This window comes from Nonomuraea sp. NPDC059023, assembly GCF_042740095.1.
Classification (GTDB): domain Bacteria; phylum Actinomycetota; class Actinomycetes; order Streptosporangiales; family Streptosporangiaceae; genus Nonomuraea.
Genome location: NZ_JBHYIO010000017.1, coordinates 145810 through 240185, shown reverse-complemented (window position 1 = coordinate 240185; position 94376 = coordinate 145810). Strand labels below are relative to the sequence as shown.

94 protein-coding genes, 2 tRNA genes and 1 riboswitch are annotated in these 94376 nt (G+C 70.2%); of the genes, 52 read left to right on the top strand and 44 right to left on the bottom strand.

All coding sequences use genetic code 11. The features are described 5' to 3' along the window. The 16 genes from ACFWYW_RS28485 to ACFWYW_RS28410 form a co-directional block, all read right to left on the bottom strand. Positions 1–194: hypothetical protein (locus ACFWYW_RS28485; protein WP_379626369.1), on the bottom strand; the 194-nt coding region annotated here is incomplete at its 3' end. Then, positions 191–1129: a phage recombination protein Bet gene (gene bet, locus ACFWYW_RS28480; RefSeq protein ID WP_379626367.1), complete on the bottom strand. Its 939-nt coding sequence runs from the start codon at positions 1127–1129 to the stop codon at positions 191–193. The genes bet and ACFWYW_RS28485, both read right to left, overlap by 4 nt. Then, a complete protein-coding gene (locus ACFWYW_RS28475) occupies positions 1126–2064 on the bottom strand; it encodes a YqaJ viral recombinase family protein (RefSeq protein WP_379626365.1) in 939 nt (312 codons plus the stop codon). Before ACFWYW_RS28475 ends, bet begins: the two co-directional genes overlap by 4 nt. A 2-nt stretch (positions 2065–2066) precedes the next feature. After that, positions 2067–2366 carry a hypothetical protein gene (locus ACFWYW_RS28470; RefSeq protein WP_379626363.1) on the bottom strand — a complete coding sequence of 100 codons (300 nt, stop codon included), beginning with the start codon at positions 2364–2366 and terminating at the stop codon, positions 2067–2069. Beyond that, on the bottom strand, positions 2363–2674 hold the full coding sequence (locus tag ACFWYW_RS28465) for a hypothetical protein (protein WP_379626361.1): 312 nt from the start codon (positions 2672–2674) through the stop codon (positions 2363–2365). Before ACFWYW_RS28465 ends, ACFWYW_RS28470 begins: the two co-directional genes overlap by 4 nt. Then, positions 2671–2910: a hypothetical protein gene (locus tag ACFWYW_RS28460; protein ID WP_379626359.1), complete on the bottom strand. Its 240-nt coding sequence runs from the start codon at positions 2908–2910 to the stop codon at positions 2671–2673. The genes ACFWYW_RS28465 and ACFWYW_RS28460 overlap by 4 nt, the downstream gene beginning before the upstream one ends. Then, positions 2907–3677, bottom strand: a complete 771-nt coding sequence (locus ACFWYW_RS28455) for a hypothetical protein (protein ID WP_379626357.1) — start codon at positions 3675–3677, stop codon at positions 2907–2909. Before ACFWYW_RS28455 ends, ACFWYW_RS28460 begins: the two co-directional genes overlap by 4 nt. Beyond that, a complete protein-coding gene (locus ACFWYW_RS28450; RefSeq protein WP_379626355.1) occupies positions 3674–3955 on the bottom strand; it encodes a hypothetical protein in 282 nt (93 codons plus the stop codon). The genes ACFWYW_RS28455 and ACFWYW_RS28450 overlap by 4 nt, the downstream gene beginning before the upstream one ends. Further along, the gene (locus ACFWYW_RS28445; protein ID WP_379626353.1) at positions 3952–4344 is read right to left on the bottom strand and encodes a hypothetical protein; all 393 of its coding nucleotides are present in this window, start codon (positions 4342–4344) and stop codon (positions 3952–3954) included. Before ACFWYW_RS28445 ends, ACFWYW_RS28450 begins: the two co-directional genes overlap by 4 nt. Further along, complete coding sequence (locus tag ACFWYW_RS28440; protein WP_379626351.1) at positions 4341–4772, bottom strand: hypothetical protein; 432 nt, start codon at positions 4770–4772, stop codon at positions 4341–4343. Before ACFWYW_RS28440 ends, ACFWYW_RS28445 begins: the two co-directional genes overlap by 4 nt. After that, entirely contained in the window at positions 4769–5191 is a 423-nt protein-coding gene (locus ACFWYW_RS28435) for a hypothetical protein (RefSeq protein ID WP_379626349.1), read from the bottom strand. Before ACFWYW_RS28435 ends, ACFWYW_RS28440 begins: the two co-directional genes overlap by 4 nt. Next, positions 5188–5337, bottom strand: coding sequence for a hypothetical protein (locus ACFWYW_RS28430; RefSeq protein ID WP_379626347.1), 150 nt, complete (start codon positions 5335–5337; stop codon positions 5188–5190). Before ACFWYW_RS28430 ends, ACFWYW_RS28435 begins: the two co-directional genes overlap by 4 nt. Positions 5338–5406: 69 nt before the next feature. After that, entirely contained in the window at positions 5407–5613 is a 207-nt protein-coding gene (locus tag ACFWYW_RS28425) for a hypothetical protein (RefSeq protein ID WP_379626345.1), read from the bottom strand. A 245-nt stretch (positions 5614–5858) separates the two neighbouring features. Continuing rightward, entirely contained in the window at positions 5859–6653 is a 795-nt protein-coding gene (locus ACFWYW_RS28420; RefSeq protein ID WP_379626343.1) for a phage antirepressor KilAC domain-containing protein, read from the bottom strand. Continuing rightward, positions 6650–7006, bottom strand: a complete 357-nt coding sequence (locus ACFWYW_RS28415) for a hypothetical protein (protein WP_379626341.1) — start codon at positions 7004–7006, stop codon at positions 6650–6652. The genes ACFWYW_RS28420 and ACFWYW_RS28415 overlap by 4 nt, the downstream gene beginning before the upstream one ends. 17 nt (positions 7007–7023) lie before the next feature. Continuing rightward, complete coding sequence (locus ACFWYW_RS28410; RefSeq protein ID WP_379626339.1) at positions 7024–7269, bottom strand: helix-turn-helix domain-containing protein; 246 nt, start codon at positions 7267–7269, stop codon at positions 7024–7026. Positions 7270–7486: 217 nt separating this feature from the next. Between ACFWYW_RS28410 and ACFWYW_RS28405 the strand changes: the two genes are divergently transcribed. Then, on the top strand, positions 7487–7915 hold the full coding sequence (locus ACFWYW_RS28405; RefSeq protein ID WP_379626337.1) for a helix-turn-helix domain-containing protein: 429 nt from the start codon (positions 7487–7489) through the stop codon (positions 7913–7915). Between the two features lie 174 nt (positions 7916–8089). On the opposite strand, the gene ACFWYW_RS28400 is transcribed toward ACFWYW_RS28405, so the two are convergent. Beyond that, positions 8090–8323, bottom strand: a complete 234-nt coding sequence (locus ACFWYW_RS28400; RefSeq protein WP_379626335.1) for a hypothetical protein — start codon at positions 8321–8323, stop codon at positions 8090–8092. A gap of 799 nt (positions 8324–9122) precedes the next feature. On the opposite strand from ACFWYW_RS28400, the gene ACFWYW_RS28395 reads away from it, so the two are divergent. Beyond that, positions 9123–10517, top strand: coding sequence for a tyrosine-type recombinase/integrase (locus tag ACFWYW_RS28395; protein WP_379641103.1), 1395 nt, complete (start codon positions 9123–9125; stop codon positions 10515–10517). Positions 10518–10534: 17 nt separating this feature from the next. On the opposite strand, the gene ACFWYW_RS28390 is transcribed toward ACFWYW_RS28395, so the two are convergent. Further along, positions 10535–10608 (bottom strand) — tRNA-Pro (locus ACFWYW_RS28390). A gap of 89 nt (positions 10609–10697) precedes the next feature. Between ACFWYW_RS28390 and ACFWYW_RS28385 the strand changes: the two genes are divergently transcribed. Together ACFWYW_RS28385 and ACFWYW_RS28380 are read left to right on the top strand one after the other, a co-directional pair. Further along, positions 10698–10771, top strand: a tRNA-Gly gene (locus ACFWYW_RS28385). Between the two features lie 106 nt (positions 10772–10877). Then, positions 10878–11486 (top strand): uridine kinase, encoded by a 609-nt coding sequence (locus ACFWYW_RS28380; protein ID WP_379626333.1) that lies wholly within the window; start codon positions 10878–10880, stop codon positions 11484–11486. A gap of 4 nt (positions 11487–11490) precedes the next feature. Here ACFWYW_RS28380 and ACFWYW_RS28375 read toward each other — a convergent pair whose 3' ends face one another. After that, positions 11491–13266 carry a trypsin-like peptidase domain-containing protein gene (locus tag ACFWYW_RS28375; RefSeq protein WP_379626331.1) on the bottom strand — a complete coding sequence of 592 codons (1776 nt, stop codon included), beginning with the start codon at positions 13264–13266 and terminating at the stop codon, positions 11491–11493. Positions 13267–13323: 57 nt separating this feature from the next. Between ACFWYW_RS28375 and ACFWYW_RS28370 the strand changes: the two genes are divergently transcribed. The 5 genes from ACFWYW_RS28370 (at position 13324) to ACFWYW_RS28350 (ending at position 20459) form a co-directional block, all read left to right on the top strand. Next, positions 13324–14196, top strand: a complete 873-nt coding sequence (locus ACFWYW_RS28370; RefSeq protein ID WP_379626329.1) for an LLM class flavin-dependent oxidoreductase — start codon at positions 13324–13326, stop codon at positions 14194–14196. A gap of 47 nt (positions 14197–14243) precedes the next feature. Continuing rightward, positions 14244–14804, top strand: coding sequence for an RNA polymerase sigma factor (locus ACFWYW_RS28365; protein WP_379626327.1), 561 nt, complete (start codon positions 14244–14246; stop codon positions 14802–14804). Continuing rightward, complete coding sequence (locus ACFWYW_RS28360; protein ID WP_379626325.1) at positions 14801–15838, top strand: CU044_5270 family protein; 1038 nt, start codon at positions 14801–14803, stop codon at positions 15836–15838. Before ACFWYW_RS28365 ends, ACFWYW_RS28360 begins: the two co-directional genes overlap by 4 nt. Before the next feature lie 380 nt (positions 15839–16218). Continuing rightward, a complete protein-coding gene (locus ACFWYW_RS28355) occupies positions 16219–16779 on the top strand; it encodes a hypothetical protein (protein WP_379626323.1) in 561 nt (186 codons plus the stop codon). Positions 16780–16781: 2 nt separating this feature from the next. Next, a complete protein-coding gene (locus tag ACFWYW_RS28350) occupies positions 16782–20459 on the top strand; it encodes a hypothetical protein (RefSeq protein ID WP_379626321.1) in 3678 nt (1225 codons plus the stop codon). Positions 20460–20685: 226 nt separating this feature from the next. On the opposite strand, the gene ACFWYW_RS28345 is transcribed toward ACFWYW_RS28350, so the two are convergent. Further along, positions 20686–21054: a YciI family protein gene (locus tag ACFWYW_RS28345; RefSeq protein ID WP_379626319.1), complete on the bottom strand. Its 369-nt coding sequence runs from the start codon at positions 21052–21054 to the stop codon at positions 20686–20688. Between the two features lie 126 nt (positions 21055–21180). Continuing rightward, positions 21181–23904, bottom strand: a complete 2724-nt coding sequence (locus ACFWYW_RS28340; protein WP_379626317.1) for an AAA family ATPase — start codon at positions 23902–23904, stop codon at positions 21181–21183. Between the two features lie 333 nt (positions 23905–24237). Here ACFWYW_RS28340 and ACFWYW_RS28335 point away from each other — a divergent pair, with 333 nt between their 5' ends. The 4 genes from ACFWYW_RS28335 (at position 24238) to ACFWYW_RS28320 (ending at position 27172) form a co-directional block, all read left to right on the top strand. Next, entirely contained in the window at positions 24238–24960 is a 723-nt protein-coding gene (locus tag ACFWYW_RS28335) for a hypothetical protein (RefSeq protein WP_379626315.1), read from the top strand. 32 nt (positions 24961–24992) lie between these two features. Continuing rightward, positions 24993–25460, top strand: coding sequence for a hypothetical protein (locus ACFWYW_RS28330; protein WP_379626313.1), 468 nt, complete (start codon positions 24993–24995; stop codon positions 25458–25460). A 590-nt stretch (positions 25461–26050) separates the two neighbouring features. Beyond that, positions 26051–26647, top strand: coding sequence for an RICIN domain-containing protein (locus ACFWYW_RS28325; protein ID WP_379626311.1), 597 nt, complete (start codon positions 26051–26053; stop codon positions 26645–26647). Between the two features lie 270 nt (positions 26648–26917). Continuing rightward, the gene (locus tag ACFWYW_RS28320) at positions 26918–27172 is read left to right on the top strand and encodes a hypothetical protein (protein ID WP_379626309.1); all 255 of its coding nucleotides are present in this window, start codon (positions 26918–26920) and stop codon (positions 27170–27172) included. Positions 27173–27318: 146 nt separating this feature from the next. On the opposite strand, the gene ACFWYW_RS28315 is transcribed toward ACFWYW_RS28320, so the two are convergent. Then, the gene (locus ACFWYW_RS28315) at positions 27319–28221 is read right to left on the bottom strand and encodes a LysR substrate-binding domain-containing protein (protein WP_379626307.1); all 903 of its coding nucleotides are present in this window, start codon (positions 28219–28221) and stop codon (positions 27319–27321) included. Positions 28222–28397: 176 nt separating this feature from the next. Between ACFWYW_RS28315 and ACFWYW_RS28310 the strand changes: the two genes are divergently transcribed. Continuing rightward, positions 28398–28703, top strand: coding sequence for a DUF1330 domain-containing protein (locus ACFWYW_RS28310; protein ID WP_379626305.1), 306 nt, complete (start codon positions 28398–28400; stop codon positions 28701–28703). Positions 28704–28905: 202 nt separating this feature from the next. On the opposite strand, the gene ACFWYW_RS28305 is transcribed toward ACFWYW_RS28310, so the two are convergent. Further along, positions 28906–29268, bottom strand: coding sequence for a nuclear transport factor 2 family protein (locus tag ACFWYW_RS28305; RefSeq protein ID WP_379626303.1), 363 nt, complete (start codon positions 29266–29268; stop codon positions 28906–28908). A gap of 309 nt (positions 29269–29577) precedes the next feature. Here ACFWYW_RS28305 and ACFWYW_RS28300 point away from each other — a divergent pair, with 309 nt between their 5' ends. Next, positions 29578–30309 (top strand): hypothetical protein, encoded by a 732-nt coding sequence (locus tag ACFWYW_RS28300; RefSeq protein ID WP_379641102.1) that lies wholly within the window; start codon positions 29578–29580, stop codon positions 30307–30309. Positions 30310–30675: 366 nt separating this feature from the next. On the opposite strand, the gene ACFWYW_RS28295 is transcribed toward ACFWYW_RS28300, so the two are convergent. Further along, on the bottom strand, positions 30676–32163 hold the full coding sequence (locus ACFWYW_RS28295) for a carboxylesterase/lipase family protein (RefSeq protein ID WP_379615087.1): 1488 nt from the start codon (positions 32161–32163) through the stop codon (positions 30676–30678). 84 nt (positions 32164–32247) lie between these two features. Here ACFWYW_RS28295 and ACFWYW_RS28290 point away from each other — a divergent pair, with 84 nt between their 5' ends. Continuing rightward, a complete protein-coding gene (locus tag ACFWYW_RS28290; RefSeq protein WP_379615086.1) occupies positions 32248–32847 on the top strand; it encodes a TetR/AcrR family transcriptional regulator in 600 nt (199 codons plus the stop codon). On the opposite strand, the gene ACFWYW_RS28285 is transcribed toward ACFWYW_RS28290, so the two are convergent. Further along, positions 32834–33100 (bottom strand): hypothetical protein, encoded by a 267-nt coding sequence (locus tag ACFWYW_RS28285; RefSeq protein ID WP_379615084.1) that lies wholly within the window; start codon positions 33098–33100, stop codon positions 32834–32836. The two genes, ACFWYW_RS28290 and ACFWYW_RS28285, sit on opposite strands and share 14 nt — an antisense overlap. Continuing rightward, on the bottom strand, positions 33097–34551 hold the full coding sequence (locus ACFWYW_RS28280; RefSeq protein ID WP_379615082.1) for an MFS transporter: 1455 nt from the start codon (positions 34549–34551) through the stop codon (positions 33097–33099). Before ACFWYW_RS28280 ends, ACFWYW_RS28285 begins: the two co-directional genes overlap by 4 nt. 186 nt (positions 34552–34737) lie before the next feature. On the opposite strand from ACFWYW_RS28280, the gene ACFWYW_RS28275 reads away from it, so the two are divergent. The 3 genes from ACFWYW_RS28275 (at position 34738) to ACFWYW_RS28265 (ending at position 38099) form a co-directional block, all read left to right on the top strand. Beyond that, on the top strand, positions 34738–35352 hold the full coding sequence (locus tag ACFWYW_RS28275; RefSeq protein WP_379615080.1) for a TetR/AcrR family transcriptional regulator: 615 nt from the start codon (positions 34738–34740) through the stop codon (positions 35350–35352). Positions 35353–35485: 133 nt separating this feature from the next. Then, complete coding sequence (locus ACFWYW_RS28270; RefSeq protein ID WP_379615078.1) at positions 35486–36790, top strand: TrpB-like pyridoxal phosphate-dependent enzyme; 1305 nt, start codon at positions 35486–35488, stop codon at positions 36788–36790. Between the two features lie 31 nt (positions 36791–36821). Beyond that, positions 36822–38099 carry a dihydrolipoyl dehydrogenase family protein gene (locus tag ACFWYW_RS28265; protein WP_379615076.1) on the top strand — a complete coding sequence of 426 codons (1278 nt, stop codon included), beginning with the start codon at positions 36822–36824 and terminating at the stop codon, positions 38097–38099. Between the two features lie 3 nt (positions 38100–38102). Here ACFWYW_RS28265 and ACFWYW_RS28260 read toward each other — a convergent pair whose 3' ends face one another. Further along, positions 38103–38180 (bottom strand): 50S ribosomal protein bL37, encoded by a 78-nt coding sequence (locus ACFWYW_RS28260; RefSeq protein WP_376773618.1) that lies wholly within the window; start codon positions 38178–38180, stop codon positions 38103–38105. 133 nt (positions 38181–38313) lie between these two features. On the opposite strand from ACFWYW_RS28260, the gene ACFWYW_RS28255 reads away from it, so the two are divergent. From ACFWYW_RS28255 to ACFWYW_RS28235, 5 genes are all read left to right on the top strand, one after another. Continuing rightward, positions 38314–39093: a DeoR/GlpR family DNA-binding transcription regulator gene (locus tag ACFWYW_RS28255; RefSeq protein ID WP_379615074.1), complete on the top strand. Its 780-nt coding sequence runs from the start codon at positions 38314–38316 to the stop codon at positions 39091–39093. Beyond that, entirely contained in the window at positions 39090–40151 is a 1062-nt protein-coding gene (galT, locus tag ACFWYW_RS28250) for a galactose-1-phosphate uridylyltransferase (protein WP_379615072.1), read from the top strand. The genes ACFWYW_RS28255 and galT overlap by 4 nt, the downstream gene beginning before the upstream one ends. Before the next feature lie 66 nt (positions 40152–40217). Beyond that, positions 40218–40355: riboswitch (cyclic di-AMP (ydaO/yuaA leader) on the top strand. Between the two features lie 6 nt (positions 40356–40361). Continuing rightward, positions 40362–41315: a coiled-coil domain-containing protein gene (locus ACFWYW_RS28245; RefSeq protein WP_379615070.1), complete on the top strand. Its 954-nt coding sequence runs from the start codon at positions 40362–40364 to the stop codon at positions 41313–41315. A 54-nt stretch (positions 41316–41369) separates the two neighbouring features. After that, positions 41370–42422, top strand: coding sequence for a hypothetical protein (locus tag ACFWYW_RS28240; protein ID WP_379615068.1), 1053 nt, complete (start codon positions 41370–41372; stop codon positions 42420–42422). After that, positions 42419–42985: a type VII secretion system-associated protein gene (locus ACFWYW_RS28235; protein ID WP_379615066.1), complete on the top strand. Its 567-nt coding sequence runs from the start codon at positions 42419–42421 to the stop codon at positions 42983–42985. Before ACFWYW_RS28240 ends, ACFWYW_RS28235 begins: the two co-directional genes overlap by 4 nt. Here the strand turns inward: ACFWYW_RS28235 and ACFWYW_RS28230 are convergent. From ACFWYW_RS28230 to ACFWYW_RS28215, 4 genes are all read right to left on the bottom strand, one after another. Then, positions 42980–43318 carry a hypothetical protein gene (locus tag ACFWYW_RS28230; RefSeq protein ID WP_379615064.1) on the bottom strand — a complete coding sequence of 113 codons (339 nt, stop codon included), beginning with the start codon at positions 43316–43318 and terminating at the stop codon, positions 42980–42982. The two genes, ACFWYW_RS28235 and ACFWYW_RS28230, sit on opposite strands and share 6 nt — an antisense overlap. Further along, complete coding sequence (locus ACFWYW_RS28225) at positions 43315–43710, bottom strand: YbaB/EbfC family nucleoid-associated protein (protein WP_379615062.1); 396 nt, start codon at positions 43708–43710, stop codon at positions 43315–43317. Before ACFWYW_RS28225 ends, ACFWYW_RS28230 begins: the two co-directional genes overlap by 4 nt. A 58-nt stretch (positions 43711–43768) precedes the next feature. Next, positions 43769–44440: a GAP family protein gene (locus ACFWYW_RS28220; protein WP_379615060.1), complete on the bottom strand. Its 672-nt coding sequence runs from the start codon at positions 44438–44440 to the stop codon at positions 43769–43771. Positions 44441–44516: 76 nt separating this feature from the next. Then, complete coding sequence (locus tag ACFWYW_RS28215) at positions 44517–44885, bottom strand: MmcQ/YjbR family DNA-binding protein (protein ID WP_379615058.1); 369 nt, start codon at positions 44883–44885, stop codon at positions 44517–44519. Positions 44886–44896: 11 nt separating this feature from the next. Here ACFWYW_RS28215 and ACFWYW_RS28210 point away from each other — a divergent pair, with 11 nt between their 5' ends. Beyond that, entirely contained in the window at positions 44897–45397 is a 501-nt protein-coding gene (locus ACFWYW_RS28210; protein WP_379615056.1) for a DinB family protein, read from the top strand. A gap of 5 nt (positions 45398–45402) precedes the next feature. Here ACFWYW_RS28210 and ACFWYW_RS28205 read toward each other — a convergent pair whose 3' ends face one another. Next, positions 45403–46710 carry a M50 family metallopeptidase gene (locus ACFWYW_RS28205; RefSeq protein WP_379615054.1) on the bottom strand — a complete coding sequence of 436 codons (1308 nt, stop codon included), beginning with the start codon at positions 46708–46710 and terminating at the stop codon, positions 45403–45405. Between the two features lie 154 nt (positions 46711–46864). Between ACFWYW_RS28205 and ACFWYW_RS28200 the strand changes: the two genes are divergently transcribed. After that, positions 46865–47467, top strand: coding sequence for a response regulator transcription factor (locus ACFWYW_RS28200; protein ID WP_379615052.1), 603 nt, complete (start codon positions 46865–46867; stop codon positions 47465–47467). A gap of 331 nt (positions 47468–47798) precedes the next feature. Here ACFWYW_RS28200 and ACFWYW_RS28195 read toward each other — a convergent pair whose 3' ends face one another. Then, complete coding sequence (locus ACFWYW_RS28195; protein ID WP_379615050.1) at positions 47799–48914, bottom strand: PP2C family protein-serine/threonine phosphatase; 1116 nt, start codon at positions 48912–48914, stop codon at positions 47799–47801. Between the two features lie 118 nt (positions 48915–49032). On the opposite strand from ACFWYW_RS28195, the gene ACFWYW_RS28190 reads away from it, so the two are divergent. Beyond that, positions 49033–50259, top strand: coding sequence for a GNAT family N-acetyltransferase (locus ACFWYW_RS28190; RefSeq protein WP_379615048.1), 1227 nt, complete (start codon positions 49033–49035; stop codon positions 50257–50259). 201 nt (positions 50260–50460) lie between these two features. Here ACFWYW_RS28190 and ACFWYW_RS28185 read toward each other — a convergent pair whose 3' ends face one another. The 3 genes from ACFWYW_RS28185 to def all read right to left on the bottom strand — a co-directional run bounded on the left by ACFWYW_RS28185 (position 50461) and on the right by def (position 52784). Next, on the bottom strand, positions 50461–51180 hold the full coding sequence (locus ACFWYW_RS28185) for a hypothetical protein (protein WP_379615046.1): 720 nt from the start codon (positions 51178–51180) through the stop codon (positions 50461–50463). Between the two features lie 379 nt (positions 51181–51559). Continuing rightward, complete coding sequence (locus ACFWYW_RS28180; RefSeq protein WP_379615044.1) at positions 51560–52288, bottom strand: SDR family oxidoreductase; 729 nt, start codon at positions 52286–52288, stop codon at positions 51560–51562. Between the two features lie 10 nt (positions 52289–52298). Then, entirely contained in the window at positions 52299–52784 is a 486-nt protein-coding gene (gene def / locus ACFWYW_RS28175; RefSeq protein ID WP_379615043.1) for a peptide deformylase, read from the bottom strand. A gap of 100 nt (positions 52785–52884) precedes the next feature. Here def and ACFWYW_RS28170 point away from each other — a divergent pair, with 100 nt between their 5' ends. Continuing rightward, a complete protein-coding gene (locus tag ACFWYW_RS28170) occupies positions 52885–53361 on the top strand; it encodes a ribose-5-phosphate isomerase (protein ID WP_379615041.1) in 477 nt (158 codons plus the stop codon). A 420-nt stretch (positions 53362–53781) separates the two neighbouring features. Here ACFWYW_RS28170 and ACFWYW_RS28165 read toward each other — a convergent pair whose 3' ends face one another. From ACFWYW_RS28165 to ACFWYW_RS28155, 3 genes are read right to left on the bottom strand one after another with little or no spacing between them, the layout of a single operon-like run. Next, positions 53782–55185, bottom strand: coding sequence for an aldehyde dehydrogenase family protein (locus ACFWYW_RS28165; protein ID WP_379615039.1), 1404 nt, complete (start codon positions 55183–55185; stop codon positions 53782–53784). Positions 55186–55210: 25 nt separating this feature from the next. Further along, positions 55211–56551: a DUF2254 domain-containing protein gene (locus ACFWYW_RS28160; RefSeq protein ID WP_379615037.1), complete on the bottom strand. Its 1341-nt coding sequence runs from the start codon at positions 56549–56551 to the stop codon at positions 55211–55213. A gap of 10 nt (positions 56552–56561) precedes the next feature. Further along, a complete protein-coding gene (locus ACFWYW_RS28155) occupies positions 56562–57182 on the bottom strand; it encodes a DsbA family protein (RefSeq protein WP_379615035.1) in 621 nt (206 codons plus the stop codon). Between the two features lie 91 nt (positions 57183–57273). Between ACFWYW_RS28155 and pepN the strand changes: the two genes are divergently transcribed. From pepN to ACFWYW_RS28095, 12 genes are all read left to right on the top strand, one after another. Then, complete coding sequence (gene pepN, locus ACFWYW_RS28150; RefSeq protein ID WP_379615033.1) at positions 57274–59838, top strand: aminopeptidase N; 2565 nt, start codon at positions 57274–57276, stop codon at positions 59836–59838. A gap of 315 nt (positions 59839–60153) precedes the next feature. Then, entirely contained in the window at positions 60154–61371 is a 1218-nt protein-coding gene (locus ACFWYW_RS28145; RefSeq protein WP_379639924.1) for an ROK family protein, read from the top strand. Beyond that, positions 61368–62306, top strand: a complete 939-nt coding sequence (locus ACFWYW_RS28140) for a carbohydrate ABC transporter permease (RefSeq protein ID WP_379615027.1) — start codon at positions 61368–61370, stop codon at positions 62304–62306. The genes ACFWYW_RS28145 and ACFWYW_RS28140 overlap by 4 nt, the downstream gene beginning before the upstream one ends. Continuing rightward, entirely contained in the window at positions 62299–63105 is an 807-nt protein-coding gene (locus tag ACFWYW_RS28135; RefSeq protein ID WP_379615025.1) for a carbohydrate ABC transporter permease, read from the top strand. Before ACFWYW_RS28140 ends, ACFWYW_RS28135 begins: the two co-directional genes overlap by 8 nt. Positions 63106–63118: 13 nt before the next feature. After that, positions 63119–64375, top strand: coding sequence for an ABC transporter substrate-binding protein (locus ACFWYW_RS28130; RefSeq protein ID WP_379615023.1), 1257 nt, complete (start codon positions 63119–63121; stop codon positions 64373–64375). 31 nt (positions 64376–64406) lie between these two features. After that, positions 64407–65477 carry a glycoside hydrolase family 15 protein gene (locus ACFWYW_RS28125; RefSeq protein ID WP_379615021.1) on the top strand — a complete coding sequence of 357 codons (1071 nt, stop codon included), beginning with the start codon at positions 64407–64409 and terminating at the stop codon, positions 65475–65477. Further along, positions 65474–67765 carry a TIM-barrel domain-containing protein gene (locus ACFWYW_RS28120; protein ID WP_379615019.1) on the top strand — a complete coding sequence of 764 codons (2292 nt, stop codon included), beginning with the start codon at positions 65474–65476 and terminating at the stop codon, positions 67763–67765. The genes ACFWYW_RS28125 and ACFWYW_RS28120 overlap by 4 nt, the downstream gene beginning before the upstream one ends. 14 nt (positions 67766–67779) lie before the next feature. Further along, the gene (locus ACFWYW_RS28115) at positions 67780–71019 is read left to right on the top strand and encodes a TIM-barrel domain-containing protein (protein ID WP_379615017.1); all 3240 of its coding nucleotides are present in this window, start codon (positions 67780–67782) and stop codon (positions 71017–71019) included. Next, positions 71016–73847 carry a TIM-barrel domain-containing protein gene (locus ACFWYW_RS28110; RefSeq protein ID WP_379615015.1) on the top strand — a complete coding sequence of 944 codons (2832 nt, stop codon included), beginning with the start codon at positions 71016–71018 and terminating at the stop codon, positions 73845–73847. Before ACFWYW_RS28115 ends, ACFWYW_RS28110 begins: the two co-directional genes overlap by 4 nt. An 85-nt stretch (positions 73848–73932) precedes the next feature. Next, the gene (locus ACFWYW_RS28105; protein WP_379615013.1) at positions 73933–75195 is read left to right on the top strand and encodes a serine/threonine-protein kinase; all 1263 of its coding nucleotides are present in this window, start codon (positions 73933–73935) and stop codon (positions 75193–75195) included. Between the two features lie 173 nt (positions 75196–75368). Next, entirely contained in the window at positions 75369–75500 is a 132-nt protein-coding gene (locus ACFWYW_RS28100; RefSeq protein WP_379615011.1) for a hypothetical protein, read from the top strand. A 12-nt stretch (positions 75501–75512) separates the two neighbouring features. Then, a complete protein-coding gene (locus ACFWYW_RS28095) occupies positions 75513–76463 on the top strand; it encodes a hypothetical protein (protein ID WP_379615009.1) in 951 nt (316 codons plus the stop codon). Here the strand turns inward: ACFWYW_RS28095 and ACFWYW_RS28090 are convergent. Then, entirely contained in the window at positions 76449–77162 is a 714-nt protein-coding gene (locus ACFWYW_RS28090; RefSeq protein ID WP_379615007.1) for a hypothetical protein, read from the bottom strand. The two genes, ACFWYW_RS28095 and ACFWYW_RS28090, sit on opposite strands and share 15 nt — an antisense overlap. A 124-nt stretch (positions 77163–77286) precedes the next feature. Between ACFWYW_RS28090 and ACFWYW_RS28085 the strand changes: the two genes are divergently transcribed. From ACFWYW_RS28085 to ACFWYW_RS28070, 4 genes are read left to right on the top strand one after another with little or no spacing between them, the layout of a single operon-like run. Beyond that, positions 77287–78402, top strand: coding sequence for a hypothetical protein (locus tag ACFWYW_RS28085; RefSeq protein WP_379615005.1), 1116 nt, complete (start codon positions 77287–77289; stop codon positions 78400–78402). Continuing rightward, entirely contained in the window at positions 78402–79919 is a 1518-nt protein-coding gene (locus ACFWYW_RS28080; RefSeq protein ID WP_379615003.1) for an Hsp70 family protein, read from the top strand. Before ACFWYW_RS28085 ends, ACFWYW_RS28080 begins: the two co-directional genes overlap by 1 nt. Next, the gene (locus ACFWYW_RS28075; protein WP_379615001.1) at positions 79916–80347 is read left to right on the top strand and encodes a nucleotide exchange factor GrpE; all 432 of its coding nucleotides are present in this window, start codon (positions 79916–79918) and stop codon (positions 80345–80347) included. The genes ACFWYW_RS28080 and ACFWYW_RS28075 overlap by 4 nt, the downstream gene beginning before the upstream one ends. After that, complete coding sequence (locus ACFWYW_RS28070) at positions 80344–80847, top strand: hypothetical protein (RefSeq protein WP_379614999.1); 504 nt, start codon at positions 80344–80346, stop codon at positions 80845–80847. Before ACFWYW_RS28075 ends, ACFWYW_RS28070 begins: the two co-directional genes overlap by 4 nt. A gap of 29 nt (positions 80848–80876) precedes the next feature. Here ACFWYW_RS28070 and ilvD read toward each other — a convergent pair whose 3' ends face one another. Beyond that, positions 80877–82730: a dihydroxy-acid dehydratase gene (gene ilvD, locus ACFWYW_RS28065; protein WP_379614997.1), complete on the bottom strand. Its 1854-nt coding sequence runs from the start codon at positions 82728–82730 to the stop codon at positions 80877–80879. Positions 82731–82851: 121 nt separating this feature from the next. Between ilvD and ACFWYW_RS28060 the strand changes: the two genes are divergently transcribed. Beyond that, positions 82852–85581, top strand: a complete 2730-nt coding sequence (locus tag ACFWYW_RS28060; RefSeq protein WP_379614995.1) for a hypothetical protein — start codon at positions 82852–82854, stop codon at positions 85579–85581. Here ACFWYW_RS28060 and ACFWYW_RS28055 read toward each other — a convergent pair whose 3' ends face one another. Next, the gene (locus ACFWYW_RS28055; protein WP_379614993.1) at positions 85582–86358 is read right to left on the bottom strand and encodes a thioesterase family protein; all 777 of its coding nucleotides are present in this window, start codon (positions 86356–86358) and stop codon (positions 85582–85584) included. 73 nt (positions 86359–86431) lie between these two features. Here ACFWYW_RS28055 and ACFWYW_RS28050 point away from each other — a divergent pair, with 73 nt between their 5' ends. Beyond that, positions 86432–87190: a TetR/AcrR family transcriptional regulator gene (locus tag ACFWYW_RS28050; protein ID WP_379641100.1), complete on the top strand. Its 759-nt coding sequence runs from the start codon at positions 86432–86434 to the stop codon at positions 87188–87190. On the opposite strand, the gene ACFWYW_RS28045 is transcribed toward ACFWYW_RS28050, so the two are convergent. Continuing rightward, positions 87117–87899: a nuclease-related domain-containing protein gene (locus ACFWYW_RS28045; protein WP_379614989.1), complete on the bottom strand. Its 783-nt coding sequence runs from the start codon at positions 87897–87899 to the stop codon at positions 87117–87119. The two genes, ACFWYW_RS28050 and ACFWYW_RS28045, sit on opposite strands and share 74 nt — an antisense overlap. Before the next feature lie 191 nt (positions 87900–88090). Here ACFWYW_RS28045 and ACFWYW_RS28040 point away from each other — a divergent pair, with 191 nt between their 5' ends. Further along, positions 88091–89497: an amidase gene (locus tag ACFWYW_RS28040; protein WP_379614987.1), complete on the top strand. Its 1407-nt coding sequence runs from the start codon at positions 88091–88093 to the stop codon at positions 89495–89497. 55 nt (positions 89498–89552) lie between these two features. Next, complete coding sequence (locus ACFWYW_RS28035; protein WP_379614985.1) at positions 89553–90248, top strand: winged helix-turn-helix domain-containing protein; 696 nt, start codon at positions 89553–89555, stop codon at positions 90246–90248. Here the strand turns inward: ACFWYW_RS28035 and ACFWYW_RS28030 are convergent. Beyond that, positions 90245–91744, bottom strand: coding sequence for a serine/threonine-protein kinase (locus tag ACFWYW_RS28030; protein ID WP_379614983.1), 1500 nt, complete (start codon positions 91742–91744; stop codon positions 90245–90247). The genes ACFWYW_RS28035 and ACFWYW_RS28030 overlap by 4 nt on opposite strands. A 54-nt stretch (positions 91745–91798) precedes the next feature. On the opposite strand from ACFWYW_RS28030, the gene ACFWYW_RS28025 reads away from it, so the two are divergent. The 4 genes from ACFWYW_RS28025 (at position 91799) to ACFWYW_RS28010 (ending at position 94252) form a co-directional block, all read left to right on the top strand. Continuing rightward, positions 91799–92089, top strand: coding sequence for a hypothetical protein (locus ACFWYW_RS28025; RefSeq protein ID WP_379614981.1), 291 nt, complete (start codon positions 91799–91801; stop codon positions 92087–92089). Between the two features lie 4 nt (positions 92090–92093). Further along, entirely contained in the window at positions 92094–92456 is a 363-nt protein-coding gene (locus ACFWYW_RS28020; RefSeq protein ID WP_379614979.1) for a DUF5130 family protein, read from the top strand. A gap of 162 nt (positions 92457–92618) precedes the next feature. After that, on the top strand, positions 92619–93572 hold the full coding sequence (locus ACFWYW_RS28015; RefSeq protein ID WP_379614977.1) for a response regulator transcription factor: 954 nt from the start codon (positions 92619–92621) through the stop codon (positions 93570–93572). Positions 93573–93766: 194 nt separating this feature from the next. Next, positions 93767–94252 carry a helix-turn-helix transcriptional regulator gene (locus ACFWYW_RS28010; RefSeq protein ID WP_379614975.1) on the top strand — a complete coding sequence of 162 codons (486 nt, stop codon included), beginning with the start codon at positions 93767–93769 and terminating at the stop codon, positions 94250–94252. Positions 94253–94376: the final 124 nt, after the last annotated feature.

The following is a 94376-nucleotide window of genomic DNA, read 5'->3' as shown; positions in this document are numbered from 1 at the left end:
GGCGCCCGCGCGGTCATGTAGTTGTACTCGGCCTGAAGCTCGGCTTCGCGCGCACGCTTCACCGCGAGCTGCGACAGCCCAAGCTCGTTGTTGAGTCGCCTCAAGAACATGTCCGTGGCGGCGGGAGTGAGCACCGCGTCTTCAGAGAGGAACTCGAAGGAGCCGGACTCGGCCTTCCGGAAGACGTCGTTCATGACTGGCCGTCCTGGCTAGCCGTGAACCCGTCCTCGCTGGCAATCTCGCGGAGATCGTCCAGGTGGTCGCCCCGGTCGAGCGCGGCCATCACCTGCGCAGCCTCGGCGCCGTTCAGTTCTTCGATCGACCTGATCGGCCGCTCCGCTACCAGGGACATGTAGGCGAGGGCGAGAACCGGACTGCCGACGCCTTTGGTCGACAGCATCTGGACGATCTGGTTTCGCTGCCGCTTGGCCGCGCCCCCGTCGGCCGGCTCGTCCGCGGACCGCATGTTGGCGGACTCGCGGACGGTTTGGCCCTGGATCGCCTCGCGGGGCGCCTCCTCGTCGAGGTGCTCCATCTCCACGTCGCTGTACATGCCGCCGAGGTCTTCAGGGAAGGCGCGGCGCAGGGCCTTGGCCTCTGCGCACTTCTCGATCTGGCCGTCCGGGCTGGACTTCCACTGGTTCTTCGGGTTGCCGTCCTTGTCCGTGTCGACATAGGCGGCGTAGCGGGCCACCCCGGAGAAGCGCTTGCCGTTGCGGATCACCACAACCTTGGCGGCGACCGGCGGCTCAGGCGTGAGCCATACCTCGTGCTGGGTGCCTTCGGCGTCGAACCAGATGGTGTCTTCGTACTCGTAGTCGATGTCGGACTTGTCCGCCGCCCGGCGGGCGATCACACGAAAGCCGTCGATGCCGGTCTGCGGCGTGAACACCTTCCGATTCGCCCGACGATCCCAGCGGCCGATCAGGTAGACCTGCTTGAGGAACGGGTCCAGGTCGCGGCGCTGGCAGAGGTGCAAGAATCCGGCCAACTCGGCGTTCGTGCAGTCAGCGTCTACGCCGAGGCTGCCCAGGACGGCGCGCTGCTCGGGCGTCCACATGCTCTGGGCAGGCTGGATGGCCAGGGCCCCACTGCCTTGGACTGCGGGCAGGTTGTCGGTGATGGTCATGCAGCGGCTCCATGAAGGAGAAGATCGGAAAGGTTGGGGAGCTTCTGCTCGGCCACCAGGAACGGGGTACCGGCGCCCTTGGCCTGGCGGCGGGCCAGCCGGTGGCCGTCGTAGTAGGCGCGGTGCGCGGTGCCCATCGCGGCCAGCAGCCGCGCTCGGGCCTCCTGCTCGCGCTTCTGCGCGGCGGCCAGGCTGGCGGTGGCTTCGATGAACTCGACCGCCAGATCGAGGTCGGCGACGTAGGCCGCGTCCTTGTCGATGTCCGGGTGAAGCTTGCGGACGGTGGCGTAGGTGGCCGGATGGTGGTCCAGGTCCGGCATGTCCCGCCAGTACAGCGACGACAGGAAGTCTTCGGCCCGGTCCCGCATCCACATGCAGTCGAGCCGGTCGTAGTGGACGACGTACTCGCGGAACTCCAGCCGGCCGGTCAGGACGACGACGTGCCAGGTGTCGAGGCCGAGCGTGTCCATGTACCACTGGACCTGCGTCCGGTAGTACAGCGGGATCTCGTCGGTGCCAGGAATGCCCCAGCCGGAGGTGTCGGCGTCGGTCTTCAACTCCAGCCCTGCCCGGACGCCCGGCTCGGGGAAGTGGCCGGGCATGCCGAGCAGGAGCCGGTCAGGGTTGGCGAGCTGGTAGTCCCGCTCGGCGTGCACGTAGGTGCCCGCAGGCCGGACCGTGTACTCGGGGTGCTGGTCGGCGAACCAGTCCGCGATCCCGGCCTCCAGGTAGTGTCCGCGCGCCTGCTCCGCCGTCTGCTGATCGGGCTTCACGAGGCCGGCCATCTGGCACCACAGCGAGTACGGCGACTCCCACGGCGACAGACCGAGCAGGGCCGACATCCGCGACCCGCCCAGCCGCTGAGCGCGGGCGGCATGCCATTCCGGCGTTCCGCTCTCCCAGCGGCCAATGAGTCGGCCAGTCGGCGTGGACATCGTCACTGCTCGTCTCCCTCGTCGGAGTCCAGGGGCTTGATGTGGCGGGCGTAGACCTTGGTGTCGGTTTTCGACAGGGTGTTCCGGGCGGCGACCTCCCACTCGTGGCCGGCCCAGACGCCCCGGCTCTTGCGCAGGCGTCCGACGAGCTTGCTGGCGTCGCCGTAGTGGCCGACCAGGATCAGCGCCCACTCACCTGACCGAGCTATGAGCGCCTCACGGGTGGGTGTCCACTGGTCCGCGTCCGCAAGAACGCCGAGTGGTGGAGGGTCCTCAAAGACCGGCGTCATCTGCTCGCTCACGTCTCCCGCTCCCGCTTGTAGTCGTGCTCGTCGGTCGCAGTCATCTGGGCTTCGGCCGGGTTGGCAGGGTCGCGAGGGACCAGCGGACCCGCGTGCTCGGCCAGGACGTCACCTGAGGTGGCCTGCTCCGAGGCGAGCGCCTTCTCCAGCCGGCGCGCGTACTCCTGCACCGAATCGACGGCCAGCTCGTAGTGGTCCATTCGCAGCTCGGCGTAGAGGGTTCCGGCGATGACGAGGGCGAGGACCTCGCGCTCTGTGCGGTGCAGGCGGGACGCGGCCTCGCCCACGGACAGCCAGCGGCCCGTCATGACGTCGCCTCCAGCGCGATGCCGTGCCTGGCGGCGAACTTTCCGCCGCACTTGCCGCACAGCCAGCGGTGACAACGCTGCATGCGGCCAGCCCTGCCAGTCCGATAGAGGAAAGAGCTCTCGAAGGCGACGACGTCCCAGCAGGTCCCGGAGGCGCAGCGGTAGCCGCGCTCCGTGCGACGGTCGATCTCCTCAAGCGTCAGCCGCCTGATCGCGAAGTCCGTGGAGGAGCTCATGACGTCGCCTCCGCCTGGCTCTTGCGGCGGAAGGCCATCAGGCGGCAGTTGATGCCCCACCAGGTGCGGTGATGCAGGCTGTCTCCGACCTCGGTCCACTCGGCGCCCAACAGGTGGAAGAACGGGTCATCGGCGCAGCAGCCGCCCTCGCTCTCGCCTGCGTAGATGAACAGGTCGCCCTGGTAGACCGACAGTGCGTGAGCGGCCCACGAGCCGCCGTAGGACGGCCACGACATGAACAGGGCCCGGTCCGGGTGCTCACGTGCAGCGGAGGCGTCGTCCTTGAGCAGGGTGACGTACGGTTCGGCTGCGCCGACGAACGTGTTGTCGGCCAGGTCTTCGGGCTCATACGGGGCGACGTCCACACCTGCCTGCGCGAGTTGCCACGCCCAGTAGCCCGACCCGGCGCCCACCTCGACCACGGCGCGGCCATCAAGCAAGGAGGCGATCCAGGAGATGTCACCCGGGCTGGGGATCGACCACGCATAGGTGGTAACGAGCGCCGTCCGGCCAATGTCCAGGTCGCGGATATAGCCGTACGGGGTGACGCCCTGCCAGGTGCCGTCGTTACGGGAGGGAAGCCGGCGGATCAACTCCCAGTACGGGTTATCGATCCCGGACGGGACGAGCTGGTCATGCTCGGTGCCGACGATCGGAAACAGGTCCCTCTCGAACCGGTTCCTCAGAATCATGGGCACGGCCCAGTACTCTTCGATCTTCCGCAGAGCGGCGTCGAAGACGAGCGGCGAATCCAGTTCCACACTCATGCTGCGCCTCCCGTCTGCTCGGCGAGACGGGCAGCCTCAGCCAGCGCCGTCCGCTCTCGCTCCATGAAGAGCCGGTACTGGCGGAAGTACTCCCAGCCCGGATGCTCGACATACACGCTCTGGGCGCACAGCCTGCGCAGCGCCGCCTTGGTGGCCTTCTTGTCCCGCCACAAACCCGCCCGTCCCGGATGAGCAGCTGCCTCCTGGGCAAGGTGGTGCACGGCGCGGGCAGCCGCCTGGATTGCGGGCGTCAGCCACGCCTGGGTGTCGGTGCTCATGCCGCACCTCGCGCCTGCTCGGCCGGGCGGGCAGCCACGGCGGTCCACCGAGGCTTGCCGTAGTAATCGCGCTCCTCGTAGGTCACATACACGACCGGACCCATGCGCAGCAGAGCCGCCGCGGCATGCCACGCAGCACGGTCCAGCCGGTGCCGGCCGTTGCGGATACCGCGCAGGCTGTAGTGCCAGCACGGGACCGCGCCCCAGCCGATCGCGTTCTTGTCGCCCGGGATGACCGCGTACGCCTCGTCCTCGAAAGGTGATGGGTGGTAGTCCTTCACTCCGAACGGGTGATGGACGCGAGCGACCGCCCCGTCAACGAGGTGCAGGACTGCGACCTCGAACGGCGACGGGTATGCCTGCACCAGGGAGATCGCCGGGGCGCTCATGACGCCACCTCGCCGGCCAGCACCGGGCGGCACTTCCACTCCACGTCCTCGACGACCTCGACGCGCTTTACCTTCGGCAGCGCGGCCACGGCCTCCGGGTCCGGCTCCTCGATCTCGACCTCGCGCGTGCCGACCACGATCCGCTCGCACATCTCCTCACGGGTGGCGATCCACTTCACGCGCAACCCGTGCAACTTCGCCTTGAGGTAGAACTGGCTGTCGGTGCCGGACTTCTCCACCGGACCCGGCATCACGCGGGCGAACACTGCCGCGCCGCGCCGAGACTCGGCCGCGATGCCCTCGATGAAGCTCAGCGGCTTGCCGTCGCCGTCGTACGGCAAGGGCAGGTCGGGGTTGGCGTCAAGGATGTCTGCCAGGGCGCGAAGCCCGGCGGTGTACGCGGCGCGCTCGGCTTCGGTGTTGCTCATGACGCACGCTCCGGCTGCTCAACGAGAGGGGCGATGATGTTGCCGTCTGTGAGGTCGATGGCGTCGGCGAGCGCCTTGGGGATGCGCCACCAGGTGCGTCGCCCGTGCGGGTCGGAAGGGTGTGGCACCTCGGCCCGCTCCGCGAGGCCGTGCTGGCGGAGGATTACCACCACCTTGAGCCCGCGGATCTGCCCGAACAGGCGGAGACGGTCGCTGGTGCTTTCGAATATCAAGCCCGACCTTGGCGGCCCATTCATCACGCGGATCCAGGCGAGAGCGCCCTCCACGGTGTGTACGTAGAACGGCCACGGGTCGGCATAGCCGACATCGGACGGCGCCAGCTCCGGGTGCGCGGTCAACAGGTTGACGGCCACGATCAAGCCATCCAGCAGACCCTCACGGTCCTGCGCGGGCATCATCGGACACCAGCCAGACGCTCACCCAGACGGGTCTCGATGTTGTGGACGGCCTGCTGGTAGTCGCGCGGCGAGAGGCGCTTCAGGTCCTCCCACACCTCGGTCTGGCCGGCGACGTCATCCTCAGCGGGGATTACGCTTGTGTTCATGTCCTGCTCCTCTTCTTCGGATCTCTGAGCGGGATGGGGCCTTCGCCGGTGTGCGCCGGCGGGGGCCACCTACTTGCTGGTGGCGGGCAGCAGGGCGCTGCGCTTGCGCTGCTCGGCGGCTGCGACCTTCGCCTTCGTCTTCTCGTCCCGCGCGATCACCGCGAGAGCCGACTGGTGGTTGTCCTTGTGCCGGACCCGGCGGCGCTGACGGGGCGTCAGTTCGCTGCGGCCGGTCTGAGCGAAGTAGCGGACCCGGCGCTGGGCATCGTTGAGCATGGGGATCTCCTCAGAAGTTCGTGGCGTGCGCGGACTCGTCGTCAGCCCGGTCGATCTCGGCCAGCAGCGTCGTACGCAGGGACAGGGCGACGATCGCCTCGGCAGCGGCGAGCCTCTGGGCGGCGGTCATCGGCACTTCCCGCATCTCGTAGCGGTGCGAGGGTTGACGTGACCCTTGGCGCACATCCACCAGGACGGGCCGCTCGGCGGAAGCCACGGCAGCGAGGGAGACTTCTTCTTCGCCATCACGCGATCTCTCCGATCGCGAACAGGGCCGACTGGTGGTTGAAGTGCTTGATCAGCCGCCTGCGAAGCCAGTCGAGCCCTTCCGGGGTGACCCGCGTGATGGGGAATGCCTTGTTTCCGCCCTTGACGGGGCCGACCTTGAAGAAGCGATCCATCCCCTTGAACTGGTAGGGGGTGTTGTTCTCCTTGAGGACCTTCAAGCCGTCGGCGCGCAGCAGTTCGAGAAACCTGTTGCGACCAAGGCCGCCGGTGACCCTGGCGAAGATCTGCGCCACTGCCGCCCAGTCGAAGCTGCCGTCAGCGTCCATCAGGTCGCGGTACGCCTCGGCCAGCGGCTTCTCGTGTTCGAGTTCGAGCTTCGTCTCGTTGTGCGCCTCAACCTCGCCCGCCAGTGCGCGGAGAGCCGACGGGTAGTCCCGTGGGATCGCCCGCTGCTGCGGAGCCAGAAGTTCGCCGCGGCGAATCGCGGGAAGTACTTCCGCAAAGATCCACTTCTGGAAGCGGATCACCATCTCGCGGATCGCGACGTTCTTGATGCGGGCGGCCTGCCGCTGACCGAGCACGCGATAGAACCCGGCCTCGGTCACGTGCCAAACCTGCTGGTCACCGCCGGGGGTACGGACTACTCCGTACCCCTTCCCCTTCTCGTCGTCGGGGACGCTGGCCACCAGTGTGTTGGCGTCACGGCTACCCAGGGCACGAGCCAGGCCAGGCGCATTGACGATGAAGCTCTCACCAACCGGAGTGATCTCCAGATTGAACTCGCCGTTGTCGAAGAGCTGGATTTCGTTCATGCTGAGCCCTCCGAGCCGCGCCGGTTCTTCAGGGTTGTAGCGGCGTCGAAATCAATGAGGCCGAGCAGCCCAGCCCCTCGCGGCGAGGCGCCGCGACCCGCTCGGTTCTGCTTCGTCTGACGTCGAACCCGCTGCTCCACCTGCTCGGGTTTGGCGGCTTCCCGTCGACGCGTTGCGGGATGACGGAGCATGTCCTCGATGGCCGCCACGTCCTCGGGGGAGAACCGCAGTTTCCCGTTCGGCATGTGCGAAGGCCACTCGCCGGAAGCGGCCCTGCGGCCGATGGTGAAGACCTGTGGCTTGCCGTTCTCATCTACGAGCCCGAAGTGAATGGCGAGCTCGTGCTTGGTCATCCAGCGGTCCACGTTGATCAACTCGCCGCGGGGAAGACCTCGAAGAGGTCGTACCAGTCGAGGTCGATCTCTCGGACGGCGACGAGCAGCTTCGCCTGGAACTTGGGGCCGGGGTCGGAGTCGCCGCTCTGGACGCGGCTGTAGTGGCTCTGGTCGATGCCGAGCCGTCTGGCGAGCGCCAGGTCACTGGTGACGCCGAACTCGGCCTTCAGCCGTTTTCCCACGTCGGGTCGCAGTCGGACCGTCGGTTCCGTGTGGCTCATGTACATGAACCTAGGTTATGTACATAGCCCATGACAAGAGTTTTTCGAAGTCAAATTGGGTCACGCCCATAGTTGAGACCTGCAGTTATGCATGGGGCCCAAGGAATTGTTGGCGTGACCAGGGCCTATGCAGATCTGCATAACTGGACACGGGTATGAGCATAGCCGTATGGTCATGTACATGGTCACGCCAGCATGGCCCGACAGACTGCGGGCCTTGATCGACAGGATTCTCAACGAGACGTCCATGTCGCAGGCGCAGTTGGCCTCGCTCGTCCCCATGGACCAATCGCAACTCAGTCGTTGGCGCACAGGGTCGAGCAAGCCCAAGCACGAAAGCCTCGTTGCCATGGGCAAGGCCCTCCGAAAGCGGTACCCCGCTATCGGCGTGGGGCCGGAGGAGATGACCGCGGCCGTTTACTCGGACGACCCCGCCCACCTCCAGCTAGACGACACCCAGACCGCGCCTGCGAGTGTCGCCGAGAAGGCAGCTATGGATCAGGTTGATGCGATCCGCGCAGCGATGCGCGCCGAGCTTGAACCCCTTCGAAGACAAGTCAGCGAACAACAAGAAGACCTGGCCGCAGTCAGGGACGAACTTCGGGCCCTGAGAGAGCAACGCGCCGATCAGGACAAGGCGGGATAGGCGCCCCAGACGGCATGATCGAACCCAGAGTAACGGTCCGATCACGAATAGCACTCACCTCTAGCCTCACTTGCGTGTCATGACATCAAGTAGGCAAACAACGCAAAACCCGTCGCGAGGGATCACAAACACCACCGCACCCACTGGGAGGTGGACGTGACGTCCCAACCCCTTTCATCCATCGATTCCATCCGTCATCTCCAGAACAAAGCCCTTGCCGCGATGGGGCGGCAAGGGCTTACCCACCTCGTCGATCACATCGAAGCCGGACGCCCCGAAGACGAACGCGTCCGAGCCGAAAAGCGACGCCTGGAAGCACACCTGAACGTCGGGGACCCGCCCGCAGAACTCGTGGAGGCACTCAGAGCACCGGAAGGGGTCCAACGCATGGTGGCACTCCAGGTCCACGGCCACTCCATACGGATCGTGGTCAACCCGCTGGGCTATCCGGCGCCTCCACGGGAGCGAGCCGTCTGGGTCCAGATCTGCGGCCTCGTGGCTGAGAGGCTCGCAGCATGAGCGACGGTGACCCCCGAGGGTTTTGCCGCGCTGAGCTCGACCCGGCCCTAGCCGCGATCGTTGACGACGATACAACTGCAGAGCGTCGTCTCATCGTGGTCAACACCGAACAATCGTCAGAGAATGCGCTAACTGCCGTGCGGGCCATCCTCCGCAAGGCGACACTAGCCCTCGCTCCTCTCGGGCAGCTCTTCATGGAGCCCGTACGGCAGCAGACTGTTGCGATCGCCTGTGGGGCGGCGATTGCAACAGGTGTTGGCGGCGCCTCCCCCGTGGTCGACAGTGCGCTGCCGACCTTCCCAGTGTTACCCGCCCGAGTAGTACCAGTTGCCCCCGACGTGGCTCGCGAACCTCGCGTTGCAGTGATCCCGCCGATGCCTTCCAGCAGGCCTCGCAAGTCACCAGCACGCGTCGCAGAGGGGGAACCCTTGGAGCGCGCCACGCCATCGCCCTCTGCACCGTCGCCAACACCAATAAGGAGGTCTAGCGAGACGGCCGATGCCAGCGCAACGCCAACGCCGAGTAGCGAGCCGTCACCCGAGCCTTCACATGGGCCTACGCCGTCCACCAAAGCGAGCACTGGCATCGAAGTCATCGCCAGCGCCGGCCCACTCCAGGTCGAGGTGGACCTGGGCAACCCCATAGGAGGCATCGTCACGATCCGCTGAGAAGGAGAGGTCGAAGCACAGTGGCTTATGCCGAGAAACGCGGCAATGGCCCCACCCCATGGCGAGTGAAGTACATGACCCCGGCCGGAGAGCGAAGCCGGCCGGGGTTCGCCACCAAGCAGGAAGCGCTGGATTGGGGCCGAGAGCAGGAAGCAGAGGTCCGCCGTCGCCGCTGGCGAGACCCCAAGAAGGGCGACATCACACTCCGCGAGTGGATCAGGAAATGGGCGGCAGCTCAGGACCTCGCAGAGACCACAGACGAGAACTACGCCTACATGATCGTTCACCACATACTGCCCGCATTTGGCGGTCTGACGCTGAACGACCTGGAGCAAATGGACCCGATGGAGTTCGATAGCTTCGAGGCGGATGTCCGGCGCAAAGGTCTTGCCGCTTCCGTCGCAGCCAAGGCGCGGAGCGTCCTTGGCACCATCTTGGAGGACGCCGTCTTGGGTGGCTGGATCGACAAGAATCCGGCACGGAAGCGACGCCGACGGGGGCGGCAGGACATCCACGCGTCCGCCACCGAGGAGAGTCTCTGGCTGGACGAGAACCAGACGCTGGAGACCGCTGAACGCGCCTCGATGATCTCAGGGCGCCCTGACGAGTTCCTGGAAGTCATCGTGCGCGGCTACACAGGCATGCGTGGAGGCGAGATCCGCGGTCTGGAGCGGAGGTACTGCAGGCTCGGCGAGATTCGCGTGGAGTGGCAGTTCAGGGAGGTCCGTGGTCGGTTCATCAAGGCACCGCCCAAGCAGAACTCGCGGCGAGACGTACATCTCCCCCCGTTTCTGACGTCCCTCATGTCGGATCACCTTCAGCGGGTGAAGCCGGCCAGGTGCGAGTGCCATGGCGGCGACTACATCTTCCGGGCGCAGGACGGTTCACATCAGGGTCGGTCCAACTTCGCCAACCGATACTTCCGTCCGGCGGTGGATGGCCTGCCAGTCCCATACAAGGATCGGGCGCGTCTGCCGCTGTTGGTGAACGGCGAGGGGCGCTTGGTCATCAGGCGTGGCCGCTGGGATCGTGCGGCGATGGAAGCGCGGGCGGTCGCCAGTTGGCTGCCCATCGAGCCTGGCGCAACACCCCATGATCTTCGTCATTCGCACAAGACGTGGATGATCGGAGATCTCATCCCGGAAGCGGCTCAGTTCAAGCGGCTTGGGCACAAGCTGCCGGGAATCCAGAGAATCTATTCACATATCGAACCAGAGATCCTGAAGCGGCTTCTGGCGGGGCTTGAGCGCCGGTGGGTCCAGTCTCTCAAGGCGCGCGCCCGAAAGGGTCCTTCGAGTGTGCCCGTATTACAGGCGCTCCTGGAGCCCCATCTGGGCCACTGGGAGTTGATCTCCCAAATTCCTCCCATCGGAGGAGCAAAGATCATTTCACCTGTGTTTCGCCAGGTCGGATGACCTGGCGAAACAGCAAGTCGGGGCGACAGGATTTGAACCTGCGACTTCTTGCTCCCAAAGCAAGCGCGCTACCAAGCTGCGCCACGCCCCGCCGCGCCCGGTGCGCAAGCTCCCCGAGACTCCGGTACGCTTACGCCCTGACGACCGGATGAAGTCTAGACCAGACTTGGACCGGCTCGCGCGGACGTAGCTCAATGGTAGAGCCCTAGTCTTCCAAACTAGCTACGCGGGTTCGATTCCCGTCGTCCGCTCCACCTGCGAAAGGCCGGGCTCAGCCCGGCCTTTCGGCGTTCCGGGCCTCGGGTGAGATCGAGGGGTGCCGCCCGGGTTCGGGAAGGGCGCGGGCACTAGGGTCGTGGCATGGGGGTGCGGCCGATCTCGCCGGAGTCGCTGGTCGAGGAGCTGGTTCGGCGCGTCGTGGAGTTGCCCCGGGACGCGCCCGCGCGGGTGATCGTGGACGGGGCGCCCGCCGCCCGGCCGGACGGCTACGCGGACGCGCTGGCGGAGCCGCTCCGTGTGCTGGGGCGGCCGGTGATCAGGGTGTCGGCCTGGGACTTTCTGCGGCCCGCCTCGCTTCGGCTCGAATTCGGCAGGACCGATCCTGACTCCTTCTACGACGACTGGCTGGATGTGAAGGCCATCGCCAGGGAGGTCTTCAACGGCTCCGGCCAGGTGCTCCCCCGGCTCTGGGACAGCGTCGCCGACCGGGCGTTTCGCGTGCCGTACCAGAAGGTGCCGCCGGGCGGGGTGGTGGTGCTGGACGGGACGCTGCTGCTCGGCCGGGGGCTGGCGGCCGAGCTGAGCGTGCATCTGTGGATGTCCGCGGCGGCGCTGGAACGGCGCGCCGGCGCGGAGGAGCGGTGGCGGCTGCCCGCCTATGAGCGGTACGAGCGGGAGGTCGGGCCGGTGCGGGCGGCGGACGTCGCGGTCAAGGTGGATGATCTTCGGCATCCTGCCTTGCTTGAATGACGACCTATGTGAGGTGGCGTAGCAGGGCTCGGGCCACGTGCGGGTGGGACAGGTACTCGGCCACGTCGTGGGAGCGTTGGAGCGGGTTGTCGACGGCGCGTTCGTCCACCTGTCCCTTCCAGTCGTCCTCCAGCGGGCAGCCGATGCTCACCGGGTCCGACTGCGACCAGACGTTGAGCCACTGGCCGGCCCGGTCGGGGCGGTGCGGGCCCCCCGACAGCAGGCGGCCCTGGACGGCGTCCAGGCCCAGCGGGCTGCCCAGGGTCACCAGGAGCGGGACCTCCAGCGCGGCGGGCAGGCGGGTGAGCAGGTCCATGGCGACGACGGTGCCGAGACTGTGGGCGACGAGGACCACCTGGCCGGAGGCCGGGAGGGTGCGTTCGACGCTGGCCAGTACGGCCTGCCGTACCGAGGAGTCGTCGAGATAGGCGGCCACGTCGCGGAAGACGGCGGCGATCAGGAGGTGGTCGAGGTTCGTGGCGGAGGCCAGCCAGGACAGGGCGCCCTGGACGCCGGTCAGCAGCCCCTCGCGGCGGCCGTCGGCGGGGCGGCCGGCGAGCGCGGCGGCCTCGCCGATGAGCTGCTCGTAGACGACGCGGGTGGTCGGGGAGGCGGGGATCAGGGACTCCCGCGGCTCGGTGAGGGTGTCGCCGTAGAAGGGGAACCACACGTCGGCGGGTTCCACGGTCGGCAGGCCGGCGAGGGTGAGGCCCTTGTTGAGCCCGGCGATCCACTCGCGGCGCATGGTCTGGGGGTCTCGGCCCGTCTGGCCCCGGCCGTGGAGGAAGACGAGGTGGCGGGTGCCGCCGAAGGCTGAGGGGCGGGCGGGCGCGCCGGCCTGCCGTACCGGCGCGATCGACTCCGCGGCGAGCGGGGCGGCGCCCAGCTCGGACAGCAGGCCGGCGGGCAGGCCGGACAGGATGGAGCTGACGCGGACGCCCTCGTTGGCGATCCAGGCGCCGTCCTCGCCGGGGACGCCGGAGTGGTGGAGGGCGACGACCTCCCACTGGTCGTTGAAGACGGGCGAGCCGGAGCTGCCCGGTTCGGTGTCGGCGCTGTAGTGGAGGAAATGGTCGAGCTGCATGGTCAGCTCGTTGCGGCGGATGGTGATCTCCTTGAGCCGGCCGTTGGGGTGGCCGACGAGGTTGACCGGCTCGCCGGTGACGATCTTGCCCTGGCGGGCCATCAGGCGGTTCCAGCCGTACAGGTCGCCGGCGGTCCTGCCGTCGGCGGCGGGGACGACGCGGACGAGCGTGTAGTCGAGCTCCTCGTCGGTGACGAACGCCGCCGACGGGTCGAGGCGGAAGCGGGTCCAGGCGGGCGGGTCGTTGTCGATGCTCATCTCGGCGCCGAACTCGACCTCGGCCTCGCCCGCGCTGTCCTGGTCGGGCAGCACGTGGTTGTTGGTGAGCAGCAGCGAGGGCGCGACCAGGAAGCCCGTCCCGACGGGGATGGCGCGGCCGTTGGAGCCCTGGGTGATGCGGCCCACGGAGGTGATGGCCCGCGCTCCCCTGGCCAGGAAGTTGGCGGGCTGGAAGTCGGCCGAGACGCCGACGATGCGTTCGAGCAGGCGGTCGGGGCTCTGCTCCGAGAGGCGTTCCACGGTGGCGACGGAGACGGTTCCGTGCTGGACGAGCCGCTCGGCCCTGGCGGTCACCTGGTCGGCGTCGTCCACGATGTGGTGCCCGGTCTGCTCCCGGCGGCGCTGGATGCGCGCGCGGTCATCCCGCTTGCTCGCGTATCGCGCCGCCGCTGCCCGGGTCTGTGACATGGCGTCCATGAGGCCACGGTGAGCCCGTCCCCGGCCGGGCGCATGAGTAGTCCCATACTCAGAGCCATGACGGACTTCGGGTATTTCCTGGTGCCGAACAGCGCCGATCCCCTCATTGAGTACGCGCGACTGGCCGACCGGCTCGGCCTTGACCTGATCGGCGTGCAGGACCATCCCTACCAGCGCCGGTACGTGGACACCTGGACCCTGCTCAGCGTCATCGCGGCCAAGACGGAGCGGATCACGGTCTTCCCCGACGTGGCGAACCTGCCGTTGCGCCACCCCGCCGTGCTGGCCAAGGCGGCGGCGAGCCTCGACCTGCTGAGCGGCGGCCGGGTGGAGCTCGGGCTTGGGGCCGGTTCGTTCTGGGACGCCATCGACGCGTACGGCGGGCCGCGCCGTACACCCAAGGAGGCGCTCGGCGCGCTGGAGGAGGCGATCACGGTGATCAGGGCCGTGTGGAGCGGCGAGCGCAACCAGCGCTTCGAGGGCGAGCACTATCACCTGCGCGGCGCTCAGACGGGACCGGCGCCCGCGCACGACATCGGCATCTGGGTGGGTTCCGGCGGGCCGAAGGCGCTCGCGCTGACGGGGCGGCTGGCCGACGGCTGGGTGCCGTCGTCGGGGTGGGCGACGCCGGATCGGCTGCCCGAGATGAGCGCCCGCGTCGACGAGGCGGCGCGGGCGGCGGGCCGCGAACCGTCCGACATCCGGCGTGTCTACAACGCGGGCGGCACCATTACGGGCGGCGCGGCGGAGGGGTTTCTGAAGGGGCCGGCCGAGCAGTGGGTGGACGAGCTGACGGATCTGGCGGTCGGGCACGGTATCGACGCGTTCGTCTTCTGGCCGGAGGGCGATCAGCGGGAGCAGCTCACGCGCTTCGCCGAGCAGGTGGTGCCGGCGGTTCGTGAGCAGGTGGCCCTGGAACGACAGGGCTGACGCAGGACGCCGACACTGCGAGGTGGGCGGCTGCCACATTCCGCAAGGTGCCGGACATTTACCAGATGTCCGGCACCTTGCGGCAAGGAGACCTTGTGACATACCGAGATCGCTTCGAAGCGGTCTATGACGCGTATTACCCGGCGATACATCAGTACGCCGTCCGGCGCACCGGTTCCCCCGATGACACGGCCGATGTCATCTCCGAGACGTTCCTCACCGCCTGGCGGCGCATCGGCGACGTACCCGAGGGCGAGGAGGCGCTGCTGTGGCTGTACGGGGTGGCCCGTCGCGTGCTGGCCAACCAGCAGCGCGGCGAGATGCGCAGAGCCGTGCTGACCGAACGGCTGCGCGCGGAACTGGCAGCCGACCGGCCGGTCGAACAGGTCGATCTGGACCATGTTCGCGCCGCCTTCGACGGGTTGCCTGAACGTGACCGCGAGGTCTTGGCGCTGGCCTGCTGGGAGGGCCTGACCAGCCGGCGGATCGCCAAGGTTTTGGGATGTACGGCCATCGCCGCCCGGACCCGGCTGCACCGGGCTCGCAAACGGATGGCGGCGGCGCTGGAGCGGCAGGCGTCCTTGACGATCGCGATGGGGGAAGCATGAGCGACATCGACAACCTGGTGAGGGCCATCGACCCGGCACCGCACGCGCCGGATCAGGGGCCCGGCGCGCGCGAGCTGCGCGCGGCGATCATGGCGACCCAGGCGCGCCCGCACCGGAAGGTCCGGCGTCTGCCGTGGCGGGCCGGCGCCATCGGCCTCGCAGCGGCAGCGGCAGCCGCGGCGGTCTTCGTCGGCCAGGTCAGCTTCACCGCATCGCCCTCGCCCACACCCGGCGGCACCTCCCTGTCGGGCACGTCGATCCTGCTGGCCGCCGCCGCCAAGGCCCGAGCCGCCCCGGAAGGCGCCTACTGGCGTCTCAAGGAGCTGTACGTGGGCTCGGCGGGACCGTACGGCCAGAACGGCAACACCTACCGTCTGGAAACGTCATACCTCTCGGAGAGGTGGGTGACCAAGAACGGCCGAGGCTGGATCGGCCGCAGGCAGCTTGCCGTACGCCCGCTGGACCTGGAGGCATGGCGCCGGGACGGCTCGCCGGCCGAATGGGAGATGGGGAAGGACGGCGGCGTCTACTCCACCTCGCCCGGTGAGGGCACGCTCACTCGGCTCAAGGGCGAGCAGAGGCTCTACTGGAGTGCCAGGCCCATGACCCTGAAGGAGATCGGGGCGCTGCCCGCCGACCCCGAAGCCCTGAAGAAGCGGGCCGCTGAGGCGATCCTCAGGGATCGGGATTTCGCCGGTTCGGTGGAGGACGGCCTGCCGCCCACCCTGGCAGCGCTCCTGTACCAGCTGCCCGCCTCCCCACAGGTGCGCGGCGCCGCCTACCAGGCGCTGGCGACGCTGCCCGCGGTGCGGGTCGAAGGCCGGACCACCGATCCGCGGGGGCGGCCGGGCGTCTCCGTGACCTTCCCGATCCAGCGGGGCCAACCCACCCGGGGCAGACTGATCATCGACCCCGACACCTCCAAGGTGCTGGCCTACGAGGTCACCGGCCTGCCGAAGAAGGGCGGCCGGGTCGAGGTGGTGCTGGAGTCCGGCTGGACCGACACCCGGCCATCCCCGCCCACCGCCGGGTGAAGCCCGCCGCCCTGATGCGAGTTCGACTACATAACGTCGGCTTTCTCGGGGTACGGCCCAGCGAGGTGAGGCAGCGGCAGAGCGCCGGCCAGGTGATCGGGTACATGGGCGCGCTGACGGCCAGGGTGGCGGGCTCGATCTTCAACCTGCCGGAGAAGATGGCCGGCCGGCGCCCAAGCACGTCGACATCGCCAAGGTGCTGCCGCTGACGTACGCGGCGGCACTCGCGATGATGATCATGGCAGGTCTGCTCGTCTACGCCGACCTGGTCAACCCGCTCACACTCACGAACTGACGGACCGGTTCAGGCGGTTCGTATAGGTGGTCCCCGCGGGGGATCTCTGGTGTGCTGACGGCACAGCGCACGCGAGGAGACTGGCATGGCGGATCCGGTGACGTTGGCCGCGCTGAGCGCGGTGGCGTTGAGCGAGGGCATCAAGTTTCTGTACGACCAGGCGGCCGAGCTGATCAGGCGCCGCAGGGAGCGGAAGGACGCGGCGGCGCAGGTCGAGATCGAGGCCCCGGCGGGAGTCCTGGCCGAGCAGGCCACGCCCCTGGTGGCCGACCTGGACAAGGTGGCGGACCTGGAGGCGCGGCTGATCGAGGCCAGGCGGGCGCTGACGGTGTACCTGGCCGGTGACGAGTTCGCCAAGCCGGTGGACCCGGCCGACAAGGAGCTGACACAGGCCGCCAACCACCTGCGTACCCTGCTCGGACAGGTCTTCGGCCGGGAGCTGGTCTTCGCGGGCGAGACGTCCGGCGGGCCCCACATCGTCGGCGCGGCCAAGCTGACCGGTGACGTGGCGGGCGAGGTGGCCGGAGCCCGGGTGAAGGGTCTGTCAGGGGGAACCGTTCACGGCCAGGCCGAGGTCCAGGGGACGGTCCTGCCGGGCGGTTCGCTGTCGGGCGCGGATGTGACGATCTCCGGATCGGAGGGCTGAGCGTGGCCGTCGCCGGGGCGCAGCTTCCCGAGAACACGATTCTGCGGGCGGGTGTGCTGGACTCGGTCGAGGCATGGCTGTCGGAGCCGGGCGAGCCCGTGTTCCTGGTGACCGGGTCTCCCGGATGCGGCAAGACGACGCTCGTCCGGGAACTGGCGCACCTCCACGGCGGAGGCCTGGCAGAACCCGGCCGGTATCCGGGCATCCGGGGTGTCCTGCTCGCGCGGCCGTACTTCTGCGCGATGAGCGGCGCCGAGGCGAGCCTTGATCCGATCGACTTCGTGAAGGCCCTGTCCGAATCGCTGGCCGAGCTCGTCCCCGGGTTCGCCGACGCGCTGGTGCGCGAGATCGCCGAGCCGGGCATGACGATCAGCAACCGGGCCGACGTCGCCGTGGGCTCGGTGGCCTCCGGCGGCAGGGTGACCGGAATCTCGGTCACGATCGAGCGCGGGATGCCCGCCCGCCGCGCTTTCGGTCTGCTGGTACGCAGGCCGCTGCGGCAGGTGGCCGCCCCCGGGACCGTCCTGGTGGCCGTCGACGACCTGAGCGCCGCCTACACCTACGATCCGGAAGACAACATCGCCGCGCTGCTGGGCACGGTCGCTCAGGGGCCGGGGTCGGGCCTGCCGCCGTGGCTGCGGTTCCTCTGCACCAGCCGCCCGGATCCGATCGCGCTGCGGCTGCTGCCGGAGGCGGCCGTTCAGCTCGATCGGACGTCCGACACGGACCTGCGGGACTACCTTCGCCTCAGGCTCGCCGACGTCGCCCACCGGCAGAGCTGGATCGACCATCTGTCCCGGCTCGGCGGCCGGAACTTCCTGTACGCCTACCACATCGTGAACGACCTGCTCCGCGATCCCGCGGTGTTCGCCCGGCACCCCGAGACGGTTCCATTGCCCAGGACGCTGGCCGGCCTGTACCGGCAATGGATGCACAGCGGGCTGCGCAAGAACGAGCGGGAGTGGCGCCGCCGGTTCAAGCCGATTCTGGGGGCGCTGGCCGTCGCCCGGGGCACGGGCCTGACGTTGGACGAGCTGTCGGGTGTGACGGGGCTGCCCGGCGACCAGGTCGCCGAGATCCTGGACGACTGCGCGCAGTACCTCCGCGGAGACGGCGATCACGGGCCGGTCCAGCTCTATCACGACACGTTCCGCGAGTACCTGACCGAGGATCGCCAGCTCAGCATCGCGGACGCGCATCGTGGCGTCATCGAGTACTTCCGCGCGGCGTGCGGCGGGGACTGGCTCAAGAGCGCGCCTTACGCCCGCGCTTACGCGGCCGAGCACGGGGCCGCCGTGGGCCTGCTGGGCGAGCTCATGTCCGACGCCTCGTTCCTGGTCGCCGCCGAGCCTGCCGGGCTGCTGCACGCGCTGCCCGGCAGCGACGCCCACGACCTGGCGGAGGCCGAGACCTACCGGCGCGCCCTGGCGATGTACGCGGGCGACGATCCGGGCGAGCGGGCGGCGTACCTGGAATCTGCGGCGATGTTGTGCTCGGCCCAGCCGGTGCTGGCCCGGGTGCTCGCGCTGGGTCTGGCCCAGCCGTGGTGGCCCCTGCTGGGCTACATGCTGCGGACCCGGCCGCGCCGGCTCGTCGCCCAGCCGCCCGGCGGGGTGGTGGGGATGGCGACGTTCAAGGTGGCCGGACGGGCGGTGGTGGCGACCACCTCCTATCACGGGGAGCTGCACCTGTGGGACCTGCGCAGCGGGACTCCGCTCAGCGGTCCGATCGCCCTGGGCTTCCGTGCGGTGCATGTCGCCGCGGGCGGGGCCGAGGGGGATCCGGTCCTGCTGGTGTCCGACGGCACCCGGCTGGCGGCGGTCGATCCCGCCTCGGCGGAGCCGGTCGGCGAGTTCGCCGCCGATGGCGGCTCGATGATCACGGCTCTGGCGGCCGACGCCTCCCGGGTGGCCCTGGGCCGGGGAGACGGCCGGATCGAGCTCTACGACCTGGTGTCCCGTACCCGCATCGAGGTCCGGGCCGCGCACTCCGGGCCGGTCCTCAGCCTGGCCCTGGCCGGGGAGTTACTCCTGTCGGGTGGAGCGGACGGCAGGCTGCGCCCCTGGCAATGGACCGGCCAGAGCCTGGAACCGGCCGGTGACCATGCGGCGGAGCCGGTGCCCGGCTGGTACGGCGCGGTCCACGTGGCGGCGGATCCGGAAGGCATGATCCTGGTGGCCGGGTCGAGCGAGGGGACCTTCGTCATCGACGCCGACGTCATGCCCGGCGGCGCGGCGTTCCCCCGGCAGCACAGCTGCGGTGGCGCGATCACCACGCTGGACCACTCCGACGGGTCCGGTGGCATCCACTCGACCACGTGGCGGAGTGACTTCGGAGCCCCGGAAGACACCTACGAAGCCGTCGTGGGCCGGACCATCGCCCTGATTCGCGAAAGCAGCCCCGCCGCCGGTGACGTGATCGACGTACGCGGCGGTGTCTGCGACGCGCACGCGGCGATGATCGGCGGCCGGGTGATGGCCGCCACCGGCTGCGGCGCGGGCGGGGTCATCCTCACCTGGGCGTCGCCGGGAGCGGAGGACACGTGGGACACCGTGATCGTGGAGGAGTTCCCGGAATCCGTGGACGCGGTGCGCCTGACGGAGGTGGACGGTTCACCCGTCCTGCTGTGCGGCGTGGCCGGGGACACGGGAGGCGTGTTCGAGTGGCGGCTCCGGCCGGACGACGAGGAACCGCTGCCGCCCAAGCGGGGTGAGCTCAGGGGCACCGTCGACAGGGCTGTGGCCTTCACTGCTGCCGGTCGCGTCGCCGTCTCCGCCCTGATCAGTACGAAGGAGCAGGACGAGGTCACCGCTGTCCTGATCACCTGGGGTCTCGCGGACGGGCAGCCGCTCGCCGAGCCGGTGTCCTTCCAGGACGTCACCCTGCTCGATGTCGCCGCCGCCGTGATCGACGGCCATGACACGCTCGTCGTGGCCGGTCACCACAACGGCGAGGAGGGCGGCGGCATCCTGTTCTTCGCGGACATGCGGACCGGGGAAGTGACCACGATGGAGTTCCCTGAGCTGCAGGTCGCCGGGGCCGTGACGGTGACAGGCACCGAACCGCTGGAGATCGTCGTCGGGGGCTTTCCCACGGAGACGGACAAGGACGTTCATCTGTGGCGGCTGCGCCTCGGGGACGGGCCCGGTCGCTGGCACGTCACGGCCATCGCCGACCCGCCCTGGCCCGGTGGCCAGGACGGCGGGGAGATCGCCGTCGGACGGCTCCGCACCCTCGGCGGGCGCACGCTGTTCACGTGTCTGTCGGAGGGGATCAACTCCGTCTGGGAGCTCAGGGGTGACGCCGGACCTGCCCGGCTGGTGGCGTGGAGCCGGAGCGACACGCTCCCCGCGCTCGCGGACTCGGCGGACGGCCCGGTCCTGCTGTGGCCGGAAGACCACCGCCTGGTCGCCCACCTGTTCGACCGGCCGGGTGCGCCGGAGAAGCGGGAGCTCGAACTGACCCCGCTGCCCGCGGAGATCACCGCGGTCGCCGCGTACGACCTGAGCGAACTGCTGGTCGTGGCCGGAGCGGACGGGACGCTGGGAGTCTGGAAGGACGGCGCTACCGAGGCGGAGAAGGTCATTCAGCTGGGCACGCAGATCACGGAACTCGAGTTCGTCCCTCCCGGCGTGGTGGTCGTGACCACGGCCAACGGGATGGTGACGCTGGCCGTCTAAAACGGGCTGACGCAGGTATCCGATCTGTCTGAGCTTGTTGGGGCGGGTCGGGTAGCACGGCGGCCATCAGTGGTTGGCGCGCGTCCTCGTCGCGGGAAAGGGTCAGTGGGCTTCATCGACTGCCAGACGACTTCAGAGCCGGGCGGGTCAGCACCCGTACGCCCCATCCAATGTTTCTGACCGGACCGTACGGGTGTTGGGCCGCTCGGCGTTGTGTGCCGGACCGTCAGGCGGGGGGCGCCTCCTGGAGGGCGCGTACCTCGATCCTGCTTCGCAGTGCCCGCGAGGCCTGCTTGGTCCATTCGATCGCGACGTCGTCGTTTTCCGCCTCGATGATCCAGAAGCCGCCGAGGTACTCCTTGGCCTCGACGAAGGGGCCTGGGGTGAGGACGGGGCTGTCGCCGGAGTAGTCCACCGTGGTCGCGCTGGACGGGGGCTGCAGGCCTCCGGCGGACACGAACGCGCCCGCCTCCACAAGGGCGGTGTTGAACGCATCGACCTCGGCCATCATCTGCTGCAGTTCCGCGGGGTCCATGCTCTCCATCGTCGGCTCCTCGGCGGAGTCGTGGGGGAGGCTCAGAAAGTACTTCGTCATTGTCGTCTCCTCGTTGGCGTTGCGGCCGCTGTCTGAACGATGGAAACGCTAGGCGGGGGCTTCCCCGTGACGCATCGGTCATCGTGACCGGTGTCCGGGAAGCCGATGACTGACGTTACTCGCGGGCTAGAGGAGGTCGGTCAGTTCGGCGCGGCCGGTGACGCCGAGTTTCGGATACGCCTTGTAGAGGTGGTGGCCGACGGTCCGCGGGCTGAGGAACAGCTGTGCGGCGATCTCCTTGTTGGTGTGGCCGGTGGCGGCCAGCCGTACCACCTGAAGTTCTTGTGGAGTGAGAAGGGTGAGTGGGCCGCTGCGCTGAGGCTCATCGCCCCGCTCGCCGAAGGCGGCGAGCTCGCCGCGCGCACGCTCGGCCCAGAGCAGCGCGCCGAGGCGCTCGAACGCGGACACCGCCGCCGCGAGATGGGCGCGGGCCTCGGTACGGCGGCGCCGGCGGCGCAGCCACTCGCCATAGACCAGCTGGGTACGGGCGTGCTCGTAGGGGCCGCCGTGACTCTCGTGGAGGCGCAGTGCCCCGGTGTACAGCGCCTCGGCGTCGCCGTCGTCGGCCAGCAAGGCCCGGCAACGCAGTTCGAGACCGGTGGCGACCGGGCGGTCGACGTGCTCGGCCCAGTGGCGGAACGCCGCCAGCGGTGCGTGGGCGCGATCCGGCGTGCCGCCGCGCACGGCCGCTTCCACCAGGTCCGGCACCGCCCGGACCAGGAGGTCGCGGCTCGCCGGTCCCCGGGATACTTGTTCGAGCTGGTCGCATGCCTGCCCGAACCGCCGGGCGGAAAGGTCGAGCATGCCCAGACCCCAGGCCGCGATCTCGGCGTTGACCCGGTGCCGGGCTCGGGCTCGCGGGAGCACCTCCTCGGCCAGGGCTCGGCAGCGTGCCTCGTCACCCGATACGGCGTGCAGCCATACCTCCACCGACCGGTGTGCCAGGCTTTCGGTCGTGTTCCCGAGTTCGTCGCTCACGGACGCGCCTTCCGCCACACACGCGCGGGCGTCCGCGAACTCGCCGCGCAGCAGCCGCGCCACCGCGAGCACGTTCAGGGTGTACGGAACCCACCCCAGCGCCCCGTTGGCCCGCACTTCGGCAAGCATGTCCTCGGTCCCGGCGACGACGCTGTCATCGTCGGCGATCATGAGCCCGCCGAACCCGGCCGTGATCTGATGTGTCAGGTCGTTCCCGCCGCCGCGGGTGGTGGTGTGGAGGGCGCGCATCGGGCCGACGGCCAGTTCCGGGCGTCCGGCGAAGAGGTCCGCCCACCCGAGAAGGGCGGCGACCACGGGTGCCCAGTGCTCCGGCGGGGTGAACCCGCGCATCAGCTCCGCCGCACGCACCAGAAGGTCGTGCGCCGCTCCGTGCCGGGCGGCGTGCGCGGCCTCGTAGAGCGTGAGCGCGGCGCGCTCCGGATCGCTGTCGCGCACCAGCGCGGCGGCCTCGAGCGTCAGCTCCGCATCGGCCCGCGGCGAGGTGCGTTCGTACTCCACGGCGCCACGGGTGTAGATGGCCGCGGCCCGGATGCCGGGGTCGGTGGTGAGCGCGAGCGCTTCGGCCGCCAGCCGGGCGGCGCGGTCGGCCTTGCCGGCGTCGAACGCGGCCTGGCTGGCCCGGGCGATACGCCGGGCCTTCAGCTCCCGGTCGGCACTGAGCCGGCCGGCGCGGTCGTAGGCGGCGGACACCGCCATGGCGCCGCCTCGGTGCCAGGCCCGCTCCGCCGCGTCTTCCAGTTCGGCGGCCACGGCCTCGTCGGGGGTGATGGTGGCGGCGGCGAGGTGCCAGGCCCGGCGGTCGGCGTCGGCGTCCGCGCGCAGCGCCTCGGCGTACGCGCGATGGACCTCGATCCGCCGGTGCAAGGGCGCGTCCTGGTAGGCCGCCGCCCGTACCAGGGGGTGGCGGAACGTGATCCGGCTGTCGATCCAGACCAGCCGGTCGCGTTCGGCGGGCGCCAGGTCACCGGCGGCGCCCCCGAGGGATTCGATCACGTGCAGGATCGTCGCGAGAGGCGCCGCCAGGTCGGCCGCCGCCACCACGAGCGCGCGTTGGGTGGGCTCGGGAAGGCCCACGATCTGGTGACGGAATGACTCCTGTACGCGGCGGGTCACCGGTAGCGGGCCGACCTGCCCGGCCGGATCGGACTCGTCGGCATCGTCAGCCGCTAGCCGCGACGACCCGAGCTCGATGATCGCCAGGGGGTTGCCGCCGGACTCCGCGAGGACCCGGGTCCGCACCGGTTCGATGAGTTCCGGCGCGTACTCGTCGAGCAGCCGGGCGGCGTCGGACGCGGCGAGGCCGGGCAGATCCACGACCTCGACACCCGCGATGTCGAACGGCATCGCCGTCTCGCGCATCGCGAACAGCACCGCGATCGGATCGGCCACGAAGCGGCGGGCCGCGAACAGCAGCGCCTCCACCGAACCCTGGTCGAGCCATTGCAGGTCATCGATCACGCACAGCAGCGGGGCCTTCTCGGCCAGATCGGCGAGCAACGACAGGGTGCCGGCGGAGATCAGGAACCGGTTGGCGTCGTCTCCCTCCGACAGGCCGAAGGCGCGACGCAGTGCCCTGGCCTGGGGAGCGGGCAGGGCGTCCAACCTGTCCAGGTGAGGAAACAAGAGGTGGTGCAGGCCGCCGTAGGCCAGCTCGGAGTCGGACTCGACCCCTGCTCCGCGCACCACGCGCATGCCGCCCTCTTCGGCGATCGACACAGCGTGCTGGAGAAGAACCGATTTCCCGATGCCCGCCGCGCCCCGCAGGCCCAGGACGCCGCTGCGTTCGTCGCGCGCGTTCGCCAGCAGGCGTTGAATCCGCGCTTGCTCGACCTCCCTGCCCACCAGTGACATGAGTTGCTCCTCTGTACAGCCGCTGCCGGGCGTACGATTTTGCCGGGCTGGGGGCGCCGGGTCATGAGCGTAGTCCACGAAGGCGGCCGGCCCTGACAGCTACGGGCGTGACGGCTTTGGTGGCCAGGTCCACAGTGGACGCAACCCGGGAGCGGCCTTCGGGATAGGGGATATGGAGGAACCGATCGTGAAGCGACGTGTCGTCCCATGGCCACCGTCCGGGTGGTGAGTCGGTCCAGGGAGAAGCTCGACGATGGGGAACTCGTCGCCGCCTCCCGCTGACGTCGGGCAGGGACATCAACGCCGCCACGGCACCGGACTGAAGGATCCGTCGTGAAGCACCCCTCCCAAGCGGAGAGGGATGCATCTATTGTGGTTGAGGTGATCACCAAGCGTTTGTTTCCCCTGGCGGCCGTCTTGGCTGGATCGCTGCTGGTGCCGGGTCCCGCCCTGGCCGAGAACGTGTCGGGGCAGGTCGATCCGCTCAGGGCCGCCCTTCTGGTACCGGAGGATCTCGGGAGCGAGTTCGCGCGTCGCGACTACACCACAAAGGGCCTGCTGAACCCTGCCTTCACCCGGACCAAGGCGTGCCGGAAGGCCGTCAAGAGCCTGACCGCGGTCTATCGGACCAAGGTCTCGACGGCGTTGGAACACACGGACCGGTGGGAGGGGATCAGCGAGTACCTCGTGAGCGGCACCCCCCGCAAGATCTCCGCCCTGGAACGCGCGGCCAAGGCCATGGTCCGCTCTTGCCGGAAGATCACGGTCAAGACGCAGGGTACTCAAGAGATCATCCGCAGGTTGTCGCTCGGTCGGCTTGGGGACAGCGTGTACGCGGTCAAGTTCCGCAGCGGGTTCCCCGACAGCGATCTGGAGCGGGACGCCGAACTGGCGACGGAAATGATGGTCGCGATCGACATCGCGCTCATCCGGGTGGGGAACACGATGATCGTGTTGGAACACGACGGCCACGTCGGCGCGTTCGACCCTCCGCTGACCAGGTCAGCGGCCCAGACGGCTGTGATGCGCCTCCAGGAGGCTCTGCCAGGGGACTAGCTCGTCGTCGGCGGGAACCGTACACGTTGTCCATGCCGGAGACGTATCTCGCCACCATCATCCTCGCGGCAGCGTTCTCCCAGCGGCGAGCCGCGCGGCTGGGCGGCTGGGCCGAGAACGTGATCGCCGCCAGGCGCGCGTATCGTTCCGGCGCCCTGGACGCTCCCTTGGCCCGACATCCGCACGATCCCATCGCCTCGGCGGCACACGCGGCACGGACCATCGACGTTCGCTGCCACAGCGAGGCGTTCGACCGGACGCTTGACGTCGCGGCGTCCGTCTCCTTCGGCTACATGTCGTCGGTGATGCTGGAGGGGTGGCAGTCGGTGGCGGTTTCGGCGCTGGCCGCGTCAGCGTCGGCTTTCGTCCTGCGGCGGCGAGAGCCCAGCCGGTACATGCTCTCCCGGCTGACCCGGCGGCCCAAACGCCTGCGCCGGCTCGCTCTGGCCGGCCCCGGCCGGGTCCACCGGACATGGAGCCCGCTCCGGGCTTCTGAGTAAATCCGGGGCCAGGCCTGCCGCCGGCTGGCGCAGTGCTCGGTTCAACCGCGATGCGTTACAAGTGCATCCTGATCCTTCGCAGCGGGAACGGCTGTCCGCCGGTTCACTTCCTGGAATTGTGGCGCGTCGAACTCACTCGGCGCTGTCGTCGGCGCGGACGGTCCGCCGGCCGGTGGTGCCTGCCGATCTCTTCATCGCCGCGTTGTGAGGTCCACGGTCAGGTCCTCTCGCCGTGGAGGCCGGCGGGCAGCACGGGGGGTCGAGGGCGCGGACTCCTCGGGCACCCAGCAGATAGTCAAGGCCTGCCTGGTTCGGCGCGGGGCTGTGTCACCGCGGTTTCGTGTGCGACCGGCCTTCAGCTTGGCCTTTCAAACACGCGTGAAAGTCGTGGAGGCACTTGGGCGGCGGTTCCTAGCGTGGACTGTGCGCTGAGTTGTTCGGCGTCGATTGTTGAGCTTTCGACTTCGAATCTGAACAACTGGCGCGGTCCAACAAAGCCCAAAACCCATCCGATAGGAGAGAACATGCGCTTACCTCGACTCGTTGCTGCCCGGCCCGCCCGCGACGGAAGGCGAAAAGGAGGAAAGGCAATGTCTCGACTCCGCCTGACAGCGACAATGCTGGCGGTACCACTGCTTGTGCTGAGCGCCGCACCCGGGTTCGCACAGACCTCGACCGGAACGGGCGCGGCCGGCGCGACAGCCCTGCGAACCCACCCTGTCGGCTTGGTGACCTTTACCAGCGAGTTCCGCGACCGCATCCCCGCGAATTCGAATCAGTGCCTGGACGCCAACGTCAGCGGCGGCGGCCACAACGGGAGCAGGGTGGTTATCTGGCAGTGCAGCAATTCACCGCAGCAGCTGTGGCGCTGGCGGCCCGACGGCCACCTGGAGAACCAGCACTTCCGCGGCAAATGCCTTGACGCCGATGCCCGCTGGGGCGGCCGCGACGGTACCCCGCTACTGCTCTGGCAGTGCAACGACAATTCACCGAACCAGCAGTTCTTCAACCGGCCCGGCACCGGCGACCTCGCCCTCTACAACGAGGCCTTCCACAACGGGTTGAGCATCGTCGTGGACCGTGACGCGAACGTCCGCGGCAACGGCGCGCTGGTGCAGCTATGGCGGAAGAACGGCCAGTCACAGCAGTGGTGGACCGTCTGGCCAAAGGGGCCCTTCGGCTCGTAGGCGCCAGCGCGCGCGAACCTGTGCGCTTCAGGGCTTCGATTTGGTACGTGGGGGGTGGCCCGGGCGGTGCCGTGCTGGTGCCGGTGTTCCAGCCCTACTTCCGCCGCGCCGGCGAACCGTCCGGGGGCTGGAAGATCCGCATCCGCGCCCGCCACGGGATGGTGGCCGGACTGGCAGGCAGCCCGGGTCAGCACGCACAAGCCGCTCGTCGAGGCCTACCCACGATGGAGGCCACGGGCGCCTGGACCTACCTGGATTTCTCGCCTGCACTTGATCGCCGCGGCCCACAAGTCCATCGACCACGCCGCCGCCAAGGCCGCGCAGGCCGCCGAGGCCAAGAGCCGGGCCGCCGAGACCGAGGCCGAGGCCAAGAGCCGGGCCGCCGACAGGCCGGGCAAGGCCGAGGCCCGCGCGATGGCCGACCAGATCCGCGCCGAGGCGCTGGCCCAGGGCAAGGAGCTCGCCGACGCCCTCACCGCGCAGGCGGCGGAGCTGAAGGCCCATGCCACCGACGCGCGCCGCTAGGGAGTTGCGCGTAGCGACTCGGATGGCGTAGCGAGGTCGTGGCGGACATTCAGCAAGACCGTCGTCGTCATCACCGCGAAGTCCGCCGGGCGCAAGGTCTTCGGCCTGGCCTCCGCAGGTGACCGTCTCGCTTGACCTCTTGCGTGTCAGTCCGGCAGCCAGTGCAGCTCGTGCGCCAGGGCCTTGGCGACGGCACGGATGCGGCGGTGCAGTGGCGACTGCTCGCGTGGGAGGACCAGGTGGATCGTCAGGCTGGGCGCGCCCCGCAGCGGTCGCCAGGTGAGACCGGCCGGTTGTACCGTGGCCGCGGCTTCTCCGGCCGGGGCGAGGGTGATCCCGTCGCGCAGGTCGCGCTGAGACATGTCGAAAGAGACCGCGGGCGTGTGGAATCGGGGGTGTGGTCGGGTGTCTCGGAACAGTGCGGACAGCTGATCGTGGATCACGGGGTTGGCCGCACGGTCCGGGAGTCGCAGCGGGTACGCGGCCGCGTCGGCGAGCTCGATCTCCGGATGTTCGGCCAGCGGATGGTGCTGCGCCAGCTGGACCCCGACGCGCATACGCCGTAGCAGGAACCGGCGCACGCCACGGCCCGGCTGTTCACCGCGGGTGATCCCGGCATCGATGCGGCCGTCGGCGACCGCGGGAGAGATCTCCGGTGTCGCCATCGGGACCGCGCCGACCTCGAGTCCGCTGTTGCCGCGCACCAGCCTGTCCACCAGGGCCGGTACCGTCTCGGCCCCGGCGCTGAGGCTGTATCCGATGCGCAGCGTGCCCAGTTCACCGGCCGCCGCGCTCCGGGCGGTGTCCCAGGCCCGGTCCAGCGCCGCCAGCGCGGGCGGCGCGGACTCCGCCAGAGCCGCACCGGCCGTGGTCAACACGACGCTACGCGTGTTGCGGACCAGCAGGGCCGTACCGAGTTCCGTCTCCAAGCGGCGCATCCGGGCGCTGAGTGCGGGCTGTGCGATACCGATCCGTGCGGCCGCGCGGGTGAAGTTCAGCTCCTGCGCCAGCACCAGGAAGTAGCGCAGGCTCACCGTATCCGGCGCCACGCGGCCTCCCCGCCGATTGATAACGATCCGTTCTGAGTCTATCCCGGACCGGTCTTTCCCTTGACCGCACATCCAGCCCTAACCTGCGCATACGACGATTCAACCGGCCGCCGGGGTCGATCGATCTGAGTGTCAATTCGAAGTCGGACGTGTCCGGTCCAACACAGGAGGTTTCCATGGCTAAGGGTTACTGGGTCAGTGTCTACCCCGCCATTTCCGACCCTGAGATGCTGACTGCCTACGACAAGCTGGCCGGTCCGGCTGTCCAGGCTGGAGGCGGGCGCGTCCTGTCCCGGATCCCGTCCCATGGCGGTCGAGTCGCCGCCCGCGAGGCCGGAATCACGCAACGCGTCGTTCTGATCGAGTTCGACAGCTTTGAACAGGCCGTCGCGGCTTACGAGAGCGAGGCATACCAGAAGGCGCTGGTGGCCCTCCCCGATGGCTTCGAGCGCGACTTCCGCATCATCGACGCCATGGACTGACCGGCGAGACCAGGTATTGCTGAACATCCGTCACCACCCCGACGGCAACACCTTTCTCTCGTAGTTGGTCTGGCCCCGATCATGAACAGTCTCGACACGACGGGCCTGTCCGGGACCAGACGTTCTCCCTCGGCACCGAGGTGCTCTCCGTACTGCTAACCGGCGGCAAGGACATCTCGGCCTCGCGATCCCTTCGGCTATGTCAATCGGTCGTGCTGGCGTGCACGGCGATGATTCGCCAGCCGTGCGTCTCGCCGTATAGCCAAGTACGGGTGTAGCGCATCCTGGCCGCGAACGGCGCACCGGAGACGGTCCCTTCGATGGTGCCGAGAAACCACGTCACCCCGGTGTGCCCATCGGCGAGCACGGTCAACTCCTCCTCGGCCACCTTCGTCACCACCTGCGTCCGAGTGCGGTGCAGCTCCAGGTCGTCCGCCTTGGTCGCGACGTTCGCGCCGAAGGTGAAGATCAGCCGATCATCCAGTAGCCGATCCAGCGCCTCGACATCTCCAGCGAGCTGCGCGGCCTGAAGTCGGCGCTCGGCGTCCCGCAAGTCTTCCATCATGAGGTCCACCCTCCCAGCCAGCGCGTATCCGTGCCAGGACGTTCACGCTCGGCTGATCTTCGCAGTCCGATCCAGGGAATCCCCTCGTCGGTGAGCGCACGAGCCCACCCCGCGATCGATTCAACCCTGGGTGGTCCAGTCGACGCCGTAGTCACCCGAAACAACACCCAAGCGGTACGATGCGAACACCGAACCGGGCAGCTGGCCGTACCAGCAGCACCAGCGGGCAGGACTTCTCCGTCAGGGGGCGTGGCCGTACCGCGCCCACCAGCGGTTTTCCACGTACCTCACGTTGTTGGAGAACCCGTCATGACCTCTGCCGTTCCTCGCGCCTTCCACTGCGAGCACACCCGCGCCAAGAGCAGGGTGTACGCCCTCGTCGAGCGCTCCGGCCGGCCCGCGACCCTGCATGCCGTACTGACCTGCACCGATCCCGCCCTCGCTCAGCACGCCGCCTACCTTCTCTCCTCAGTGCTGGAGAACGGCCTGGGCCCCGCCGCCCGCGCTGAGTCGGAGCGGATCGCGGCGGCTCTGCCCGACGCGCCCGCCGCCTCCTTCCGCCGTACGCTGACCGACGCCGTGAACGGGACCTGGGCCGACGCTCCCGAGCTGGCCGCCACGTGGGAGTCCCTGCGGCGGGGCCGCGGCGACTCGGCCGGCCTCGGTGACGACCTCGAGAGCCGCACGCCGGGCGACGCCCGCCTCGACGCCTTCCCGGGGCCGGTCGTACGCACGATCAGCCTGCTGGAGGTGCACGTCCACGACCCCGCTCGCCTTCTCGCCGCGGCCACCGCGACGGGCTGGAGGCCGTTCGACGCCGAGGACCTCGACGAGGACGACAGCCAGGACGTCGTCGGAGCCGTCATGCACTTCGTCAACGGCCCCGAGTTCCTGCCCGGCGCCGACCAGCTGATGGACGCCATGCAGGCGCGGCTGCTGCGCGTCGACAGGGGCGATGAGGTGAGCGACTGGAGCACCGCGCCCGTGACAGCGAGCTTCGACACGGGAACGAGGTCCGACCCCGACGACCGGACCGACTGATCGCTACCTCACCGGCATGTCGGCGCGGCCGAGCACCAACGTGGTTCTTCATTGGTGGAGTGCTTCGAGGGCGCGGCCGCGTTTGACCGTCTTGCCGACGTCGTAGCGGGGCGGGGGCCGGCGATGCGGGGGGATGCCGGGTGGGCGCCCCGGGCCAGGTCTGGAGGGTTTGGATGCGCTGGCCGGTTGGGCGAGGAGCGGGCGGAGGTTCCGAAACCCCGCGAGCGCACCGGTCCAGGCTTGCACAACAGCACATCGGCTCGCGCTTTGCGACACTCAAGGCACGCCGGTCACATCTGGATTCCGCTGCGGTACGCGCTGGTGTGGCGGAGAGCGAGCCCATCCGTGACCTGGGGCCTCGGACAATTAGGAGAGATCGAAGGGGGCCGGGGAGTAACCTTCCCAGATCTGGCGGGATGCCTGTTCGGGGTAGGGCAGGGTCTTCGACTCGGTGTCCAGGACGCGGGTGAGGTGCTCGCCGGGCCGGTGGGGGGACCAGCCCGCGTCGCCGGTGGTGATGAAGCGGACCCATGTCTCCTGGAGTTCGCGGGAGAGCGCGACGGCCTCGGGAGTGGGCTTCTCGCCGATGAGCTGGGTGCCGACGGGGCTGTCCAGCGTGCCGAACGCCAGGGGTACGTCGAGGCTGTGGCAGGCGCCCAGGATGCCGCCGAGGACCGGGGTCACCCAGCACAGTTCGAACAGGTACGAGGTGCCGCCGGCCGCGGCGTTCGCCTCGGCCAGCTTCTGTGACGGCATGCGGAAGAGGGCGTCGGAGTACACCGCCTCCACCAGCTCCTCCGGGCCTGCCTGCGGGAACGCGGCACGGTAGGCCCGCGCGCCGTCCGGCTGCGGGGCGAGCAGTTCCAGGGCGGCCTGGGCGTCTTCCTCGGTGAAGGTGCCGTACCGTCCGCTCATGACGCTGAAGTACCGGAATTCGTCCCGGGCGTGGCCGACGAGCAGTTCGGTCCCGCTCGCGCGCGCGCCGGTCAGCGCGGGCCAGGGCGTTTCCGGGAGGATCTCGCCGTCGACGACGGGGCACAACGCGGTGCCGGCCTCCGTGAGGCGTCCCCAGCTGTTCCGGTACGCGTGGAGGCCGGCGTTGAAGGAGGTGAGCTCGGCGGCCAGGTGCCATGGGTCGATGTCGCGCAGGGCCTCGGCGGTGGGGGCCGCCCCGAACCGGTCGGCGAACGCGGCGGTGGTCTGCCGTGCCAGCGCGGGGGTGCTGTGCATCCCGGGCACCGAATGGGCCATGGCCCGCCGGAACAGTCCGCGCGCGGACTTCATCGTCAGCAGGGCGGCGACCGAGCCCGCCCCGGCGGACACCCCGGCAACGGTGACCCGGCCGGGGTCGCCTCCGAAGGCGGCGATGTTGCGCTGCACCCACTCCAGCGCCGCGATCTGGTCGAGGAATCCGCGGTTGGGCGGTACGTCGTCGAGGAACGCGAATCCCTCCGCGCCCACGCGGCAGTTGATGGTCACCACGACGACTCCCGCCTCGGCCAGCGCCGCCGGGTCGAACATCGGGTCGCTCGACGCGGCCGAGAGGTAGCCGCCCACGGGGATCCACACCAGCACGGGCAGGCCCGCCGCGCCGGGATCCGGAGTGCCGACGTTGAGCGTCAGCCAGTCGGTGCCCTGCGGGGGCACGTCGATCGGCAGGGACAGCGGCACCACCGGGCCGAACTCGACCGCCTGCCTCGTCCCCTCCCAGCGGTGCGGCGGCGCGGGCGCGGCGAAGCGGAGCGCTCCGACCGGGGGCTGGGCGTAGGGGATGCCGCGGAACACCGCGTGCCCCTGCCGCCGGCGCCCCTGCACCACGCCTTCCGTGGTCCGTACCTTCGGCTGTTCGGACATGACGATTCCTTCCCTCGAGTGGATCCCAGGATTGTGGGTCAGGTGTATTATGTCAACTGTATTGAAATGAGGGAGGAGCCGGCGATGCCGAAACAGGTGGATCACCGCGGACGCCGCGAAGCGATCGCCCGCGCACTGTGGCGGGTGGTGGAGCAGCGCGGCGTCACACAGCTGACGATGCGCGTGGTGGCGCAGGAGGCGGGCATGTCACTCGGGCAGCTGCAGCACTACTTCGCCTCCCGGACCGCCATGCTCTCCTTCGCCATGGACTTCGCGTCCGAGCTGACCGCGGCGCGCGTACACCAGGGGCTCGAAAAGCTCGGCGACCGTCCGCACCCCCGTGACGTGCTGCGACTGACGCTCGCGGAAATGCTCCCCCTGCATGCCGACGCCCGCGCGACCAGCCGGATGAGCGCCGCCTACGTCCTGGAGGCGCTGCACGACGAGGCCGTGCACGAGCAGGCGCGCCGCGGCCTCGTCCAAGGGCGGGACCTCGTCGAGCAGTTGGTTCGCCAGGCGATCGCCGACGGGCACATCGACCCAGGCCGCGACCCGGCGACCGAGACCAACCTGCTCCTCGCCCTCACCGGCTTCGCCTCCCTGATCGAACTCGACGTGATCGAGCCCCAGGACGCGCTCGCCGCGATCGACGCGCATCTGGACCGGCTGTTCAGGAGTACGTGACCTGGCCGCCGAGGTAGTGCGGCGCCAGGTCAGCGCGGACGTCGACGACCTTGGCGAGCAGTGTACGGACGCCCGTCAGAGTGAGCGCTCCCGCCGCCGTACACAGGCTCAGGCGAACCCCTGCCGCGTGCGAGACGATCAGATCCATCCAGCAATCGTGCGGGCGCGGCCGGGAGCCGTCCGGGGCGTGTTCCAGATCGAGCGCGCCGAGGATCGCGACCCGGTCGTCGGGCAGGCGGATGTGGTGGGTCATGCGGCGTACTCCACATCGTGGTCGACGCCGGCGGCGCGCCGGGTGCGGGCGAATCCCCAGCCGACGAGGGCAGCCGCGACGAGGGTGAGGGTGAGGCCGGCGATGGTGACGGCCTGGTGGAACTCGCCGGTCTGCCGCGGACTCCAGGGGAAGGCGGTGATGTCGCCGGTGAACAGGAGGGCGAGGATGGTGCCGGTGACGGCGATGCCGGCGCCGGTGGTGACCTGGCTGGCGGTGTCGACGAGCGCGGTGCCGATGGTGGTCCGGTTCGCGGGCAGGCCGCGGACCACGTTGAGCCCGGCGACGACGCCGACCACGCGCATCCCGGCCGCCACCAGGACGAGCGCGAGCGCGATCCACGGGTAGCCGAACCGGCCGAGCAGACCGTAGACGGCGAGGCCGGACACGACCGCCGCGGCGCTGGTCCAGGCGGCCCGGTCCAGGCCGACGCGTTGGACGAACGGGTTGACGAACGGGCTGCCCGCGATGAGGACGACGACCTGCGGCAGCATCCCGAGGGCGGCCAGCGCGGGCGGCCAGCCCCAGTCGAGCTGCAGTTGCAGCGTCACCAGGTAGGTGAGCCCGGCGGTCGACAGCCCGGCGGCGGCCTTGTAGGCCAGGCCGCTGGAGACCAGGGGCAGAGCGAGGAGCTTCAGGTCGAGCAGCGGATGGCGGGTCAGGCGCTCGCGCAGGACGAAGCAGATCGCCGACGCGGCGGCCGCGGCGGTGACCGCCCAGGGCGCCCAGGAGCCGGCGCCCTGGTCCACGAACAGGGTCGGCGCGAGGAGCGTGAGCACGATCGCCGCCGTGCCCAGCAGCATTCCGGGGACGTCGAGGGGGTCGTGGTGGAGTCCGGCCGGGTCGTCGGCGGCGATGCCGTACCGCACGCAGAAGAACGCCAGCGTGGCGATCGGCACGTTCACCAGCAGCAGGACCTGCCACGGAGCGATCGCCAGCACCAGGCCGCCCGCGGTCGGGCCGATCGCGAGCCCGACCAGGCCGACGGTCGAGATGAGGGTCAGCGCGCGCACGCGCAGGCCGTCCTCGTCGAACAGCCGGAACGCCAGCGCCATCGACCCCGGGGTCGTCATCGCGGCGGCGACCCCCATCGTGGCACGGACGGCGATCAGCTGCTCGGCGGTGGTGACGAGAGCGGTCGCCAGGCTCGCCACGCCGAGCAGGACCAGCCCGATCAGCATGATCCGCCGCCGGCCGAACCGGTCGGCGATCGCGCCGAAGGCCAGCATCAGTCCGCCGAACACGACCGCGTAGGCGCCCGTGACCCATTGCAGCGCGGTGGTCGAGGCGTGCAGCTCGCGTCCGATCACGGGCAGCGCGACGTTCAGGATCGAGTTGTCCAGCATCTCGAAGAGGAACACCGCCGACAGCCCCGCCAGCGCGACCCACGCCTCCCGCAGCGATCGAGGCCCGCACGCGTCCGGCTCACGCATGGAGGCCTCCCGCCAGGAGATCCGGCCGCTCGTGCGGGCCTGTCGGTGCCGCCACGCACGGGACGCGGTGGCGCGCGGCTCGCCGGGGCACGCTGCGGCGAGAATGACACAGGACAGTGGTCTGTTCGAAGGACATGCCACTAGGCTATGTAACTAAGTTTAGTTACACAAGGAAGTGAGGCCGGGATGCCCAGGACCAGTGCGCGAGGCGGACCGCAGACGCGCGCGAAGATCTCGGAGGTCGCGACCCGGCTGTTCCTGGAACGCGGGTTCGACACGGTCACGGTCACCGAGGTCGCGCGGGAGGCCGGGGTCTCGGCCGTGACGGTCTTCAAACACTTCCCGCGCAAGGAGGACCTCCTGCTGGACCGCCAGGTCGACGCCGTCGAGCTCCTGCGCTCGGCGGTACGCGAGCGTGCCCCGGGCACCGGAGTGCTCCAGTCCTTGCGCGATGCGGCGTTCGGTCTCCTTGAAGAGCGGCACGCCCTGTCCGGGCTCAAGGACGGGTCCGTCCCCTTCTTCCGGACCGTCGTGGCCTCGCCGACGCTGATCGCCCGCGCCAGGGAGATCGCCTTCGATCTCCAGCAGACCCTCTCCGGCGAGCTCGAACACGACCCGGCCTTCGACGGCGACGCCCCGCTGCTCGCCGCCTTCTTCGTCGCCGGCTACACCACGGTGCTGGTGGAGACCGCCCGGCGCCTGATCGCCGGAGAAGCGGCCGGCACCGTCGCGGACGACCACCGCGCCCGCCTGGAGCGCCTGTTCGACGCCCTCGGCAGCGGAGTCGCGCCCCAGCCTTGAGGACCGTGTGGAACCGGTCGCCCACACCTTCACGACCTGCGGCACGCCGCCGAGCGGGCCGGGCACGGTGTGGACACGCTTGAGTGAGCAGGTGGCCCTGGAACGACAGGGCCGGCCGTCGCAGACTGGGGTGATGACCCCTAGCCACTGGTACAACATCGTTCCCGATCTCACCACGCCCCCTCCCCCGCCGTTGCATCCCGCCACCGGGCAGCCGGTCGGTCCGGACGATCTGGCCCCGTTGTTCCCGATGGAGCTGATCGGCCAGGAAGTGAGCGGGGAGCGGTTCGTCGAGATTCCGCAGGAGGTGCTGGACGTCTACCGGCTGTGGCGGCCGACGCCGCTGATCCGGGCGCACCGGCTGGAGAAGGCGCTGGGCACGCCGGCGCACATCTACTACAAGTACGAGGGCGTCTCCCCCGCCGGCTCGCACAAGCCGAACACCGCCGTGCCGCAGGCGTACTACAACAAGCGCGAGGGCGTGCGCAGGCTCACGACCGAGACCGGGGCGGGGCAGTGGGGGTCGGCGCTGGCGTTCGCGTGCGCGCAGTTCGGGCTGGAGTGCGAGATCTGGATGGTGCGCGCCTCCTACGACCAGAAGCCCTACCGCCGCTCTCTCATGCGCGTGTACGGCGCCGCCGTCCACGCCAGCCCGTCACCGCTGACGAGCGCGGGCAGCAAGATCCTGGCCGAGCACCCCGACTCCACCGGCAGCCTGGGCATCGCGATCAGCGAGGCCGTCGAGGTGGCGGGAGCCGCGGCCGACACCCGGTACGCGCTGGGCTCGGTGCTCAACCACGTGCTGCTGCACCAGACGGTCATCGGCGAGGAGGCGCTCAAGCAGATGCCGGAGATGCCGGACCTGGTCATCGGCTGCACCGGCGGCGGCTCCAACTTCGCCGGGCTGGCCTTCCCGTTCATGCGCGAGAGCCCGCGGACGTCCTTCCGCGCGGTGGAGCCGGAGGCGTGCCCGTCGTTCACCCGCGGCCGCTACGCCTATGACTTCGGCGACACGGCCGGGTTCACGCCGCTGCTGAAGATGCACACGCTCGGCCACGACTTCGTGCCGGACCCGATCCACGCGGGCGGGCTGCGCTATCACGGCATGTCGCCGCTGCTGTCGCACATGTACGAGCTGGGCATGTTCGAGGCGGTCACCAGGTCGCAGAGCGAGTGTTTCGAGGCCGGGGTGCGCTTCGCGCGTACGGAGGGGATCGTGCCGGCGCCGGAGCCGACGCACGCGCTGGCCGAGACGATCGCCGAGGCGCTGCGGTGCAAGGAGAGCGGCGAGGAGAAGGTGCTGCTGACCGCGCTGTGCGGCCACGGCCACTTCGACCTCGGCGCCTACGACCGCTACCTGGCGGGCGAGCTGGAGGACTTCGCGCTGCCGCAGGAGCGGGTCGACCAGGCGCTGGCGAATTTGCCACGTTCCGGGTGAACTCCGGCTCACGGCTGGTTATGTACTGAGAATGAACGTCGATGTGATCGTGCTGGGGATGGGTCCGGGCGGCGAGGACGTGGCCGGCCGGCTGGCGGAGGCGGGGCTGCGCGTGGCCGCCGTCGAGTCGAACCTGGTGGGCGGCGAGTGCCCCTACTGGGGCTGCATCCCCTCGAAGATCATGATTCACGAGGCGGAGACCTCGCGCGACTGGCCGGCGCTGGTACGCCGGGTGCGCGAGGCCACCGACTCCTGGGACGACAAGGTGGCCGCCGACCGCTTCACCGGCAAGGGCGGCCACCTGGTCAGGGGCCACGGGCGTGTCACCGGGCCGGGCGAGGTGACCGTCGGCGACCAGGTGCTGCGCGCGGCGCGCGGCATCGTGATCGCGACCGGTTCGCAGGCGGCGGTGCCGCCGATCGAGGGGCTGGCGGGCACGCCGTACTGGACCAACCATCAGGCGATCGAGAACGCCGAGCTGCCCGAGTCGATCATCGTGCTGGGCGGCGGCGCGATCGGGGCGGAGCTGGCGCAGATGTTCCGGACGTTCGGCGTGGCGGTGACGGTGGTCGAGGCGGCCGACCGGCTGATCGCGCTCGAAGAGCCGGAGGCAAGCGCTCTGCTGGAGAAGGTCTTCGCCGGGCGCGGCATCGACGTGCGGACCTCGGCCAAGGTCGCCCGCGTGGACTACGCGGACGGCCGCTTCACGGTCGGCGGCGCCGAGGCGGAGCGGCTGCTGGTGGCGACGGGCCGCCGGGTTGATCTGAGGGCGCTGGGCGTCGGCGCGATCGGGCTCGACGAGAGCGCGCGGGCGATTCCGGTGGACGCGCGGATGCGCGCGGCCGAGGGCGTCTGGGCCATCGGCGACGCGGTCGGCAAGGGCGCGTTCACGCACATGTCGATGTACCAGGCGAACATCGTGGTCAAGGAGATCCTCGGCGAGCCGGTGCACGCGGCCGAATACCACGCCGTGCCCCGGGTGACCTTCACCGATCCCGAGGTGGGCGCGGTGGGCCTGACCGAGGCGCAGGCCCGCGAGCGGGGCCTGGATGTGCGCGTCGCCGTGGGCGATCTGGGCACGCGCGGCTACATCGCCCAGGCCGAGGGGCTGGTCAAGCTGGTGGCGGCCGGCGGCGTCCTGGTCGGCGCGACCGTGGCGGCGCCGCCCGGGGGCGAGGTCCTGGGTCTGCTGACGCTGGCGGTGCACGCCCGCGTCCCGCTCACCAGGCTCGACGAGATGATCTACGCCTACCCGACGTTCCACCGGGCGGTTTCGGCCGCCGTGAAGGAGCTCACCGCGGCCGGGTGACCGTCAGCGCGACGCGGGGCGCTTGCCGTGGTTGGCCTTCTTCTTCTTGCGTGCTCGGGACTTGCGGGCGCGCCTTGCCATCCGTCGTCCTCCCTTGAGCGGGCCTTTTTCCAGTACGGCATGCGTATCCCACACCAGGCCCCCCGGCAAGCGACCTCACATTCTTCAACATGTTCATGTCATAATCTGTTTGAACTTGTTGGAAGGAGGGCGTGTGCTCGCACAGCAGCGGCAACAAACGATCCTCGAACGGGTCCGGGCCAGCGGCGGCGTCCGCGTGGCCGACCTCGTGCGCGAGCTCGGCGTCTCCGACATGACCGTGCGGCGCGATCTGGAGTCGCTGGCCGAGCGCGGCCTGCTGGAGAAGGTGCACGGCGGCGCGACCACACTCGGCCCCGGCTCCACGGAAGAGCCGGGCTTCACCGCCAAGTCCGCCCGCCAGCAGCAGGAAAAGGAGGCGATCGCGCGCCGCGCCGCCGAGCTGGTCGGGCCGGGCACCGCGGTCGCCCTGTCGGCGGGCACCACCACGTGGGCGCTGGCCCACCACCTGGTCTCCGTGCCCGACCTCACCGTCATCACGAACTCGGTCCCGGTCGCCGACGTCTTCCACCGCGCTCCGCGCGCCGACCGCACGGTGGTGCTCACCGGCGGCGTCCGCACGCCCTCCGACGCGCTGGTCGGTCCCGTCGCCGTCGCCGCGATCCGCCGCCTGCACGTGGACACGCTGTTCCTAGGCGTGCACGGGATGAGCGCGCGCGCCGGGTTCACCACGCCGAACCTGCTGGAGTCGGAGACCGACCGGGAGCTGGTGGCCGCCGCCCACCGCCTGGTCGTGCCGGCCGACCACACCAAGTGGAACACCGTCGGCATCAGCACGATCGCCGACCTGGCAGAGGCCGACGTCGTCATCAGCGACCAGGGTCTGCCCGCCGAGGCGCGCGCCGAGCTGGCCGAGCGCGTCGGGGAACTGATCATCGCGGAGGGCACGCAGTGAAGCGCACCATCACCCACCTGGCCGACGGGCGAGAGCTGATCTACTTCGACCGGCGCGACGACGCCGACCGCGGTGCGGTGGACCGGCGTCCGCTCGACCCCCGGCCACTCGCCTCGGAACTTCGCTACGACCCGCTGACCGAGGAGTGGATCGCGATCGCGGGGCACCGGCAGACGCGGACGTTCCTGCCGCCCGCCGACGAGTGCCCGCTGTGCCCGTCGTCCGACACGCGGGCCTCGGAGATCCCGGCGCACGACTATGACGTGGTGGTGTTCGAGAACCGCTTCCCATCTTTCAGCGGAAATTTTGGGACTTATCACGATGTGGGCGGCTTGAGTGAGGTGCGGCCGGGTGCGGGGCGGTGTGAGGTGGTGTGCTTCACCTCCGAGCACTCCTCGTCGTTTTCGCGGCTGAGCGACGCGCAGGTCGAGCTGGTCATGGAGGCGTGGGCGGACCGCACCGCCGAGTTGTCCGCGATCGAGGGCGTGGAGCAGGTCTTCGTCTTCGAGAACCGGGGCGAGGAGATCGGGATCACGCTGCCCCACCCGCACGGGCAGATCTACGCCTACCCGTACGTGACGCCGCGGACCAAGCTTCAGCTCGCGGCGGCGCAGCGGCGGCCAGGGCTGTTCGCGGACGTGCTGGCCGCCGAACGGGCCGGGGAGCGGGTCGTGGCGGCCAACGAGTTGTGGACCGCCTTCGTGCCGGCCGCGGCGCGCTGGCCGTACGAGGTGCATGTCTACCCGCATCGTCAGGTGCCGGACCTCGCGGCGCTGACCGAGGCGGAGCGGGCGGCCTTCGCGCCGCTCTACACCTCGGTGCTGCGGGCGCTGGACGGAATCTTCGGGGTGGCCATGCCGTACATCTCGGCGTGGCACCAGGCGCCGGTGCGGTACCTGCGTGAGCTGGGACATCTGCACCTGGAGCTGTTCTCGATCAGGCGCGCGCCCGGCAAGCTCAAGTACCTGGCGGGGTCGGAGTCGGCGATGGGGGCCTTCGTCAACGACGTGCTGCCCGAGGAGGCCGCACGCCTGCTTCGATCACAGGTAGATCACTAATTGGTTTCCACTTGAAGTCGCATTGCCCGCCATTTACTACTAATATCCCTCACGCACCGGTTGTCACAGCCGTTGCCGCCTAATCCCGGGCGTGTTGCCCGGGAGCCGGGGACCCAGCCTCACCTGGGGTGAATCCACTTCGGTGGTAGGGCATCTCCCAGCCCGAACCCGTCAGCTAACCCGGCCGGCAGATGGAGAGGAATCCCCCACGTGGCGGTTGCGTCCCCCGCGACTTTGGCCATCGGTCTCATCACCGCCGCAGCTGTGGCGTTCACCCCGGCGAGCGCGCACGCCGCGCCCAAGCCGGGCGAGAAGCAGCTGCGGGCCGAGCTGAAGAAGCTCAACACCCAGGTCGACAAGCTCATCGAGAGTTACAACGGCAAGCGCGTGGCACTCGCCAAGGCGAAGGAGGCGGAGAAATCCGCCCAGGCGCGCCTGGCCACCGCCGAGACGGCGCTGGTCGAGGCCGAGCGGCGGGTGGCCGAGATCGCCCAGCTGCGCTACCAGGGCAGCGGCGGCACGCTGCCCGGCTTCCTGTACACGCCGGACGCGCCGGGCGCGGCCGTACTGGAGCAGCTCACCGACGAGGAGCAGGCGGTCATCGCGGGCGTCGCCGCCGCCCGCGACGAGAAGAAGAAGGCCGCGGACGCGGCCGCCGCGCTCACCACCCAGATCGCCGGACAGGCGGACGAGGTGGCCAAGGAGCGCGACGAGGCCGAAGGCGTCATCAAGGACATCAAGGACAAGCTCCAGGACCTCATGCCGTACGGCACCGGCAAGCGCAACGACGGATCCTGGGCCCCCGAGCTGCCCTCCGGCTCCGACAACATCACCTCACGGATGCGGATCATCCGCGACGAGATCAAAAAGACCTTCAACCTGCCCTTCGAGGTCGGCTGCTACCGCTCGGGCGGCGGCGGCGAGCACCCGCTCGGCCGGGCCTGCGACTTCATGATGAGCACCGGCGGCTCCATGCCCACCGCCGCCAACCAGGCGCTCGGCGACCAGATCGCGGCCTGGGCGATCAAGAACAAGAACCGCTTCGGCGTGAAGTACGTGATCTGGAAGCAGCGCATCAACATGGGATCGGGATGGCGGGCGATGAGCGACCGCGGCAGCATCACCGAGAACCACTTCGACCACCCGCACATCTCCATGCAGTGAGCGCGCCCCAGTAGTGTGACCCCTCGGATGTGATCACCGGGCAAGGGGGGCACCGTGGCGCTGCAGCCACCACCGGGGCTGGCCATGCTGCTCAACATCGTCGTCTCGTGGCCGCTCGTCGACGAGGACCGGCTGCACGCGGCCGGTACCCAGTGGATCTCCTTCGCGATGACGGCGGTGCGCGTCTCCTCGGCCGCGGCCACGCACGCCGCCCAGACCACCGCGCGCAACGAGGGCGAAGGCGTGCGGGCGTTCGACGGCGAGTGGCGCGACACCTCCGCCCGCACCGGCGACGCGGTCACCGCCGCGCTGCTCATCGGCGGCGCGTTACAGATCTCCGCGATGATCGTGCTGGCCATGAAGGTGGCGCTGATCGTCCTGCTCATACGGCTCGCCCTGCACCTGTCGCGGCTGGTCGCCGCCTCGGGCCCCACCGCCGGCGCCCCGCTCGCCGCCGTGGGTCCCGTCGTGGGCGGCGCCAGGACTGCCGCGCGGGAGATCATCCGCCGGATGGTCGAACTGCTGGAACGCAGCGCGCTGCGCCTGTTCGGACGCGCGTCCGCGCTGCTGCGCAAGCCGGCCTCCAAGACGGGGTCCGGCGCGATCCCGCCCGGCAAGCGGCCGCCGACGCCCGTGCGCGGCCCCGGCAACCACCTCGAGTCGGCGGCCGACAAGAGCGTGGACGTCTCGTCCATCACGCCGTACCCGATCTGGCGGCGGGACCGCCCCCCGGTCTACCGCGCCGAGGACAGGTCTCCCGACGAGATCTTCGAGCGGGGACTGCTGCCGCGCGACCCGTCGATGACGAACCTGTCCGACCACGTGCTCAAGTCCAGGCCGTCCGCCTTCGTCGGGACCAGCACGCGGATGGACATCGACAACACCGTCCCGCGCCGCTTCGTCTACGAGGTCGACGCCCCGGGCGGCATCGACGTCCAGGACACCCTGAAGGCCGCGAGCCACCTGTCCCACGAGCGCGAGATCGCCTTCCCCGGCGGGGTGCACCGGAGATACATCACCGGCGCCTGGCCGCAAGGGGTGCCCAAAACGCCGCAGAACTTCATCCGCAACCCGCACTACGACCCCTTCCCCGGAGGATCGCCGTGAACGACGTCCCACCGCCCCCGCCGCCGATCACCGACGAGCTGCGGCGGCGGGCACGGCAGAGCCCGGGGACCTGGATGTACGCGATCGACCCGTTCTTCGACCCCGGTGGGCAGGTCCCGCCGTACGGGATCATCGGGGCCTGGCAGGTCGACGCGCGCGGTGAGATCACCGGCGAGTTCCGGCACAACGCCGGATACCGGCCCTCGCCGGTGGCGCTGGGCCACCCCGAGCCCACCGACCCGCTCGACCGGGCCCTGCAACTCGCCTCGACCGGCTACGCCACCGGCGACGACATCGTGCCGCTGCTGCTGGCGGCGGAGGTGATCGTGGCCGCCGGGCCGGGCGGCGGGGTGCCGGTGTTCGACACGGGAGAGGGCCGGGCGGCGTTCGCCTACACGGCTCAGGCCCACCTGCCGGAGACCCTGCCGGACGGGGCCATGGACTGGCAGCGTCTGCGCGGGGGCGATCTGGTCGCGCTCCTGCCCGCGGACGTGGGCGTCGTCGTCAACCCGGAAGGACCCGCCGGTGTGCTCCTCGGCCCCGGGGAACTACGCCGGTCATGACCGCTCCAGCAGCCGCCTGACGCGCGCGGCCTCCTCCTCGCCGCGCCGCTCGGCGGCCTGGTAGTTCGCCTCCATGAACCGCACGTCCTCGCCCGAGGTCACCTGCCGCTCCCCCAGCGCCTCGCAGACCTCCAGCGCCTTCCTGGTGACCTCGAGGTAGGCGGCCTTGACCATGGTCGCGGGCACCTCGCCCCAGGGGTCTCCTTCTCCCTCCAGGCCGGCGCGCAGCTCAGCCACCGCCTCCAGCCACGTCGTTCCGGTCTGGCCGAGCCCGGCGCCGGTGCCGCGCAGGTCGGCGTGGGAGACGTCCGGCCCCCGATCGAACCCGTTCACCGCTCCTCCAGCCGGCGCACGACCAGCTCCACCCCGTCGGCGAACTCCGCCAGCCGCCCCAGCACGATGTCGTGCGTTCCGCCCATCGTCTCGGCGAGCCGCCGGGGGTCGGCCGCCTCCAGTCCCGGCACGTTCTCCCGCAGGTCGTCCAGCGCGGCGTTGACCGCGGTGAGGATCTCCCGCGCGAGGTCCTCCGAGGCCATGCGCATGACCCGGGGGTTGAGACGCAGCTCGTGCAACCGTCCGTCCGGCCCGGCCACCGCCCGCACCTGCCCGTCGGCCGCCGCGCCGTCGACCTGGAAGACGGCGTCGGCGGGCGCTTCCTCCGCCCGCTCCAGTGCCTGGAGGGCCTGAGTCAGCATCTCGCCGATGGGGTGCCCGTTCTCGTACATGGATCTATCTCTATCGCCCCCATGCGGCCGCGAACCACCCCATACGGGTGAACAACGGCTACTGGAGCCAGCCGAACAGGCGGGCGGCGGCGTCGCGGGCGATGAGGAAGCCCACGATGGCCAGCGTCCAGCCGACCATGGAGGCGGCGTTCCTGAGGATCCAGTCGCGCAGCTTGGCCAGCTTCGGCTCCAGCCAGTCGCCCGCCAGGCCGCGCCCGGCCATGAGGGCCAGCGGCGGCAGCACCATCACCAGCACGTACCCCGCCAGCACCGGCCCCCACTGCATCGGCGTCAGCCCGGAGGCGGTCATGATGCCGATCGCGGCCAGGTAGGGCGCCATCGTGGCCACCTCGACCACACCCATCGTCAGCGCCAGCGACACCATCGTGCCCGGTCCGCCCAGGCGCGGCTCCCACTGCTTCTTCTGCTTCTTGGAGTCGAAACGCCAGCTCAGCAGGAACAGGCCCACACCGACCGCCAACTGCACCCACAGGAAGGTACGGCTCTGGAAGACGTCACCGAAGTTCTCCAGCAACGCCGACAGGCCCAGCATGAGCGCCACGCCCACCAGGAAGTAGAAGAGCGTGATCGTGGCCAGGTAGATGACCATCCGGCCGACCTGCCTGCGGTCGGAGGCCAGCATCATCACCAAAGGCACACCGAGCGTGCCGAAACTCGTGCTGTCCACCAGGGCGAGCCCCACCAACGTCAGGAGGACTGTTGTCGTCATGGTCACCCATCCTGCCGCCGCGACCGGCGCCCCGACTCCTACGCGCGAGCCAATCCGGTCTACACCTTTCTGCCTACTAGGGCGGACCGGTGGGAGCGTCGAGCTGCTTGACCAGGGTCTTGGGGGCGATCATCCGGTAGGCGTCGGTGACGATCTCCTTGATCTCGGCCCAGTCGACGTCCACGTCGAGGTAGACGCCGAGCCAGCCGCGGTGTCCCACGTACGGCGGGCGGAAGTAGTGCTCCGGGTCCTCCGCCACCAGTTCCTGCTGCACGCCCGGCGGCGCGGCGCACCAGAAGCCGAGCCGGTCGTCGTGGTGATGGTCGGCGAACGTCACGAACGTCTTCTTGTCCCGCACGAACCAGGTGGGCTCGCCGTGGCTGAGCCGTTCCGTCGTCTCCGGCAGGTCCAGGCAGAGGTTCCGCAGGCGTTCCAGCTGGTCCATAGTCTTAGGCTATGCGCATCGAACCACCCGTGGACGGCGACGAGCGAAGCACGCTGGAAGGCTTCCTCGACTACCACCGGCAGACACTGGCCTGGAAGTGCGAGGGGCTCACCGACGAGCAGTTGCGGACGCGGGCCCTGCCGCCGTCCACGATGTCGCTGCTCGGGCTGATCAGGCACATGGCGGAGGTGGAGCGCGGCTGGTTCCGCCGCCGGCTCGGCGGGCAGAACGATCTGCCGTTCATCTACGTCACGTCCGAGGATCCGGACGCCGACTTCGACCGCGTGGACGAGGACGACCGGGCGGGGGCGTTCAAGATGTGGGAGAGCGAGATGGCCGCGGCCCGCGAGGCCGCCGCGGGGGTGCCGCTCGACGGGGTCGTGCACCGCACCCGCGAGCCGCTGACGGTGTCGGTGCGCTGGGTCTACTTCCACATGATCGAGGAGTACGCCCGCCACAACGGCCACGCCGACCTGCTACGCGAGCGGATCGACGGGACCACGGGCGAGTAGGGGCCTCAGCCGGACAGGCGGATCGGGTTGACCAGGTCGGCGTAGACGAGCAGACCGGCCATGATGATCATCACCATGGCCAGCACGTACGTCAGCGGCAGCACCTTCGCGATGTCCACGTGACGGGGCTCAGGCCGGCGGAAGACGCGGGCGAAGGCGCGCTTGAGCCCCTCCCAGAGGCCGCCGGCGATGTGGCCGCCGTCCAGCGGCAGCAGCGGGATCAGGTTGAAGACGCCGATCGCGAGGTTGAAGCCGGCCAGCAGGTTGATGAAGGTGGCGATCTTCTCCTGGCCCGACAGCAGGTCGGAGGCGAGGATCTCGCCGCCCATCCGGCCCGCGCCGACGACGCCGACCGGGCCCTGCCGGTCGCGTTCCTCGCCGGAGAACGCGGCGTGCCAGACGCCGACCATCTTCTCCGGCAGGTTGAGCAGCGACTTGGCCACCTGTCCCGTCAGGCTGACCATGTGCCCGGCCACGGCGCCGATGGACTGCGTCTCGTAGACCTCGGTGGGGGCGACGCCGAGGAAGCCGACATTCTTGTCGATCTTCTTGGTGTCTTCCAGGTTCGGCCGGTCCTGCGCGATCAGGTTGACGTCGAGCGTCATCGGCTGGCCGTTCCTCGTGATGCCGAGCTTGGCCGCGCCCGCGCCGTGCGCGCGGATCTTCTTGGTCGCGTCCTCCCACGAGGTGATCCTCACGCCGTTGAAGGCGACGATCTCGTCGCCCACCTTCAGGCCCGCCTGGGCGGCCGGGGTGGGCCGGTCACCGGGCTTGCACTCCGCGCGCTTCTCCGCGACCGGGATGACGCAGGTGGTGGTCATCGGCGAGACGATCGGCTTGTGGACGGGAACGCCGAAGTACATCAGCACGATGGCGAAGAAGACGAAGGCCAGCACGAAGTTCATCAGCGGGCCGCCGGACATGATGATGACCTTCTGCCACCACTTCTTCCGGTAGAAGACCCGGTTCTCGTCGCCGGGCCGTACCTCTTCCTGCGCCATGTCGCGCGCGGAGTCGATGAGCCCCTGGAAAGGCCCGGTCGAGGCCTTGCGCAGCTTCGTCGGATCGTCACCCGGACGCGGCGGCAGCATCCCGATCATCCGGATGTAGCCGCCGAGGGGGATCCACTTGACCCCGTACTCGGTCTCGCCCTTCCGCTTCGACCACAGGGTCGGCCCGAAGCCCACCATGTACTGCGTCACCCGCACCCCGAAAATCTTCGCGGGGACCATGTGGCCGAGCTCGTGCAGCGCGATGGAGGCCGCCAGGCCAACGAAGAACAAGGCGAATCCCGCGATGGTGAGCCAGATCATCTAGGGGCGCTCCAGGGTCACGGAAGGTCTTGACAGCCCCAGAGTAGTCGAAGTCTCCACACCTGAATGGCTTGCGCACGCTTTGCGGAATCGACAGACTGCGTTGACAGTGCGCAGTCGCACGATCACCCTGGGGTATGACGAAGGGAGCACGTTGATCCGGATCCTCGTTGCCGAACACCTGCCGCTCGTACGGCGAGGCCTGGTGTCCGCGCTGGAAGCCGAGGCAGACCTGTCGGTCGTGGCCGAGCTCGGCAACGGCGAGGACGTGGTGCCGGAAGCCCTGACGCACCTGCCGGCGGCGGCCGTCATCGATCTGGATCTGCCCGGCGGCGGGCTCGCCGTCACCACCCGGCTGCACGAGAAGGCGCCCGGCTGCAAGGTGCTCGTCGTCTCCGCCCACCCCAACGCGGGGCAGGTGCGGGGGGCGTTCGCGGCGCACGCGCTCGGGTTCATGAGCCTCGACGTGGGTCCCGAGCAACTGGCCGAAGGCGTGCGGCAGATCGCGGCCGGCCGGCGGGCGGTGGACTCCGACCTGGCCGTCGCGGCGCTGGAGTCCGCGGCCAACCCCCTGACCCGGCGCGAGCTCGACGTGCTGCGGATCGCGGCCGGTGGAGCGCGGTCCACGGAGATCGCCGATCAGCTGTTCCTCTCGGTGGGGACGGTGCGCAACCACCTGTCGCGCATCATGTGCAAGACCGGCGCGCGCAACCGGCTCGACGCGGTCCGCATCGCCAGCGACTCAGGCTGGCTCTGAAGGATCTCCGCAGGTGGCACACCAGCCGAGGCTCCGGCCGGTGCCCGCGGCCGGGTACGGCGGCGGCCTCCCCCACGTTGGCCACACCGACCACGGACGCGCGGCCCGCGAGCGACCACGGGGCCACCTGGCTTCTGGCCGGGCCCCGGCGGAACCGCGCCGCTCCCCCGGGACCCGGGGATCTTGAGCTGCTCTCAGCGGAGCCGCGCCTCTTTCCGCGCGGCATGGGGGGATCGACCCTCTGAGAATCTCAGGCCGCCACCGGCCCCTGCCAGTGACCGCGCACACCATCTGCGCATGAAAGAGCACACAGGGTCACCCGTGTGAAACGTCACGGCCGCCAGATCAGCACCAGGGCGCAGTCGTCGTTGTGTCCCGACGACATCGAGTTGACCAGCGCGCGGGCGCCGTCACGGAAGCCGTTGGGCAGCAGCCGCTCGGCCTCGCCCAGCAGGCGGTCCAGACCCGCGTCGATGTCGCGGCCCGGCTGCTCGATCAGCCCGTCGGTGTAGAGCAGCAGCGCGTCGCCCTTGCGCAGCACGCCGCTGTCCGGCTCGCAGTGCAGGTCGGGCACCACGCCCAGGACCACGCCCTTGGCCGTGGCCACCTGCCAGCCGCCGGTGCCCGCGTCGAGCTTGACCACGGGCGGGTGCCCGGCCGAGGTGATCGTGTAGGCGCCGGTGGCCAGATTGATGCGTACGTGCACCGCCGTCACGAAGCCCTCGTCGCCGCGCTGGCGGTGAAGGTAGGTGTTGCAGGCGGGCAGGAAGTCGTCGACGGAGCCGAGCAGCCCGCCGAACGTCCCGGACAGCAGCAGCGCCCTGGTGCCGGCGTCGACGCCCTTGCCGGAGACGTCCACGAGCGCGATCTCCAGGTTGTCGCCGTCGCGCATCGAGACGAGGAAGTCTCCGCCGAAGGAGGAGCCTCCGGCCTGCTTGAGCACGACCTTGCCGCCCCAGTCCTTGGGCAGCGCGGGCAGCTCGCCCTGGCTTTTGAGCCGGTCGCGCAGCTCCAGCAGCATCGCGTCGCCGCGCAGGCCCTGCACGCCGAGCTTGCCGCGGGTACGCGCCATGAGCACGGCCAGCACGGTCGTGAACCCGATCGTCACCATGAGCCCGAGCCCGACCCTGCCGACACCCAGCGTGATCGCGATGTACCCCAGCGCCACGGCCACCACTACCAGCAGCTTGGCCAGGCTCCGCAGCCGCAGCTGCAGCCCGCCCACGAGCGTGATGAGGATCAGCAGCGAGGGCGAGAACCACTCCGTCGACACCCGGGCGGCCAGACCTCCGACGACCAGAGTCAGCAAACTGAGGGTGATCGTGAGATTCCGGTCACGCGCCAGCGGTCCCCGCCTGAGGAACCGGACAACGGGCACCAGAAACGGCACCCGCACGAGGAGCGCGCGGAGCCGTGGCGGGATCAGCGGCGCCGGACGGGAACTCATGATGCGGATGACTGTATCGGTCTCATACCCGTTTGGGCAGCCCACTTGACCAACGCCTTGATCATTACGAACGGATATTGGGTGGCCCTACCCCTTTGCCCGCTCTTACGGTGGACGGATGACGTACCCGATCCGTCCCATCGATGAGTCCGAGTGGTCCGCGTACTCACGAGTACTCGGCGAAGGCTTCGGCTGGACCCCCGCCCCAGTGCAGAACGAGCGCTTCAAGGCCCAGACCGAACTCCCCCGCACGCTCGCGGCCTTCGACGGCGACACCGTGGCGGGCGTGACCGCCGTCTTCAGCCTGACCATGACCATCCCGGGCGGAACGCTGCCCGTCGCGGGCGTCACCGCCGTCAGCGTGCTCCCCTCCCACCGCCGCCGCGGACTGCTCACCTCACTCATGCGCCGCCAGCTCAACGACGTGCACGAACGGGGCGAGGCCGTAGCGGCCCTCTACGCCTCGGAGTCGGCCATCTACGGCCGTTACGGGTACGGCAAGGCCGCGTCGGAACTCAGCGTGTCCATCAACAAGACCGGCGCCGCCTTCAAGCGCGACGCGCCTTCCGACCCGGAGCTGCGGCTGCGGGTGGCGAGGCCGGCCGACGTACGCGAGCAGCTGGAGAACGTGCTCGCCGAGGTCATCACCCGCCGCCCCGGCCGCTACGCCAGGAACGAGCACTTCTGGAACGGCGCCCTGGCCGACGAGGAAGCCGACCAGGGCGGCAACGGCACCCTGCGCTGCGTCCTGGCCGAGGACGACGGCGGCGTACGGGGATATGCGTTGTTCCGCATCAAGTCGTCCTGGGACGACGACGGCATCCCGAACGGCGAACTGAAACTCCACGAGATCGAGGCCAAGGACCCCGCCGCGCACGCCGCGCTGTGGCGCAGCATCCTGGACCGCGACCTCGTCACCAAGGTCACCGCCGGCATCGCGGTCGACGACCCGATCACCGCGCTCCTCGCCGACCCGCGCCAGTTGCGCGCCGGGTGGTCCGATGAGTTGTGGGTGCGGGTGGTGGACGTGGAGAAGGCGCTGGCGGCTCGCGCCTACTCGGCGCCCGTGGACGTCGTCATCGAGGTCGAGGACGACGTGTGCGAGTGGAACGCCCGCCGCTGGCGGCTGACCGCCGACACCACGAGCGCCTCCTGCAAGGCGACGGAGGAGCCGGCCGACATCACGCTGCCGGCGTCGGCGCTGGGCACGGCGTACCTGGGCGACGGCCAGCTGACCACGCTGCTGGAGGCGGGCCTGCTGTCGGAACACACGCCCGGCACGGTCCGTACGCTGGCCACGGCCATGTCGTGGAGCCCGAAGCCGTGGGCGGGGATGGTCTTCTGACGTAGGGTCGGGGGCATGGCACTGCAGAGCCTGCAAATCACCGCGATCACCGCGATGCGCGCGCGAGACGTGTCACGGCCGAGCAAGGAACAACAGGAATCAGCCGACCGCCGCCCCCTACGCGACGAAACCCCCCGCCGCGACCCCAAACGCCCCACCCCCCAACCCCACTGACCCGCCACCCCCCACCAAGCGGCGAACTCAAAGCGGATTGTCGTTGAGCTTCTTCGCCATCTTCCTGGCCTCGAGTCCTCCGTAATCGGCCTCCCGCCACTTCGGAGGATCGCCCGGGATGTCACCGCTGCCCGGAAGGGCGTAGATGGCCACGGTCCTACCTTGGCGCATGACGGTGGCCGCATCTATTGAGGCGACCTTGAACATGTTCACCATGAACGCCTCGTCCCCTATACCTGTGGCCTTTACCCGGTAGGTGAAGTGGTTGCGGTTTCGCTTGGCGCACCGGCGGAGGTCCGAGCGCAGGCCCTTCATAGCCGCGCGTGCGGCCATCTCATCGCGGTAGACGATCACCTGTTCGGAGTAGTCGCCGTCCCACGTGACCGAACGCCCCGTGATGGTACGCGCGGACTGGCGACTCTTGTCGGTCCGCTTTCCCGTAGCACAAGGGTCGATCAGCAATGGCTCTTCCAGGCGGTCACTGACCTTCCATTGCATGCGTGTGCGGACGACCTTCTTCTCCAGCCTCTTCCTCGCCGCCTTGCTCTCATACAGCAGGAAACCCTTGGGGATGGCTGTCTTGACGGCCGTGTGCGCAGCCACGCTCGCTGTAGCCGGAGCCTGGTTCCCGGTAAGTGCGAGCGTGGTCAAGCCGATCACGGTCGTTAAGGCGATCACTGCGGTCGGCAGCCCCCGGGCCTTGCGGGTCGGACCAGGCCACACCTGGCATTCCTGGCGGGTATCCACTGTGGCTCCTCCTGACGGTGGTATCGATCGGTAAGTTGAGATGCGGAAGCCACCCGATTTGTTCACTACGTACGAGATCGGCCCCGCCATCTGTTGAGCGCCACGCGCGACGGCACGGCGGCATCTCGTGAAGCGGCACCCCCACGCTTTTTCCGGCGCCGCGCGGTGGGATGGGGGTCGGTGGTGCCCGGCGCCGTCTTGCGGCGGGCGGGGTGGGGCATGGTGGGTGGGCAAGGGCGGAGTTGTTACGGCGGGCGGCCCCGTGAGCCCTCACGACCATCGCTCGACAGACCCCAGCGCACGACGGCGGGGCGGGCAAGCCAGGCCCCGCCGTAACACAGCAAAAGGCCCGTAACAGGAACAGAGCCGCTACACGGAGCTAGAGGAACAGTCCCCCCGTGGCGAGGAGGTTTTGGCCGGTGAGCCAGGCGGCGTCGGGGCTGCAGAGGAGGGCGATCACGGAGGCGACGTCGGTGGGGGCGCCAAGGCGTTGGAGGGCGGTGTAGGCGGGGATCGTGGCCAGGGCCTCGGGTGGGTTGGTGGAGCGGAGCATGTCGGTGTCCGTCGCGCCCGGGGAGACGACGTTGACGGTGATGCCGCGTCCGCCCAGCTCCCGTGCCGCGACCTTGGCGAACTGCTCCACCGCCGCCTTGCTCCCCGCGTACAGGGTCAGGCCGGGGGCGGGCATGGCGGTGTTGAGGGTGGAGAGGTTGATGATCCGGCCGCCGTCGCGCATGACGCGCCCGGCCCATTGGATGGCGAGGAAGGTGGCCTTGGCGTTGACGTTGAAGACCCGGTCGAACGCCTCGTCGTCGATGTCGCCGATGAGGGTGGGGGTGCTTTCCGCGGCGTTGTTCACGAGGATGTCGAGGCCGGGGAGGATCTTCTCCGCCTCGGCGAACAGCCGGTCCAGGTCGGCGCGCGAGCCCTGGTCGGCCTGTACGGCGTGGGCTCCGGTCGACTCCGACACCTCGCGGGCGGCGTCCGCGTCGCCGCGGTAGGTGAAGACGACCTGGGCGCCGTCGGCCGCCAGGCGTTCGACGACGGCGCGGCCGATGCCGCGCGAACCACCGGTTACCAATGCTCCTTTGCCCGAAAGATCAGTCATGGTGACAAACCTACGCCTGCAGCATGATCTTGCGGGCGGCCTCCTTGGACAGATGGTCGATGTACAACTTGCCGTCCAGATGGTCCGTCTCGTGCTGGAAGCAGCGTGCCAGGGAGCCGCGGGCCTTGACGCGCAGCGGACGTCCCAGGCGGTCGAGTCCCTCCACGGTGACCCCGGCGGCGCGGGGGGTCTGGGCGTATTGGGGCTTGCCGGTCGTACGATCCGGCACCGACAGGCAGCCCTCCTCATCCATGACCGGGGCGGGGTCGTCCACGGTCAGCACCGGGTTGACCATGTGGCCCTTGCGTCCGCTGATGTCGTACACGAACAGCCGCCGCGACACCCCGATCTGCGGACCGGCCAGGCCGACGCCGTCCACCGCGTACATGGCCTGGAACATCTCGTCGATCAGCTTGCGCAGCTCCCTGTCGAAGTCGCCGACCGGCTCGGCCGGTGTGCGCAGGACGGGGTCGCCGATCACGCGGATCTCACGCATGGATGCTCCGTAAGGGTTGCCGTAGACGAACGCTGATTACCTTAGCCAGCGCGCGGTCAGGTGCGGCCTGCCGTGGCGGACCGTGTGGAAGACTGGTCCGGTGCGTGTCTACATCGGTGCCGACCATGCCGGCTATGAGCTGAAGAACCACCTGGTGTCCTGGATGAAGGACAAAGGCCACGAGGTGATCGACTGCGGCCCCGCCGTCTACGACGCGGAGGACGACTACCCGGCGTTCTGCCTGCGCGCGGCCGAGGGCGTCGCCGGCGACCCGGGCAGCCTGGGCGTCGTCATCGGCGGTTCCGGCAACGGGGAGCAGATCGCGGCCAACAAGGTCCGTGGCATCCGCGCGGCGCTGGCGTGGAGCGAGGAGACGGCCCAGCTCGCCCGCGAACACAACAACGCCAACGTGATCGGCGTGGGGGCGCGCATGCACACGGCGGAGGAGGCCACCCGGTTCGTCGAGGTCTTCCTCACCACCACCTTCAGCGGCGCCGAGCGCCACAGCCGCCGCATCGCCCAACTCGAAACCTACGAAACCATCGGCCAGCTGCCAGCCCTCCCCGACAGCGCGTAGCGGCACTTTTTCTGCTGTTCTTGCCGTGTTGCGGCGAGGTGTCTGTTACGGGCCTTTTGCTGTGTTACGGCGAGGCCTGGCTTGCCCGCCCCGCCGTCGTGCGCTGGGGTCTGTCGAGCGATGGTCGTGAGGGCTCACGGGGCCGCCCGCCGTAACAACTCCGCCCTTGCCCACCCACCATGCCCCACCCCGCCCGCCGCAAGACGGCGCCGCACACCACCGACCCCCATCCCACCGCGCGGCGCCGGGAAAAGCGCGGGGGTGCGCCGCCGTAAGGCGGCGGCTGTTAGGCGGCGCTTGAGACCGTTGGCCCCCTCCCAGCACGGCGGCGCCAGGGGGTGCGTCGGAGGGTGTCGCAAGGAGTTGGGCAGCGGTGTCTCGTGTGGGGCGGGTTGTGGTGGTGAGAGGGGGTGTGGTGGGTCAGAGTTGGAGGCTTTTGGTTTCCAGGTATTCGTCCAGGCCGGGTTCGCCCATTTCTCGGCCGATTCCGGATTGTTTGTAGCCGCCGAACGGGGCCTGGGGGTTGAAGGGGCCGCCGTTGATGGTTACCTGGCCGGTGCGTAGGCGGCGGGCTACCGCCACGGCGCGGTCTTCCGTGCCGGCCCATACCGCGCCGGACAGTCCGTATTTGGTGCCGTCGGCTATCTGGACGGCCTCGTCTTCCGACAGGTACGGGATGATCGACAGGACCGGGCCGAAGATCTCCTCCTGCTCGATCGTCATCCCGGGCGAGACCGCGGCGAAGATCGTGGGCTCCACGTAGAAGCCTCTGGGGTGGGGGGGTTCGGTGCCGCCGTACACCAGGCGGGCACCCTCTTCCTGGCCTCGGTTGATGTAGTGGACGACGCGGTCGCGCTGGGCGGCCGAGACCAGGGGGCCCAGGCGGTTGTTCTCGTCGAAGGGGTCGCCGACGGTGTATTTGGCCGCCGCCTCCACTGCCAGGCCTACCGCCTCGTCGTACTGGTCGCGGTGGACGAGCATGCGGGTCCACGCCGAGCAGGTCTGGCCGGAGTTGACGAAGCAGTTGGCCACGCCGACCTTCACCGCGGCGCGCAGGTCGGCGTCCGGGAGGATGATGTTGGCGGACTTGCCGCCCAGCTCCAGGGCGACCCGCTTCACCGTTTCGGCGGCCAGCGAGGCCACTCGGCGGCCGGCGATGGTGGAGCCGGTGAAGGAGACGAGGTCCACCTCGGGGTGGGTGGCCATGGCCTCGCCGACGATCGGGCCGCGACCGCTGACCAGGTTGAAGACGCCCGGCGGCAGGCCCACGGCGTGGAAGATGTCGGCCAGCGCGTACGCGGCCAGCGGGGCCACTTCGCTGGGCTTCAGGACCACCGTGCAGCCGGCGGCCAGGGCCGGGGCCACCTTGCAGATGATCTGGTGGAGCGGGTAGTTCCACGGGGTGATGGCGGCCACGACCCCCACGGGCTCCCTGACGATCAGGGAGTTGGCCACGCGCTGCTCGCGCGGGTGGGTTTCGGCGAGTTCGGCGTAACCGGCCAGTACGCCCGCCGGCATCAGCGTCTGCACCTTCAGGGCGAAGCCGAGCGGCGCGCCCATGTCGGTGGCGATGGTCTGGGCGATGTCCCCGGCGCGCTCGGTCAGCAGGTCGGCGGCTGCGGCCAGCAGTTTGCCGCGCTCACCGCCGCCGGTCGCCGACCAGGAGGGGAAGGCCGCGCGTGCGGCTCTGACGGCAGCCTCGACGTCGTCGGGGGCTCCCGCCGGCACCCGATCGATGATCTCCTCTGTCGCGGGGTTGACGACGTCGATCGCCTCTCCCGACGCGGAAGCGGTCCAGGCACCGCCGATATAGAGCTGACGCATAGCCCCCATCCTCGCGCGCCCGCCGTCACATTGCGAGGGCTTGGCACATCACGTGGTGCGCCTGCTCCACCGCTCGCACGTCGCATTCCGGCTGGACGTGAGTGCGGGCCGTGGCCAGGACCCGGTCACCTTCTTCCAGCAGCGTACGGCGAAGCGCCGTGGAAAGCGGCAGATGTCCGAGATCCTGGAAAACTCGCAGGATTCGCACCAGCACCACGGGATTGTCCCTGGCCGACACCCGGATCATCCCGAAGGCGTGCTCGGCCAGTCTGGCGGTGTCGGTGCGCCAGGTGACCAGGCGTACCCGTCCGCGCCGGTCGGTGCGGCCTTCTGGCTCGGCCGGGATCGGGATGAGCCGGCGGAAGGCCTCGCCGAGCCATTCGACGCAGGCCAGCCCGGTGTTGGTGTCGTTGATCGCGCGCGACAGCGCGCGCAGGGCGATCTCCACGATCCGGTTGACCGGCCCGACGACGGTGGAGCCGGTGCGGGGCAGCGGGCACAGGGTGATCCAGCGGTCCATCCGCCGCAGGTCGCCGCGGGTGAGGGTGACCGGGGTGGAGGTGACGGCCACGGGCGTTCCCTGGATGACGAACGTGCCGGGCAGGTGGACGAGCGTGACGACGGTGTCGCGGCGCACCGCCCATCGCACGATCGGGCGGTCGTGGACGAGGTCCAGGTAGCCGGAGCGGGCGGCCAGGATCGCGCTGCCCTCCGCCGCGGGCGGTTCCGCCGGCTCGCCTTCGAAGTCGCGGTGGAGCAGCCAGTCGACCTCGCGTACCAGCCGGGGCAGGACGACGGGGATGCGGACCTCGCTGACGACCGCCTGCACGAACAGCACGAGCATCACCAGGCAGGCGCCGGTGAGCAACTGGGTGGCGAACAGGCCGAGCGACGGGATGACCACGTCGCGGCTCATGGAGCTGGTGGTGCGGTTGCCGAAGATCCAGGTGCCGAGGAAAAGCCCGATGGTGACCTGGACGACCCGGTTGCGCAGGAAGTCGCCGATCAGGCGCGGGCCGAGCTGGGAGGAGGCGAGCTGGACGGCGACCAGCGTGAGCGAGATCAGCAGCGTGATGGTGCTGATCAGCGCGCCGGTCAGCGTCGAGAGGCTGCCCTTCACGCCCTCCTTCAGGTCGCTCAGGAGCGAGGCGTCGGCGGGCAACGTGAACTGGTGCAGCTCCAGCTCCTCCAGGAGCGCCTGCGCGGCCGTGCTGCGCTCCAGCGCCACCTGCAGTTCCTCGACCGCGTACGCGCCGAGGTAGGCGCCGGACATCATCAGCAGCGGCACGAACCAGATCGTGTCCCGCAGGCGCTCCCCACGCGGCTTCAGCGAGAGGTAGGCGCCGATTCCCCCGAACCGTCCCACGCAGGGGGTTCTACCCGAATACCGGCTCCTTGGTACGTGTGCGCTTGAGCTCGAAGAAGTCCTCGAATTCGGTCACGAGCCGCACGCCGTCCCAGAGGCGGCCGGCGTCCTCCCCGCGCGGGATCGAGGTGATCACGGGGCCGAAGAACGCGTTGGCGCCGACGCGGATGACCGGGGTGCCGACTTCCTGGCCGACGAGTCCGATGCCCTCGTCGTGGGAGGCGCGCACGTCGTCGTCGTACTCCTCGGAGGTCATGGCGGCGGCGAGTTCGGGGTCCAGGCCGGCGGCGCCCAGCGCGGCCTCGACCAGCTCGCGCAGCTTGCCGAGGCGCTTGATGCCGCGCTCGTTGTGCAGGCGGGTGCCGAGTTCGGTGTACAGGGGGCCGACGGCGGCCTCGCCGTACTTCTGCCTGGCCGCGGCGACGACGCGGACCGGCTCGATGGCCCGCGCGATCTGCTCGCGGTAGGCCTCGGACACATCCTTGCCCTCGTTCAGCACGTTGAGGCTCATGATGTGCCAGCGGATCTCGATGGGCCGGACCTGCGCCACCTCGGTGAGCCACCGGGAGGTGACCCACGCGTAGGGGCAGAAAGGATCGAACCAGAGATCTACAGGAGTCTTCTCAGTCACGCAGGGTCATAACCTGGAGGGGAATGAAGGCTATTCCCATCATGGGAAGATTCCGGCAAACCCCGATGAAGTGGTGTAGAAGGAGCGGAACTTGGCAGGGAACCTTACCCGGGACGAAGCACGCGAGCGCGCCCGGCTGCTCAAGGTCGAATCGTACGAGGTCGCGCTCGACCTGACCGAAGGCGAAGAACGATTCGAGAGCGTGACGACCGTCCGCTTCAACGCGCAGCCGGGCGCCTCGACGTTCATCGACCTGCACGACGCGCGCGTGCGCCAGGTGACGCTGAACGGCGTCGACCTCGACGCCGCCGCCTACGACGCGGAGAAGGGACGTTTCCCGCTCGACGGCCTGGCCGAGAGCAACGAGCTGCGCATCGACGCCGACTGCGCCTACACGCGCTCCGGCGAGGGCCTGCACCGGTTCGTCGACCCGGTCGACCAGAAGGTCTACCTGCACAGCCAGTTCGAGACCGCCGACGCGCACCGGATGTACGCCTGCTTCGACCAGCCCGACCTGAAGGCCACCTTCCAGCTGACCGTGCTGGCGCCGGCCGACTGGGAGGTCGTCTCCAACGCCGCGGCGGACAACGTCGAGCCGCTGCCCCAGGAGGGCGGCAAGCACGGCGCGGTCCACGCGGACAGCAAGTGGGTGTTCCCGGCCACGGCCGTCATGTCCACCTACATCACGGCGCTGGTGGCGGGGCCGTACCACAAGGTCACCGCCGAGCACGACGGCATCCCCCTGGGCATCTACTGCAGGGCCTCGCTGGCCGAGCACCTCGACGCCGACAACATCCTCGAGGTCACCCGGCAGGGCTTCGACTTCTTCCACAAGGTGTTCGGGGTCCGCTACCCGTTCGGCAAGTACGACCAGCTGTTCGTGCCGGAGTTCAACGCCGGCGCGATGGAGAACGCGGGCTGCGTGACGTTCCTGGAGGACTACGTCTTCCGCTCCCGCGTCACCGACGCCGTGGTCGAGCGCCGCGCCGAGACGATCCTGCACGAGATGGCGCACATGTGGTTCGGCGACCTGGTCACCATGCGCTGGTGGGATGACCTGTGGCTGAACGAGTCGTTCGCCACCTACATGTCCGTGCTGTGCCAGGCCGAGGCCACCCGCTGGGGCCAGGGCGCGTGGACGACGTTCGCGAACGTGGAGAAGTCCTGGGCCTACCGCCAGGACCAGCTGCCGAGCACCCACCCGATCGCCGCCGACATCGTCGACATGCAGGCGGTCGAGGTCAACTTCGACGGCATCACCTACGCCAAGGGCGCCTCGGTGCTCAAGCAGCTGGTCGCCTACGTCGGCCTGGACAACTTCCTGGCCGGGGTCCGCGACTACTTCAAGGACCACGCCTGGGGCAACACCGAGCTCAAGGACCTGCTGAGCGCCCTGGAGCGCACCTCGGGGCGTGACCTGTCGTCGTGGTCGAAGGAGTGGCTGGAGACCTCCTGGGTCAACACGCTGCGCCCCTCGTTCACGGTGTCGGCCGACGGCCGGTTCGAGAGCTTCGAGGTACTGCAGGAGGCTCCGGCCGACTACCCGACGCTGCGTTCGCACCGCGTCGCGATCGGCCTGTACTCGCTGGTGGACGGCGTGCTCACCCGGACCAAGCGGGTCGAGCTCGACGTCGTCGGCGCCCGTACCGCGGTGGCCGACCTGGTCGGCGAGCAGCAGCCGGACCTGGTGCTGGTCAACGACGACGACCTGACGTACGCCAAGATCCGCCTGGACGAGCGGTCGCTGCGCACGCTGGTCGAGGGCGGCATCACGAAGTTCGCCGACTCGCTGCCGCGGGCCCTGTGCTGGTCGGCCGCCTGGGACATGACGCGCGACGGCGAGATGTCCACGCGCGACTACGTCAAGCTGGTCGTCTCCGGCGGCGGCACGGTCAAGGACCTCACGGTCCTGCAGACGGTGCTGCGGCAGGCGCGCCTGGCCGTCCAGCAGTACGCCGACCCGGCCTGGCGGCCCGAGGGCCTGGCCCAGCTGGCCACGATGGCGCGTGAGCTCATCGCCGGGGCCGAGGCGGGCTCGGACTACCAGCTGGCCTACGTGCAGGCCTTCGCCGGCGTCGCCGTCGGCCAGGGTGATCTGGACGTGCTGGCGGGCATCGTGGACGGCTCCGCCGTACCGGATGGGCTGACCGTCGACGCGGACCTGCGCTGGACGCTCATCCACGCGCTGGTCTCCGGCCGGCGGCTGGGCGAGGCGGACATCGCCGCCGAGCTCGAGCGCGACGCCACCGCGACCGGCGAGCGCTCGGCGGCGCTGTGCCGGGCGGCGATCCCCACGCCCGAGGCCAAGCAGGCCGCCTGGACCGCGATCGTGGGTGGGGAACTGGCCAACGCCGTCTTCCGCACGACGGTCGGCGGGTTCCAGGACCCGCACCACCCCGAGCTGCTGGCGCCGTTCAGGGAGAAGTACTTCGCCGAGGTCGGCCGCGTCTACAAGGAGTGGAGCTTCGACGTCGCGCAGGGCTTCGCGGTGGGCTGCTTCCCCGCGCTTCAGGTCGAGCAGGAGACGCTGGACGCCGTCCAGGCCTACCTGGCCGGGGGCGACGTGCCGCAGGCACTGCGCCGCATGATCCTGGAGGGCGAGGACGGGGTCCGGCGCGCGCTGCGCAACCGGGCCACGGACGCCGCCGCCTCCTGACCACGGGCACCGCGAAGCCCCCGCCGGGTCCCGTCCGGCGGGGGCTTCGCGGTTTACGCCGACGCGCCCCCCAGCTCGTCTTCGCTGGCACTGGCCGGAGCGGTGCGGTCGCTGACATCACCGCCTCCGCCACAGCCAGTACCGCCCCCGTGTCCCCCGTGCTTCCACCTTGCCGACGCCCGCCCGGACGGAACACCTCTAACCTTCCAGGTTCACAAAAGTCCGCACATCTCACCTCTTGACAGGTGAGGAGCTCCGGCCGCATATTTTCACCACTAACTTTATGACTAAAGAAAGTCGAGGGCAGTCGAAGGCATGGCAGGCACAGACCGCGGCGACCTCACCCGGACGGCGATCCTCGCCCTGCTGGGCACGGTAGGACCGCTGAGCCGTACCGAGATCGCACGGGAGCTGGACCTCAGCCCCGCGAGCGTCACGCAGCTCACCCGCGAGCTGATGGGCTCGGGCATGCTGGAGGAGCTCGACCTCAAGCCGTCGCGCGGCGGCCGGCCCGCGCAGCGACTCGGCCTCGTCGGCAGCGCGGGCCGGGCGCTCGGCGTGAAGGTGACCGCCGACCACCTGGTGCTCGTGGACGTCCGGCTCGACGGCGAGGTGCTCGGCTCCTGGGAGCGGCCCTTCGACCCGGCCGCCCCCGGCTGCCTCGACGAGCTCGGCGCGGCCATCGCCTCGGTGCTGGAGGAGATCGACGGCGCGCCGCCGCTGCTCGGCGTCGGCGTCGGGGTGCCGGGCAGCGTCGAGGACCAGGCCGTCGGCACCGTGAACGCGCCCACGCTCGGGTGGCAGGCCATGCCCGTCGGCGACCGGCTGCGCCGCCGCCTCGACCTGCCGGTGCTGGTGGAGAACGACGTCAACGCCCTCGCCGCGGCCGAGCGCCTGTACGGCAGAGGCCGCACCCACCGCGACTTCCTCGTGCTGACGATAGGCCGGGGCGTCGGCGCCGCCGTGGTGGCCGACGGGCGCGTGTACCGCGGCGCCAGGGGCGGCGCGGGCGAGTTCGGCCACGTCCCCGTCGCGCCCGACGGGCCGGTGTGCGGGTGCGGCGCGACCGGGTGCCTGGAGGCGTTCGTGGGCGCGGCCGGCCTGGCCGCCGCCGCCCGCGCCAAGGGCCTGCGGACCGGTGACCCGGCGCGGGTCACCGAGGGCGCGGCGATCAGGGAGCTGGGACGGGCGGCGGTCCACCCCGGCCCGGCGCGCGAGGTGTTCACCAACGCGGCCGCCATCCTCGGCCGCGCCACCGCCGGGCTCGTGAACGTGGTGGACCCCGAGGTCGTGGTGGTCCTGGGCGAGGGCACGGCGCAGTGGGCGCACTGGAGCGAGAGCTTCCACGCCACGCTGCGCGCGCACCTGCTGCCGGGCCGGCGCGACATCGCGGTCGAGGTGGAGAGCTGGGACGACACGAGCTGGGCGCAGGGCGCGGCGGCGCTGGTGCTGGCCACCCCGTTCGACGCGGCGGGGGCGGCGGGCGAGCAGGGCCGCCTGGTACGCGCCCGGCTGATAGGAGCCGCGACATGACCGGCCCCCAGACCACGACGGCGCCCAAGACAGCGGTCCCGGCGGCCCCCATGAAGCCCGTCTCACCCAAGCGCGGCGGCAAGTGGCGCTACGCAGGAACGGTGGCCGTCTTCCTGCTGCCCAGCGCGATCCCCCTGATGCTCTACACGATCATCCCGATGCTGGGCTCGCTCTGGACGAGCCTGCACGAGTGGGACCTGATCACCGACATGCGCTGGGTCGGCCTCGGCAACTACGCCGAACTGCTGGGCGACCCCCAGACCCTGACCGCGTTCGGCAACACCCTGTACTTCATCGCCGGCTACCTCCCCCTCGTCTACGCCGGCGGCCTGGGCCTGGCGCTGCTGCTCAACCGGGCGATGCGCGGCAGGAGCCTGATGCGCGGCATCTACTTCCTGCCGGTGATCACCAGCTGGGTGGTCGTGGCGCTGATGTGGAAGTGGCTGCTCAACCCGGCCAGCGGCCTGGTCAACTGGGCGCTCGGGCTGGTGGGCGTCAGCGGACCCGGCTGGTGGACCGACCCCGACTGGGCTATGCCCTCGGTGATCCTGGCCTCGGCCTGGAAGGACCTCGGGTTCGTCATGGTGATCCTTCTGGCGGGCCTGCAGGCGATCCCGAAGGAGTACCAGGAGGCGGCGCTCGTGGACGGCGCGTCAGCCTGGCAGCGGTTCCGGCGGATCACGCTGCCGCTGCTGTCGCCCTCGACGTTCTTCGTGGTGGTGATCTCGCTGATCAACGGCTTCCAGGTCTTCGACCAGGTGCGGATCATGGCGGGCGGCAACGCTCAGGTGGTGGTCACGCAGATCTACGACCTGACCTTCCGGTACGGCAGGGCGGGCATGGCCTCGGCCCTTTCGTGGCTGTTGTTCATCGTGGTGCTGATCGTGACGGCCGTCCAGATCAGGGCCCAGCGCAGGTGGGTGACCTATGGGTAAGGCAGCCAGGTATCTGCTGGTGGCGCTGGGCGCGGCGGTGATGTTGTTCCCGTTCGCCTGGGCGGTCATCACCTCGCTGACGCCGGGTGACGCGGTGCTGGCCGTACCGCCGGACTTCACGCCGGACGGCGCGGGCCTCGACGCCTACCGCAAGCTGATGGAGACGCTGCCGTTCTGGCGGATCCTGGTCAACAGCGTGTGGATCGGCGTGGCCTCGACGGTGCTGCAACTGCTGACCAGCGCGATGGCCGCCTACGCCTTCGCCAGGCTGCCGTTCCCGGGGCGCGGGGCGCTGTTCAGCGTGTATCTGGCGACGCTGATGATGCCGCTGCCGGTGCTGGTCGTGCCGCTGTTCATCGAGATGCGGACGCTGGGTCTGGTGGACACCTACTTCGCGCTGCTGGCGCCGACGATCGCCTCGGCGTTCGGGGTGTTCCTGCTGCGCCAGGCGATCAACCAGGTGCCGAAGGAGTTCGACGAGGCGGCCGTGCTGGACGGGGCCGGTCATTTCCGGATTTTTCTGTACATCGTGTTGCCGCTGATCCGGCCGGCGCTGGCGACCTTCGCCATCTTCGGTTTCATGGCCAGCTGGAACAGCTACCTGTGGCCGCTGATCATCATCAAGTCGCCGGAGTTCATGACGCTGCCGCTCGGCCTGGCCACGCTTCACGGCCAGTTCACGACGCAGTGGGACGTGGTCATGGCCGGCTCGGTGGTCAGCGTGGTGCCCATCCTCATCCTCTACGTCTTCGCGCAGAAGCACGTCATCGCCAGCGTGGCCCAAACCGGGCTCAAGTAAAGGAACTACGGATATGTCGCGAAAGATCATGACCACCCTGGTCGCCACCGCGCTGCTGGCCACCGCGTGCTCCCAAGGATCGGCCACCAAGGCTCCCACCGGCGAGGGCGGCAAGACGACGCTGCGCTACTTCACCTTCTCCGCCGCCCCCGACCACGTGAAGGACCTCGACGAGATCACCGCGGCCTTCGAGAAGGCCAACCCGACCATCGACGTCGTGGTGGAGACCGCCCCCTACGAGCAGTACTTCACCAAGCTCCAGACCAGCATCGCCGGCGGCACCGCCCCCGACACCTTCGAGCTCAACTACGAGAACTTCGTCACCTACGCCGGCGCCGGCTCCCTGCTCGACCTCGGCGCGGTCGCAGGCGACGGCGACAGCTCCGCCTACGCCGCCGAGTCGCTCAACTCCTTCAAGCACGACGGCAAGCAGTACGCGCTGCCCGCCTCCTTCTCGACCGTCGTGCTCTTCTACAACAAGGACCTGTTCAAGAAGGCCGGGATCGAGCCGCCCACCGCCGACTGGACGTGGGCCGACGAGCAGGCCGCCGCCGAGAAGCTCACGGACAAGAAGGCCAGGGTGTACGGCGACTACCAGCCGGTCCAGTTCTTCGAGTTCTACAAGACGCTCAAGCAGGCCGGCGGCGAGTTCCTGTCGGCCGACGGCAAGAAGGCCACCTTCAACAGCCCCGCCGGCGTCAAGGCCGCCACCTGGCTGGTGTCCAAGGTCGGCAAGACCATGCCCACCGAGGCCGAGATCGGCGGCACCGCCGACTACGACACCAACCTGTTCAAGTCCGGCAAGCTCGCCATGTGGCACAACGGCATCTGGCAGTTCGCCGGGCTGAAGGACGTGCCGTTCGAGTGGGACGTCGTCGTCGAGCCCGGTGACTCGGCCAAGGCCAGCGCCGTCTTCCACAACGCCGTCGCCGCCTCGGCCACCACCAAGAACGGCAAGGCCGCCTACGCCTGGGCCAAGTTCCTCAGCTCCTCCGACGTCGCGGCCAATACCCGCATCGCCTCCTCGTGGGAGCTGCCGCCCGTCTCCGACCAGCAACTGCTGGCCGGATACCTCAAGGATCCCAAGCCCGCCAACCGGCAGGCCGTCTTCGACTCGCTGAAGTCGATCGCGCTTCCTCCGGTCATCAAGCGCCAGCAGGAGATGCAGGACGCGGTGACCAAGGAGCTGACCGAGGCCGCAGCCGGCCGCAAGCCCGTCGAGGAAGCGCTCAAGTCCGCCGCCACCAAGGTCGACGCCCTGCTGGGCTGACCGAACAGATCTGCTGAGGAGTTCCGCACCCGTGTCCCTCGTCGCCCACAGCCTCGACGTGATCCGCAGGTACCAGTCGTCCAGCGGGGCCTACCCGGCCTCACCGTCCTTCTCCGCCTACCAGGGCTTCTCCTGGCTGCGCGACGGCGCGTTCATCGCCGAGGGGGTGAGCAGGCACGGCGACGCCGACGGCGCCGCCGCCTTCCACCGCTGGTCGGCGGGCGTCATCGCGGACCGCGCCGGGCAGGTCGAGTCGCTGATCTCCCGCGAGGGCCCGATCCCGCCCGGCGACATGCTGCCCACCCGCTTCACCCTCGACGGGCTCAACGGCGACGACGGGTGGTGGGACTTCCAGCTCGACGGCTACGGCACCTGGCTGTGGGCACTGGCCGAGCACACCCGCCGCCACGGCGCGGTGCCGGAGACCGAGAAGGGCGTGCGCACCGCCGCGCGCTACCTGTCGGCCTTCTGGTCGCTGCCCTGTTACGACTGGTGGGAGGAGAACGTCGAGCGGCGGCACGTCGCCACGCTCGGCTCCATTCACGCCGGTCTGCGGGCCGCGCGGGCGCTCGGCGTGCTCTCCCCCGCCGAGGGTACGGCCGCCGCCGAAGCCGTGGCCGGGATCGAGGCGCTCGTGTCGGCCGAAGGCGTGGTGGACGGACGGCTGCGCAAGTGGCTGGGCAGCGACGCGGTGGACGGCAGCCTACTGGCCTGCGTGGAGCCGTTCGGCCTCTACCCCGTCGATCATCCGGTCGGCGCGGCCACGGTCGCCGAGGTGGAGCGGCAACTGGCCCGCGACGGCGGCGTCTACCGCTACCTGAAGGACACCTTCTACGGCGGCGGCCGCTGGGTGCTGCTGGCCGGATTCCTCGGCTGGAACCACGCCCGGGCCGGACGGCCGGAGAAGGCCCGCCGCTACCTGGACTGGATGGCCGCCCAGGCCACCCCTTCCGGCGACCTGCCCGAGCAGGTGTCCGACCTGCTGCTGGCCCCCGAGTACGAGCAGGAGTGGCTGGACCGCTGGGGCACCGTGGCCACGCCGCTGCTGTGGTCGCACGGCATGTACCTGATCCTCGCCGACGAGCTGGGAGTCTCCTCATGATCCGCCACCGGCCCTTCGGCTCCGGCCACCCGTACGCGCTGACCGAGGACCAGCGCGTGCCCGCCGCGCCGCTCGCGGGTGAGGTGGTCGAGCTGCGGGTGCGGGCGTCGGCCAAGGTCAGCGCGATCGAGTGCGAGTGGCACGAGGAAGGCGCCCCCACGATCAGCCTCGCGCTGACCCGCGCCGGCGACACCCAGCCCGCCGGCACCCAACCCGGTAACACCCAACCCGGTAACACCCAACCCAGCGACGCCCAGGCCCACAGTGACCAGCCCGACGGCGAGAAGCCCGATGGTGGGCAGGCTGACGGTGGGCAGGCTGACGGTGGGCATCTGGCCGCCGCGCAGGCGAGGGCGGCGCGGGCCGCGGCGGGGTCGTGGTGTGTCACCACTCCGGCGCTGGAGGCGGGCAGGCGGTACCGCTACCGGTTCCGGGCGCGGCTGGCGGACGGCGGCAGCCGTACGAGCAGATGGTTCGAGGTGACGGCGGCGGTCTGGTCGGAGGGCGGCGGGAAGCTGCACGGCGAGCGGATCGTGCCGGGCAGCGTGCGGTGGCTGAGCGACGGTGACGGCGTGCGGCGGGTGCGGTTCGAGCTGGAGCTGGACCGCGGCGAGCACGTCGTCGGGTTCGGGGAGCGCTTCGACGCCGTGGACCAGCGCGGGCGCGCGCTCGACGCGGTGGTGTTCGAGCAGTACAAGGCGCAGGGCGAGCACGGCCGCACCTATCTGCCGATGCCGTTCGCCCTGGTGGTGGGCGGGCGCGGCTGGGGCTTCCACGTGGTCACCAGCCGCCGCACCTGGTACGAGATCGGCGACACGATCCGGGTCGAGGCCGAGGTCGGGCCCGAGGCGGAGCTGACCGTGCGCACCTATGACGGCGCCCCCGCCCGGGTGCTCGAAGCCTTCCTGGACGACGCCGGGCGGCCGGTGGAGCTGCCCACCTGGGTGTTCCGGCTCTGGGCCAGCGGCAACGAGTGGAACACCCAGGAGCGGGTGATGGCCGAGATGGACCGGCACCGCGAGCACGACATCCCGGTGGGCGCGCTGGTCATCGAGGCGTGGAGCGACGAGAGCACGTTCACCGCCTTCCGCGGCGCCGTCTACGAGCCGGCCGAGGAGCCGCACCGCTACGCCGACTACACCTTCCCGGCCGACGGCCCGTGGCCCGACCCCAAGGGCATGGTCGACGAGCTGCACGAGCGCGGCGTGAAGGTGCTGCTGTGGCAGATCCCGCTGCAGAAGACGCGCCCGCACCCCCGGCATCAGGCGGCGGTGGACGCGCGGCAGCTCACCGAGCGCGGTTACGGCGTGAAGGAGGCCGGCGGGCGGCCCTACCGCAACCGCGGCTGGTGGTTCCCGCTGGCGCTGATGCCCGACCTGTCCTCGCCCGAGGTCCGTGACTGGTGGACGGCCAAGCGCCGCTACCTGGTCGAGGAGGTCGGCGTCGACGGCTTCAAGACCGATGGCGGCGAGCACGCGTGGGGCCACGACCTGCGCTACGCCGACGGCCGCTCGGGCGCGGAGGGCAACGGGCTGTTCCCCGTGCACTACGCGCGCGCGTTCGGGGACCTGCTGCGGGCCGCCGGCAAGGCGCCGGTGACGTTCAGCAGGGCCGGGTTCACCGGGTCGCAGCCGCACGGCGCGTTCTGGGCCGGGGACGAGGACTCGACCTGGCCGGCGTTCCGCAATTCGATCAGGGCCGGGATCACCGCCTCCGCCTGCGGGATCGTCTACTGGGGGTGGGATCTGGCCGGGTTCTCCGGTGAGGTTCCGGGGGCTGAGCTGTATCTCAGGGCGGCGGGGACCTCGTGCTTCATGCCGATCATGCAGTACCACTCGGAGTTCAACCACCACCGCACGCCGAGCCGGGACCGCACGCCGTGGAACGTGGCGGAGCGCACCGGTGACGACCGGGTGCTGCCCGTCTTCCGCCGGTTCGCCCATCTGCGCGAGCGGCTGGTGCCGTACCTGGTGGAGGAGGCGCGCAAGGCGGTCGGCGGCGGCGCGCCGCTGATGCGGGGGCTGTTCTTCGACCACCCGGACGATCCGGCGATCTGGCGTTTCCCGTTGCAGTACAAGCTGGGGGACGCGTTGCTGGTCGCGCCGGTCACTGAGCCTGCCATTTCGGAAATCTCGGTTTATCTACCAGAAGGCGCGTGGGTCGACGTCTGGACCGGCACGCGCCTCGACGGCGGGCAGGAGGTCACGCTGCCCGCTCCCCTCGACCGCCCGCCCGTGCTCTGCTCCGCCGAGCGCTGGCCCGAGCTGTCCGCCGTCTTCTCCGTCTGAGAGGTGCTCCACCCGTGATCCGCTTACGGTCGGGCGTCGTCGTCGCGGCGATCGTCCTGCTTGCCTCCCTCGTCACCGTCCCCGCGTACGCCCTCGACGGCGTCTTCCACCACCCGACCGGCATCGACGACCTGTACTCCAGCGAGCCGCACGAGCGCACGCCGCGCGACCCGATGGCCGGGGAGGCGGTGACGGTCAAGGCGACCACCTGGCCGATCGAACCCGGCCAGACCGTCTGGGCCACCTGGACCAAGAACGGCGTCAACCAGACCCCGGTCGGCGCCGCCTGGGACTACAACAGCGGCAACAACAGCTACTGGAAGATCAACCTGGGCAGCTTCGCCCGCGGCGACAAGATCAGCTACACGGTCAACGCGGACGTGAACGGCGGCGGGCAGAAGTCCGTCGGCCCGTTCCCGTTCACGGTCACCTCGTGGAGCTCGCCGACCAACGTCACCGGCTTCACCAACAACGGCACCTCGGTCGACGTGACCACCGGCGACAGCGCGGGCGGCTTCACGCCGAAGATCCGCTTCGCCTTCCCCGCCGCCGAACGTTTCCGCAGCCAGGTCGCCCCGAACGGCCAGGGCCTGAACATCTCCGGCACCTCCGGCTACACGGTGACCGACTCGGCGGGCACGCTGACGATCTCGACCAGCGCCATGGTCCTGAAGATCCAGAAGTCGCCGTACCGGCTGTCGGTCTACAAGTCGGACGGCACCACGCTGATCACCCGCCAGGACGCGGCGAACCTGCGCTGGGCCGGCGACGGCGCCACGACCGTGACCAAGATCGAGGACGCGTACAGCTCGCCTTCGGGCGAGCGCTTCGAGGGGTACGGCGAGCGCTACGACCGCCTCGACCAGCGCGGAACCGAGGTCCACAACTACGTCTACAACCAGTACCGCGACCAGGGCGCCACCCGGCGCACCTACCTGAGCGTCCCGTTCTTCCTGAACTCGGCCGGCTACGGCCTCTACGTGAACACCAGCCGCTACGCCCGCTTCGCCCCCGGCGACCGGGCGGCCTTCACCGTGGACACCGGCGGCGCCCTGAACTCCACCCTCGACTACCACGTCTTCACCGGCACCCCCGCGAAGATCGTCGACGACTACACGGCGGTCACCGGCCGCCCGCAGTTGCCGCCCAAGTGGGCGTTCGGCGTGTGGATGTCGGCCAACGAGTGGAACACGCAGGCCGAGGTGGAGAGCGAGCTCGACAAGGTCGCCACGAACAAGATCCCGCACACCGCCCTGGTGCTGGAGCAGTGGAGTGACGAGGCCACGTTCTACGTCTGGCACGGCGCCACGTACACGCCGACGCCCGGCAGCGGCAAGCTCTCCTACGCCAACCTGACCTTCCCCGCCGGCACCGCCTGGCAGAACCCCAAGGCCATGGTCACCAACGCCCACAACAAGGGCGTGAAGGTGATCCTCTGGCAGATCCCGGTGCTCAAGGAGAACTTCGACAGCAATCCGCCGACCGCCCCGCAGCAGCACCTCAACGACAGGGCCTACGCGCAGGCGCAGAACTACGTCGTGAAGAACCCGACGAACGGCCCGTACCGCATCCCGACCGGGCAGTGGTTCGGCGACAGCACGGTGCCGGACTTCACCAGCGCGGCGGCGACCAACTGGTGGATGAGCAAGCGCGACTACCTCATGGACGAGGTGGGCATCGACGGCTTCAAGACCGACGGCAGTGAGGCGATCTTCGGCAGGGGCGTGCAGTTCGCCGACGGCCGCAAGGGCGACGAGATGCACAACGCCTACCCCAACAGCTACACCCAGGCCTACAACGCCTACGTCAAGGGCAAGAACGCGCAGAACACGATCTTCAGCCGGGCCGGCACCGCGGGCGCGCAGGCCAACTCGATCTTCTGGGCGGGTGACCAGAACTCCAGCTTCCCCGCCTTCCAGGAGGCGGTGCGGGCGATGATCTCGGCGGGGCAGTCGGGCGTGCCGTACACGGCGTGGGACCTGGCCGGCTTCACCGGCGACTTCCCGAGCGCGGAGCTGTATCTGCGCAGCGCGGCGCAGGCGGTGTTCTCGCCGGTCATGCAGTACCACTCGGAGAAGGCCAATCCGTCGGTCTCCGAGGCGCGCACGCCGTGGAACGTGCAGGCGCGCACCGGCAACACCACGGTCGTGCCGACGTTCCGCAAGTTCGCCAACGTGCGGATGAACCTGATCCCCTACCTCTACACCGAGGCCAAGGCGAGCTCGGTCACCGGCGCCCCGATGATGCGCGCGATGAGCTACTCCTTCCCCGGTGACGCGACGGCCGCGGCGCAGGACCAGCAGTACATGTTCGGCTCGCAACTGCTCGTGGCGCCGGTCACCGCGCAGGGCGCCTCGTCCAGGAACGTCTACCTGCCCGCGGGCGAGTGGTACGACCTGTGGAACGGCGGGCGCTTCACCGGTCCCGGCACCAAGACGTACGCCGCCGGGCTGGACACGATCCCGGTCTACGCCAAGCCGGGCGCGATCATCCCGCTGAACCTCAACGCGGACTACGAGCTGGGCGGCGAGATCGGCAACAGCGTCTCCAGTTACACCAACCTCGCCTTCCGGATTTATCCGGCGGGGTCCACCTCGTACTCGTATTTCGAGGATTCGGCGGGCGTGAGCCGTACCATCTCCAGCGCCGAGAACTGGGGCGCGCACACCGCCACGATCACGGTCCCCGCGCTGACCACCACGAGCACGCTGCAGGTGGCCTCCACCAAGCCCACCACGGTCACCGGCGCGACGGCGCGCGCCACGCTCGCCGACCTCAAGGCGGCGTCGGAGGGCTGGTGGTGGGACCCGGTCCAGCAGCTCACGCACGTCAAGCTGGCCAGTGCCACCGGCAACCGCACGATCGTGCTCAACGGCGTGGACAAGGCCGCCTACGAGGCCGAGTTCGCCGCCGGGACCGGCACGAGCACCAACAACAACCACCCCGGCTACACCGGCACCGGCTTCGTGGACGGCTTCGCCCAGGCGGGCGACGCGGTCACCTTCCAGGTGAAGGCGGACGCGGCGGGCAGCCACCAGCTGAAGTTCCGCTACTCCACGACCGTCGCGGCCACCCGCACCGTGTACGTGGACGGCGTCTCCGCCGGCACCCTGTCGCTGCCCGCCCAGCCGAACTGGGACACCTGGGGCACGGCCACGCTCCCGGTCAGCCTGACCGCGGGCGCCCACACCATCAAGATCGAATACGCGAGCAACGGGATCAACCTCGACAACCTGGTGGTGGCCCGGCCATGAGACGCGTCCTGATCCTCCTGGCCGCGTTGCTGGCCCCGCTGCTCGTCGCCCTGCCCGCGCAGGCGGCGGTGCAGCGGGTCCAGTTCACCAGCGGCTCGACCTACCTGATCGTGGAGTTCCTCGACGACGACCTGGTGCACTTCGAACTGGCCAACGGCACCAGCCCGGGGACCGGCGCGCCGCTGTTCACCACGCCGCAGATCGCCAAGAAGGACTACACCGGCCCGACCAGCTTCAACCAGTCGGGCAACACGCTCACCACGGCCGCGATGAAGGTCGAGGTCACCCCCGGCACGCTGTGCGTGAAGGTCTCCGACCCCACCCGTCAGCTGTACGAGGCCTGCCCCCGCAACCTGGGCCAGGCGTGGAAGGGCCTGAGCCTCACCAAGGGCCAGATCCAGAACGCCTACGGCCTCGGCGAGCAGTTCTTCATGGGCGGCAGCGCCGACGGCGACTGGGTGGGGCGCACCCGCACCCCCGGCGGCCAGTACGGCAACGCCATGGCCTACGACACCGACAACGGCCCGGTCGGCAACGCCCAGATCCCGGTGTTGTTCGCGGTCGGCGCGGGCAACCTCAACTACGGCCTCCTGCTCGACCAGGTCTACAAGCAGGAGTGGAACCTGACCGGCGACCCCTGGACGGTCGACACCTGGGGCGACCAGCTCCGGTGGTACACGATGACCGGCGCCGACCTGCCCGACCTGCGCAAGGACTACCTGGAGCTGACCGGCCGCCCGCCGGTGCCGCCGAAGAAGGCGCTGGGCCTGTGGGTGTCGGAGTTCGGCTACGACAACTGGGCCGAGATCGACAACCGGCTCACGGGACTGCGGACGGCGAAGTTCCCGGTGGACGGCTTCGTGCTGGACCTGCCGTGGTTCGGCGGGGTGACCGCCGGTTCCGACAACACCCGCATGGGCTCACTTTCCTGGGATACGTCAGCCTTCCCCAACCCATCTGCCGCTATTTCCGATTATCAGGCGAACAAGGGCATCGGCCTGATGACCATAGAAGAGTCCTATATCGGGAGGAACCTGCCGGAGCACTCCGACATGGCCACCCGCGGCTACCTCAACCGGGCCGGCTGCGCGACCTGCCTGCCCGCCTACCTCACCACCAACGACTGGTGGGGCCGCGGCGGCATGATCGACTGGACCCAGGACGCCGCCGGCGACTACTGGCACACCACCAAGCGCAAGCCGCTGATCGACCAGGGCGTCCAGGGCCACTGGCTCGACCTCGGCGAGCCCGAGATGTACGACGCGGGCGACTGGACCGCCGGAGTCCTGCCCGGCAAGCACGCCCACGCCGACTACCACAACGTCTACAACCTCAAGTGGGCCGAGAGCATCGCCCGCGGCTACGCCGGCGGCACCACCAAGCGCCCCTTCCTGCTGGCCCGCTCCGGCGCCGCCGGCATGCAGCGCCACGGCGTCGCCATGTGGTCGGCCGACATCGGCTCGAAACTGACCGCGCTGGCCCAGCAGCAGAACGTCCAGATGCACATGTCGATGTCCGGCATCGACTACTTCGGCTCCGACATCGGCGGCTTCCGCCGCGAGATGCTCGACTCCGACCTCAACGAGCTCTACACCCAATGGCTGGCCAACGGCGCCTGGTTCGAGGTGCCGGTCCGCCCGCACACCGAGAACCTGTGCAACTGCGCGCAGACCTCCCCCGACAAGATCGGCCACGTGGCCAGCAACCTCGCCAACCTCCGCCAGAGGTACGAGCTCACGCCCTACTACTACTCGCTCGCGCACCGGGCCAACCGGACCGGCGAGCCGCTGGTGCCGCCGCTGGTCTACCACTACCAGAACGACCCGAACGTCCGGGAGATGGGCAGCGAGAAGCTCATCGGCCGCGACCTCCTCGTCGGCGTCGTGGCCGGCAAGAACGAGCGCAAGAGGAACATGTACCTGCCCGCGGGGACATGGTTCGACTACCGCACGGGCGAGAAACTGACCAGCACCGGCCAGTGGTTCAACGACCGGCCGCTGTGGGTCGGCGGCGAGTTCCGGCTGCCCGCCTTCGCCAGGGCGGGGGCGATCATCCCCAAGATGTTCGTGGACGACAAGACCATGAACGTGCTGGGCAAGCGGACCGACGCCACCACCCGCGACGAGCTGGTCGCCCGGGTGTACGCCGATCCGGCGGCCTCGAACTTCACCCTCTACGAGGACGACGGGGCCACCACCGCCTACCAGGGCGGGGCCGTACGGACGACACAGCTCGGACAGCAGCTCAGCGGGTCGGCCGCGACCGTCACGGTGGCCGCGTCCAGCGGCACGTACACGGGCGCGCCGGCCGCGCGGCGCAACGTCGTCGAGCTGGTCACCGACACCCAGGCCTCGGCGGTCACGCTGAACGGCACGCCGCTCACCCAGCACGCGAACAAGGCCGCCTTCGACGCGGCGGCGAGCGGCTGGTACAACGCGGGCGGCAACCTCGTCGTGGCCAAGTCGGCGAGCGTGAGCGTCACCACGGCCAAGACGTTCGTGTTCACGCTCGGCCAGGCGCCGGTGTCGATGACGTTCTCCTGCGCCAACGGCACCACCACGCCCGGCCAGTCCGTCTACGCCGTGGGCAGCGTCCCGCAGCTCGGCAGCTGGTCGGTGGCCAGTGCGGTCAAGCTGTCGCCGACGGCGTACCCGACCTGGACCGGCACGATCGGCAAGCTCCCGCCGAACACCCCGGTCGAGTGGAAGTGCGTCAAGCGTCAGGAGGCCGGTTTCCCCGACACCGCCGACCAGTGGCAGCCGGGCGCCAACAGCGCCTTCACCACCCCCGCCACCGGCAGCGGCGGGACCACCACCGGCGCGTTCTGAACAATGCGGGCGCTCCCCTCTTCCGGGGGGCGCCCGCTTCTTGATTCCCGCGTGGCAGGCAGGCGCCGGTGTTAGCGTTGAAGGCGTGCTCGGCTCGGGGACCACACTCAACGATCGCTACCAGCTGACCACCCGGATCGGCGGTGGCGGCATGGGCGAGGTCTGGCGTGCCACCGACACGGTCCTGGGCCGCGAGGTCGCGGTCAAGGTGCTCACCCCCGCCCTGAGCGAGAACGCCACCTTCGCCCAGCGTTTCCAGAACGAGGCGCGGGCCATGGCCACCCTGCGCCACCCCGGCGTCGTCGACGTCTACGACTACGGCCTGGCCCAGGTCGGCGAGCGTCCCCTGAGCTACCTGGTGATGGAGTACGTCGAGGGCGAGTCGCTGGACCGGGCGCTCGATCGCGAGCCGCTCACCCCCGCCCACACGATGCGGCTGGTCGCCGAGGTGGCCGACGCGCTGTCGGCGGCCCACGCGCAGGGCATCGTGCACCGCGACGTCAAGCCGGGCAACCTGCTGCTGCGGCCCGACGGCCGGGTGGCGCTGACCGACTTCGGCATCGCCCACTCGGTCTCGGCGGGGCAGCTCACCGCCACCGGCGCGATGCTCTGCTCGGCCGGCTACTGCGCGCCGGAGATGGCCACCGCCAGCGACGTCACGCCCGCCGTCGACGTCTACGCGCTGGGCGTGGTGGCCTACGAGTGCCTGACGGGGCGGCTGCCGTTCGACGGCGACACCCCCGTGCAGATCATCTACAAGCACCTGCACCAGCCGCCGCCCACGCTGCCCGACGACATCCCGCCGGGTCCGCGCGCCGTGGTGGCCAGGGCGCTGGAGAAGACGCCCGACCGGCGCTGGGCCTCGGCCGCCGACATGGGCGAGGCCGCGCGCAGGGCGCTGGCCGACCCGCACGCCTCGCCCGCGCCGCGCCGCCGCCGGGCGCTGGTCGGCGCGCTGACCGTCTCGGCCGCGGTGCTGGCCACGGCGGCCGTGGTGGGCTCCCTGTGGTTGCGCCCGGTGGCGCCGCTTGAGCAGCAGCGCATCCTGCCGCCCGGCGGCAACGCCACGGTGACGCCGCCGGCCGAGCGCGAGCAGGTCAAGGGCAAGCCGGCGCTGCCGCCCGCCAAGACCTCCCCCACTCCCAAGCCGACCCCGACGGCCACGAACGAGCCTGAGCCGACGCCGACGGAGCCGACCCCCACGGTCACTCCCACCGCCGAGCCGACCCCGACCGTGGAGCCCACGCCCACGGCCGAGCCCACGACGCCAGGACCGGAGGAGCCGACTGTCGACCCCACCGGCCAGCCGGGCGAGATTCAGTGCGTCCGCGAGCCCTGCCCGTCGTGATGGGTGGTGCCCGACTTCGGGTTCTGATCTGTCCAGTGCATATCCATGACAGCTAGTGCATCGCTCCGGGGCCCTGCGGACCATCTCTAAGCTTGCAGGGTGACCGTCAGAACAGACCACGCGCTCCCGCCGACCGAGCAGGGCGACCCGCACACCCGCGCCGGTGGGGCCTGGTGACGAGCAACCTCGGCCTCGGCCGCGAACACACCCTGACCCGCGACCACGCCCAGGCCATCACCCGGTTCGAGCGGGCGCCGGCGATCGCCACCGACCTCGGGGCGACGCGGGTGGTTTCCAAGCCGTGAGAGAGTGATCGCGTGGATACGACTCGTGATCTGCTCGTCGCGCTGGCCCGCCGCTATGCCTTCGCCGACCTCGGAGCACTCGCCTCGGACGAGGAGGTGGCCGCCGTGTGCGAGTTCGGGCAGCGGCTGCTCTCCCTGGACGCCGAGGACTTCGCCGTCGAGGCGCGGGGCGTGCCGGCCGACCTGAAGCGCCGGGCGCGGGCCTGCCACATGCCGCAGACGCCCCGTGAGACGCCGCGCGGCGCCCTGGAGTCGCTGCGCCCCGCCTACGGCCTGCTGCTGGAGGTCATCGCGATCCGGTGGCACCGGCGCGAGCTGAGCCCGATGATCGCCGCCGTGCACATCGCCAGCGAGTACCTGCCGCTGCTGGCCTTCGAGCCGCAACTGGGCCACGCGGGCGACCCGGCGCGCTGGCCGGACGGGCTGAGCGCCGACGGCAGCAGGTTCGGCGTGATCGGCGACCGCGACTGCGACCACACCAAGTCCGAGCAGTCGGCGACCAACCGTACGCTGCGGGTGGCCGGTGAGCCGCCCGAGGGCTGGCGGGCCTACTTCGACCGCCAGCACAGCCAGGTCGCCGGCGCGCTCGCGGTGTGCGTGGCCACCTGCCGCAAGCCGTGCACGGCCATGGACTGGATCGCTCCCGAGCCGCGCCGCGAGCTCGGCACCCGCGCCCGCAGCGCGCTCGCCTTCGCCGAGACCCCTCTGGTACGGCTGCGCCACGCCGCCCCGGTGGGCCACGGCTTCGGCGTGCCCTCCCCCGAGGAGGTGCTCGACGCGTGGGAGCGCAGCCGGGGAGCGCTGGACAAGAACGACGTCGGGGCGGCGGCGCTGAAGGACGACGGCTTCCCGCTGCCGGGCCTGCCCTCGTTGTTCTCCGCGATCGCCGACCACCCGATCGTGCCCGCGACCCTGCTGAAGGGCGTCAGCGATCACGTGGCGAGCCTGCTAGTCCGGGGGTAGCAGGACCAGGTGCGCGGGGGTGATCAGGCCGAAGCGCAGCGCGTGCTTGACGATCGAGCGGGGCTTCCAGTCGACGCCGGCGCCCTGGCCGGGCGGCTGGAGCCGGAATTTCGTGCCGGCCAGGAAGTCCACGTGGTAGTTGACGGCCGAGCGGCTCAGTCCGAGGGCGGCCAGCCGCCGGCGTACCTCGGGGATGCTCGGCACGCGGTCGCGGGCGGGGTCGCGCAGCTGAGGCTCGCACAGTGCGGCGAGCACGAGGAAATACTTGGCCGCGGGGTCGAGCGGGTAGGGCTGCTGGGTGCCGGTGGCGCCGCAGGGGTCGTGTTCGGTGGCCAGGCGGCGTTTGAGCGGGGCCAGCACGAGGAAGGTGAGCTGGTCCTGGCGGCCGGGCACGCGAACCCTGGCGGTCTCGAACGGGATCGGCGCGTCGACGGTGCCCGGTGACAGCCGGACGAATCCGCCGCCTTCCAGGTTCTCCACGACGTAGGCGTAGCGGCGCGACAGGTTGGAGATCTCCCAGTAGTCCTTGACCGCCCGCAGCAGCCCCGCCTCGCGCGAGACGGCCGGGTCGTCGAGCGGCAGGTCGACCGGGGTGCCGGCGGCGCCGCGGCCGAAGGTGATCGATTCCCCTGGCCGCAGGTGCCGGGTCTCGACGGCCGTGCTGCCCTGGAAGTCGCGCTGAACCGTGATCACTTCCACGACCGGAGCATAGGCCGCCGTCGCGCGTGACATAACGTCATCTTCTTGCCATTGGCCGCAACAGCACTGGCGGGCCGCGATCTGGCTTCCGAGCATGGAGATCCCCCGGTCATGGAGACGCGGCATGGACAACTACTACGCCATCGTCGGCGCGGAGCGTAACGACCCGGCCGACGTCATCAAGAAGAAGATCACCAACGAGCTCCGGCAGTGGCAGAAGCGCACCAACAGCTCCGACCTCAGCAAGCGGCAGGAGGCCGAGCAGAAGGTGGCGCTGCTGACCAAGGCCAGGGAGATCCTGCTCGACGACGCCCGGCGCCAGGGCTACGACCTCCAGCTCAACGCGTTCCTGGCCGCGGGCGGCGGCTCCCAGACGCCGGTCACCGCCTCGTCCGCGAGCGGCGACTGGCTGCAGCAGGCCCGCGACTACCTCGCCGTCGGCGACTACAACTCCGCCGCCTACTGCGCCCGCGAGGCCCGCAACACGCTCGGCGCCTCCGCCGAGGTCTGGAGCCTGTTGGCACGTGCCAACGCGGGCCTGGGCAACCTCAACGAGGCGCTGTACGAGGCGCAGCAGGCCACCTCGCTCGACGTGGCCAACCCCGACCGGCAACTGGAGCTCGGCGGCGTCTACGAGGAGCTGGAGCAGTGGGACCGGGCGCTGTCCTGCTACGAGCAGGTGAACCGGCTGACCGGTGGCTCGGAGGAGGCCGACCTGGGCATCGCCGGCTCCCTGGCGAACCAGGGCCGCTACACCGAGGCCATCCCGGTGCTGGAGAAGCTCCACCTGCACGGCTCCAACAAGCGTATGGCCGCCTACTACCTGGCCGACGTGCTGCTCGCGCACGCCGAGACGATCCCCGTGGCCAAGCAGGATGACGGGTACTACATCACCTCGGCCGAGGAGATCGCGCAGATCCGGATCGTGCTGAACCGGGTCAGGACGCTGAGCGACGACGAGCAGATCATGATGCGCCTCGCCGACCAGGAACAGTACTTGATCGCGATGGAGACCAAGCACCTGTTCGGCGTGACCGCCTGGAAGATCACCAAGACCGTGATCCTCTGGGCGGTCATCGCCTTCGTCATCGTCGGCATCCTGAGCAACGCGGGGACCGGTGGGTTCTTCCTGGGCGTGCTGCTCGGCGGCGGCGTCGCCTGGCTGCGCATCCACCTCCAGATCCGCAACCACTACCTCCCGCAGTGGCGCATCAACGCCAAGATCGTCCGGGTGCGCTGATGGCGGTCATCGGCATCGACCTCGGCACCACGTACTCGGCCACGGCCGTCGTGCGCGGGCCCTCCCCCGAGATCCTGGAGAACCGCGAGGGCGAACGGCTCACGCCGTCCGTCGTGGTCTTCGAGAACGGCACGCCGCTGGTCGGCGTGGAGGCCAAGCGGCTGGCCGCCGTGCTGCCCGACGACTGCGTGGAGTTCGTCAAGCGGAAGATGGGCGAGCCGGGGGCGGCGTACGTGGACGCCGACGGCAAGGAGTACCGGGCGGAGGAGATCTCCGCGCTGGTGCTCAAGCGGCTGGCCGCCGACGCCTCCATGCAGCTCGGCGAGGAGGTCAGGGACGTCGTCGTCACGGTGCCCGCCTACTTCGACGACGCCCGCCGTACCGCGACCAAGGACGCCGGCGAGATCGCCGGGCTCAACGTGCTCGGCCTGATCAACGAGCCGACGGCGGCCGGGATCGCCTACGGGCTCAACAAGCAGCAGAGCGGCGTCTTCCTCGTCTACGACCTGGGCGGCGGCACCTTCGACGTGACGATCATGCGGGTGACCGGTACCGCGTCCGACATCATGGGGTTCGACATCATGGCCACCGGCGGCGACCGCAACCTCGGCGGCTTCGACTTCGACAACCTGCTCATGAGCCACGTCGCCAACCGCATCCGCGAGCAGGGCGGGCCGGAGGTGCGCGAGTCGGACAAGGGCGAGGCCGAGCTGCGCGGCCAGTGCGAGCAGGCCAAGCGGCGCCTGACCAGCATGCCGCAGACGATCGTGCGGGTCAGCGCCGAGGGCGGCGGCTTCCAGGTGCCGGTCACCAGGGCGGAGTTCGACGAGCTGACCGCGAGCCTGCTCAGCCGTACCGAGGTGACGGTCGAGGAGGTCATGGAGAAGGCCGGGGTCGACTGGGACAAGATCGACCGGATCCTGCTCGTGGGCGGCTCGACCCGGATGCCGATGGTCAGCACGATGGTGCGGCGCATGTCCGGCCGCGTGCCGGACATCGGCGTCAACCCGGACGAGGCGGTGGCGCTCGGCGCGGCCGTCTACGCCGACACGCTGGGCGCGGCGGCCGGCGGGGCGATCGCCCGCATCCCGGTCGCGGTCAGCGACGTGACCTCGCAGAGCCTCGGCACCATCGCGCTCAACGAGCGCAACATCGCGCAGAACTCCATCATCATCCCGGCCAACTCGAAGATCCCGGTGAAACGGGAGAAGAGCTTCTACACCGTCCAGCCCGGCCAGCGGGTGGTGGACTTCGAGCTGACCGAGGGCGACGACGAGGACCTGCGCTACGTGACGGTCCTGAAGTCGACGGAGCTGATGCTGCCGCCCGGCCTGCCGGACGAGGCCGAGATCCGCGTGGTCATGGCCTACGACATCGACGGCGTCGTGCACGCCGAGGTGTTCCTGGGCGCGACCGGGCAGTCGCTGGGCGCCGTCGAGCTGCAACGGGACAACAACCTGGGCGCCCACGCCGTCGAGCAGATGCGCAACGCGATGCGCGACCTGGAGATCCTATGAGTGAGGAACTGTCCGAGAAACTCGACGTCCTGACCGACCTGTTCAAACGGCGCCTGTCCGACGACCTGGACAAGCGCAAGCTCCTTGAGGAGCAGGCCCGCCGTATCCAGCAGGCGGAGGGCGCGCTCTTCCGCGACCTGCAGCTGCCGCTGGTGCTCGGCGTGGCCACCGTCATCGACCGGATCGACCGCCACGAGGGCGAGAAGGAGCTCGCCCTGGAGATCAGGGACGAACTGCTCGAACTACTCGCCGCCAACGGCATCCGCGAGGTGCCCACCGACGCCGGCTTCGACCGCGCCACGCACGAGGCGGCGGCCGCCCGCCCGGAGGAGGGCAGCGAGCCGGGCACCATCCTCGAGGTGTGGAACCGCGGGTACGCGCGGCACGGCTGGGTGTTCAGGCCGGCCAGGGTGGTCGTGGCCCTGTGAGCGTCGCCCATCGCGAGGCCGCGATCAGGGGACTGGTCACGGCCTTTCGCGCCTACGCGCCCGTGGCCAGGAAGGTCGCGGCCGAGGCGCAGCTCGGGGCGGAACGCGACCGGCAACAAGCCGTCCGGCGGGCCGAGTGTACGGCCGAGGCCGAACGGCACCGGATCCAGGCCGCGGTGCGGCGGGCGATGGACGGCGCGAGGGAGACGGCGGCTGCCACAACCGCGGAACTCGCGCCCGGCCTCGCCCGCCTGCCCTTCTCCGGGGCCGAGTGGGGGTCTCTCGGCACCGCGGCCTCTTCACATGTGCGGGTCGGCGTCTGCGGCGAGGTGCCGGTCGTCGTCCCGCTCCTGCCCACCGCGGGCTGGTACGCCGCGGGGGACGGCGGCGCCGGCCTGGTCCTGGCCACGGTGCTCAGGGCGGTGGCGGCCACGCCGGCCGGCCGGGTCCAGGTGGACGCGTACGACCCTCCCTGCCGACCTCGAAGGGCGAGCCGGTGATTCCCGAGCGGGTGCCGGGCTTCGCCTCGCTACCGCTGGCCGAGATGTGACGACAGCTGCGTCAGGTCGCGCGAGGCGCCCGTCGAGGCCGACGTGGTCATCGCCGCGTAGGCCTGCAGCGCCGCGCTGACGGCGCGCTTGCGGTCGCGCGGGCGGTATCCGCCCAGCTCGGCCAGCAGGCGCTCGCGGCGGGCGGCCAGCTCGGCCTCGGGCACGCGCAGCTCCAGCAGGCGGCCGGGGATGTCGATGTCGACGATGTCGCCGTCCTCCACCAGCGCGATCGCGCCGCCCTCCGCCGCCTCGGGCGAGGCGTGGCCGATCGACAGCCCCGAGGTGCCGCCGGAGAAGCGGCCGTCGGTGACCAGCGCGCAGACCTTGCCGAGGCCCTTGCCCTTCAGGAACGAGGTCGGGTAGAGCATCTCCTGCATGCCGGGTCCGCCCTTGGGGCCCTCGTAGCGGATGACCACCACGTCGCCCGCCTTGACCTTGCCGCCGAGGATGCCCTCGACCGCCTGGTCCTGCGACTCGAACACCACCGCTGGGCCGGAGAACTTCCAGATCGACTCGTCCACGCCGGCTGTCTTCACCACCGCGCCGTCGCGGGAGATGTTGCCGTAGAGCACGGCCAGGCCGCCGTCGGCGCTGTAGGCGTGCTCGCGGTCGCGGATGCAGCCTTCCGCGCGATCGAGGTCGAGGTCGTCCCAGCGCTTGTCCTGGGAGTACGGCTTGACGGTGCGCACGTTTCCGGGCGCGGCGTGCCACAGCTCGACGGCCTCGGGCGTGACCGTCGGCGAGACGGGGTCCCACTCCTCGATGAGCGTGCCGATCGTGCCGCCGTTGACCGTCGGGACGTCGCGGTGGAGCAGCCCGGCGCGGTCGAGCTCGCCCAGGATGCCCGGGATGCCGCCGGCGCGGTGGACGTCCTCGACGTGGTACTTGTTCGTGGCCGGCGCCACCTTGCACAGGCACGGCACCCGCAGCGAGATCTCGTTGATCTCCTTGAGCCCGAAGTCGACCTCGCCCTCGCGGGCCGCGGCCAGGATGTGCAGGATCGTGTTGGTGGAGCCGCCCATGGCCACGTCGAGCGCCATCGCGTTCTCGAAGGCCTCGCGGGTGGCGATCGCGCGCGGCAGCACGCTGGCGTCGTCGTCCTCGTAGTAGCGCTTGGCCAGCTGGACGATCGTGCGGCCGGCGTCCTTGAAGAGCTGCTCGCGCCGCTTGTGCGTGGCCAGGATGGTGCCGTTGCCGGGCAGGGCCAGGCCGATCGCCTCGGCGAGGCAGTTCATGGAGTTGGCGGTGAACATGCCCGAGCACGAACCGCAGGTCGGGCAGGCGTTCTCCTCCATCTCCAGCAGCTCGGCGTCGGAGACGCTGTCGTCGGCGGAGGCGATCATCGGGTCGATGAGGTCGAGTTTCTTGCCGGGTGTCTTGCCCGCCTCCATGGGACCGCCGGAGACGAAGACGGTCGGGATGTTCAGCCGCATCGCGGCCAGCAGCATGCCCGGCGTGATCTTGTCGCAGTTGGAGACGCAGATCAGGGCGTCGGCGCAGTGGGCCTCGACCATGTACTCCACGGCGTCGGCGATCAGCTCGCGGCTGGGCAGCGAGTAGAGCATGCCGCCGTGGCCCATCGCGATGCCGTCGTCGACGGCGATCGTGTTGAACTCCCGCGGGATCGCGCCCGCCTCCCTGATCGCCCCGGCGACCACGTCGCCGACCTCGCGCAGATGCACATGGCCCGGCACGAACTGGGTGAAGCTGTTGGCCACCGCGATAATCGGTTTGCCGAAGTCGCTCCCGGCTACGCCGGTCGCCCGGAGGAGGGCCCGGGCTCCGGCCATGTTCCTACCGTGGGTGACCGTACGTGACCTGAGGGCGGGCATTGAGCTTCTCCCATCGTGAGTGAGTCTTCACATGGTACGGCTATCGCCCGACAGCTGAGACGCATGTCCACAGCTCGGGATAACGGTGACAAGATCGACCGACGGTGCTATCGAGGTTCGCATGACTTCGGGGCGCGTCGAGTCCGACCTCACGGCCAGGGTCGGCAACTTCATCCACACGATAGACCGGCTGTGCCGGCGACCGGCCCGGGGGGAGGGCGTGCAGGACTCCCCGCACGTCCCGGCCGGCTTCGAGCGGCAGGAGGAGGAACCCCAGGAACGCCCCCAGCACACCGGCCGCCGCGGCATCCCGATCATGCGCCTGCGCAACGCCGGCGACTGGCCCGACTTCCTGGTCAGGGACGCCATCGCGTTACGGCCGGTGATCTCCACCCGCATCCGCCGCTCCAAACCCGAGATCGCGCCCGGCGACACCGTGCCCGTCATCCTGGCCAGGATCGTCGCCGACCTGAGCGCCGGCACCGAGCGGCGCTCCTCGGCCGACGGCAAGCTCAGGCGCATGCCCGGCCTGCGTTTCCCGCGCTACCGGATGACGGTGAAGGTCCTGGCCGCCTGGACGGCCCGGCACGCCGACGCCGGTCCCGACACCGAGGAGGCGGCCCGCGAGGCGCTGCGCGCGGTCGACCGTAGCTGGGGCTGGGGCATCGAGGCGGCCGAGCGGGGCGGCGAGAGCGTGCCGTTCCCGTTCAACGCCCTGCTCAGGCTGGCTCCGCCGTTCCTGCACGACTGGCGGCTGAGCGGGAAGGCGCTCCTGCTCAGCGGCCGGCTGCGCGCGCTGCGGACGGCGCTGGCCCAGGACGCGGCCAAGGCCGGGCTGCCCGCGCTGCTGGCCGACCTCGACCCGGCCGACTCCGGGCGGATCGACCGGCTGCTGCTGTCGGCCTTCCTCGACGACCTGAGCCGGCAGTACCGGCGCACGCCGCTGCACGTACGGGGCGCCGGGCACGTCTTCTACCCGCTGCTCCTGCTCAACGAGCACGGCGGGGAACTGGTCGAGCTGATCGCGGAGCGGCGCTCCAACCTGGAGTCGTTCGATCCGGTCGTGGTGGTGACCTACCTGCCCGGCGGGGACCCGCCCACCGCCGAGGAGGAGGACCCGGTCTCGGCGCTGATCCGCTGGCGGCGCGAGCTCGTCGCCTCCGGGCGGGCCGCGGCGCTGCAGGTGCTGCGCGAGCCGCTCGACGTGCGGGCGCCCGGCCTGCCGAAGGACCCGGTCGTGCTCAGCACCGCGAGCCGGTTCTGGGTGCCGCCCACCAGGAAGCCGCCCTGGTGGTCCACGCCGGTGGCGATCGCGTTGTTCTGGAGCGTGCTGGCCGCGGGCGCCGGCGCGTACGCGGGGCAGACCGTGGCCTGGCAGCGAACCTCGTGCGCCACCGGGCTGTGGACGCCGTGGGCGGAGTCGGGCAGGCAACTGATGGGCGCGGAGTGCGTCGGCGTGGCCGAGCCCGGGTACCTGTTCACGCCGAGCACCGCGGAGATCGCCCAGATTCACCGGCGCATCCACGAGGAGAACCAGCGGGCCGCGACCCTGCATGCCGATCAGGCGCAGGCGGCGCGGCCGTACGTGACGATCGTCTATCTCGCCGCGCTCACCTCGGGCAACCGCGACTCGCTCGCGGCGGTGCGCGAGGGCCTGGCGGGCGTGGCCATCGCGCAGAAGAACCAGAACGACTCCTCCGGCGCCAGCGAGCCCATCGTGCGGCTGCTGGTCGCCAACGGCGGCGGTCGCATGCAGTACGGCGAGGCCATCGCCCGCCTGCTCGTCTCCTCCAGCGAGGCCGAGGCGCCCATCGTCGGCGTCGTCGGGCTCGACCAGAGCCGCAGGCAGACCGTCGCCACCATCCACGCGCTCGGCAAGGCCGGGCTGCCCATGGTCGCCTCGACGCTCTCCGCCGACCGGCTGGTGGAGGAGTCGCCGTTCTACTTCCAGGTCGCGCCGCAGAACAGGCGCCAGGCCGCGGTCGCCGCCGCCTTCGCCACCACGCTCGGCCTGCCGGCGCGGGCCCGCGTCTACTACTCCCACGACGTCAGCGACTACTACAGCGACAACCTGCGCAAGCAGGTGTCCGCGCGCTTAGCCGAGGCCGGGTTCGCGGTGGACAACCGGCGCTTCACCCCCATCGGCAGTCCCAAGCCCGGCCCCGAGGACCCCAACGAGCACCCCTACGCCGGCGAGCCCCGCCAGGCCGGGGTGAGCGCGTGCGACGCGAAGGGCCTGGTGTACTTCGCCGGGCGCGGCATCCCCGACTTCCAGTCCTTCATCAAGGGCGTGAACGAGACCTGCCCGGCCAATCCGCCCACCATCCTGGCCGGGGATGACATCTCCCGCTACGCCGCCGACGTACGGCTGCGCGGCGAGGTGGGCCAGGTGCCCTTCTACTACCAGTCGTTCGCCGTGGCGCCCAACCGGTGCGGTCAGCCGCAGCCGCACGACTTCTACGACCAGCTCTTCCGCACGTTCACCTTCGAGTGCCAGGAGCCGGGCGCCGGGCGCACGCTCGACGGGCACGCCGCCCTGTCCTACGACGCCGCCGAGACGCTGATCACCGCGATCCGGCGGCTCGGCGGCCCGGTACGGCACGCGGTGCCGGTGAACTCGTACACGGTGTGGCGGCAGCTCAGCATGTTGCACACCGCCTCAGGCCCGGCGATCCAGGGGGCGACGGGCGGCATCGACTTCGGCGGCGGGACGGCCCGGCAGTACCCGCGCGACAAGCCCGTGCTGATCCTGCGCGCCAAGGGCGCCGAACGCCCCGAGCAGGTGGGCTCCTGCGGCCCGCCCGCCGGGTCGAGCCCTTGGTGTTCCAAGGTGGCGGAGAAGTACCGGTGATCAGGCGGGCAACCGGACCGCGGCCAGTTGGGTGGACTGGGCCACCAGGCGCCCCTTGTCATCCCAGACGTGGGCGACCTGGTCGATGCGGTCACCGCCGACGTCGGTGGCCTCCAGCTTGACGCGGACCGGCCCCGGCGCGGGCAGCCGGCGGATGTAGGCCGACAGCTGGATCGTGGGCATCCAGCCGGGCAGCCCCAGGTCGAAGGTGACCGGCGGCACCGGGTCGAGGGCCACGAGAAGGCTGAGCGGGTCCCAGTCGGAACCGTCGCCGAGGCGCTGCCAGGTGGCGATCACGCCTTTCCTGCTCGGCTGCCCGAACGCGAAGGCGAGGTGCCCGGGGTTGATGCGCTCCTCGACCACCCCCATCAGCGGCACGGGGAACGGCGCGCCCGGCGGGTCGACCGGCGACAGGAAGCACTCCTGCTCGGGCGGCAGGTCCACCGGCTCCGAGGCCGTCCACCAGGGATCGGAGTCGTCGAGGCGGCCCAGCGTGATCAGCGCGGAGACACGCGGCCTGCCCTCCTGCGACAGGTCGGCGCGCACCTGGGCGACGCTCTTGCCCACGCGCAGCCTGGTCACGCTCACCTCGGCGTGTCCGAAGCCGGGCGGCTCGATGAAGGCGCCGCTGACGGCGGTCACGTGGGGGTGCCCGGCGCCGGCCTCGGCCACCGCGGCGCGGCCCAGGACGGCCAGCAGGTAGCCGCCGTGCAGCTTGGTGCCCACGGCCCACTGGGGGTCGAGGGTGGCGGCGTATCCGCCGGTTTGGGGGGTCACAGCGGTCGCATCCCGAAATATCGCCATGCGCTCAGGTTGACATCGTTAACTTAACAACGTCAATGTGAGATGCATGACCAGGACCAGAGCCCGGCGCGGCGAAGGAGCGCTCCTGCGCGAGGACATCCTGCGGGCAGCCGAGGACCTGCTGGCCGAGTCCGGCACCGAGGAGGCGCTGACCCTGCGAGCCGTCGCCGCCCGCGCCGGCATCTCGACGCCGTCCGTCTACCTGCACTTCGCCGACAAGGAAGCCCTGCTGGAGGCGGTCTGCCTGCGGGTCTGGGACGAGCTGGCCCGCCTGTTCCGCGAGAACGACCACGGCGACCCGTTCCGCGCCCTCGGCCGCTGCGGCCGGGCCTACGCGCGCTTCGCGCTGGCGCATCCCGTGCAGTACCGGGTGCTGCTCATGAAGCCGCCGCCGAGCGATCGCGCCGCCGCGCCCGAGACCGCGGCGGCCGTGCCCGAGGCGGCGGCGGCCTGCTTCGGGGGCATGGTGGCCGTCGTCGAGCGGTGCGTGGAGTCGGGCATCCTGCGCGGCGACCCGAGGCGGCTGGCGCTCACGCTGTGGTCGTCGATGCACGGGTGCGTCGCGCTGGTGCTGGCGCAGCCGGGCTTCCCGTGGCCGGACGTGGACGAACTGGTCGACCAGGCGGTGATCGTGGCGGGCTTCGGCAGCGCGATGCTGTCCCGGGTGCCGGAGACAGGCATCCCGGCCAGCGCCGAGCTGGCCGGGGACCTGGACGAACTGGCCGAACGCCTCAGCCGTCGCCGTAGCGAGGAGGAAGGACGCTCTCGGCGATCTCGTACAGGCGGTCGATCTCTTCCTGGGTGAGCGCGTGCTCCCGCTTCGTGATCCACTTGCGCGCCCTGGTGCCCTCGTAGACGTCGACGCCGCGGATGGTCATGACCTTCCACGGCACCGGCGGCCCGTAGATCGCCAGCGAGGGCACGACGGCGATCTCGCGGCCGAAGGCCTTGCTGATCAGCTCGCCGGCCTGCGAGGCCTCCAACTTGGCCTCGGTGATCCTGGGCTTCATGTCGAAGGGGCCGTGGAAGAGCTTCTTGCCCATCTGCACGCGTACCGGCAGCCGCTTGTCCCACTTCTCGGAGTCGACCGCGTAGATGCCGGTGGGGCCGATGACCAGGTGGTCGATCTGGGCCTCGCTGCCGGGGATCGCGCGGGCGTGGAGCGTGCGGTAGCCGCTGCGTTCGAGTCTCTTGAGCTGGCCTTCCGTACGGCGTTCCGCCACGGAGGAACGGCGCCAGGCGGGCACGGTCGAGGCGGATCGGGCACGGTAGACGGTGTCGGCGATGGCCGCGACGATCGCCGCGGTGACGCCGATACGCCAGTCCCGGACGAGGATCCCGACGACCACGCCGACGCCGATCGCCAGCAGCGCGCGGTTGCGCAGGCGGCGATATCGAGGCTGCCGTAGCAGCGCGCGCACCGAGGCGCGCTCGATGGGGGCATACGTCGACGCGGGCGTCGCGGCCGGCGACTTCTTGGCCGCGGGGGCCTCATCTTCCGGCCTGTCGCTCACCCAGATCGGTGACGTATTGTGACCGTCTTCTCGCTGGAGGTCGGAGTCCACGTAACTCAAGGTAGCTTGCTGATCGTCGGGTTTCCTAGTGTTAGGGCGTCCATACTTTTATGGCCCAGGTCATCGTGTTCCCCGTCCGATTTCCGGGTATCTATTACATTCTCTGCTAGAGATCCCTACTGTTCAGTAGTGTGAGTGCGATTCACGATCTCTCGGCGCTTGACCAGGGCAAAGCGATCAGGAACGGCGAGTTGTCGCCGGTCGAGCTGACCCGTCATTACCTTGATCGAATCGACCGTCTCGACGCCGAGGTGGGCGCGTACGTCACCGTCACGGCGGAGCGGGCGATCGCCCAGGCACGGGCGCTGGAGAAGGCCCTGCCCGACGGCCCGCTGGCCGGGGTCCCGGTGCCGATCAAGGACCTGAATCTGGTCAAGGACGTGCCGATCATGTTCGGATCGGGCAGCTACCAGGGCTTCGTCGCGCCGGTCGACGACACCGTGGTCGAACGGCTGCGCGCGGCCGGCACGGTCATGCTCGGCAAGACGGCGACGCCCGAGTTCGGACTCCCTTGCTACACAGAGACATATTTGTCACCCCCGTCCCGGACGCCGTGGGACCTCACGCGCTCGGCGGGCGGTTCGAGCGGCGGCGCGGCGGCCGCCGTGGCCGCCGGTCTGGCGCCCCTGGCGCAGGGTAGCGACGGCGCGGGCTCGATCAGGATCCCGTCCTCCGTGTGCGGCCTGTTCGGCATCAAGCCGACCCGCGGCCGCATCAGCTTCGCCCCGATCATCCCTGACCTCGCGGGAATGTCGACCAACGGGCCGATCGCCCGGAATGTCGCCGACGCCGCGGCCCTGCTCGACGTGATGGCCCACAACAACCCCGGCGACCTCTACCTCGCCCCGCCTCAGGAGGGCACCTTCCTGGAGTGCGCCACCCGGCAGCCGGGACGGCTGCGCGTCGCCCGCTACGCCGAGCCCGTGGTGCCGGGCACCGAGGTGGACCCCGAGGTCATGGCGGCCTACGAGGAGGCGTCGAAGACGCTGGCCGCGCTCGGGCACGAGGTCGTCGACATCGCGCCGCCGTTCGGGCCCGAGCTGGTGCCGCAGTTCGTGACGCTCTGGTACGCCTTCGCCTGCATGCATCCGGTCGCCGACGACCGGCAGGACACGCTCAGGCCGCTGACCCGATGGCTGCGCGAGCGCGGCTTCGCCACCCCGGCGCCGTCCTTCCTCCAGGCGCAGTCGGCGCTCCAGCTCGCCACGCGGATCGCGCTCACGGTCACCAACGCCTACGACGCCGTCCTCACCCCGACCGTCACCCTGCCGCCCCGGCCCGTCGGCTGGTTCGAGGAGGGCGACGACCCCGAGCTGACGTTCGAGCGGATGAAGCGCTTCGCCGCCTTCCCGGCGATCTACAACGTCTCCGGGCAGCCGGCGGTGAACCTGCCGCTCTACTGGACCGAGGACGCGTTGCCGATCGGGGTCATGCTGGCCGGCCGTACCGGGGAGGAAGGGGTTTTGATCTCCTTGTCGGCCCAGGTCGAGGCGTACCGGGGCGGATTCTGGGGTGATCGGCGGCCCGAGGTCTGGTAAACCCTGGAACCTTACAGATGGCCGCACAGAGGGCGAGGACGTTACAACCATGGCCATGCGCACCGTTCTCATCCAGACCGACACGGCCGTGGCGGCCGAGCTCAATCCCGGTGAATCCGCCACGTTCGGCCGCGGCGCAGACGACGTCCCGGTGGACATCGTGATCGCCGACCGGGCCGTGTCGCGCATGGCCGGGCGCATCACCGCCGTCGACGACTACTGGCTGATCGCCAACCTCACCACCGACCGCACCTACGTCGTCGAGAACCCCGAGGGCGGCGGCGAGTTCGTCAAGGTGCCGCCGCAGCGGATGGGCATGCCGGTGCCGTTCGAGTTCTCGCGGGTGATCCTTCCCGCCGAGCACGGCACGACCGGCTTCCTCGTCTTCGCCCCCGAGCACGTGTACGGCAAGGCCGCCACCGTCGCCGGATCGGGGGCGACCACCATGGGCGTCTTCCCGCTGGACCGGACCGCCAAGTACTTCCTCATCCTGGTCGCGCTCTGCGAGCCCCGGCTGCGCGACCCGTCCAGCACCGTGGTGCCGACGGTGCCGCAGCTCATCGAGCGGCTGTCGGGACACGGCCTGACCAGGAGCGGAGCCAACTTCCACATCGACTACCTGGCCAGGACGAAGCTGCGGGTGAAGCAGGCCGACGAGGGAGGCAAGGCCGACTGGCAGCGTGCCGCCCTGATCAACCTGGCGCTCCGCTTCAACCTGGTGATCGACACGGATCTGCGGCTGCTGCCTTAGCTCTTCTGGTATTCGCCCCGATATTTCATGATCAGGTCTACTCGCTCCTTCGTGAACGAAGGGATGCCCTTGGAGCGCTTCATCGGCTCCACGCCGGACAGGAAGAGCGCGGCCAGGTTGGCCGCCGGATCGCCCTTGATGTTGGAGATCTGCGGCCCGAGTGCGCAGAAGAAGCGGCCCATGGACTGCACGGACAGCTCCACGCTGTACGGCGGGCGCGGCTCGGGCTGGGCGAGACCGTACGGCTGCCAGTGCCGCAGCACTCTGGGGGTCCAGCGGGCGATGCCGAACTCGTCGTTCTCCTTGTCGGTCAGGTCGGGGTCGAAGTCGCTCATGACCTTCAGCACCGCCGCGATGAGCGCGGGCGAGAGGCCCTTGACGTCGGCGCACCAGGTTCCGGCCTCGACGATCATCTGGCGGTACTGCTGGGGCACCGGGGCGTCGTCGCGCAGGTCGTTGTGCGGCTGGGCCGCCGCGCTCGGGGTGGTGCCGCCGGTGCCGGGCGGCTGCTCGGGGCCGCCGCCGCGGGTCAGGATGACGGCCACGACCGCGCCCGCGAGCACCAGGGCCGTGCCGCCCGCCAGCAGCGCCTTGCCCGGTGGCGTACGCGGCTTGGCGGCCGTTTCCCCGGGCTTCGGCTCGGAGTCGTCGCCGGGGAGGTCGGAGGGCACGTCCGGCTCGGTGCCGCGCAGGGCCGCGTCGAAGTCGGCCACGCTCCGCCAGCGCCGATCCGGGTCGGGGTCGATGGCCTTCATCACCGCCGCGCTGATCCGCTCGGGCACCTCGGGGCGCAGGCGGTGCGGCGCCAGCCGTACCGCGCCGGAGCCCGGAACCTGGCCCGTCAGCAGGTGATAGGCGAGGGCCCCCAGCCCGTGCACGTCGGCGCGCTCGTCGGGCGCGCCGTCGAGGCGCATCTGCTCGGGGGCCATGTAGCCGGGCGTGCCGGCGGCGATCGTGTGGCTCGTGGCGTCGGCGAGCGCCCGCGCGACGCCGAGGTCGGCCACCATCGCCCGCTCGCCGCCACCCGTCGCCGTGCGGAACAGCACGTTGGACGGCTTCAGGTCACGGTGCACGATGCCCAGTTGGTGGAGCTCGCCGACCCCGCCGGCGATCTCGGCGAGCAGCCGCAGCGTCTCCGGCACGGGCAGGGGTCCGTCCGCGAGGCGTCCGGCGAGTGTCCCCATGTCCGCATAGGTCATGACAAAGTACGGCCTGCCATCCGGAAGCTCGCCAATATCATGAACCTGGACGATGTGCGGCGAGTCGGCTTGGCGCAGAAGCCTGGCCTCCTTGACGAAACGCTCCCGCACCGCGGGCTCCACCGACCAGTTCTCGGCGAGCACCTTGATGGCGACGTAAGACTGCAACTGGTCATCACGCGCCAGCCACACCGACGCGAAGGCGCCGGCACCGAGGGCACGCTCAACCGGGTAACGACCGATCGATTCTGGGGTGTCCACAGCAGTTTTGACCTCTTGTGGGGGATCTTGGTTCATGACTCTCTCATATGAGGTCTGGCCGGGCAGCCGAACCGGGATTACGGTCATGGTGTGAGCAGCGCGTGGCAGATCCTCGGCTTCCTCATCGGGGCCTCCCTCGGCATCTTCGTGCTGATCAGCCTGCTGGTCCTGGCGCCGGGGCGCGGCACCGCCCGCAGAGCGGCGGAGGGGCCGGTCTGGCTCGGCGGGCCGTCCAGAAGTGAGTCCGGCGTCAGCACCTCCGACCTGGTGCTGGCCGACCGGGCCGCCCACTGGGCGCAGACGCCGGATGTCGACTGGGTGGGCGCGGCCGAGACCGCGGAACCGGGCAGGAACATCGGCGGGGCGACGGCGGGATGGTGAGACGATGCGCGTACTGACCGCGGCCCAGGCCGACGACCTGCGCCAGGCCCTCCAACTCGCCGAACGCCGCAGCGGGCTGCGTTTCGGCGTCTTCCTCGGCAGACCCGTCGGCGGGCGCCGCCACTTCGCCGAACGCCTGCACGCGGCGCTGGGCGACGACGCCGTCAACGGCGTGGTCGTCCTGGTGGACCTGGAGGGCAGGGCCCTGGAGATCGTGACCGGCGAGAGCGCCCGGCTGCGGCTGTCGGACGGGGCCTGCCGGCTGACCGCGATGTCGATGGCGACCGCGTTCAGCGTGGGCGATCTGGTCGGCGGTCTTCTGTACGGCATCGCCGCCCTGGGCGAACAGGCGACCGCCCGCCGCTGACCGATCCCCGGCCTCCCCTGAAACCCTCCAGGCTGTGCGCCTTCCCGGCTTCTCCTACAAAGGACATGTCAGGAAGTTCCACATAGATACGGGGGAGGAAGTCATGCTGTGGTTCGACGACGGCGTGGGCTGGGGCTGATCCCACGTCCATAGGAGGGTCCGATGGCGGAGAACAGCCTCGCCGGGCTGGTGAGCCCGCAGGCACAGGCGCTCTACGACCGGCTCACCTCCAGCGGGGCGCTGGAGCTGGACGTGGACGTCGACGGACAGGCCCCGGAGACCCTCGAACTGCTCTCGATGGGCGTCGCCTTCCGCGGAGGTGAGGGCGACGCCCTGCTCAGACCGGTCGGCATCGCCGCCGCCCTCCGCACGCTCCTCGACCGCGAACACGCCGAACTCACCGGCCGGCAGGCCCGCCTCGCCGCCGGCTGGCGCGCGCTCGCCGGTCGCTGGGGCGCCCAGGACGACCACCCCGCCTCGGCGCCGATCAGCGGCGTCCAGGTCATCCCGACGATGGCGGAGGCCGCCGCCAAGGCCGTGGAACTGTACGCCGCCGGGACCCGCCTCGTCCGCGCCGCCTTCACCGTCGCCTTCGAGACCGAGCCGACGCCGCACCGCCTCCTCCTCCCGCCCCCGGCCGCGCTGGAGGGCGGCGCCCGCTACCTCGGCCTGTACGACGCCGCCTACAGCAACGTCCCCTGGGGCCGGCGGCTGATGAGCGACTCGGCGGTGGCCGGTGAGACGGTACGGATGCGCAGAGCCATCCCCACCAAAATGATCCTGGTCGACGACGCGATGGCCCTGGTCGCCGCCACCGCGACCGGCCTGCCGGCCCTCCTCGTCACCTCGCCCGACCTGCTGAGGATGCTGGCGGACTGGTTCGACCTCATGTGGCGGGACTCGGTGGACGCCGAAGGCGAGGACATCCCCCTCACCAGGGCCCAGCGCCGGGTGGTGCTGCAACTGGCGGCGGGCAAGACGGACGAGCAGATCGCGCACGAGACGGGGATCAGCGTCCGCACGGTCCGGCGGCACATCGCGGTGGCCATGAGCGCCCTGGGCGCCGAAACCCGCTTCGCCGCCGGTGTGGCTGCCAGCCGTAAGGGCTGGATCTGACATCCGGTGTACGGCACGGCCCCTCTCTCGCCGGCCGGAACCCACCACCCGCGCACCCCGTCCGGATTCCGGAGACGGCCGAGGGTCGGCGCGCACGCCCGGACCCACCGGGGGCACCGCGCGACCGGGATGGGCGGGGCGGGAGTCCGCACAGGCTTTCGAAAATTGTCGGTGCCAGGAGCTAGTGTTTGGGTATGGGTATCGATGTGAAGTCTCACACCCGCCCGCTGACGACCGCCGAAATCGCCGCCCTCGCCCTCTCCCTCGCGCACCTGGGAGCCGGCCCGCAGGCCGTCACCGCCCGGCGCGGCCTGCGCAACGTCTTCGAGCACCTCGACCTCGACGACGACGTCATCGCCACCACGCTGGCCACGCTCACCGATCCCCTGCCCTCCGACGTGGCCTCCCGCGCCCGCGTCATCGCCGACGCGATCACCAGCCGCCTCATGATCCGCCTGCACTACCAGGACGCCTCCGGCCACGTGACGATCCGCGACGTGGAGCCGGTGACCTGCCTGGTCCACCGGGAGTACTGGTACCTCGTGGGAGTGTGCCGGATGCGGCGCGGCATCCGGGCGTTCAGGTTCGACCGCGTCCTGGCCGTCGAACCCACGCTCACCCCGTCCCGCCCCCACCTGGCCGACCGCTTCCTCCCGTTCCAGCGCCGCAAGGTCGCCTGACCCCAGCCCGTGGTGGCCCCGCCACCCCCCCGCCGGGGCCCCCCCGGGGAAGGTGGGGGGGGGGGGGCCAAAGACGCCCCAGGTGGGTTGGGGGGGGGGGGTGGGTTATAAAAAACTGAAGCTG

Bases quoted from the DNA above. Each gene is read 5' to 3' on its own strand.
- bet (WP_379626367.1), bottom strand. From the start codon at position 1,129: ATGACCATCACCGACAACCTGCCCGCAGTCCAAGGCAGTGGGGCCCTG.
- ACFWYW_RS28475 (WP_379626365.1), bottom strand. From the start codon at position 2,064: ATGTCCACGCCGACTGGCCGACTCATTGGCCGCTGGGAGAGCGGAACG.
- ACFWYW_RS28465 (WP_379626361.1), bottom strand. From the start codon at position 2,674: ATGACGGGCCGCTGGCTGTCCGTGGGCGAGGCCGCGTCCCGCCTGCAC.
- ACFWYW_RS28460 (WP_379626359.1), bottom strand. From the start codon at position 2,910: ATGAGCTCCTCCACGGACTTCGCGATCAGGCGGCTGACGCTTGAGGAG.
- ACFWYW_RS28455 (WP_379626357.1), bottom strand. From the start codon at position 3,677: ATGAGTGTGGAACTGGATTCGCCGCTCGTCTTCGACGCCGCTCTGCGG.
- ACFWYW_RS28450 (WP_379626355.1), bottom strand. From the start codon at position 3,955: ATGAGCACCGACACCCAGGCGTGGCTGACGCCCGCAATCCAGGCGGCT.
- ACFWYW_RS28445 (WP_379626353.1), bottom strand. From the start codon at position 4,344: ATGAGCGCCCCGGCGATCTCCCTGGTGCAGGCATACCCGTCGCCGTTC.
- ACFWYW_RS28440 (WP_379626351.1), bottom strand. From the start codon at position 4,772: ATGAGCAACACCGAAGCCGAGCGCGCCGCGTACACCGCCGGGCTTCGC.
- ACFWYW_RS28435 (WP_379626349.1), bottom strand. From the start codon at position 5,191: ATGATGCCCGCGCAGGACCGTGAGGGTCTGCTGGATGGCTTGATCGTG.
- ACFWYW_RS28430 (WP_379626347.1), bottom strand. From the start codon at position 5,337: ATGAACACAAGCGTAATCCCCGCTGAGGATGACGTCGCCGGCCAGACC.
- ACFWYW_RS28425 (WP_379626345.1), bottom strand. From the start codon at position 5,613: ATGCTCAACGATGCCCAGCGCCGGGTCCGCTACTTCGCTCAGACCGGC.
- ACFWYW_RS28420 (WP_379626343.1), bottom strand. From the start codon at position 6,653: ATGAACGAAATCCAGCTCTTCGACAACGGCGAGTTCAATCTGGAGATC.
- ACFWYW_RS28415 (WP_379626341.1), bottom strand. From the start codon at position 7,006: ATGACCAAGCACGAGCTCGCCATTCACTTCGGGCTCGTAGATGAGAAC.
- ACFWYW_RS28410 (WP_379626339.1), bottom strand. From the start codon at position 7,269: ATGAGCCACACGGAACCGACGGTCCGACTGCGACCCGACGTGGGAAAA.
- ACFWYW_RS28380 (WP_379626333.1), top strand. From the start codon at position 10,878: ATGGGGGTGCGGCCGATCTCGCCGGAGTCGCTGGTCGAGGAGCTGGTT.
- ACFWYW_RS28375 (WP_379626331.1), bottom strand. From the start codon at position 13,266: ATGGACGCCATGTCACAGACCCGGGCAGCGGCGGCGCGATACGCGAGC.
- ACFWYW_RS28370 (WP_379626329.1), top strand. From the start codon at position 13,324: ATGACGGACTTCGGGTATTTCCTGGTGCCGAACAGCGCCGATCCCCTC.
- ACFWYW_RS28360 (WP_379626325.1), top strand. From the start codon at position 14,801: ATGAGCGACATCGACAACCTGGTGAGGGCCATCGACCCGGCACCGCAC.
- ACFWYW_RS28355 (WP_379626323.1), top strand. From the start codon at position 16,219: ATGGCGGATCCGGTGACGTTGGCCGCGCTGAGCGCGGTGGCGTTGAGC.
- ACFWYW_RS28345 (WP_379626319.1), bottom strand. From the start codon at position 21,054: ATGACGAAGTACTTTCTGAGCCTCCCCCACGACTCCGCCGAGGAGCCG.
- ACFWYW_RS28340 (WP_379626317.1), bottom strand. From the start codon at position 23,904: ATGTCACTGGTGGGCAGGGAGGTCGAGCAAGCGCGGATTCAACGCCTG.
- ACFWYW_RS28330 (WP_379626313.1), top strand. From the start codon at position 24,993: ATGCCGGAGACGTATCTCGCCACCATCATCCTCGCGGCAGCGTTCTCC.
- ACFWYW_RS28325 (WP_379626311.1), top strand. From the start codon at position 26,051: ATGTCTCGACTCCGCCTGACAGCGACAATGCTGGCGGTACCACTGCTT.
- ACFWYW_RS28310 (WP_379626305.1), top strand. From the start codon at position 28,398: ATGGCTAAGGGTTACTGGGTCAGTGTCTACCCCGCCATTTCCGACCCT.
- ACFWYW_RS28305 (WP_379626303.1), bottom strand. From the start codon at position 29,268: ATGATGGAAGACTTGCGGGACGCCGAGCGCCGACTTCAGGCCGCGCAG.
- ACFWYW_RS28300 (WP_379641102.1), top strand. From the start codon at position 29,578: ATGACCTCTGCCGTTCCTCGCGCCTTCCACTGCGAGCACACCCGCGCC.
- ACFWYW_RS28295 (WP_379615087.1), bottom strand. From the start codon at position 32,163: ATGTCCGAACAGCCGAAGGTACGGACCACGGAAGGCGTGGTGCAGGGG.
- ACFWYW_RS28290 (WP_379615086.1), top strand. From the start codon at position 32,248: ATGCCGAAACAGGTGGATCACCGCGGACGCCGCGAAGCGATCGCCCGC.
- ACFWYW_RS28285 (WP_379615084.1), bottom strand. From the start codon at position 33,100: ATGACCCACCACATCCGCCTGCCCGACGACCGGGTCGCGATCCTCGGC.
- ACFWYW_RS28280 (WP_379615082.1), bottom strand. From the start codon at position 34,551: ATGCGTGAGCCGGACGCGTGCGGGCCTCGATCGCTGCGGGAGGCGTGG.
- ACFWYW_RS28275 (WP_379615080.1), top strand. From the start codon at position 34,738: ATGCCCAGGACCAGTGCGCGAGGCGGACCGCAGACGCGCGCGAAGATC.
- ACFWYW_RS28270 (WP_379615078.1), top strand. From the start codon at position 35,486: ATGACCCCTAGCCACTGGTACAACATCGTTCCCGATCTCACCACGCCC.
- ACFWYW_RS28265 (WP_379615076.1), top strand. From the start codon at position 36,822: ATGAACGTCGATGTGATCGTGCTGGGGATGGGTCCGGGCGGCGAGGAC.
- ACFWYW_RS28260 (WP_376773618.1), bottom strand. From the start codon at position 38,180: ATGGCAAGGCGCGCCCGCAAGTCCCGAGCACGCAAGAAGAAGAAGGCC.
- ACFWYW_RS28225 (WP_379615062.1), bottom strand. From the start codon at position 43,710: ATGTACGAGAACGGGCACCCCATCGGCGAGATGCTGACTCAGGCCCTC.
- ACFWYW_RS28220 (WP_379615060.1), bottom strand. From the start codon at position 44,440: ATGACGACAACAGTCCTCCTGACGTTGGTGGGGCTCGCCCTGGTGGAC.
- ACFWYW_RS28215 (WP_379615058.1), bottom strand. From the start codon at position 44,885: ATGGACCAGCTGGAACGCCTGCGGAACCTCTGCCTGGACCTGCCGGAG.
- ACFWYW_RS28210 (WP_379615056.1), top strand. From the start codon at position 44,897: ATGCGCATCGAACCACCCGTGGACGGCGACGAGCGAAGCACGCTGGAA.
- ACFWYW_RS28205 (WP_379615054.1), bottom strand. From the start codon at position 46,710: ATGATCTGGCTCACCATCGCGGGATTCGCCTTGTTCTTCGTTGGCCTG.
- ACFWYW_RS28195 (WP_379615050.1), bottom strand. From the start codon at position 48,914: ATGAGTTCCCGTCCGGCGCCGCTGATCCCGCCACGGCTCCGCGCGCTC.
- ACFWYW_RS28190 (WP_379615048.1), top strand. From the start codon at position 49,033: ATGACGTACCCGATCCGTCCCATCGATGAGTCCGAGTGGTCCGCGTAC.
- ACFWYW_RS28180 (WP_379615044.1), bottom strand. From the start codon at position 52,288: ATGACTGATCTTTCGGGCAAAGGAGCATTGGTAACCGGTGGTTCGCGC.
- def (WP_379615043.1), bottom strand. From the start codon at position 52,784: ATGCGTGAGATCCGCGTGATCGGCGACCCCGTCCTGCGCACACCGGCC.
- ACFWYW_RS28165 (WP_379615039.1), bottom strand. From the start codon at position 55,185: ATGCGTCAGCTCTATATCGGCGGTGCCTGGACCGCTTCCGCGTCGGGA.
- ACFWYW_RS28145 (WP_379639924.1), top strand. From the start codon at position 60,154: ATGGCAGGCACAGACCGCGGCGACCTCACCCGGACGGCGATCCTCGCC.
- ACFWYW_RS28140 (WP_379615027.1), top strand. From the start codon at position 61,368: ATGACCGGCCCCCAGACCACGACGGCGCCCAAGACAGCGGTCCCGGCG.
- ACFWYW_RS28135 (WP_379615025.1), top strand. From the start codon at position 62,299: ATGGGTAAGGCAGCCAGGTATCTGCTGGTGGCGCTGGGCGCGGCGGTG.
- ACFWYW_RS28130 (WP_379615023.1), top strand. From the start codon at position 63,119: ATGTCGCGAAAGATCATGACCACCCTGGTCGCCACCGCGCTGCTGGCC.
- ACFWYW_RS28120 (WP_379615019.1), top strand. From the start codon at position 65,474: ATGATCCGCCACCGGCCCTTCGGCTCCGGCCACCCGTACGCGCTGACC.
- ACFWYW_RS28110 (WP_379615015.1), top strand. From the start codon at position 71,016: ATGAGACGCGTCCTGATCCTCCTGGCCGCGTTGCTGGCCCCGCTGCTC.
- ACFWYW_RS28085 (WP_379615005.1), top strand. From the start codon at position 77,287: ATGGACAACTACTACGCCATCGTCGGCGCGGAGCGTAACGACCCGGCC.
- ACFWYW_RS28080 (WP_379615003.1), top strand. From the start codon at position 78,402: ATGGCGGTCATCGGCATCGACCTCGGCACCACGTACTCGGCCACGGCC.
- ACFWYW_RS28075 (WP_379615001.1), top strand. From the start codon at position 79,916: ATGAGTGAGGAACTGTCCGAGAAACTCGACGTCCTGACCGACCTGTTC.
- ilvD (WP_379614997.1), bottom strand. From the start codon at position 82,730: ATGCCCGCCCTCAGGTCACGTACGGTCACCCACGGTAGGAACATGGCC.
- ACFWYW_RS28060 (WP_379614995.1), top strand. From the start codon at position 82,852: ATGACTTCGGGGCGCGTCGAGTCCGACCTCACGGCCAGGGTCGGCAAC.
- ACFWYW_RS28050 (WP_379641100.1), top strand. From the start codon at position 86,432: ATGACCAGGACCAGAGCCCGGCGCGGCGAAGGAGCGCTCCTGCGCGAG.
- ACFWYW_RS28035 (WP_379614985.1), top strand. From the start codon at position 89,553: ATGCGCACCGTTCTCATCCAGACCGACACGGCCGTGGCGGCCGAGCTC.
- ACFWYW_RS28030 (WP_379614983.1), bottom strand. From the start codon at position 91,744: ATGAACCAAGATCCCCCACAAGAGGTCAAAACTGCTGTGGACACCCCA.
- ACFWYW_RS28020 (WP_379614979.1), top strand. From the start codon at position 92,094: ATGCGCGTACTGACCGCGGCCCAGGCCGACGACCTGCGCCAGGCCCTC.
- ACFWYW_RS28015 (WP_379614977.1), top strand. From the start codon at position 92,619: ATGGCGGAGAACAGCCTCGCCGGGCTGGTGAGCCCGCAGGCACAGGCG.
- ACFWYW_RS28010 (WP_379614975.1), top strand. From the start codon at position 93,767: ATGGGTATCGATGTGAAGTCTCACACCCGCCCGCTGACGACCGCCGAA.